The 115343-nt window shown below is 41.3% G+C and carries 113 protein-coding genes, 3 tRNA genes, 1 pseudogene and 1 CRISPR repeat array (1 of these 118 cut by a window edge); of the genes and pseudogenes, 42 read left to right on the top strand and 75 right to left on the bottom strand.

Features of this window, described 5'->3' with window-relative positions:
* Nucleotides 1–391 precede the first annotated feature (391 nt).
* Nucleotides 392–2014: a methylamine methyltransferase corrinoid protein reductive activase gene (locus MSTHT_RS10215; protein WP_048167691.1), complete on the top strand. Its 1623-nt coding sequence runs from the start codon at nucleotides 392–394 to the stop codon at nucleotides 2012–2014.
* Nucleotides 2015–2119: 105 nt separating this feature from the next.
* Here the strand turns inward: MSTHT_RS10215 and pylD are convergent, their stop codons facing one another.
* The 6 genes from pylD to MSTHT_RS14565 form a co-directional block, all read right to left on the bottom strand.
* Nucleotides 2120–2899, bottom strand: coding sequence for a 3-methylornithyl-N6-L-lysine dehydrogenase PylD (gene pylD / locus MSTHT_RS10220; RefSeq protein WP_048167692.1), 780 nt, complete (start codon nucleotides 2897–2899; stop codon nucleotides 2120–2122).
* Between the two features lie 103 nt (nucleotides 2900–3002).
* Nucleotides 3003–4094: a 3-methylornithine--L-lysine ligase PylC gene (pylC, locus tag MSTHT_RS10225; protein WP_181952222.1), complete on the bottom strand. Its 1092-nt coding sequence runs from the start codon at nucleotides 4092–4094 to the stop codon at nucleotides 3003–3005.
* Between the two features lies 1 nt (nucleotide 4095).
* Nucleotides 4096–5148 (bottom strand): methylornithine synthase PylB, encoded by a 1053-nt coding sequence (gene pylB / locus MSTHT_RS10230; RefSeq protein WP_048167694.1) that lies wholly within the window; start codon nucleotides 5146–5148, stop codon nucleotides 4096–4098.
* A 74-nt stretch (nucleotides 5149–5222) separates the two neighbouring features.
* Nucleotides 5223–5384 carry a hypothetical protein gene (locus MSTHT_RS14560; RefSeq protein WP_156149746.1) on the bottom strand — a complete coding sequence of 54 codons (162 nt, stop codon included), beginning with the start codon at nucleotides 5382–5384 and terminating at the stop codon, nucleotides 5223–5225.
* An 83-nt stretch (nucleotides 5385–5467) separates the two neighbouring features.
* The gene (gene pylS / locus MSTHT_RS10235) at nucleotides 5468–6727 is read right to left on the bottom strand and encodes a pyrrolysine--tRNA(Pyl) ligase (RefSeq protein WP_048167695.1); all 1260 of its coding nucleotides are present in this window, start codon (nucleotides 6725–6727) and stop codon (nucleotides 5468–5470) included.
* Between the two features lie 431 nt (nucleotides 6728–7158).
* A complete protein-coding gene (locus MSTHT_RS14565; RefSeq protein ID WP_156149747.1) occupies nucleotides 7159–7299 on the bottom strand; it encodes a hypothetical protein in 141 nt (46 codons plus the stop codon).
* 237 nt (nucleotides 7300–7536) lie between these two features.
* Between MSTHT_RS14565 and MSTHT_RS10240 the strand changes: the two genes are divergently transcribed.
* On the top strand, nucleotides 7537–8349 hold the full coding sequence (locus MSTHT_RS10240) for a DUF1638 domain-containing protein (protein WP_048167696.1): 813 nt from the start codon (nucleotides 7537–7539) through the stop codon (nucleotides 8347–8349).
* 147 nt (nucleotides 8350–8496) lie between these two features.
* Here the strand turns inward: MSTHT_RS10240 and MSTHT_RS10245 are convergent, their stop codons facing one another.
* From MSTHT_RS10245 to MSTHT_RS10270, 8 genes are all read right to left on the bottom strand, one after another.
* A complete protein-coding gene (locus MSTHT_RS10245) occupies nucleotides 8497–8979 on the bottom strand; it encodes a prenyltransferase/squalene oxidase repeat-containing protein (RefSeq protein WP_231588069.1) in 483 nt (160 codons plus the stop codon).
* 193 nt (nucleotides 8980–9172) lie between these two features.
* Nucleotides 9173–9328, bottom strand: coding sequence for a hypothetical protein (locus MSTHT_RS14825; RefSeq protein WP_181952228.1), 156 nt, complete (start codon nucleotides 9326–9328; stop codon nucleotides 9173–9175).
* Nucleotides 9329–9343: 15 nt separating this feature from the next.
* Nucleotides 9344–9841, bottom strand: a complete 498-nt coding sequence (locus tag MSTHT_RS10250; RefSeq protein ID WP_048167697.1) for a ferritin — start codon at nucleotides 9839–9841, stop codon at nucleotides 9344–9346.
* Nucleotides 9842–10063: 222 nt separating this feature from the next.
* Complete coding sequence (locus MSTHT_RS10255; RefSeq protein ID WP_310572485.1) at nucleotides 10064–10621, bottom strand: universal stress protein; 558 nt, start codon at nucleotides 10619–10621, stop codon at nucleotides 10064–10066.
* Between the two features lie 205 nt (nucleotides 10622–10826).
* Nucleotides 10827–10928 (bottom strand): hypothetical protein, encoded by a 102-nt coding sequence (locus MSTHT_RS15210; protein WP_231588070.1) that lies wholly within the window; start codon nucleotides 10926–10928, stop codon nucleotides 10827–10829.
* Nucleotides 10929–11135: 207 nt separating this feature from the next.
* Nucleotides 11136–11630: a universal stress protein gene (locus MSTHT_RS10260; RefSeq protein ID WP_048167699.1), complete on the bottom strand. Its 495-nt coding sequence runs from the start codon at nucleotides 11628–11630 to the stop codon at nucleotides 11136–11138.
* 366 nt (nucleotides 11631–11996) lie between these two features.
* Nucleotides 11997–12656, bottom strand: a complete 660-nt coding sequence (locus MSTHT_RS10265; protein WP_231588071.1) for a TfuA-related McrA-glycine thioamidation protein — start codon at nucleotides 12654–12656, stop codon at nucleotides 11997–11999.
* Nucleotides 12653–13927 carry a YcaO-related McrA-glycine thioamidation protein gene (locus MSTHT_RS10270; RefSeq protein WP_048167701.1) on the bottom strand — a complete coding sequence of 425 codons (1275 nt, stop codon included), beginning with the start codon at nucleotides 13925–13927 and terminating at the stop codon, nucleotides 12653–12655. The genes MSTHT_RS10265 and MSTHT_RS10270 overlap by 4 nt, the downstream gene beginning before the upstream one ends.
* A 283-nt stretch (nucleotides 13928–14210) precedes the next feature.
* Here MSTHT_RS10270 and MSTHT_RS10275 point away from each other — a divergent pair, with 283 nt between their 5' ends.
* The 4 genes from MSTHT_RS10275 (at nucleotide 14211) to MSTHT_RS10285 (ending at nucleotide 21189) form a co-directional block, all read left to right on the top strand.
* On the top strand, nucleotides 14211–14468 hold the full coding sequence (locus tag MSTHT_RS10275; RefSeq protein WP_259274564.1) for a YgaP family membrane protein: 258 nt from the start codon (nucleotides 14211–14213) through the stop codon (nucleotides 14466–14468).
* 478 nt (nucleotides 14469–14946) lie between these two features.
* The gene (locus MSTHT_RS10280; protein WP_231588072.1) at nucleotides 14947–17811 is read left to right on the top strand and encodes a cation-translocating P-type ATPase; all 2865 of its coding nucleotides are present in this window, start codon (nucleotides 14947–14949) and stop codon (nucleotides 17809–17811) included.
* Between the two features lie 549 nt (nucleotides 17812–18360).
* Complete coding sequence (locus MSTHT_RS14575) at nucleotides 18361–18516, top strand: hypothetical protein (RefSeq protein WP_156149748.1); 156 nt, start codon at nucleotides 18361–18363, stop codon at nucleotides 18514–18516.
* Between the two features lie 336 nt (nucleotides 18517–18852).
* Nucleotides 18853–21189, top strand: coding sequence for a heavy metal translocating P-type ATPase (locus tag MSTHT_RS10285; RefSeq protein ID WP_231588073.1), 2337 nt, complete (start codon nucleotides 18853–18855; stop codon nucleotides 21187–21189).
* A 315-nt stretch (nucleotides 21190–21504) separates the two neighbouring features.
* On the opposite strand, the gene MSTHT_RS10290 is transcribed toward MSTHT_RS10285, so the two are convergent.
* From MSTHT_RS10290 to MSTHT_RS10340, 10 genes are all read right to left on the bottom strand, one after another.
* On the bottom strand, nucleotides 21505–21954 hold the full coding sequence (locus tag MSTHT_RS10290) for a hypothetical protein (RefSeq protein WP_148704429.1): 450 nt from the start codon (nucleotides 21952–21954) through the stop codon (nucleotides 21505–21507).
* 177 nt (nucleotides 21955–22131) lie between these two features.
* Nucleotides 22132–22329 carry a hypothetical protein gene (locus tag MSTHT_RS14830; protein WP_181952223.1) on the bottom strand — a complete coding sequence of 66 codons (198 nt, stop codon included), beginning with the start codon at nucleotides 22327–22329 and terminating at the stop codon, nucleotides 22132–22134.
* A 273-nt stretch (nucleotides 22330–22602) separates the two neighbouring features.
* Nucleotides 22603–22896 (bottom strand): CSL-type zinc finger protein, encoded by a 294-nt coding sequence (locus tag MSTHT_RS10305; protein WP_231588074.1) that lies wholly within the window; start codon nucleotides 22894–22896, stop codon nucleotides 22603–22605.
* A 265-nt stretch (nucleotides 22897–23161) separates the two neighbouring features.
* The gene (locus MSTHT_RS10310) at nucleotides 23162–23479 is read right to left on the bottom strand and encodes a hypothetical protein (protein ID WP_048167707.1); all 318 of its coding nucleotides are present in this window, start codon (nucleotides 23477–23479) and stop codon (nucleotides 23162–23164) included.
* 240 nt (nucleotides 23480–23719) lie between these two features.
* Complete coding sequence (gene pheS, locus MSTHT_RS10315) at nucleotides 23720–25198, bottom strand: phenylalanine--tRNA ligase subunit alpha (RefSeq protein ID WP_048167708.1); 1479 nt, start codon at nucleotides 25196–25198, stop codon at nucleotides 23720–23722.
* 64 nt (nucleotides 25199–25262) lie between these two features.
* Nucleotides 25263–26738 carry a tryptophan--tRNA ligase gene (locus MSTHT_RS10320; RefSeq protein ID WP_048167709.1) on the bottom strand — a complete coding sequence of 492 codons (1476 nt, stop codon included), beginning with the start codon at nucleotides 26736–26738 and terminating at the stop codon, nucleotides 25263–25265.
* A 286-nt stretch (nucleotides 26739–27024) separates the two neighbouring features.
* Nucleotides 27025–28251 carry a radical SAM protein gene (locus tag MSTHT_RS10325; RefSeq protein ID WP_048167710.1) on the bottom strand — a complete coding sequence of 409 codons (1227 nt, stop codon included), beginning with the start codon at nucleotides 28249–28251 and terminating at the stop codon, nucleotides 27025–27027.
* A 239-nt stretch (nucleotides 28252–28490) separates the two neighbouring features.
* Nucleotides 28491–29099 carry a translation initiation factor IF-2 subunit beta gene (locus MSTHT_RS10330; RefSeq protein WP_048167711.1) on the bottom strand — a complete coding sequence of 203 codons (609 nt, stop codon included), beginning with the start codon at nucleotides 29097–29099 and terminating at the stop codon, nucleotides 28491–28493.
* Nucleotides 29100–29131: 32 nt separating this feature from the next.
* Nucleotides 29132–29656 (bottom strand): 50S ribosomal protein L16, encoded by a 525-nt coding sequence (locus MSTHT_RS10335; protein WP_048167712.1) that lies wholly within the window; start codon nucleotides 29654–29656, stop codon nucleotides 29132–29134.
* A 363-nt stretch (nucleotides 29657–30019) separates the two neighbouring features.
* Nucleotides 30020–31153, bottom strand: a complete 1134-nt coding sequence (locus MSTHT_RS10340) for a DUF1786 domain-containing protein (protein ID WP_048167713.1) — start codon at nucleotides 31151–31153, stop codon at nucleotides 30020–30022.
* 158 nt (nucleotides 31154–31311) lie between these two features.
* Between MSTHT_RS10340 and MSTHT_RS10345 the strand changes: the two genes are divergently transcribed.
* A complete protein-coding gene (locus MSTHT_RS10345; RefSeq protein ID WP_048167714.1) occupies nucleotides 31312–31851 on the top strand; it encodes a MogA/MoaB family molybdenum cofactor biosynthesis protein in 540 nt (179 codons plus the stop codon).
* Nucleotides 31852–31938: 87 nt separating this feature from the next.
* Here the strand turns inward: MSTHT_RS10345 and MSTHT_RS10350 are convergent, their stop codons facing one another.
* The 4 genes from MSTHT_RS10350 to MSTHT_RS10360 all read right to left on the bottom strand — a co-directional run bounded on the left by MSTHT_RS10350 (nucleotide 31939) and on the right by MSTHT_RS10360 (nucleotide 35507).
* Nucleotides 31939–32190, bottom strand: a complete 252-nt coding sequence (locus tag MSTHT_RS10350) for a FeoA family protein (protein ID WP_048167715.1) — start codon at nucleotides 32188–32190, stop codon at nucleotides 31939–31941.
* Nucleotides 32184–32351, bottom strand: coding sequence for a toprim domain-containing protein (locus tag MSTHT_RS14835; RefSeq protein ID WP_181952224.1), 168 nt, complete (start codon nucleotides 32349–32351; stop codon nucleotides 32184–32186). The genes MSTHT_RS10350 and MSTHT_RS14835 overlap by 7 nt, the downstream gene beginning before the upstream one ends.
* On the bottom strand, nucleotides 32348–34510 hold the full coding sequence (feoB, locus tag MSTHT_RS10355) for a ferrous iron transport protein B (RefSeq protein ID WP_048167716.1): 2163 nt from the start codon (nucleotides 34508–34510) through the stop codon (nucleotides 32348–32350). Before feoB ends, MSTHT_RS14835 begins: the two co-directional genes overlap by 4 nt.
* Nucleotides 34511–34715: 205 nt before the next feature.
* On the bottom strand, nucleotides 34716–35507 hold the full coding sequence (locus MSTHT_RS10360) for a helix-turn-helix transcriptional regulator (RefSeq protein ID WP_048167717.1): 792 nt from the start codon (nucleotides 35505–35507) through the stop codon (nucleotides 34716–34718).
* A 477-nt stretch (nucleotides 35508–35984) separates the two neighbouring features.
* Here MSTHT_RS10360 and MSTHT_RS10365 point away from each other — a divergent pair, with 477 nt between their 5' ends.
* Together MSTHT_RS10365 and alaS are read left to right on the top strand one after the other, a co-directional pair.
* Nucleotides 35985–36245, top strand: a complete 261-nt coding sequence (locus MSTHT_RS10365; protein WP_048167718.1) for a YhbY family RNA-binding protein — start codon at nucleotides 35985–35987, stop codon at nucleotides 36243–36245.
* Nucleotides 36246–36725: 480 nt separating this feature from the next.
* The gene (gene alaS / locus MSTHT_RS10370; RefSeq protein WP_048167719.1) at nucleotides 36726–39512 is read left to right on the top strand and encodes an alanine--tRNA ligase; all 2787 of its coding nucleotides are present in this window, start codon (nucleotides 36726–36728) and stop codon (nucleotides 39510–39512) included.
* A gap of 55 nt (nucleotides 39513–39567) precedes the next feature.
* On the opposite strand, the gene MSTHT_RS14585 is transcribed toward alaS, so the two are convergent.
* Genes MSTHT_RS14585 through MSTHT_RS10385 form a run of 3 tightly spaced genes read right to left on the bottom strand, consistent with a single transcriptional unit; the run spans nucleotide 39568 to nucleotide 41393 of the window.
* Complete coding sequence (locus tag MSTHT_RS14585) at nucleotides 39568–39756, bottom strand: hypothetical protein (protein ID WP_048167720.1); 189 nt, start codon at nucleotides 39754–39756, stop codon at nucleotides 39568–39570.
* Nucleotides 39757–39804: 48 nt separating this feature from the next.
* Nucleotides 39805–40887, bottom strand: a complete 1083-nt coding sequence (locus MSTHT_RS10380) for a class I SAM-dependent methyltransferase (RefSeq protein WP_181952225.1) — start codon at nucleotides 40885–40887, stop codon at nucleotides 39805–39807.
* Nucleotides 40888–40910: 23 nt separating this feature from the next.
* Nucleotides 40911–41393: a hydrolase gene (locus MSTHT_RS10385; RefSeq protein ID WP_048167721.1), complete on the bottom strand. Its 483-nt coding sequence runs from the start codon at nucleotides 41391–41393 to the stop codon at nucleotides 40911–40913.
* A gap of 380 nt (nucleotides 41394–41773) precedes the next feature.
* Here MSTHT_RS10385 and MSTHT_RS10390 point away from each other — a divergent pair, with 380 nt between their 5' ends.
* A complete protein-coding gene (locus MSTHT_RS10390; protein ID WP_048167722.1) occupies nucleotides 41774–43150 on the top strand; it encodes a TIGR02710 family CRISPR-associated CARF protein in 1377 nt (458 codons plus the stop codon).
* A 78-nt stretch (nucleotides 43151–43228) separates the two neighbouring features.
* Here MSTHT_RS10390 and cmr6 read toward each other — a convergent pair whose 3' ends face one another.
* The 8 genes from cmr6 to MSTHT_RS10430 form a co-directional block, all read right to left on the bottom strand.
* Nucleotides 43229–44176: a type III-B CRISPR module RAMP protein Cmr6 gene (gene cmr6 / locus MSTHT_RS10395; RefSeq protein ID WP_052721876.1), complete on the bottom strand. Its 948-nt coding sequence runs from the start codon at nucleotides 44174–44176 to the stop codon at nucleotides 43229–43231.
* On the bottom strand, nucleotides 44160–44588 hold the full coding sequence (cmr5, locus tag MSTHT_RS10400; RefSeq protein WP_048167723.1) for a type III-B CRISPR module-associated protein Cmr5: 429 nt from the start codon (nucleotides 44586–44588) through the stop codon (nucleotides 44160–44162). Before cmr5 ends, cmr6 begins: the two co-directional genes overlap by 17 nt.
* 15 nt (nucleotides 44589–44603) lie before the next feature.
* Complete coding sequence (gene cmr4, locus MSTHT_RS10405) at nucleotides 44604–45548, bottom strand: type III-B CRISPR module RAMP protein Cmr4 (RefSeq protein WP_048167724.1); 945 nt, start codon at nucleotides 45546–45548, stop codon at nucleotides 44604–44606.
* A 28-nt stretch (nucleotides 45549–45576) separates the two neighbouring features.
* Complete coding sequence (gene cmr3 / locus MSTHT_RS10410) at nucleotides 45577–46656, bottom strand: type III-B CRISPR module-associated protein Cmr3 (protein ID WP_048167725.1); 1080 nt, start codon at nucleotides 46654–46656, stop codon at nucleotides 45577–45579.
* The gene (cas10, locus tag MSTHT_RS10415; protein ID WP_048167726.1) at nucleotides 46656–48428 is read right to left on the bottom strand and encodes a type III-B CRISPR-associated protein Cas10/Cmr2; all 1773 of its coding nucleotides are present in this window, start codon (nucleotides 48426–48428) and stop codon (nucleotides 46656–46658) included. The genes cmr3 and cas10 overlap by 1 nt, the downstream gene beginning before the upstream one ends.
* Nucleotides 48425–49270 (bottom strand): type III-B CRISPR module RAMP protein Cmr1, encoded by an 846-nt coding sequence (gene cmr1 / locus MSTHT_RS10420; RefSeq protein ID WP_048167727.1) that lies wholly within the window; start codon nucleotides 49268–49270, stop codon nucleotides 48425–48427. Before cmr1 ends, cas10 begins: the two co-directional genes overlap by 4 nt.
* A gap of 47 nt (nucleotides 49271–49317) precedes the next feature.
* Nucleotides 49318–49992 carry a CRISPR-associated endonuclease Cas6 gene (locus tag MSTHT_RS10425; protein WP_048167728.1) on the bottom strand — a complete coding sequence of 225 codons (675 nt, stop codon included), beginning with the start codon at nucleotides 49990–49992 and terminating at the stop codon, nucleotides 49318–49320.
* A 119-nt stretch (nucleotides 49993–50111) separates the two neighbouring features.
* Nucleotides 50112–50378 carry a hypothetical protein gene (locus tag MSTHT_RS10430; protein WP_052721877.1) on the bottom strand — a complete coding sequence of 89 codons (267 nt, stop codon included), beginning with the start codon at nucleotides 50376–50378 and terminating at the stop codon, nucleotides 50112–50114.
* Between the two features lie 175 nt (nucleotides 50379–50553).
* Between MSTHT_RS10430 and MSTHT_RS10435 the strand changes: the two genes are divergently transcribed.
* A complete protein-coding gene (locus MSTHT_RS10435; protein WP_231588075.1) occupies nucleotides 50554–51045 on the top strand; it encodes a stage III sporulation protein AH in 492 nt (163 codons plus the stop codon).
* A gap of 314 nt (nucleotides 51046–51359) precedes the next feature.
* Here MSTHT_RS10435 and MSTHT_RS15215 read toward each other — a convergent pair whose 3' ends face one another.
* The 6 genes and pseudogenes from MSTHT_RS15215 to MSTHT_RS14590 all read right to left on the bottom strand — a co-directional run bounded on the left by MSTHT_RS15215 (nucleotide 51360) and on the right by MSTHT_RS14590 (nucleotide 56954).
* Nucleotides 51360–51509 carry a hypothetical protein gene (locus MSTHT_RS15215; RefSeq protein ID WP_231588076.1) on the bottom strand — a complete coding sequence of 50 codons (150 nt, stop codon included), beginning with the start codon at nucleotides 51507–51509 and terminating at the stop codon, nucleotides 51360–51362.
* Nucleotides 51510–51543: 34 nt separating this feature from the next.
* Nucleotides 51544–51630 (bottom strand): annotated as a pseudogene (locus MSTHT_RS15530) (SPASM domain-containing protein); the annotation flags it as partial.
* A 13-nt stretch (nucleotides 51631–51643) separates the two neighbouring features.
* Nucleotides 51644–52798, bottom strand: a complete 1155-nt coding sequence (locus tag MSTHT_RS10445) for a radical SAM protein (RefSeq protein WP_048167731.1) — start codon at nucleotides 52796–52798, stop codon at nucleotides 51644–51646.
* A gap of 121 nt (nucleotides 52799–52919) precedes the next feature.
* The gene (locus MSTHT_RS10450; protein ID WP_048167732.1) at nucleotides 52920–53177 is read right to left on the bottom strand and encodes a hypothetical protein; all 258 of its coding nucleotides are present in this window, start codon (nucleotides 53175–53177) and stop codon (nucleotides 52920–52922) included.
* A 421-nt stretch (nucleotides 53178–53598) separates the two neighbouring features.
* Nucleotides 53599–55849: a CRISPR direct-repeat array (repeat unit 37 nt; unit sequence GTTTCAATCCTTGTTTTAATGGATCTTGCATTCGAAT).
* A gap of 451 nt (nucleotides 55850–56300) precedes the next feature.
* On the bottom strand, nucleotides 56301–56687 hold the full coding sequence (locus tag MSTHT_RS13810; RefSeq protein WP_231588257.1) for a GNAT family N-acetyltransferase: 387 nt from the start codon (nucleotides 56685–56687) through the stop codon (nucleotides 56301–56303).
* Nucleotides 56688–56804: 117 nt separating this feature from the next.
* Nucleotides 56805–56954 (bottom strand): hypothetical protein, encoded by a 150-nt coding sequence (locus tag MSTHT_RS14590; RefSeq protein WP_156149751.1) that lies wholly within the window; start codon nucleotides 56952–56954, stop codon nucleotides 56805–56807.
* Nucleotides 56955–57727: 773 nt separating this feature from the next.
* On the opposite strand from MSTHT_RS14590, the gene MSTHT_RS10460 reads away from it, so the two are divergent.
* From MSTHT_RS10460 to MSTHT_RS14595, 7 genes are all read left to right on the top strand, one after another.
* On the top strand, nucleotides 57728–59326 hold the full coding sequence (locus MSTHT_RS10460) for an ABC transporter substrate-binding protein (protein ID WP_048167733.1): 1599 nt from the start codon (nucleotides 57728–57730) through the stop codon (nucleotides 59324–59326).
* Nucleotides 59327–59751: 425 nt separating this feature from the next.
* A complete protein-coding gene (locus MSTHT_RS10465; protein ID WP_231588077.1) occupies nucleotides 59752–61470 on the top strand; it encodes an ABC transporter substrate-binding protein in 1719 nt (572 codons plus the stop codon).
* A gap of 241 nt (nucleotides 61471–61711) precedes the next feature.
* Nucleotides 61712–62704: an ABC transporter permease gene (locus tag MSTHT_RS10470; protein WP_048167734.1), complete on the top strand. Its 993-nt coding sequence runs from the start codon at nucleotides 61712–61714 to the stop codon at nucleotides 62702–62704.
* Complete coding sequence (locus tag MSTHT_RS10475) at nucleotides 62701–63558, top strand: ABC transporter permease (protein ID WP_048167735.1); 858 nt, start codon at nucleotides 62701–62703, stop codon at nucleotides 63556–63558. Before MSTHT_RS10470 ends, MSTHT_RS10475 begins: the two co-directional genes overlap by 4 nt.
* Nucleotides 63559–63592: 34 nt before the next feature.
* Complete coding sequence (locus MSTHT_RS10480) at nucleotides 63593–64606, top strand: oligopeptide/dipeptide ABC transporter ATP-binding protein (RefSeq protein WP_048167736.1); 1014 nt, start codon at nucleotides 63593–63595, stop codon at nucleotides 64604–64606.
* Complete coding sequence (locus MSTHT_RS10485) at nucleotides 64596–65207, top strand: ABC transporter ATP-binding protein (RefSeq protein WP_048167737.1); 612 nt, start codon at nucleotides 64596–64598, stop codon at nucleotides 65205–65207. Before MSTHT_RS10480 ends, MSTHT_RS10485 begins: the two co-directional genes overlap by 11 nt.
* 51 nt (nucleotides 65208–65258) lie before the next feature.
* Entirely contained in the window at nucleotides 65259–65441 is a 183-nt protein-coding gene (locus MSTHT_RS14595; RefSeq protein ID WP_156149752.1) for a hypothetical protein, read from the top strand.
* Nucleotides 65442–65523: 82 nt separating this feature from the next.
* Here the strand turns inward: MSTHT_RS14595 and MSTHT_RS10490 are convergent, their stop codons facing one another.
* The 4 genes from MSTHT_RS10490 to MSTHT_RS10505 form a co-directional block, all read right to left on the bottom strand.
* Nucleotides 65524–66651 (bottom strand): isocitrate/isopropylmalate dehydrogenase family protein, encoded by a 1128-nt coding sequence (locus MSTHT_RS10490; RefSeq protein ID WP_048167738.1) that lies wholly within the window; start codon nucleotides 66649–66651, stop codon nucleotides 65524–65526.
* A gap of 79 nt (nucleotides 66652–66730) precedes the next feature.
* Nucleotides 66731–67234, bottom strand: coding sequence for a 3-isopropylmalate dehydratase small subunit (locus MSTHT_RS10495; RefSeq protein WP_048167739.1), 504 nt, complete (start codon nucleotides 67232–67234; stop codon nucleotides 66731–66733).
* 193 nt (nucleotides 67235–67427) lie between these two features.
* A complete protein-coding gene (locus tag MSTHT_RS10500; protein WP_048167740.1) occupies nucleotides 67428–68759 on the bottom strand; it encodes an ATP-binding protein in 1332 nt (443 codons plus the stop codon).
* Nucleotides 68760–68995: 236 nt separating this feature from the next.
* Nucleotides 68996–70066: a formate--phosphoribosylaminoimidazolecarboxamide ligase gene (locus MSTHT_RS10505; RefSeq protein ID WP_048167741.1), complete on the bottom strand. Its 1071-nt coding sequence runs from the start codon at nucleotides 70064–70066 to the stop codon at nucleotides 68996–68998.
* A 202-nt stretch (nucleotides 70067–70268) separates the two neighbouring features.
* Here MSTHT_RS10505 and MSTHT_RS10510 point away from each other — a divergent pair, with 202 nt between their 5' ends.
* Entirely contained in the window at nucleotides 70269–71186 is a 918-nt protein-coding gene (locus MSTHT_RS10510; protein WP_048168537.1) for an ArsR/SmtB family transcription factor, read from the top strand.
* An 8-nt stretch (nucleotides 71187–71194) separates the two neighbouring features.
* Nucleotides 71195–72004, top strand: a complete 810-nt coding sequence (gene truA / locus MSTHT_RS10515; RefSeq protein ID WP_048167742.1) for a tRNA pseudouridine(38-40) synthase TruA — start codon at nucleotides 71195–71197, stop codon at nucleotides 72002–72004.
* Nucleotides 72005–72243: 239 nt separating this feature from the next.
* Here truA and MSTHT_RS10520 read toward each other — a convergent pair whose 3' ends face one another.
* From MSTHT_RS10520 to MSTHT_RS10565, 10 genes are all read right to left on the bottom strand, one after another.
* The gene (locus tag MSTHT_RS10520; protein ID WP_048167743.1) at nucleotides 72244–73326 is read right to left on the bottom strand and encodes a TRM11 family SAM-dependent methyltransferase; all 1083 of its coding nucleotides are present in this window, start codon (nucleotides 73324–73326) and stop codon (nucleotides 72244–72246) included.
* A 319-nt stretch (nucleotides 73327–73645) separates the two neighbouring features.
* Nucleotides 73646–73933 carry a YunC family protein gene (locus MSTHT_RS10525; RefSeq protein WP_048167744.1) on the bottom strand — a complete coding sequence of 96 codons (288 nt, stop codon included), beginning with the start codon at nucleotides 73931–73933 and terminating at the stop codon, nucleotides 73646–73648.
* 27 nt (nucleotides 73934–73960) lie between these two features.
* Nucleotides 73961–74761: a hypothetical protein gene (locus MSTHT_RS10530; protein WP_148704422.1), complete on the bottom strand. Its 801-nt coding sequence runs from the start codon at nucleotides 74759–74761 to the stop codon at nucleotides 73961–73963.
* Between the two features lie 168 nt (nucleotides 74762–74929).
* Nucleotides 74930–75820, bottom strand: coding sequence for a type II methionyl aminopeptidase (gene map, locus MSTHT_RS10535; protein WP_048167745.1), 891 nt, complete (start codon nucleotides 75818–75820; stop codon nucleotides 74930–74932).
* Between the two features lie 261 nt (nucleotides 75821–76081).
* Nucleotides 76082–77251 (bottom strand): M24 family metallopeptidase, encoded by a 1170-nt coding sequence (locus MSTHT_RS10540; protein ID WP_048167746.1) that lies wholly within the window; start codon nucleotides 77249–77251, stop codon nucleotides 76082–76084.
* 11 nt (nucleotides 77252–77262) lie between these two features.
* Nucleotides 77263–77922 carry a hypothetical protein gene (locus MSTHT_RS10545; RefSeq protein ID WP_048168539.1) on the bottom strand — a complete coding sequence of 220 codons (660 nt, stop codon included), beginning with the start codon at nucleotides 77920–77922 and terminating at the stop codon, nucleotides 77263–77265.
* A gap of 151 nt (nucleotides 77923–78073) precedes the next feature.
* The gene (locus MSTHT_RS10550) at nucleotides 78074–78991 is read right to left on the bottom strand and encodes an IS5 family transposase (protein ID WP_048167747.1); all 918 of its coding nucleotides are present in this window, start codon (nucleotides 78989–78991) and stop codon (nucleotides 78074–78076) included.
* Between the two features lie 207 nt (nucleotides 78992–79198).
* Nucleotides 79199–79271: transfer RNA gene (locus tag MSTHT_RS10555), tRNA-Asp, on the bottom strand.
* 113 nt (nucleotides 79272–79384) lie between these two features.
* Nucleotides 79385–79500: transfer RNA gene (locus MSTHT_RS10560), tRNA-Tyr, on the bottom strand.
* Between the two features lie 250 nt (nucleotides 79501–79750).
* Nucleotides 79751–80947, bottom strand: a complete 1197-nt coding sequence (locus MSTHT_RS10565) for a methionine adenosyltransferase (RefSeq protein WP_048167748.1) — start codon at nucleotides 80945–80947, stop codon at nucleotides 79751–79753.
* 504 nt (nucleotides 80948–81451) lie between these two features.
* Between MSTHT_RS10565 and hisG the strand changes: the two genes are divergently transcribed.
* From hisG to MSTHT_RS10585, 4 genes are all read left to right on the top strand, one after another.
* Entirely contained in the window at nucleotides 81452–82321 is an 870-nt protein-coding gene (gene hisG / locus MSTHT_RS10570) for an ATP phosphoribosyltransferase (protein WP_048167749.1), read from the top strand.
* Between the two features lie 78 nt (nucleotides 82322–82399).
* Nucleotides 82400–83137: a 1-(5-phosphoribosyl)-5-[(5-phosphoribosylamino)methylideneamino]imidazole-4-carboxamide isomerase gene (gene hisA, locus MSTHT_RS10575; RefSeq protein WP_048168540.1), complete on the top strand. Its 738-nt coding sequence runs from the start codon at nucleotides 82400–82402 to the stop codon at nucleotides 83135–83137.
* Between the two features lie 46 nt (nucleotides 83138–83183).
* A complete protein-coding gene (gene hisB / locus MSTHT_RS10580; RefSeq protein WP_048167750.1) occupies nucleotides 83184–83759 on the top strand; it encodes an imidazoleglycerol-phosphate dehydratase HisB in 576 nt (191 codons plus the stop codon).
* A 391-nt stretch (nucleotides 83760–84150) separates the two neighbouring features.
* On the top strand, nucleotides 84151–84792 hold the full coding sequence (locus MSTHT_RS10585) for an NAD(P)H-dependent oxidoreductase (protein ID WP_048168541.1): 642 nt from the start codon (nucleotides 84151–84153) through the stop codon (nucleotides 84790–84792).
* 155 nt (nucleotides 84793–84947) lie between these two features.
* Here MSTHT_RS10585 and MSTHT_RS10590 read toward each other — a convergent pair whose 3' ends face one another.
* The 3 genes from MSTHT_RS10590 to MSTHT_RS10600 all read right to left on the bottom strand — a co-directional run bounded on the left by MSTHT_RS10590 (nucleotide 84948) and on the right by MSTHT_RS10600 (nucleotide 87056).
* Nucleotides 84948–85631, bottom strand: a complete 684-nt coding sequence (locus MSTHT_RS10590) for a type IV pilin (RefSeq protein WP_048167751.1) — start codon at nucleotides 85629–85631, stop codon at nucleotides 84948–84950.
* Between the two features lie 94 nt (nucleotides 85632–85725).
* Nucleotides 85726–86580, bottom strand: coding sequence for a DUF5803 family protein (locus tag MSTHT_RS10595; protein WP_231588078.1), 855 nt, complete (start codon nucleotides 86578–86580; stop codon nucleotides 85726–85728).
* Between the two features lie 218 nt (nucleotides 86581–86798).
* On the bottom strand, nucleotides 86799–87056 hold the full coding sequence (locus tag MSTHT_RS10600) for a hypothetical protein (RefSeq protein ID WP_048167753.1): 258 nt from the start codon (nucleotides 87054–87056) through the stop codon (nucleotides 86799–86801).
* A 182-nt stretch (nucleotides 87057–87238) separates the two neighbouring features.
* Between MSTHT_RS10600 and MSTHT_RS10605 the strand changes: the two genes are divergently transcribed.
* Nucleotides 87239–87544, top strand: coding sequence for a signal recognition particle protein Srp19 (locus MSTHT_RS10605; RefSeq protein ID WP_048168542.1), 306 nt, complete (start codon nucleotides 87239–87241; stop codon nucleotides 87542–87544).
* Between the two features lie 150 nt (nucleotides 87545–87694).
* Here MSTHT_RS10605 and MSTHT_RS10610 read toward each other — a convergent pair whose 3' ends face one another.
* The 3 genes from MSTHT_RS10610 to MSTHT_RS10620 all read right to left on the bottom strand — a co-directional run bounded on the left by MSTHT_RS10610 (nucleotide 87695) and on the right by MSTHT_RS10620 (nucleotide 89724).
* A complete protein-coding gene (locus tag MSTHT_RS10610; RefSeq protein WP_048167754.1) occupies nucleotides 87695–88027 on the bottom strand; it encodes a ribonuclease P protein component 4 in 333 nt (110 codons plus the stop codon).
* Between the two features lie 65 nt (nucleotides 88028–88092).
* A complete protein-coding gene (locus MSTHT_RS10615; RefSeq protein WP_048167755.1) occupies nucleotides 88093–88755 on the bottom strand; it encodes an MBL fold metallo-hydrolase in 663 nt (220 codons plus the stop codon).
* A 357-nt stretch (nucleotides 88756–89112) separates the two neighbouring features.
* A complete protein-coding gene (locus MSTHT_RS10620) occupies nucleotides 89113–89724 on the bottom strand; it encodes a TrmB family transcriptional regulator (protein ID WP_231588079.1) in 612 nt (203 codons plus the stop codon).
* Between the two features lie 234 nt (nucleotides 89725–89958).
* Here MSTHT_RS10620 and MSTHT_RS10625 point away from each other — a divergent pair, with 234 nt between their 5' ends.
* From MSTHT_RS10625 to MSTHT_RS10640, 4 genes are all read left to right on the top strand, one after another.
* Nucleotides 89959–92319 (top strand): efflux RND transporter permease subunit, encoded by a 2361-nt coding sequence (locus tag MSTHT_RS10625; RefSeq protein WP_052721880.1) that lies wholly within the window; start codon nucleotides 89959–89961, stop codon nucleotides 92317–92319.
* A 29-nt stretch (nucleotides 92320–92348) separates the two neighbouring features.
* Nucleotides 92349–93458: a COG1361 S-layer family protein gene (locus MSTHT_RS10630; RefSeq protein WP_231588080.1), complete on the top strand. Its 1110-nt coding sequence runs from the start codon at nucleotides 92349–92351 to the stop codon at nucleotides 93456–93458.
* Nucleotides 93451–94509, top strand: coding sequence for a COG1361 S-layer family protein (locus tag MSTHT_RS10635; RefSeq protein WP_048167758.1), 1059 nt, complete (start codon nucleotides 93451–93453; stop codon nucleotides 94507–94509). Before MSTHT_RS10630 ends, MSTHT_RS10635 begins: the two co-directional genes overlap by 8 nt.
* Before the next feature lie 255 nt (nucleotides 94510–94764).
* Complete coding sequence (locus MSTHT_RS10640; protein ID WP_048167759.1) at nucleotides 94765–95229, top strand: universal stress protein; 465 nt, start codon at nucleotides 94765–94767, stop codon at nucleotides 95227–95229.
* A 15-nt stretch (nucleotides 95230–95244) separates the two neighbouring features.
* Here the strand turns inward: MSTHT_RS10640 and MSTHT_RS10645 are convergent, their stop codons facing one another.
* From MSTHT_RS10645 to MSTHT_RS10655, 3 genes are all read right to left on the bottom strand, one after another.
* Nucleotides 95245–95832, bottom strand: a complete 588-nt coding sequence (locus MSTHT_RS10645) for a molybdenum-dependent transcriptional regulator (protein WP_048167760.1) — start codon at nucleotides 95830–95832, stop codon at nucleotides 95245–95247.
* Between the two features lie 341 nt (nucleotides 95833–96173).
* Nucleotides 96174–96356, bottom strand: coding sequence for a hypothetical protein (locus MSTHT_RS10650; protein ID WP_048167761.1), 183 nt, complete (start codon nucleotides 96354–96356; stop codon nucleotides 96174–96176).
* Nucleotides 96334–96489 (bottom strand): hypothetical protein, encoded by a 156-nt coding sequence (locus MSTHT_RS10655; RefSeq protein WP_197071748.1) that lies wholly within the window; start codon nucleotides 96487–96489, stop codon nucleotides 96334–96336. The genes MSTHT_RS10650 and MSTHT_RS10655 overlap by 23 nt, the downstream gene beginning before the upstream one ends.
* A gap of 478 nt (nucleotides 96490–96967) precedes the next feature.
* Between MSTHT_RS10655 and MSTHT_RS10660 the strand changes: the two genes are divergently transcribed.
* Nucleotides 96968–98887, top strand: a complete 1920-nt coding sequence (locus MSTHT_RS10660; protein WP_048167763.1) for a sodium:solute symporter family protein — start codon at nucleotides 96968–96970, stop codon at nucleotides 98885–98887.
* Between the two features lie 46 nt (nucleotides 98888–98933).
* Here MSTHT_RS10660 and MSTHT_RS10665 read toward each other — a convergent pair whose 3' ends face one another.
* The gene (locus MSTHT_RS10665; RefSeq protein ID WP_048167764.1) at nucleotides 98934–99743 is read right to left on the bottom strand and encodes a sugar phosphate isomerase/epimerase family protein; all 810 of its coding nucleotides are present in this window, start codon (nucleotides 99741–99743) and stop codon (nucleotides 98934–98936) included.
* Between the two features lie 776 nt (nucleotides 99744–100519).
* Here MSTHT_RS10665 and mtrE point away from each other — a divergent pair.
* From mtrE to MSTHT_RS10710, 9 genes are all read left to right on the top strand, one after another.
* Nucleotides 100520–101434, top strand: a complete 915-nt coding sequence (gene mtrE, locus MSTHT_RS10670; RefSeq protein WP_048167765.1) for a tetrahydromethanopterin S-methyltransferase subunit E — start codon at nucleotides 100520–100522, stop codon at nucleotides 101432–101434.
* Nucleotides 101431–102183, top strand: coding sequence for a tetrahydromethanopterin S-methyltransferase subunit D (gene mtrD / locus MSTHT_RS10675; protein ID WP_048167766.1), 753 nt, complete (start codon nucleotides 101431–101433; stop codon nucleotides 102181–102183). Before mtrE ends, mtrD begins: the two co-directional genes overlap by 4 nt.
* A gap of 1 nt (nucleotide 102184) precedes the next feature.
* Nucleotides 102185–102988: a tetrahydromethanopterin S-methyltransferase subunit MtrC gene (gene mtrC, locus MSTHT_RS10680; protein ID WP_048167767.1), complete on the top strand. Its 804-nt coding sequence runs from the start codon at nucleotides 102185–102187 to the stop codon at nucleotides 102986–102988.
* Entirely contained in the window at nucleotides 102985–103311 is a 327-nt protein-coding gene (locus tag MSTHT_RS10685) for a tetrahydromethanopterin S-methyltransferase subunit B (protein ID WP_048167768.1), read from the top strand. The genes mtrC and MSTHT_RS10685 overlap by 4 nt, the downstream gene beginning before the upstream one ends.
* A 1-nt stretch (nucleotide 103312) precedes the next feature.
* The gene (gene mtrA, locus MSTHT_RS10690) at nucleotides 103313–104038 is read left to right on the top strand and encodes a tetrahydromethanopterin S-methyltransferase subunit A (protein ID WP_048167769.1); all 726 of its coding nucleotides are present in this window, start codon (nucleotides 103313–103315) and stop codon (nucleotides 104036–104038) included.
* A 5-nt stretch (nucleotides 104039–104043) separates the two neighbouring features.
* Complete coding sequence (locus MSTHT_RS10695; RefSeq protein WP_048167770.1) at nucleotides 104044–104259, top strand: tetrahydromethanopterin S-methyltransferase subunit F; 216 nt, start codon at nucleotides 104044–104046, stop codon at nucleotides 104257–104259.
* Nucleotides 104260–104272: 13 nt separating this feature from the next.
* Complete coding sequence (gene mtrG, locus MSTHT_RS10700; protein ID WP_048167771.1) at nucleotides 104273–104491, top strand: tetrahydromethanopterin S-methyltransferase subunit MtrG; 219 nt, start codon at nucleotides 104273–104275, stop codon at nucleotides 104489–104491.
* A gap of 13 nt (nucleotides 104492–104504) precedes the next feature.
* Nucleotides 104505–105455 (top strand): tetrahydromethanopterin S-methyltransferase subunit H, encoded by a 951-nt coding sequence (gene mtrH, locus MSTHT_RS10705; protein ID WP_048167772.1) that lies wholly within the window; start codon nucleotides 104505–104507, stop codon nucleotides 105453–105455.
* Nucleotides 105456–106561: 1106 nt separating this feature from the next.
* Nucleotides 106562–107659 carry a hypothetical protein gene (locus MSTHT_RS10710; protein WP_048167773.1) on the top strand — a complete coding sequence of 366 codons (1098 nt, stop codon included), beginning with the start codon at nucleotides 106562–106564 and terminating at the stop codon, nucleotides 107657–107659.
* A 294-nt stretch (nucleotides 107660–107953) separates the two neighbouring features.
* Here the strand turns inward: MSTHT_RS10710 and MSTHT_RS10715 are convergent, their stop codons facing one another.
* The 4 genes from MSTHT_RS10715 to MSTHT_RS10730 form a co-directional block, all read right to left on the bottom strand.
* Nucleotides 107954–109456 (bottom strand): RtcB family protein, encoded by a 1503-nt coding sequence (locus MSTHT_RS10715; RefSeq protein WP_048167774.1) that lies wholly within the window; start codon nucleotides 109454–109456, stop codon nucleotides 107954–107956.
* A 343-nt stretch (nucleotides 109457–109799) separates the two neighbouring features.
* The gene (locus MSTHT_RS10720) at nucleotides 109800–110240 is read right to left on the bottom strand and encodes an archease (RefSeq protein WP_048167775.1); all 441 of its coding nucleotides are present in this window, start codon (nucleotides 110238–110240) and stop codon (nucleotides 109800–109802) included.
* Nucleotides 110241–110358: 118 nt separating this feature from the next.
* A complete protein-coding gene (locus tag MSTHT_RS10725; RefSeq protein ID WP_048167776.1) occupies nucleotides 110359–110970 on the bottom strand; it encodes a CDP-alcohol phosphatidyltransferase family protein in 612 nt (203 codons plus the stop codon).
* Nucleotides 110971–111195: 225 nt separating this feature from the next.
* On the bottom strand, nucleotides 111196–111783 hold the full coding sequence (locus MSTHT_RS10730; protein ID WP_181952268.1) for an aldolase: 588 nt from the start codon (nucleotides 111781–111783) through the stop codon (nucleotides 111196–111198).
* A gap of 177 nt (nucleotides 111784–111960) precedes the next feature.
* On the opposite strand from MSTHT_RS10730, the gene MSTHT_RS10735 reads away from it, so the two are divergent.
* Nucleotides 111961–112034, top strand: a tRNA-Thr gene (locus MSTHT_RS10735).
* 290 nt (nucleotides 112035–112324) lie between these two features.
* A complete protein-coding gene (locus tag MSTHT_RS10740) occupies nucleotides 112325–112783 on the top strand; it encodes a peroxiredoxin (protein WP_048167777.1) in 459 nt (152 codons plus the stop codon).
* A gap of 104 nt (nucleotides 112784–112887) precedes the next feature.
* On the opposite strand, the gene MSTHT_RS10745 is transcribed toward MSTHT_RS10740, so the two are convergent.
* Both MSTHT_RS10745 and MSTHT_RS10750 read right to left on the bottom strand, forming a co-directional pair.
* A complete protein-coding gene (locus MSTHT_RS10745; RefSeq protein ID WP_048167778.1) occupies nucleotides 112888–113832 on the bottom strand; it encodes a hypothetical protein in 945 nt (314 codons plus the stop codon).
* A 118-nt stretch (nucleotides 113833–113950) separates the two neighbouring features.
* Nucleotides 113951–114694 (bottom strand): HesA/MoeB/ThiF family protein, encoded by a 744-nt coding sequence (locus tag MSTHT_RS10750; RefSeq protein ID WP_048167779.1) that lies wholly within the window; start codon nucleotides 114692–114694, stop codon nucleotides 113951–113953.
* A 646-nt stretch (nucleotides 114695–115340) separates the two neighbouring features.
* On the opposite strand from MSTHT_RS10750, the gene MSTHT_RS10755 reads away from it, so the two are divergent.
* Nucleotides 115341–115343, top strand: partial view of an AAA family ATPase gene (locus MSTHT_RS10755; protein ID WP_048167780.1) — the start only. 1512 nt of this gene lie beyond the right edge of the window; 3 of the gene's 1515 nt are visible here — the first part of the coding sequence; the start codon lies at nucleotides 115341–115343; its stop codon lies off the right edge, out of view.

The following is a 115343-nucleotide window of genomic DNA, read 5'->3' on the forward strand; positions in this document are numbered from 1 at the left end:
AACCCCCAATTTATCGGTACTCGCTTTCACCGCTGCAAATTTTATCGAACTTCTCTACAAAACCCTATACTTAGGTTCAGAGCAAAGTCTGATTGACCTTTGCAGTATTTTCCAACTTTTAAAACAGGGAACTGACAATAAAGTACAGGTTTACAAGCTCAAAAAACGTCATCAGTGGATGCATCCTAAAAGGGTTGACGAATTCGCCCTACCACTTCGTTGGTGAGAATTCTCCTTCACTCTTCTAAAAATAACGAAACTAAATTATTAAACTAAAATTACAAGATTACACCAAATCAAAATTAAGAAATTGAAACCATATTCCATTCTTTATGGGGCTGTTATATGTTGCCTGATGCCCCACAATTTTGTATCCCGGAGGATCTGAAAAATGTATGGAATAGCCCTTGATCTGGGTACCAGCGGCTTTAGAGCCCAGCTTATCGACCTTGAAACGAAAGAAACACTAAAAACGGTAATAACCATGGGACACCCCCTTCCAGGGGGAAATGTTATGGACCACCTGGACTTTGCAATTACAACAGGCGAAGACGTGGCTCATGCGGTAATTCTTGAAACTATCAGAAGGATGTTTCGGAAATTCGATGTTGACCTTTCTAAGGTAGAACGGCTGGCAGTATGTGGAAATCCTATTCAGTTATCCCTTTTCCAGAATATGGAAATAAGGGATCTGGCTTATGCAGGTGAAAATAAGCAAAAAAAGCTTGGAGTACAAAATGTAAAAAGAGACGCCCGTATTTTTCCTGCTTCTGAGATTTTTGTAGAAAAAGACCTGCCCAATTGTGAGATTATTGTGCCTCCTGCAATTAAACATGAGATTGGAGCTGACGCCCTGGCAATGATGCTTGAGACCGACTTCCTTATTCAGCCCGAAATCTCACTTGTTACGGATTACGGGACGAATGCTGAAATGGCTCTTAAAATCGGGGACAGAATTATCACAGCAAGTGCGGCAGCCGGGCCTGCAATTGAAGGACAGGGAATAAGCTCAGGCATGCTCGCAAGCCCTGGCGCGATATGTGACGTAAAACCCGAAGGTGAGTACTGGAGAATTATGGTTCTTGACAGGGGAATGGAAAAGAAGAATGCTTACATTATCCACCCGGTTACAGGGGAAATAAAAGAATCTTTCGGCTACGAGGCTGCAGGGATTACGGGTACAGGCGTTATATCGGCATTTGCGCTTGCGCTGAAAAGCGGGCTTATGGAAAAACCTCCTAAACTCCCGAATGGAAAACTGATTCTTGGCCCAGGAATTGAGATCACTGAAAAAGATGTGGAGGAAGCCGGAAAAGCTATAGGGGCGATCCGTGCTGCTCATCTGACCATGATCGTTGAGTCCGGGATTAAGTACGAAGATCTTGAGTATGCGTATATGTCAGGAGCTTCGGGAACCTATGTGGATGCTGAGGATGCCCGCAGACTTGGAGCTGCCCCAGGTTATGCAAAGAGAATTGTCCAGTTCGGAAATACCTCGCTTGCACTTGCACGGGAACTTGTGCTGGATAAGTCCAGACTGGATGATATAATCAGCATTGCAAGAAAAATTACTGCCAATCATCTCATGATGGCAACTAGCGAGACCTTCAACAACTTCTATCTCTGCGAACTTTCCTACTGGACCATGGGAATGCCCCTTGAGATGTACAATGAGATGCTTGAACTCTACGGTCTGCCTCCTCTTCCAAAAATTCTCGAACACGTAAGCATCGAAAAGCGGGTTAGCAAAGACATCGAACAGGTAGGATCAGGAGGGCTTACCATTCTCAAAGAAATAGGCATAATCCTTGAAGTCCCTGTGGAAAAATGCATCCATTGTAAAAAATGCGTACAAGAATGCCCTGAAGCCGCTCTTGAAATCCTCGAAATCGACAATAAAAGGGTCGCAAAATATGACAGCCAGAAATGCCTGGGTACAAGCTGCCGCCGCTGTGTCGCTGTCTGCCCCGAGAGTGCCATCGACTTAACAAAACTCAAAATCACAGCAAAATAAACACGGTAGGTATTAAATTCCCACCAATTTTCTTTTATTCTTGCCTTTCCTTCACTCGGCTCTGCCTGAATACAATTTCTGTCCTCCTGGGACGGGATTCAGTTGTCACAGCACAGAATACAACATCGATGCAGTTCCTATTCCCAGGGGCTCCATTACAAGTTGTACATTGTATTTCAGTCGAAGCTCTTCTGAGATTGCACAGGGAATTCCAGGGGTGGAAAGCACACAATTTTCTGAGAGTAAAGTTTCAGGGATCGTGTTTGCACATGGGGTCGCCTCAAAAATAGTGGAAAACCTTTTTGGGCTTTCAATGTCGAAAGGAATAATTCCAAGGCTTGAAACCGCTCGCTTCAGGAGGGTTTTATCAGTATCATACCCATATACCCTGAAACCTTTGTGCACAAGGTGTACTGCTCCGGGGAAACCTACCTTCCCGAGCCCCACAACCAGTACATCCTTTGAATCGGTTTTCTGATTCCTGGAAGCGATTTCAGCATAGATTATGCCTGTAGAGGGCTGGTTGTTGGCTATTTTTCCGTTTTTCAGGTTATGCGCAAGAAAGGTGTGATCATCTGCCATCAGGATAATATCGGCTCCGCTTCGAACGGCTTCATAATAGCCGCTAACATCTGACATGTCCGTAACAAAACTGTCAAATCCGAAGTACTGCGTAATTGCATGCAGGGAAGCCGAAAAATTTTTTATTATGCCGTTTCCTGCGGTTACAGGCACGATACCGATTTTTTCAGAATTCGGAGAGGTGCCGTAGAGGGTTTTGCAGATGCCTTTTATGTCAAGTCCGGTTACTCTCCGTACAATAGAATCAGCTTCCTGAAGTTGTTTGTTAATATCTCTCAGATCGTCTGGGGTTAAGAGTGCCATTTTATCTCCATTTCCTGTTTTTAGAAAAACATAATTTCCTTTCTCTTTTCAGTTTTTTAACTTCCTTTCGAATTTTTCCTTTCCGGCATCCTTCTTTATTCCATTATGCAGCCGCTCCAAAGCGTTCCTTGATAATGGAAAGTCCTCTGCATTTTAGTGTCTCGGCTTCTTCCTTATCCTTGCCCCAGAAAACCAGAGTGAATACCGGGTTCTTCCCTTTGCACAGGAAAATCTCGATGCCGGGTTCCTCATAGAAATTCCCGTAATCGCTGCCCATGGAAAGTACCTGTTCCCCCACAGGAACAAGAACTCTGTTCTCATCGAGCATAAGGTGCTCGTAAATGCAGTAATTATCTTTTGGGAGAACCCTAATCTCCTCTATACCATCAGTAAAGGCTCGGAAAAGAAGCTCTATCAGGTTAATCCCTGAAGAGTGGTAAACGGCTGTCGGGGTCTGGCTTGGGAAGCGGGCATCGATCTCAATTACCCTGAGCCCTTTAGGGCTGGAGATTGCTTCCACATCCATAATCCCTTTGAGGGAAAGATTTGCTGCAAGAACATGGGAAATCTGCCTGAAGGAAGGGTCAGAAGGAAGAGAAGTTACCATATGACAATCGTAAGTTTCGTCGATATGGACCTGAGTCTCTTTTACTACGGCAAAATTATTTCCATCCCCTACAACTTCAAGGGAGACAACCTCACCTTCAACGTATTCCTCAACCAGCATGCCGGGTTCAAGGGCTGCAAGTTCTTTTTTATCATAAATTATCCTTGCTCCGACACTGCTGCTTTCGCAGGGTGGTTTTACAAAAAAAGGTGGTTCTGAGGGGTTGTCCTGTGGCGTCGGGATTCCTATGGATTTAAAGTAATCTTTTGATCTTTTCTTGTCTCTGCTGATCCGGTAAGCTTCAAAATCAAAAAGAACCGGGCAAGAGAATTTTTCTTTTATATGACTTAGAAATTCAATGCAGGCGAAATTTTCGTTGACAGGAAGCAAAGCGTCAACTCTTTTTAAGAGGGTTAAAAGTTTTTCGTGCTCCTTTACTACATCAAAGCAATAAAATTCATCCACATAATTTCGAATCAAAGCCTGTGGATTTTTATCTACTAGAACAACTTTCATTCCAGCTTTCTTAGACAGATATGCAGCTTCGAAGCCCTGGAGTTTCCCTCCTATAAGGCAGATCGTTTTCAAGCTAGCACCCCAGGATTGCCTCAAAGTCCGCCTGCCTGGCAGGTTCCATACCAATGGATTCAAGTTTCTGGATAACGCTTTTTATGTCCCGGTCCCGCTCTTTAAGGTTGCGGTCATAGTTTGCAACGCCTTCCAGTCTGGAATCCGGCGGAAGAATGGAAGTAACGATATTTGCCCCTGCGTTTAAGCGTTGAACCATGCCTTCAATACCTTCTATGTCAAGGGAGGCAGGGATGAGGCGTTTTGGGAACAATAATCTAAGTACTGATATAATTTTCAGTTCCGAGAGGTTCGATTTATCCTTGAAACCCTCAAGTGGAGTTCCTTTCTGGGGCAAGAAGGTCATAACCCGTACCATATCTGGATTGTTGGCACCCATCCCTCTTAAGGACAGGATGGTAGACTCGATATCATTTCCAACGCCTGTGAGAATTCCATCTTCAATACAGTATCCCTGTTCTTTAGCAAAAAGGCGTGCATGGATACGTCCATCGAATGACTGTCCTACCCTGAGTTTTCTATAGAGTTCGATATCATATGTTTCCTGGTAAAGTGCCAGGAAGTTTGCTCCTTTTTCCCTGGCTTTGAGAAGAGTGTTATTATCCATCAGGCCCGGAGAAATCATTATGGGAAGCCCTAGTTCCTCTTTTACTATCTGGATAAGCTCAATGAACCTATCAGGATCCTCATAATAATAGGGATCTTCCCCCATGGTTAGGTCAACCATATGAAAGCCTGCTCCTTTCAGGGCTTTGCAGGTTTCTTTTATCTCTTCTTTGGTTAACCGATAACGATTGATCTCGTTTTTACAGTTATAGTAGCAAAAAGAGCATTGATTCTTACAATAAGTGGAAAAATAGATGAAACAATTAAGAAATACTCTGTTGCCGAAATAAAAATCTCTGACTACCCGTGCTGCGGAATAAATTTTTTCCAGTTCTTCTTCGGATTCAATGGAAAGCAGAGTCCTCAGGTCATCGTCAGATAATTGGTAACCTTCAATGATTTTTTCTCCTAGCCTGTCAAATAAATTAGTTGCCATTTTCTGGATCAAAATTTCACCCTCTCATAAATATCCAATATTCATTTCGACAAACTCGGTGTCGAGCTGCCATTCAGTATTGTTCCTTAACCCGTTTTTCTATTCATGTTGCCATTTTTGTTTTTGTTGTCCGATATGCCATTTTGTTTTTTTGATCGGTGTTGCCATTTTGTTTTGTGATCCTGATAATCATCCCATTTTCTGCCGTTCGATGCTGCAATTCTATTTTTGCCATTTAGTATTGCCATTTGTTCCTTTCTTAAGGAACAGCGCTCTAATATCTCTGATCTGCCTTTAATTGTTCCAGGCTGGTTTCAACTGGAGTTCAAGCTTAGAGGCTGGTCGAAATTCCGTTATAGTAAGATTCGGATCTTGCAGCTCTCTTAATGTTTTTAAAGCCGTGCATAACCTTGAGCAAGCGTTCAAGCCCAAAACCTGCACCTATCCAGGGTTTGTCAATGCCCCATTCCCTATCGAGAGGAACTGGACCGACGACTGCCGACGAAAGTTCCAGATCCCCGTACATTACATCAAGGGTGTCCCCATAGACCATACAGGAATCCCCTACGATCTCGAAATCGATTCCCAGGTAATCCAGAAATTCCCTTATCAAAGCCTCAAGATTTTCCCGGGTACTACCTGAGCCCATCTGACAGAAATTCAGCATTGTGAATTCTTCGAGATGCTCTTTGCCGTCAGATTCCTTCCGGTAACAGGGACCAATTTCAAAAATCTTTATCGGATCAGGCAGAACCCTATCAAGTTTCCGAAGATAATTATAGAGATTCGGGGCAAGCATTGGTCTCAAGCAGAGATTTTTATCTACCCTGAAAACCTGCTTTGAAAGTTCACTGTCGCTATCAATGCCCATTCTCTCGACATACTCTGCTGGAATAAGGATAGGAGACTTGATCTCTAGAAAACCCCTGTCCACGAAAAATTTCGTAATATCGCGTTCGAGTTTTCCAAGATAATTTTCCCGTTCATAGGCATAGATTCGCTGCAAATCTCCCTTTCTTCTTTCCAGCAGTTCGGACTCAAGTTCCCTGAAAGGCTTTGCCGCATCCAGAGAAATTTTGTCTTCAGGACTCAGGAGGGCTTCAATCCTGTCAAGCTGGCTCCGCGTAAGTGCAGGAGCAGGTGTTGATGTAGAAGAAGATGAATTTGGAGCTGATTTTGCATGTACCGATACAGATCCAGATTTATTCGCCGAGGTCTGTGCAGATACAGAAGTTTCCAGAGGTTTTGGAGCCCTTGAGACCGATTTTGGCATGGCTTTTTTTACCTTCGGAGTAGAAATCACCTTAACTTTCACACTTGTACTGTTTTCGGCTGGTTTTGTGAGGAAATTGCTGATATCTTCATCCGAAACCTTACAGTGCTTGCAGGTTTTCCTGTACTTGTGATGCCTGAATGCTCGGGCTGTTCGGCTGTTCCTTGAATTATTTACAACAAGTCGGTCTCCGCACGCCATTTCAATATAGATTTTCCTTTTTGAGACTTCGTGATGCTTGATCTTGTGGAGTGTGCCAGTTCTGGACATCCAGAGCCCGGTCGCAGATATTAGAACATCTAATGGTTTTTTATCCATAGTGTCACCCCTGGTGAATTAAAAGCCCGGATGATCTCCAAGAAATAGTATTTCAGAATCCCGGCTTACTGAATAAGCACGGAGCAGTAATTTGCTAACAGCTACCCGGAAATAAAAGCGGTTCCGTGAAGAAGAAACAATTTATAGGCTCTGGGGAAAAAATCTCCAGATTCATAAAATATTTCAGTGGAATGTCACATTACCATTCCGGGATTCAGAAATATGGCGGAAACCCCGGGAATCTAACCCGGCTGAACGGATTTAGAGTCCATTCGATCTACATGATCAGGTTTCCTCCTAGATAAAATAAGTTTAACAAAGCGTTTTGCTTCCTGTTATAGTTATCTTATTATCTTAATCAGTATTATAAAATAATATTGTCTAATATATATGTTTATTGGTGAAATCCCAGAGGAATTCACAATTCTTATTTATAGTTGTCGCACTCCCGTATCCTGTTTCGCCTGAGTCTCGTCTCGCCCGAATTGCGCTTCGGGATCACAGAAAATCTTCGATTTTCTGGGAGTTGCACTGCAAGTGCAACAGCACGCTGCCCTTTTCGCTTCGCTCAAGAGGGCTTAATTTACGGGATAGATTTTTACTTATTTTTAAGTCCCCGTAAGCCTTTTCACTAGCTCTTCAAAAAAAGCTTGAGCGCAAACTTTTTAGAAAAAAAGTTTGATCAAAAACCATACTTTAACTAAAACGACGTGGTCAGGCGGCGCAGCGGTTTTGATTTTATAATATCATAGCCTTGATCAATTCATTGCTCAAAAAACAGGTAACATAATTTCTGAGGAGATATTCCAATGTCTACTATGAGTATTATTTCATGCAAGATACTGCAGGACGAAATTGTCTGGATTCTTGAAAATGATTCTTCTATTGATGAAATTATTATAGTTGATAATAAAAATATTCAGGAGTTTATTGAAAAACTGGATAAAGCGGGTCTTCAGTATAAAGTACTCTCTCTGGAAGATATCTCCTCTTTTCCTGAAATCAAGAATGAATGTAAGAAATATAGAATTTTGATACATCTCATGGAGTTGGGTCTTCATAGAAGCCCTAAAGAGTTAAAAATTAAGGTATATGAAACTATAGAGATCCTTGCTCCTTTTTCGTCGGGGATATTGCTTTTTTACGGTCTATGTGGGAATGTACTTGGGAACGTTGAAAAAGACTTTGAACATAGTTCAATCTCATGTCCGGTCCGTATTCTTAAAGACAAAGATCACAGGATTGTGGATGACTGCATAGGGGCTACTGTGGGAGGAGTCAAGAATTATCTAAGGATACTCAAAAGTGTCAGTGATGCTGGAACATACCTCTTTACTCCCATGTACAGCAAGGGATGGAGGGAACTGCTTGACCTGAATAAGCTAAATAAAGATCCTGCTAAAGCATTGGAATTAATGAAAAAGACCCATGAAATGCTTGGTTACAAAAGAGTTGCTAAGATTAATACTGGGCTCAAATACACTGAAAATTTCGACGCTTCTATTCGGGAATTTGCAGAATTGTTTGATTTCGAGATTCTGGAATTCGATGAGGGGGATCAAGAAATTTTTAAAGATTGTTATAAAGAACTTAAAATGGAGATTGAGAATAAAAAATGTTGAGACTTTTGTATTTTAAATACACGGTGAATGGATGGATAACGATACTTCTGATCTCAATGAAGATCTCTTGAAAAACATAACAGCTGGTGGGTGCGCTGAAAATAAATGAAAGGAAATAACAAAATAAGGAAGACAAATTTTTCCTTTTCAAGTCTTATTATAAAGCCCCAGGGTGCTTAGAGTCAGTGCAGTAGCGTTTACATCGTCGGTCTGATTTCCCCAAGAACCATTTTCGTGGACATTTTTAAGGAGCCAGCGGATCGAGGGTTCAAGTTCATCTTTAAAGCCTGTGAGGAGCAGAGCCTGAATTGCCAGATTGCTTGTGGAGATGTATTGCCAGCCGCCATCGTTTGCTCTTTTTGAAAGGATCCATTCTGCTCTTTCCCGGATAAAAGTCTCAAAGTCTTTGCTTTTTGCCAGATTATCCTGTTTTTTAAGAGCAGTAATGAGGAGAGATGTTGTGCCTACCTGTTCCCAGGAAGGGCAATAGTGCTCATATAGCCAGTTGCACCCGTCTCTGTCCTGAGTTCCAGTATCTGCAAGAGCTGCAAGGGCATAGGATGTATCATAAACATCCTTGTTCCAGGAATTTTTTCTTTTTCTGGCAAGCAGCCATTTTACTGAGGACATAAACACAATTCCTTCCATTGAAAGGGCTGAGCACGCTCTTGCAGTATCTCTTATTGAAAAGCTCCAGGAACCATCGTTTTCCTATTCAATAATCAGACGGATTATGTAAGGATTGGGAAGCCCCCAGAGAGCGTGTGCGGATAAAGTACTTGAAAGTTCTTTAACTGAATCAATTTTTTGGGCAGAAAGCCATTCAAAGCTTTTTTTCACGATATTGAGTTCCAGGTTGCTTAACATTTATCTGTGCTTTTCGGGCTCCATCTATTAAAACTTGACCGAACACCTTGATGAAAGATTTATTCTCTTCTGCAATTGCTTTTCTGGAAATCGGGGATTCTTTTCCCCTCACTTTTTCTCTTACAGGTTATCTCAGAGCAGGTCTTTTTGCCAGTTCCTGATCAACTGAGGAAATTACATATTCATTTTTATCAATGCCCCTCAGTTTGGCAATAATTTCTTTAACGTTTTCTTCCTCTTCTTCCTGCTCTTTAACGTACCACTGCAGAAATGAAGCCGTAGTCCCATCCTGTTCAGCATTAGCAAGCTCTACCAGTTCATTGATTGAGCGAGTGATAAACTGTTCATGCTCCAGCACCTGATGGAACATTTCCACAGCTGTTCCGAATCCCGCTGGTGGCTCTTTGATCTCCTTCAGCTTAATTTTCCCATCCTGATTGTTTATATAATCAAAAAGCCTCATTGCGTGCATATATTCCTCTTCTGCCTGGACTCTGAACCAGTGAGCGAAACCCGGAAGCCCTACCGATGAACTATATGCTGACATAGCAAGGTAGAGATAAGACGAATACATTTCTTTATTGATCTGCTCATTCAGGGCTTCCTGTATCTTCTCCTTCAACATTGATTTTCCCCCATTCTTAAATTCGCCCACTGGCAGATATATTCTACTATTCCTTTTCCAGAGTCTGTTATTCCCTTTCCAGAGGCTGTTTGATGCACAACCACTATTTTTTGGTTAAGCTTTTTTCCAAAAAGATTATTTCGAAGCTCAAATCTTCCCTATAAAGTTTCTTTTTATAAGTTCCCTTCTTGATCCAGCTTTCTTATCTTGAACTTGATTTTTTCACGGCGTCTCCTCACGAGCGGCACTGGTCGGGATTTTTTCACTCTCCTTGCTATAACTGAAGAAACTCTCAGGTTTAATCCTCTCACGTGCGACAAGTACCGGGATTTTTGAGTGCCTCACAACCTTTTCGGATACGCTTCCAAGCATGAAACGTTTAATCCCGCTTTTCCCAGTAGAACCCATAACAATCATGTCAACTTTCTGGTTCTCTGCAAAATCCAGAATTTTTTCAGCAGGATTTCCTTTAAGGATTATGGGAGCAGCTTCTACTCCTGCAGCTTTTGCATTCCTTTCTATACAACATATTGCTTCACGGCCAACTCTCTCAAGCTCTGCACAGGCATTTTTTACCCACGAGTCATCCATCAAAATTGAACCAAAAGGAGTTAAATCGATAACGTATAAGGCATAAATTTTCGCCCCACTCAACTTTGCAATCTCTACCCCGAGATCCGCTACGTTTTCACAGGCTTTTGAGCCGTCAGTAGCGATGAGGATTCTCTTTTGAGGCTCAGATTCAAGTTCACTGCTCTCCTCTATACCTAACCCCCCAATATTCTAAGTTTATTATTGAGCTGATACCAGAATCTATTTATTGTATTCAGATTCCGTATTTTCGTGCTTCATACGTGGTTTCCCATGCACGGCAAGAACCGGAATTTTTGCATTTCTCACTGCTTCTTCGAATACACCTCTAGGCAGGAAACATTCAAAAATCGTTTTTCCCGAGTTAGCCCACAACAATCATATTCACAGCCTGTTATTCTGCAAAATCAAGAATCTCCCTTACTGAAGGATAACTACTGGTATCAATAATATGCAAAGCATAGATCTTTTCCTGATTTAGCCTTGCAATTTCCATCCCTGCGCTTATTGCCTGTATGCCATTCTCTGAGCCGTCAGTAGCAATAAGATCTTTCTGTACAGCCTCTCTCTATACCCTCTCTTCTCCCCACTTACTCTTTTAAAGCTGATTAATTTTAACGAGCTGATTCTGTAGGCAAGAGCTCTACTCAGAATCAGCTGTTTTATTTATCCTCTCACAGGGCTTATTATGCCCATAATGGGATTATGCCTGTATCAACTTCTTCTCACTTTTGTGCCTTTCCCGGACAACCAGCACAGGAACTTTCGCGTGCCTTACGACTTTTTCGGACACACTTCCAAGTACGATTCTTTCATATCCTCCTTTCCCAAGTGACCCCACTACAATCATATCGATATTATTGTCTTCTGCAAAAGACATAATCTTTTCTGCCGGGTTCCCCCTTAGTACCCTGGTTTCAACCTCCACTCCCGCAGCTTTTCCAATTTTCTCTACATAAGAGGTTGCTTCTTGCCCGGCTTTCTCGAATTCGTCAAGTGTTTCTTTTGACCATATCTTATCCAGCGAAATTGACCGATAGGGTGTCGTGTCGATGACATACACGGCGTACACTTTTGCCCCACTGCACCCAAACATTTCCATTGCAAAATCAGCGGCTTCATTTGCGGTCTCTGAGCCATCTGTAGCGATCAATATCTTTCTTGGAGTACTAGATACGACATTAATGTTTCCTTCCATAACTACCCCTCATTTTCTATTTCATTATCTCTTGATTGTGCTCCCGTATTCTGGATTTCCATCCTTTCTACAGGTCTGTGTTCTTCCAGTAAATTTAGAGCTACAAATCGCAATTAGAACCTTTCAAGCTTGTGCTTTATGCTCTAATCACAATATTTTACTCTTTATCTGAATATTGATGTGTTCATATTAATAATTTTCATCCATTTGTTTCCCAAGGAAAGGAAGAAGTCCACATGAAGGCAAAAAGCATATACATTAGTATATAATTATTCAGTAGCACACAGAAGGAGATAGAACTCAGAATGCTAAAAAAATTGATACGAAATCAGTGAGGAAACGAGATTAAGATTCCTGAAATGGACTTCAGGCTTCTTCAATGAGCTTTTTTACGGTTTCAAGCACAAGAATTGCATCTTCCCTTTTTACGTCAACCTCGTTATTTGTACAGAAATCCAGAATAATTTTTTTCTTTTCTTCCGGGATCAATCCTCTTTTTGCTCCTTCTTTTACAAGCCCCAGATAGCTCCTATCAGGGTAGTAAGTGTCAATCGCAAGTTGCAGGAGACCGTTATGTTCTTCTTTGCTCAAAAGACCTGAGGCAAGTGCAGCTTTCAGGGTTTCCCTTATATTAACAAGGGGCACAGAAATGGGCTCGAAAGTATCAGGGTTTGTGCTCACTGCGACCTCGTCATCGGATTCGATAACACCGTCTCTGTACCATTCATATATTTTTCCTACACCTATCATCCCATGGGTATCAAGCTCAGAAGCTCGGAGAGCTCCCATGCTGGCGCCTCCTACTACCTTTATTCCTGCATTAAGTGCTGACAGAATCTCCCTGTGCCCAACAGCAGCCCTATCAAAAAATATCCCGTCTATTATTCCTATGACCTTATACCCTTTTTGAACGAATTTCTCAAGTTGGAACCTGCGTACAGGAGGCTGGTAATTTGCCCTCAGGATTTTTCTTGCGTCCTCATGGCTTATGCTATTGCCTGTAAAGATTACTGCTCTTGCTTTCATCGTCTCTTCCACGGCTTTTCAGTTCTATCTCTGGAAAATTCTTTTTTTCTCTGGGAGCCGATCCTTTTTCCTTTCCTGTCCCGATCAATGGTGAAAAGTTCAAAGCCAGGAATTATCACACGGACGACTGGCACATTAACCTCTTCTCTTGAGAGGTCTACTACCAGCGCTCTCTCGGCAATGCCCTTAAGTTTTTCGAGTACAACATCAATGTTCTCTGCAGGGCTTTTCTTGGACAGATCCTGGACTTCTGAAAGTGAAATTTTTTCTCCTTCTTCGAACCAGAACTTGTTCAAACGTTTCATACGGTCATACCCAATACTTCGGATGAAACTTTCCCTATCCGTATCTTCCCTTGCACCCTGAATCTGGACTACCCGCGACTGGGCAGCTTCAGTTATTGCTCGTGCAACCGCAATTTCGGGTTTCAGATGGGAGCCTGCCCCCATGACAAGAAGAGCCGGGTCTTTGAGTTTTACATCATCAGTTACCGCAATTACTGTGGGAATGCCGGTATCGGTCGGAACCAGCCAGACCTTGAGTTCTATTCCTGCGTTTTTGAATTTGCTGGAAAGTTCATACAGGTACCCATCCTCTTCAGTCAGCACGATTTCCTTTCCCAGGTTGCGGGAAAACTGCGCTATGCTGATTGCATCCCTTTCTATAACCTCTAGCAGCCCATGGAGAATAGCTTCCTCAATCACATTTCCGGAAGCCAGCCCATTTGTGTTGCTCAGGAAAAGTTTCTGGCACTGTCCAGGTGCGTCATATGGATGGTAAACTGCATTTGCGCTTACAAACACCTCTTCGCCGTTGATCAAATCGTATGCTCCAACCCACTCACATAGGGACTGGGGAAGATAGGGCTGGGGCAGAAGCAGTGTTGCTGGATCTATCACTGTATAGCTTTCTTTGGCGACATTATAGGATTCCACAAGTGAAGGGGCTGAAATCCCGTCTTCAATGTCTGCGTTCAAGCCAGGCCTTTCTGCCAAGCAGCGTTCAAAGCTCTCCATTATTGCTGAGATTCGAGCTCTCTGCTCGGTCGAACCCTTGCCTGAGTAAATACTGATCGCTCCTTTTGCGGCACTGGGACGGATTGCCGAGAAAATCGGAATTCCAAGCCTGTCCAGGTTCGTAATATCAGCAATTCGGGTGACGCCTGTCTTTTTTATCTCATCTTTGGTGTTTTCTAGGGTTGTGGCTTCGTCATATACTCGCTGTGTGCCTTCGAGATATGAGATCGATCTGTCAATTTTTATTTCAGGCATAATAGAAACCTTCCATCTCTTGTTATATATTTTGTGATTTTTGGGCATCGAGTTTTATCAGGGGATCCTACGTAATTCTCTCTGCAGATTCTTCAGTGATTACATAATACAAACACAACGCAAAAATGTACAAATATATCACAAATATGATTGCAGACTTATTACTCTTATAATACAAACATAACACAAACTGAAACAGAATAATACTATATACTGAAGATTCTATTAGTATGTAATAGGGTTTATAAGGGGGTTTTGTCCAACGAATCTCAAGAAATTATTTCTGGAAGAAAATGTAGGAGGCTTTGATCTCCTGTTCCGGACTGTATTTGGAATACTTGCAACTCTCGCACTGTCAACAGGAGTTGTGAGAAAATCTCCCTGGAAGTGGATTGTTGCGGGTATAGCTTTTACAGGGCTTTATAGCTCAATCCTCAGACATTGTACTCCCTATGCAATTCTCGGGATAAGTACTGCAGAAAAGAAGAAAGCTTCTGTACAGGAAACCTGTATTAGTGAACAGTATATCAAGAAATGTTAATTCTCAATCAAAAATGATAATTCTCAATCAAGAAATGTCAATTCTCAAATTTCTTTCTCAACGCATGCTTTAAGGCAAAACAGACATCAAAGTTACTACATTAAAGTTATTAGTTTTTCTAGCCTCTTTTTTTGATTGAAACTTATCCTTATTCCTGCAGGATACATGAAAATTAGATCTATAGGAGGCTTACTAATTTTCATACACTATTAGTACAACTAAATTTTTATAAAAATCATTAATTTATGTGAAGACCAGGTATAAGGATTATAGAAAAAAGGATTATAGAGATAAAAAAGGGAATTTTAGATACTGTCTTATCTTAAAATCATGCTGGAATGAGACATCCCTCAGGCTAACCTGCTGGAAAAAGTATTTTCATCACTCGGGAACCCCGAGTGGGAACGGTAACCGCACCTATGGCGGCTACAGATTACTTCAGGGTCCAGCGTAAATAGTATATATAAATACTGCATAATTGCTGACGAATGCACTTGTGAAGCCTCCGGGACGGCTAAATGAATCAAAGATGAATTCCATGACCATTGAACATGATAAGATTGTTCCTTATCGGCTGTCGGTTAACGAAGTATTAACTGCGCTAGGTACGGATGCACGAAACGGCTTGAGTAAAGAGGAAGCACAGGCGCGGCTCGAAAGATACGGCAAGAATGAATTGACAGCAGAAAAGCCCGTGCCTGCGTGGAGAAAATTCCTGGCGCAGTTCCAGGACATGCTTGTTATCCTGTTGCTCATCGCAACATTGATTTCGGCAGGATTATGGCTGTATGAGCGCGATTCTGCACTGCCTTATGAAGCCATTGCCATTTTTGCTGTTGTACTGCTAAATGCGATCATGGGCTACGTTCAGCAGTCACGGGCTGAGGAAGCGATGGCTGCACTGCGCCAGATGACGGCAGCACAAGCAAACGTTTTTCGGGACGGGATACGGCAGAGCATTCCGGCAACTGATATCGTACCCGGTGACATTATAATCATCGAAGAAGGCAATACTATCCCGGCAGACGCTAGAGTGATTCAATCAACTGCACTGCAAACAGCCGAGGCAGCACTGACAGGTGAGAGCCTTCCTGTTTTAAAAGACAATCTTACGATTACGGAAGAAGTAGGGCTCGGCGACCGGGACAATATGATCTTTAGCGGCACTGTGGCTGTCTACGGACACGGGCGTGCAGTGGTCACAGCAACTGGAATGCAAACCGAAATGGGACGCATTGCCGGTATGCTTAAAGAAACGCCAGTAGAAACCACTCCTTTACAGGAGGAGCTTCACCGCGTTGGCAAACTGCTCGGAATTGTTGTTATTGCTATCGCTGTCGTGATAATCTCAACAATCATCTTGATTGAAGATGTAAGAGGCTTCTCAGCCCTTTTTGACGTGCTCATTTTAGGTGTGGCACTTGCTGTAGCGGCGGTACCGGAAAGCCTGCCCGCGGTAGTGACAGTTGTCCTCTCACTCGGTGTGCAGCGTATGGCACGGAAAAATGCCATAGTGCGCCACCTTGCAGCTGTCGAGACTCTCGGCTCGGCTAATGTCATTGCCTCCGACAAAACAGGAACCCTCACAAAGAACGAAATGACAGTACTTGCAGTAGTTACAGCAAGCGGTCGAGTTAATTTTGAAGGTACGGGTTATGCTCCTGAAGGTGAGGTGCGCAGGGAAGGTGGAGGGAAAATTGATGGTGCACTTGAGTTCGAGTTTGTGCGTACACTTGCAGCTGCCGACAGGGCTAGCAATGCTGTGCTACATGAGCGTAATGGTCGGTGGGTGGTGTATGGCGACCCAACAGAAGGGGCATTGATAGTAGCTGCACGTAAAGCCGGGCTGGAAGCTGAGGTGCTCAATGCGCGGCTGGAACGCATTGGAGAAGTGCCTTTCTCCTCCGAACGTAAACTGATGAGTACGGTCCATACTGATACAGAGCAAAAGGAACGCTTCCTTGCATTTACCAAAGGTGCACCGGATGTATTGCTTGCCCGCTGTACCCAGGAACTTGTAGGAGAAGAGATCAAACCTCTTACTGCGGAACGCCGTGCAGAGATCTTGAAGAAGAACGAGGAACTGGCAGGTGAAGCTCTGCGGACAATTGCTGTTGCTTTTCGCACGATGTCAAAAGCTACGTTTGAGCAAGAGGGACTTGATGAGGATGTCGAGAAAGAGCTCGTCTTCCTGGGATTGATCGGCATGATCGATCCGCCGCGCAGTGAGGCAAAAGATGCAGTTGCACGCGCAATGTCTGCAGGAGTTCGCCCGATTATGATTACAGGCGACCATCCTAAAACTGCTACGGTCATTGCTGAGAGTCTCGGCATTCCAGCTCACGGGAAGGCTGTCACAGGCACTGAGCTTGAGAAGATGTCGGAGGAGGAACTTGACCAGACAGTTCAAACGGTATCGGTCTATGCCCGCGTTAATCCGGAACATAAACTTCGAATCGTGGAAGCATTAAAACGTACAGGAGCTATCGTGGCGATGACGGGTGATGGTGTCAACGATGCACCAGCTTTGAAAACCGCCGATATAGGGATAGCAATGGGTATTACCGGAACAGATGTCTCCAAAGAGGCATCTGATGTTGTGCTTGCTGATGATAATTTCGCAACTATTGTGGGGGCTGTCGAAGAGGGAAGAGCGATTTTTTCCAATATCCGCAAATTCTTACGTTACCTGCTCTCATCAAACCTCGGGGAAGTAATGATAATGTTCTTCGGCTTGCTGCTGGCAGACGTAATCGGATTAACTGCCAACGGCGGAACCGGGATAGTGTTACCATTACTTGCTACTCAGATTCTGTGGATCAATCTTATTTCAGACGGCCCACCCGCGCTCGCTCTCGGGGTTGACCCTGCGGACCCGGGATTAATGAGAGAGCCTCCACGCCCGCGGGAAGAAGGAGTGATAACTCACAGCATGTGGACAGGCATCATCTTTACTGGCGTAATCATGGCAGCTGGGACTCTGCTAGTACTGGATGCCAGCTTACCTGAGGGTTTGATCGAGGGTTCGGGCAGCCTGCAATACGCGCAAACAATGGCCTTTAACACAGTGGTCTTCTTTTCGTTATTCGTCGTTTTCAATTCACGTTCGGATAAACAGAGCGCATTCGTCGGTTTGTTCTCAAACAAATGGCTGTGGGGAGCAGTCCTGTTGTCCGTCTTACTGCAGGTAGCAGTAATTTACATCCCGTTTCTGCAGCAGGCATTTTCGACCGTTAGCCTTAGCCTTGGGGACTGGCTGCTCTGTGCGGCAGTAGCAAGCTCGGCACTGTGGCTGCGCGAATTAAGCAAAATTATTGTACGCGCAATGGAGAATCGAAAATAAGGAAGTCTTGCTTGCCGATTTATGCTGCACTTCTCAAGACATTTAAGGCAGGCAGCCCACATAACCGGAATCTTCCTCTCCAGACAAACGAATAAAGAGTTTCTAACTTCTTCTATTTTTCAACCACGCCTTTAAGCTAATGAAGCTTCATGACAATGTAAAATAAACACTCAAAAGTTTTTTAATTAATAGGAAAGTTTAATGTTTTGATAAGAAAAGAGAAAGTTATCCCCTCCATGTTCTCTTTTCTTTTCCTTTTTTCAACTTCACTTTTGGAGCGAGGGGTTAGAGCCTGTATAACCTGTTCTCAGTGGAGATAAGTATGACTCAGAAAATCGGTTATTCTTAGCTTAACTACAGTTCACATACCGTTGTTATAAAAACGGAACCAAATGACTTAGAATCCTAAAATGTACGAAAGTTTCACCCGTAAATTTAGATTTATGCATGGCGCATGGCGCATTTTTGAATTTTGAAACTTTAAAGCATTTATTTTCCTGTATAAGACAATTAGATAAGTTTATCATGTCCGAGCACTTAGATTAAAATATGTCCGTATTGCTTGAGGATTACGGGTCTATCAGTCACATTCCTCTGGATGTAGCCTTTAGGGATGCCATTTTCATCGGGATCTTTAGCATCATTATTTTCTTTATTCTGGTCCTTGCTGTGCGTAGTGGTATCCGGAAAGCGCAGAGCAGTTAAATCCTATCATATGCATGCTTTTCTTTTATTTTCCCTTTCAGGATGGCTTAAAGTAGCTTTGCTCTGGTTCTTTTTTCCTTTGTTTGTTTAGAGTATTTTGAGTGTTCTTCTCGTGTTTTTCCTGCTTTTTATCCTTTAGATATTAATCTTCTGGACTGGCTGGTCGTAAAGGGTTTATCCTTCCTGACTCAGGATATTTGGTTCTTTTATTTTCAAATATATTAGAAATTATAATACTTAATAATATCAAAATCAGGGGAATTGGGTAGATATGCAGGCTGAAAAGAGGGGAGTAGATACTGATAGTTCTAGAACTGAGGTAATGATCCTCCTCTCATGAATAAAAGTCATATCTCGGGAAGAGATGCGCCAGGGAATTCCTATGAATCTCATGGAGAAAGTGAGAATAAACCTTCTTGGAATAAACCTGCGGGAAATACGATACATCAGGGACATTCTGAGGATCAAACAATGCGTACCGAAGAGAAATCGTTGGATCACGGACAACATGAAAAAATGGGACATGGAAGCCCTGAGCAGCACGAAGAGATGAAGCAGGCAGAGATGAAACACGGACAACATGGTGAGATGGAACACAAAGGTCACGAGCCACATGTGGAAATGGAGCACGAAGGTCACGAACCATATGCAGAAATGAAACATGAAGGTACGGACCATGAGGGTCACGGAGCTGCCGGCGGGAAAGGACACGGAAACCATCATGCCCATATGCTTGAAGATTTCAGAAAGAGATTTATTGTTTCCTTAGTGTTGACTTTCCCGGTTTTGCTGCTTTCACCTACGATCCAGGATTTTTTCAACTTTGAGCTTCGCGTGCCGGGTTCGGATTATCTCTCCTTCTTATTTTCCTCAGTCGTTTATTTTTATGGCGGGTACCCATTTCTCAGGGGGATAAAAGAGGAGCTTTCCGAAAAGTCGCCCGGAATGATGACCCTAATAGCCATTGCAATCAGTGTGGCTTATTTTTACAGCTCTGCCGTAGTTTTTGGACTGCATGGCGAGGTCTTTTTCTGGGAGCTTGTGACCCTTATCGATGTAATGCTGCTCGGGCACTGGCTTGAGATGCGTTCTGTAATGGGAGCCTCAAGAGCCCTTGAAGAGCTTGTAAGGATCATGCCTTCAGTCGCCCACCTGAAAAAAAATGGAGACTTTGTCGATGTGGAGGTTGACAAGCTAAAAATCGGAGATGAAGTTCTGATCAAGCCCGGAGAAAAGGTGCCTGTGGATGGGATAGTTGTTGAGGGGACAAGCAGCGTTAACGAGTCCATGCTTACCGGGGAGTCGAAACCTGTCACAAAAAGCCCTGGAGGCGAAGTTATTGGCGGCTCGATTAATGGGGAGGCAGCTTTTGTTGTCAGAGTAGAAAAGACCGGCAAGGATACTTATCTCAGCCAGGTTATTGAGCTTGTCAGGACTGCCCAGGAAAGCAAGTCAAAAACTCAGGATCTGGCAAACCGAGCTGCCCTTTATCTCACAATAATAGCCCTGACTGTAGGAACTCTCACCTTTATTCTCTGGATTCTTTTCGGTCAACAGCTTGTCTTTGCGCTTGAAAGGTCAGTGACTGTAATGGTTATTACCTGCCCGCACGCCCTGGGGCTTGCAATCCCTCTCGTAGTTGCAGTTTCAACATCCCTTGCCGCAAAATCCGGTCTTCTTATTCGGGACAGGCAGGCATTTGAAAAAGCACGCAATCTTCAAGCTATCATTTTTGACAAAACCGGTACACTAACCGAAGGACGGTTTGGGGTTACAGACGTAGTTTCTCTTTCAGGCGAAGAGAACAGAACTGGAGAGGATAATGACAGAATTTTAAGCCTCGCTGCTTCTCTGGAAGCCAGTTCGGAACATCCTATTGCAACAGGCATTCTGGAAAGTGCACGGGAAAAAGGGCTGAAAATCCAGCCTGTTGAAGAATTCAGTGCGATTCCAGGAAAAGGGATACAGGGTATGGTTGAAGGAAAAAAGTTCTTTGTTGTGAGTCCTGGCTATCTTGAGGAAAAAGGGATTACCCTCAAGAACGAGAAGATTGAGGAAATCAAAGCGCAGGGAAAGACTGTCGTGTTCTTGCTTGAGGGAGATAAGGTACTTGGAGCTGTTGCACTTGCCGATATTATCAGGAAAGAATCGAGGGAGGCTATCTCGAGGCTTAAAGGTATGGGAATCAGATGCATCATGCTTACAGGGGACAACCGTTATGTGGCAGCCTGGGTAGCCCGGGAGCTTGAGCTTGATGATTATTTTGCAGAAGTCCTTCCTCATGAGAAAGCCGAAAAGGTTAAAGAAGTCCAGGCTCAGTACATCACAGGCATGGTCGGAGACGGGGTTAACGATGCGCCTGCTTTGGCTCAGGCGGATGTCGGAATAGCCATTGGAGCCGGTACGGACGTTGCAATCGAAACTGCTGATATAGTTCTGGTAAAAAATGACCCAAGAGATGTAGTTTATATTATCGGGCTTTCAAGGAAAACTTACTCCAAGATGTATCAAAACCTCCTCTGGGCAACAGGATATAACGTTTTTGCAATTCCTCTTGCAGCAGGGATACTCTATGGATATGGAATCTTACTGAGCCCTGCCGTGGGTGCAGTTCTAATGAGCCTGAGTACTATAATAGTAGCAATAAACGCGAGAACTTTAAGGATGGGGTGATTTGATGTTTGGAATATTCCGCAGTATAAAGAAGTTAATCGCTTTAGCTGCACTGGCTTCCGCAGTAGTCGGATTCATTTCAAGATTTACTGGGAAGAAAAGGAAAAGATAAATTTAAAGTTTTAGACCAGAGGTTATATCGGAAAAATCAAAAAGGCTGCTGGGAAAGGATTCATTCCAGAAATAGCTGCTAGAAGCAGGTAGATTTTATTTTTCAACTTATACATAACCTTCTGGTAACTACGGATTCAAACATTTTTTATCAAACTCTTATCTTTTTTATTTAATTTCAGTTTCATTTCGAGTTCATCTTTTTTATTTAATCTCAGTTTCATTCTCTATAGTCGACGGGGAAATTTTGATCTCGCTTTTATACAGGTTGATTCCGCTTTTATCCTCAATTAGAGTTTTCAGTTCATAGGTAGAATTTTCCTTTCTTGGAAATTCGAGCACAATCGGATTTTCAACCGAGACATTTTCGTAAAACTTTTCACTAACGTTTTCGAGGGCATTTCCGTTTTCCCTGAACTCATAACTCATGTAGCAGTTAAATCTGGAATCTGGATTTTTTGGGGTATAGGTAAACAAAAACCTGTCTTCGTAGTTGTGGGATTCACTTACGAATGCATCCAGAGAACCCTTCCCCATAATTATTTCTTGCTGTACTGCTCCCTTTTCTCCCATAGGCTGATTAATCAGTTGTACAACTACTACTGCAGTCACAACCATGAGAATAATCATCAATAACTTGGTTGTATTACTCATACTAAACCTCGGTCTAAGATTTCATTTTATTCGCCGGAAATATAAGGTTAGATTTTTTAGTTACAGTCGCTTCTCAAGATGTAGCTTATCTAGTTTAAAGCATGCGATTTAGATATGTGACTCAAACTTTCTCTGGAATTCAGACTCAGGCAATGAAAATATCGAATCTGTTTCTGATCAATGTTTCAACTTTTTTTTCAAAATTTGAGTCCGAATATTTTCTTGAAGCCCTGTGAAGCACATTACCCTGCATTCCGGCTTCTTTTCCCTTCTGTGGTAATCAGCCAGATAGGAGTTGATCACTGAAATGTTTCCCCCAGTAAACCCGTCAAGAACTCTGGCGAAAAAGAGCACTGCAAGGGGCAGCGTAACCATAAAAACTCCGAAGATTTTGGAATCTGCCTTAAAGAGGTTTATAACCGGAAGAAAAAGCATCCCAAGAAAGATTACTGAACCCGGGAGCACCTATAAAATTGAAAAAAGGATTGGAAGGAGGGAAACGTTTTCTCTGGTACGGGGCGCTGGATTGTTTTTCTGTCTTCTTTTTTCTTTTTCCACGTTTCTTCTGGGTTTGTTTTTGGAAATCTTTTCTCCAGATCTTCAAGTTACTTCTTTCCACGAACGGTGTACCCAGCTTTCTGATAACGGTTACTTCTTGTGGATAGGTTGCTCTTTAATTCTCAGAATATCAGCCCAGGCTCGTTTCCTACACTGCGGGCATTTCACATATTTTTTACTCCCACCATTGGGGCTGAGCAAATCTTCAAGCATTGAGACCTCAAAGACATCGCCGCATCTGGGACAGAGGTAGGCGAAATTTTTTGTATGCCATGTTACAAGCAGGGCAGCGCCCCCGACTAATACAGTAAGCCAGAGATACCAGCGGTGAGGAAGAAGGAAAACCGATGTTATCCCAATCAATGCTATGAATGCAAAAAGCATTGGAGCTTTTCCATACCAGTCGCTTTTCGAAATCTCAATATACTTGTCTCTCGAAATCTCACTATACCTGTTTCTATCCGTAGCTTACCCCCCGACTGTGCACTTTCCCGGATATTTTATGCTAGAAAATTGGGTTTGAGTTTATTTAATGGTATTTTTTCCTCTCTTCGAGTTAAGATGCGGAAAAACTTTGTAAATCGTAAAGTATTTTAAAAACTTGTGCTGACATAAAGAAATTCTGAATGGAGCAATCATTTAAGTTTATTTATTTTGTTCTTACTAGCAGTCCCCGAATCACGTCTTCAGAGTACCATACCTGAACTTCCAGACGTCCTTGACATTTGCAGAAGGCATCCTGCACTGTGATCTGAGTACTGGGATCTGGGTTATCCAGATGCCTCCAATCATTATTAACAAAAAGCCATAAACTTCTGGTACTGCCTTCAGGATAGGGCAGCAACTCAAGCCAGTATCGAGTTGCTATGCCAGTTTCCACAGTCTCTGACTCGTTTTTCTTCTGGCTTTCCGGATTATTCGGCAAGCCTTTAGGTAAATCCTCAGGCTCTGATGAGTTATCTGTCATTTATTCACCCCCCTTTTAGTCAACTGCAGATATCATCTAATCACACCTAATTTACCAACTAATACTCATATATAATTTATATTTACTAAAGGAAATATGTTTAGAAACTAAAATCTCGCAAGGTATATACCCCCTAAATTTTTACCTCACCGATTTTCGTGACCTTACTCGTCTTAGATTTTTATCGAGGTTAAAAAATTTTAACCTGAGATTTTCAGGTTACAAGCCTGGATTTAGATCTCAGGTTCTGCAAACTTCACTCTTCCTGAGCCAGTCAATATCAGACTGGTAAAGGAGCCTGAGATCCTTGAGTCCCAGCTTCAGCATGGCAAGCCGGCTGACCCCCAGCCCCCATGCAAGGACAGGTTCTTTAATTCCTAAAGGCTCAGTAACTTCTTTTCTGAAAACGCCTGCACCTCCAAGTTCAATCCAACCCAGACCATCCACGTAAACCTCGGGTTCTACGCTCGGCTCGGTATATGGGAAGTATCCCGGGCGGAAACGAACTTCTTCGAATCCCATCCTGTGGTAGAATTCTGCAAGCAAACCCAGCAGGTCTGCAAAGGACATATCCTTGTCCATTACAACCCCTTCAAGCTGTTCGAACTCCGGGGTATGGGTAGGATCGATAGTTTCCCTGCGGTAAGCCCTGTCAATGCAGAAAGCTTTTACAGGCGGTTTGGGATTGTCAGCCAGATATTTGATAGTGACGGCTGTTGTGTGTGTTCTCAGAACATTGCGTTCTGCAAGTTCCCTGTCCCAGACCCCACCCCAACCGCAGGAGTCAATATCTCCTCCGTATTCGTGCATTGCAGCTACCTTTTCGGTAAAGTCAGCTGGAAGCAGGCAGGTTGTATCAAGGTGGAATGTGTCCTGCATATCTCTTGCAGGGTGATCCTGCGGCTGGAAAAGGGCGTCGAAGTTCCAGAAAGAACTCTGGATTATTCCGCCTTTAATCTCAGTAAAGCCCATTTCCAGGAAGATCTGGCGCATCTGCTCAATAAGGCGCCTGTAAGGATGAATTTTGGCACCGTAAAGAGGTTTTGGGATAATATCAAGACGGTAAGGCCTGAATTTTTTTCCCTTCCAGGCACCACTTTTCAATAAGTCAGGTGTAAGCTGGGCAATTTCCTCTTCAAGCACAAGCCCCTGAGCTGCAAGTGCGCTCCCGGCATCAGTTATGGAAACAGTCCTTAACTTTTCTTCGTGTTTTACGATAAGTTTGCGTTTGAGCAGGTCTTTTATTGTCCCTTCATCGGATGCAAGTTCTTCGAGCGTCTTTGCTTTGCCTGTGAAAGCTGCAAGAGTTTCCTCATCTTTTCCTGTATACACATTTCCCGATGGTACCATTATCCCGTTTTCAACCTTTGCCCATCCTTTTTTTACGAGCCAGCCTGTTGCAATTCCAACTATCTTCGGAGAGAAATGGCTTCTAAGTTCTTCAAGTGAGGTCGGAGCTTTGAGGGAGTCGATAATCTGGCGTTCGGGGAGCCCGTTTTTTGCGTATTCTTCCCCTTCCTTTGTAAGGGAATAACGTTCTACGACATTTTCGGAGATTGAAACCAGCCCTTTTTCTTCAAGCATGAAAGCTGCCTGCATTGCTGCATCTACCTGCAACCCCGATTTCTCCTCCAGTTTTTCGGGAGATGCGGACCCCAGGGCTTCAAGGGCAAGCAGGACTTTTTTCTCGTTGATTGTGAGGTTTTCCTGAACACTCATCTTATGATCACATCCTGAAATTCTGAAATCTTAAATCCAGTATTATAATTGAATCCTCTAAATTTTACTTTTTGTAAATTATTCTGTATTCGTCAAGGTGCTCTCTTGCAAGCTCTCTCTTCTCCTGATGGTCTTTAAGGAACTCGGACATTTTTTCGGCTGCTAACTGCTTGCATGACCCGCACATCCTGGTACCGGAGACACATTCCTGCCTGATTTCCAGCAACTCCTCATCGTCTCCAATCAGGTGGAAGAGCATTAATTCAAAGACCGAACATTCTTCTGGTATTCCACCCAGCTTTTTCTGCTCTTCAAGAGTAACACGGCCTCCTGTTTTTGCCCTTTTTACCTTTTTTGCACCTTCCTTCGGGTCGTCAGTAAGAGCTATGTAACTGTCAGGAACACTGCTTGACATCTTTCCTCCCTGCAGTCCGCTCATAAAACGATGATAGGTAGATGCAGGAGGAATGAAGGCATATCCTCCGAATTCAGCGGCTATTTCGGCAACGATCTGCTCCAGTATTTTTCTGGTGAGTTTCCAGATTTTTCTGAAAACGAAGTACTTTTCGTACTCAGCGAATTCAGGTGGCTTTGTGTTTTCCATAAACCTGGAGACACTTTCGATTTCAGCCAGATACTGGCTTTTTCTATCAGCTTTTCTGACCTCTGAGACCAGCCTCATAAGGAATGGGTAGTCAGGAGTCTGGAGTACATCAATATGTTCTTCATAGAGTTTAACTTTTCCAGGAATGCGTTTTTTGAGTTCCTGTAAGGCTTCCTTAGGAGCTCCTTTTCCCCTGACACTGAAATATTTCCATCCGTTTGTGTTTTCTCTTTCTTCAATCCTGAACATATTCATTTTGCCTGCAAGTCCCCTTGTAAGGCGAAGGTGAGGATCCTGGTCTGGACCAACAGGAACTACAACCGGTTTTGGACCTCCGAATTCTTCAAGCTGGGGCTGGAGGATATCAGCAGCCTGGGTTGCCACACTGATCATATGAGAGAGGTTAGTTTCTCCTGAAAATCCATAAATTGCGCTGAGTTCTGAGAAATTTACCTTGACCCCGAGTTCAAATGCCAGGTCTTTAACGCTTTCACAGCCTGACTGGAAATAAATAAGGCCATCTGGCTTGAAACCGAGAGCGATCAGGCTTAATATGTATTCATCTATCCCGATTTCCCTGCATTTCTGCCAGGAAAATCCGCGTACTGAGAAAGCCTCTCTATCCGCAATCCCCACAAAAGCAGATGCTCCCATTTGCTGGTGCCAGATTATCTGATCCATAACCATCTTGTGTCCGAGATGAACTTTTCCGGAGGGCATAAACCCATCCATTACGGAAAATGGGGCACCTGTTCTCATGGCCTCTACAATCTGCTCGTAATCCCGGTGCCCGAAGATGACCCTTCTCCGCATATACGTGCTGGGGGAAGGAACTTCCGGAAGAATCTCATCAAAAGGAGAAATCCCGAATTCTTCGAATAACTTGGAATAGTCAGTAATGTCGCTTGAGCTCCAGGGGTCAAGTGTATTAGTCATGAAAATCCCTCATTACTGCCGTCTTATGAAGAATAAGCTTCAGAAGACAGCCTTTTTTTGTTGAAAACAATTAAAGGTATGACACAGTTACAACTAATCTGTTCTTTAAAAATACCTGCTTATATGTAAATGTTTATCTCCAGGCAGGTAATTTCAGGCTGATACCGACGCTCCAGTGGCAATCTGCTTTCAATTTTCCTGGCTTATAGCCCAGCTGAAAAAAACTAAAAGGAAACTAAATGTTCCAGAGAGAAAGCGGTAAAGAGATAACGACAGATTATCAATTTCATCTTATATAGACTTTCTCAAAAGGATACGGCAGTTTTGCTCCTTCAGGAATTCTGTCAACAAACTCCAGAAATTCCGGGTCATGCATAGGACTCAGGATTTTCTGTTTCTGGAAGTAAGGGTAACTCCGAATTTTCTGCCAGGCATCTTTTAAGGATTCTTCTTTTATATTCCCGAAACTGAAAGGCGGATAAGGACCAGGTTTTACGTCTCCATCTGCTGTTATATGCATCCAGCGCCTGCCTTCCATTGCGCCCAGCATCTGTCCTTCAAAGTAAGTATTCGCAAACATACGTGGACCGTTTGAACTGGCGTTTATTCTTTGATACATATCAAGAATGGTTTTTCTGTCTTTATCTGTAATTACAGGCTCCTTACCACTTTTTGGCATTGCTTCCCATACAGAAAATTCATGTACTCCAAGTTGCGATGCAAGGGAGTAAAGAGCAGACAGCTCCTCAAGGTTTGAGGGAGAAACATGTGTTGTCATCACAACCATAATCCCGGCTTCAAGTGCAAGTTTTATTGCAGAGACTGCTCTATAATATGCTCCTTTGGATTTTCGGACAGCATCATGTTTCTCAGGGTCAGTGGAATAAATTCCCACCATAAGGGAATGGAGCCCTGCTTCTTTCAGGCGGAAAGCAGTTTCTTTTGTAAAATCCGTGCCCCAGGTTGAACAGTTTACTATAGCCCGCTTCTTATCCACATACCTGATTAGCTCAAATATTTCTCCGCGCAGCAGGGGGTCATTCTCGGTAAATGTGATAATGAAAGTACCGTAGTCAAGGGCTTCATCTATTATTCTCTTTACAGTGTTTGCATCCAGTTCGTCTGTAACCGTCCCTGGCGGATATCTCGAACTATTCTGGCGGGTAAGTTCGATGGACACAGTTTCAGGAATGTATCTCCCAAGAGCAATCTGTATCTCCGCAAAAATAAGACGTGTGAAGACCGGACCTGGTATAGGTGGGAGCCAGGCTGAGGGAATGACTTTGTCCTCCTCTATAAGGGCTAGCTTTTCCTCTTTCAGGCGGGAATTGATTTTTTTCAGAATGGGGCTACAGGCTGCTTTCAGAGTCCCGCTTGCTGACAACTCTAAGCTTTCTCCTGCTTGCCGAAGTTTCACTGACAGCCCGGGCATTGAAAGAATTTCTATATTTCTTTCCTTTGCTGAAATATCTTTCAATGAGACCTCCGATGCATTCTTTTCTTCAGAAGTCATTTATCCTCACCGCAAACCTTCTCAAAAAGCTGCTTGACCACAAGCCTTTTCAAAAAACTGCTTGAGCGCAAACTATTTGGAAAAAAGTTTGATCAAAAATCAGCGTGACGATATGATCGACCGGTGCAACGGTCGCGGTTCAATGGTTGAATTTAAGCTGCCCGGGCATGAAAACGAATGTAATCGGCCTGAGCTGCTTAAGTATTTAAAGTGCTTACTTAAAAAATAAGCTTTAAACCTCAGACCCTTTCCGAGAAGGCGAGGTTTCCGCTGATTTTCTTGATTTTTATTTTGACCACGTCGCCTTTTGCGGCTCCGGGCACGAAAACCGTATACTTATCGATCTTTGCTATACCGTCACCTTTGGACCCGACAGCATCGACCCGGAGTTCATAGGTTCCGCCTTCTTCGATGGCATCCCTGACAACCACATTACTTACCTTTCTCTTCTTGACAGGTCTGTGAGCCCCGCAAGCAGAACATCTCAGGACAAGTACTCTTTCCACCTTGACAAGCTGGGTGTCCGGACGTCCGCATTCCGAACACGTAACATATTCGTCCACATAAGCCTGAATGTTATCTGCAATCTGGGCTCTCGTAAACCTTCCCTGGAAGACTGCGCGTGTGCCTTCTATTTTCCCTGCAGTCCCCAGTTCCCTTGTGAGATATTTCATCAGGTGATCAGGGTCCCGGTTAAGGATATCTGCAATATTTCCGAAGTTTTCCAGAATTGTGGTCTTGCCTTCAGAGAAGAGTCTGGGTTCAGGGATTACGAATCGAGCATCCGTAGTCTCGGTTTCAGGCATTTTTGCCATTGCACGATTTAAAAGCTCTTCGTAATCGTACATATTATACTCCTTTTATGTTAACAATTAACTGATTACTGTATCAGCTCTGCTCCCTGGTCTACAACGATTCTAAAGGGAGTTGGTAATTTCTGTCCTGCATGCCAGAGAGCTTTCTTTGCGGCTTCAAAGTTGTGCTTCTCAACAGCCACTGTAAAGATCCTCTGCATTGGTTTTACCCTGGCTGCAGTACCTACGTTCTTTCCAAAAGCCCTGCGCATCCCACTGGATACACGGTCAGCACCAGCACCGGTTGCCTGCTTGTTTTCCCTGAGTACTTCGTGGGGATAGACACGGAGCTTCATGTAAAAGCCCATCTTTCCTGTATCTGAAGTAAGGTGCCTGTTTGCTGTAATACGGGCTGCTTCAAGAGCAGTATGCCTTATCTGGCACTTTTCTTCTGCAACCAGGGAGATTCTTATAGGGAAGGCATCGCTGTTTGCCTTGTCACCCATGTCGTAGTGAATAACCTGACTGCCTGGAACACCGCCCATGTATTTTCTTCTGGTAAATGAGCGCTGCCTCACGTTCCTGTACATACTTCCTGGCTTTCGTACCATAAGCTTGATTCTCCTGAAATATAATGAGTTTAATTTAGCTTAATTTATTCAGTCAAATAGTTTAATAGCCTAATTGAGTTTAACAAAAATTTATTATAACGGATTTCTTTCCGCATATAAACGTTTGCATCAAGTTCTCAAAAAACCGTTTAGCAAACCACTCAGTATGAGATATGTGCATATAGAGATAGCTACCTGTATTTACATTTATCTGTAAACCGGTCTTTACGGATTTTAGCAGACAATCTCTATGTTCCCATGCCCTTTTGCTCTTTAAAAGTGTCAGGCTCTGGGATTTTGTTTGAAATTCGTAATCCCTGAGAATTTACATATTCCGGGCGTATGTGACTTACTTCCTACTACCTAGTGGTTTATAAATTTAATTGATGATCCCGGATATTTTTCAAAAAATCCTGCAAGCAGCCCAAAACAACCTGATAGCATCATGCTTCCAAAAGGCGCGGCAAAGTGCAGCTTATTTGAGATCTCCTTCCTGAGTTCCGATTCTGAGAGCTTTTCAAGCATTTGCCTTTTTGGACCGGTAACCATTATAGATCTAACCTGCTCAAAGCCTACCGCTTCTTTTATATATGCACCATGTCCTCCATCCTCAAATACTTCATCAAAATCAAGGCTTCCGTCGGCAAGCTTTATTATATAATCCTGAAGTTTTTCCGGGTTCATACTGGAACTGTGGTGCTCAAAAAGTGCAGTTATCCTGTTTTCAAGCACAAGGGCTCCCAAAGTATGCCCATTTCCTATATTGACCACGATTGAAGGCTGGAGTGCGGCGGGGTCGGTAAGAGCTCCGAAAATAGCTGCAGGACCGGTGTCCATGAAGACAGAGCGGATTTCAGGGTTTCCTACGGATTTTAGAAGAGAATCTGCTTGAGCCTTCATTCGCGTAAAAGCCTCGGGAATCTCTTCGGGCGTAAATACAAAATTCTTTAGCTTGCCTCCCCTGTCAATAAATTCCCTGAAAAGTTCAAAACGGTAAACCCTGTTACTTTTCTCAGGGGCATTTCCGTGATCCTGCACTGCTACAGCATAGTTTTCAGGCATGGAAACGTCAAAAGCTGAAAGTGCAGATGAAACGGATTTCGGATTGAAGTCCTGCATAACAATATTTACTTTATCTTTCTTTGCTTTTCCTTCGCAAGTAAGCTGCTTTGCCTCCTCTTCCGAGACAATCTGGATTCCAAAAGCCTTTATCTTCTCAATACTATCGTGGATAGTTAAAGCAGCCTTTTCAGTAGCATATACCGGAAAGCCTGCCTTCAGATGGGTTCTGACAGCAAACGCAGAAGGTCCCCCACCCATTATGTTTCCGGTAAGCACTATTGCTTTTCTTTCTCTGGTAGCTTTCTTAATTCTCTCTGCAATAATCCTGGTCGGAGCAGGCATGACCATAAGCAGGCTGTTTTCCGGCTCTTTTTCCGAATCAAAAAGCAGGATATCCTGTGTCCCTGTTCCTATATCTGCTGCAAGTATGCGCATACCTGTGCATTGGCTGATAAGATATTAAAATATAGGCAGGTTAGTAGAAGTAAACATGAGACTGGATAACAGGAACATATAAACAGAAATCCGGATAAAATAGAATTCAGATAATAAAAAGCCGGATAAAAGGAACAAAAATTGAGAGTGTTATTTTCATGAAAGAATCCATCCCGGAAATCCACAAGAAAGAAGCAAAAAGATCCTTTTCTTTTGCCCTGATTACAATTTCTACCTCCAGGTATGAAAAGTACGGAGACTCTACTTCGCCTGAGGAAGCCGAAGATCTTTCAGGAAAGGCTATGAAAGAGCTTCTTGAAGCGGCTAACCATGAAGTTATATTCTACAGGCTCATTCCCGATGGAAAAATCCCGATTATAGAAGCTGTGCTTTTCGCTCTTGAAAGTCCCGCAGATATCGTAATTACAAGCGGAGGCACTGGGCTTGCACCAAAAGACCTTACAATCGAGTCGATAACTCCTTTTTTTGAGAAGGAACTCCCAGGCTTTGGAGAATTGTTCAGGTACAAAAGCCTTGAAGACATAGGGACATCCGTAATCCTTACAAGAGCCTCAGCAGGTGTAATTAAAGGAAAAGCAGTATTCTGCCTGCCGGGTTCGCCAAATGCTGTAAGACTGGCTCTCTCCGAGATCATAATTCCCGAAGCAGGTCATATTGTCAGGCATGTAAGGGAATAAGCTTCCCTTTTTGTCATGCTCTTTCTAATGCGTTTTTGCATTTTTTTCTTTTTATTACTTTTCCTTATATTTTCATAAACTGGCGGATCAATACCTAACATAAATATGGTTAGCGATTTCCCTGTCAACGGCATACCTTGTCTGGTCAACCTCAAATAGGTATGACGGAGACCGCCGGAGCAAAGTAACGGGCATGCCTGGCAGAATGCCCATTGATACGAGTTTCTGCAGGATGCCGGGGTTTTTAGTCTCAAGATGTGAGATTTTACCGGTTTTTCTGGGTTCCATTGTGCAGAGTGTTGTAGTTTTCAGGGTAGGATGTGCATTTTTTGTTACCATTTGAATAGCTTCCTTATGGATTGTATTATCTTTGCTTCTTTTACAAGTTCGTATCCGCAGTTAGGACAGCACTGCTTGTTGCAGTTGTGAAGCTTTCCGCAGCCGGTACATTTTGCTTCATCAGCTTTTTCAAATTCATTTCCGCAAAGGGGACATTTCACAGGTTCACTCCCAGCGCGGTCAGTAAAGTATTTACAATAAAGCCTGTGAGAAACGCAAACGGGAAAATGAATCCTGAGATTACAAGGGCTGTTTTCAATCCTCTCTCTTTTATTGTCATCATGAACTGAGCTATGCAGGGCATAAAGAGGGTCAAAGTAACGGCTGCAACTAAAAGCTGCAAACCTGTCAGCAGTCCTGAATCATGCATTCCGTAAAGTCCGGCTGCTCCGAAATCTCTCCTGAAGAAGCCGAAGAGAAAAACATCAGCCGCATTGGGGGGCAAGCCAATCCAGACTGTCGGGTATTCCATTACTTTTAAGGCAAGGTCAAAAATGCCTGTCAATCTTCCTATCCAGATCAGAATACTTGCCACAACAAAAAGGGGCAGGACTTCAAGGAAGTACCAGTGCATCCTTGAGTAAGTTTTTACCAGTATATTCGAGAGTTTTGGACGCCTTAGAGGAGGCATTTCAAGTATGAATGTAGGAGCATCTCCTGGAAGGATTCTTGAAGCCAGGTAGCCTATCAGTATAAATTCAAGCACAATAACACCTGCCCATACAGACAATCCTCTGGGGTTTCCTGAGAGGATTGAAAGGATTATGCCCAGCTGTGCTGAGCAAGGAATTGCAAGTGCCAGCAAGATATTTGCAATAAGCCTTTCCCTTTTAGTTTCAAGGGTTCTGGTGACCATAGTAGCCATTGTGGAGCAGCCAAATCCAAGCACCATAGGAATTACTGCCCTTCCGCTGAGTCCTATTTTTTTGAACATGCCGTCCAGAAGCAGGCTAAGCCTGGGCAGATATCCGGTGTCCTCAATAATGGAGAATACCAGGAAAAAGGCTCCAACTATGGGAAGTATGAGAGCTATTGCGTATGTTACTGCCTGGGTGAAAATACCATATTCTCCCACAAAGAGATCCTGCAAAGCAGGATAGGGTACAAGCGACACAAACCTGGCAGTCACCAGCGGATTTATATATTGCCCAAATAACGTGTTTTCCAGGAAATCAACAACAGTTCCAGCTGCAAAGACACCTACAAACTGGTAGAACCCGAGGTACAGAATTAAAAATAAAACGGGTATCCCGAATACAGGATGGATAAGAATGCTATCTATTTTCTCGGAGAAACCAGGGTTTTTCTTCGTAGTTTCTGTCTTTTTACCCGTTCTTATTCCTGCTTTCTCGCTGCTTCTCTCTGTCCCCGCTATTCCGGTTTTTCCGAGAGTTTTTCTCTTCGTCCTGTCAGGCATTTCCATTACCTGTTCCACGATTTCGTTCACACGTTCCTGGCGTTTCAGAGTGAACAGGTAGGAAAGAGGGACTGCCGCTGCCTTTGAAGCTGCTTCTACAAGTTTACGGATTTTTTCATTATTTTTTACACTGCCTGCTTTCCCATATTCAGGCGATTTTTCAGCCCTGAGGAGGTATTCAAGAGCTGTTCTGTCTTTCTGGAGCAACAGAAGTGAGAAAGCTCTCTTTGAGATTCTGAATTCTTTTGCAGGACCAAGTAAATTTTCGACACTCTCAATGTATGGCTCAATTTCTGTTCCATAATCAAGTTTCTGGAATTTTTGGATACCCGGGGTATTGTTCCCGGGGACAAATTCTGATATTGCGGTCTTAAGTTCATCTATCCCTTTCCCCTCGCTTGAAACTGTTCCGATAACTGGAATTCCCAGAAGTCGGCTGAGTTCAGGTATATCGATTTCAATTCCCCTTTCTTCAGCCTCGTCCATCATGTTTAGAACAAGGATGAGAGGAAGCCCGGCTTCAAGAAGCTGCAAGGTGAAGGAGAGCATGCGCCTGAGATTCCTGGCATCTACCACATGGAGGTAAACCAGAGGGGTTTCCTCAAAAATTAAAAGCTGGGAAACCCTTTCTTCCTCACTTACGGGAAGTAAAGAATACATTCCTGGCGTGTCAATGATTTCATACTCCCTTTCTCCTATCTTTGACTTCCCACGGCTGATTTCGACTGAAGTTCCTGGATAATTGGAAACCAGTGTATAGCTTCCGGAAAGAGCATTAAAAAGGCTGCTTTTCCCAACGTTAGGACTGCCAACAAGCACAATTTTCGGAAGCCCTTTTCCTGGAACGCATCCCCTGCTTCCATGGCAACACTCTCCATCAGGGCAGATGACTGGGAGTTTCATATTTTCACGCTCATTTTTAGGTGAACCTAATTTCAGATTTATTCATATTTAGGCATACCTAATATTTAAGGCTAATGCAATTGCATCATTCTCTTAAACAGCGTCTCAAAAACAAGATTATTTAAACAGTTCTTAAGCTAAAAAGTCTTTAAATTAAATTAACTTATATTATGAGCCGGCTACCTGCGGGTTGATACGTTGCCATTTATTCGATTTTAATTTCCCTGCTCATAGCTCTGTAGTATTCGAACAGCTCTTCTCCCCATTTTATTGCTCGAGGTTCGAAACTTCTTATGTACTGGCGGTCAAACCTCCCGTTTTCGTTAAACAAACCAAGAACCATTATCCTGTCAGTCACAGCAATAAGCGCTGGAATATCCACTCCTTTTTTTTCAAAGAGATAAAGGTTTGTGTTTCCCATCTTAAGGAATTCTTTCCCTTCTTCTTTGAAATCTTCTATAAGCCGTGAGTATACAGCCTCACTCAGGACAAGGGAAACCTCAATGCCTTTTTTTGCAAGGTTGAGAAAAAGCGCTGGAAACTGAGGGTGGAAATAAGAGAAAAAGACGCGAGTACAGCTTGAATTTGAAAGATGCTCTACAAATTTCGGGTTCAAGTCAAATGTATGGCTGAGGTCTGGCTCTATAATGCGATAGTCTCCAAGCTCATTGATTCTTTTTACAAGGTTGGGTGGAATAGAGGCAAGCTTTCGGTTAGCCCAAAATTCTTCATTTTTCTCGAACACTGCTAGAGTATCAAGTAGAGGCTGCATTCTTTCTACAATAATTTCCCCTATTGCGCTGAGCCGGTACATTCCATCTTCATATATTACCAGTTCTTCTTCTTTCAATTTTTTTATCTGGGGGAGAAGAGCTGTCCTGGGAACCTGAAGTCTCTCAAGTACCTCTTCAATATCCTTTGGACCTTCTTTCAGGAGCAGGAGAAAATTTTTTCTTTTCTCTGAAAACAGGATAAGATCAAGCAAGCCGGGGTTCATTTTACATTCGCCGTCCTGAACTCAGAAAAAGAGCTTTGTTCACGGGCTCCGTTTTTATGGTTCAATTTTTTATAATCCTTAATGAATGACGAATTACTAATAAATGTGTCGAAATTATTTGAGAACTCTAGGCTGCCTTATTTGAGAACTCTGGGTTGTCTCTTCTCAACTCGAGGGAGCAGTCATATCTATAAAGTTAACTGGCTTCTTTCCAGTTTGCTAGGAAATGTTGATATAGGTGCTGATTAGAAAAGGGAGAGAACTGGATAAATGGTAAACTGTTCAGGATATATGACAGGATACATGATAGATATCTTTCTATGACAGGATACATGATAGATAACTTTCAAAATCAAGTACTCTTTTTATTATAAATTATGTAATTTTTCATAATAGAATTATAATAATATGAGTACCAATATAGGTGTTTCATAATTGACAGAATGAGTTTTATGCCTGTAAATGTGAGGAAAGATAATGGAAAAAGAAAAGTTATACAGGTTGAAAGCCGAAGCAAACCAGCTTTCTCCAATTCTTAATATAGGGAAGAACGGGGTAACGGACGCTCTGATCGAAGAACTGAACAAGCAGATAAAGGCTAACAGGCTTGTGAAGGTAAGGGTGCTGAAAAGCGCTGAGGATGGGAAAGACTTAAAAGACATCGCGGAAGAAATCGCAGCCGCTACAAAATCCAATCTGATAGAAGTACGTGGAAGGACAGTGGTTCTTTACAAATGAGAAATAAGGCGCAGAAACACCTTTTTCCCGACTCTGATTTTTAACAGACCTAGTATACTGCCTATCTATGTTCTAATAAAAATAGCTCCCGGCTTTTTAAAATGAAGAATAAGGTTTTTGTATAGAATATCGTATAGGTTAAGATCTATCTGTATAGGTTAAGATCTGTATGTATGAAACTACTTAATATAAAATTATTATTTTGTTATCTTGGTAAGTTATTTATGTTGCAAAGGTGACATCAAGTTGCTAACTTGGTAGTACATCATTTACGGACATTTCATTATTTCCGGTTAATCCCCTATGTCTTGTACAAAAGTTAATGGATGAATCAAAAATTACCGAAATAAACTTAAATTTCCACCGTATGTGCACTTAAAGTGCCTGGAAGTTTCTTGAAACGGTTGAGTTGGGGTATTTCTCCTTTTGTTATCAGACACACCAGGGCAGAGCAAACCCCCACCCTCCGGAGAGATTGTTATGCTTGAAGATGAATATCAACTTGAATTTTTCAAAAACAACGGGTTCGTTCGGAAGCAGTGCCCGTCATGTGGCAAGTTCTTCTGGACACGCGATCTTGATAGAGAGACATGCGGAGATGCGCCCTGTGATCCTTATTCCTTTATAGGGAACCCGGTATTTTCCAGGGAATTTGATATCTCCCAGATGCGTGAGTATTATCTTTCCTTTTTTGAGGAGAGAGGGCATACAAGGATTGATCGTTACCCTGTAGTTGCCCGCTGGAGGGACGACATTTATCTTACCATTGCATCTATTGCAGACTTCCAGCCTTTTGTAACCTCAGGGCAGGTTCCCCCACCTGCAAATCCTCTCACGATCTCCCAGCCCTGCATTCGCTTAAACGACCTGGACTCAGTGGGCAGAAGTGGACGCCATCTTACAAATTTTGAGATGATGGCACATCACGCCTTCAATAAAAGGGATCACGAGATTTACTGGAAAGAACATACCCTGGAACTTTGCGACGAGCTCTTGAACTCACTTAAAGTAGACCCCTTTGCCGTAAGTTACAAGGAAGAACCCTGGGCAGGCGGAGGAAATGCGGGACCCTGTGTCGAGGTAATTGTTCACGGGCTTGAGCTTGCTACCCTTGTTTTCATGGATCTGAAAGCCGATAAAAAAGGCGATATCCTGATCAAGGGCGAGACATATTCGAAGATGGACAATTACATCGTGGATACGGGATACGGGCTTGAGCGTTTCGTCTGGGCTTCAAAGGGTTCCCCTACAATTTATGATGCACTTTTCCCTGGCATAGTGAACGAACTTATGGGACTTGCAGGGCTCGAGCATGAACTGGATAATTCCGAGTATGCAAACATCCTGGCTCAGAATGCAAGGCTTGCAGGGCTTATGGATGTCAGTGAGAAGGCAAACCTTATGGAATTAAGGAAACAGGTTGCCTCTAGCATTGGAATGACCGTGGATAAACTCTCGGCTATAATGGAACCTGTAGAAAAGGTCTATGCGATTACTGACCATACACGCTGTCTGACTTTCATGCTTGGGGATGGAGTTATTCCCTCGAATGTAAAAGCAGGATACCTTGCAAGGCTTGTCCTCAGGCGGACTTTGCGCATGATGGACGATCTTGATATCCGTATCCCGCTTTCTGAAATTGTGGATATGCATATAAGAAACATGCCTGAGTACCCCGAATTCAGGGATAATTTCCCGATCATACAGGATATCCTGGAATTGGAAGAAGAGAAATTTAACAATACAATGGAGAGAGGACGCAGGATCATTCAGAAATCAGCATCCCACTTCAAGAAAACCGGAGGAAAAATTCCTCTCTCCCAGTTAACCGAACTTTACGATTCTCACGGAATCCCGCCCGAGATGGCGAAAGAAGTTGCAGCCGAAATCGGGGTAGATGTGGAATTCCCTGACAATTTCTATTCCCTGATCGGTGAGCTGCATAACAAGGCAGAAGAAAAGGAAGAGGACATTGTTCCATTTGCAGACCGCATTAAACACCTCCCGAAGACGAAGCGGAGTTTCTATGACGAGCCAACACGCATGGAATTTGAAGCTGTTGTGCTGGACGTTTTTGATAACAATATAGTGCTGGATAACACATTCTTCTATGCTGAAGGCGGAGGTCAACCTTCAGATCTCGGGACAATTACTGCCGGGTATGTAGTATACAAGGTAGTGGATGTCCAGGTATACGATGGCGTAATTGTACATACTGTAGAAAGTCCTGATGGTGAGCTTGAGATTTCCAAAGGTGATATTGTCACCGGAAAGGTGGATGAAAGGCGCAGGATGACCCTTGCCAGGCACCACACGGCAACTCATATAGTAAACGATGCAGCCAGGAAGGTTCTTGGAAAACACATCTGGCAGGCAGGTGCCCAGAAGTTTGAGGATCATTCGAGGCTTGACCTCTCGCATTATAAGCATATTTCCCCTGAAGAAATCCGTCAAATCGAACTTCTGGCAAACCTCACGGTTATGGAAAACAAAAGGGTTGTTACGGAATGGATGCCAAGAACAGAAGCCGAGCAGCAGTACGGTTTTGGGCTCTATCAGGGCGGAGTGCCTCCAGGAGATAAGATCAGGATAGTAAAAGTCGGAGACGATGTTGAAGCCTGTGGAGGTACGCACTGTGTCAGCACAGGTGTTGTTGGCCCGATCAAAATCCTGAAAACCGAGAGAATTCAGGATGGCGTGGAAAGGATCGAGTTTGCGGCTGGAACTGCAGCCGTACGCGCCATGCAGAAGATAGATTCTCTGCTTACCGATTCGGCAAAAATTCTGAGTGTGCCTCCTGAGCAGCTTCCTGCAAGCGTTGAGCGGTTCTTTGGGGAATGGAAAGACCTCAAGAAGGAAAATGAGAGACTCAAGGAAGAACTTGCCCGTGCAAGGGTTTACAAGCTGCTGGGAGAAGCTTATGAGACCGCAGGCCTTAAGGTCATTGCCGAATTCATTCCAGGGTCCGATTCCCTCGAACTCCAGAAAATCGCCACTGAATTCCTGAAACACGAAGATGTGGTAACTCTGCTTGCAAGCGATGTAGGAGGAGCCAAACTCGTAGCATCTGCCGGGCAAAAAGCCCTTAACTGCGGAATCAATGCTGGCACCCTTGTCCGCGAAATGTCAAAGCTTGTCAGCGGAGGCGGAGGCGGAAAGCCTGCCCTTGCTATGGGCGGTGGAACTGACCCTTCAAGAATTCAGGATGCACTTGCCCGTGGGCTAGAACTTGTAAAAGAAACCGTCTACAAGGAAGCTTGCAGGTAAATTGAAAGGAAGTCAACGGGTAAATCTGAGAGTAAAATCTGAGAGTACCGGGCTTCTAAATCCCGGCATTTTCTTCTTCTCTTTTTTCAATTTTCTTTTTCTGTTCTTTCTTTCCTTTTTTCGATTCTTTTTTCCTGTTTTCTTCTTCCCTTTTTAAATTCTCTTTTCCTATTTTTTCTTTTCTTTTTTCCAATTTTCTTTTTCTGTTTTCTTCTTTTCTTTTTTCTAATTTTTGTTTTTCCAATTCTTTGACAGATTTTCTATTTCTCTCAAATCCCCGGCCAACACTTTTTCATTCGTTAAAAATAACTTCACAAAGGATTGCAGTTCTATCTTTTACAAAGAGATGTACGGTTTTATTTCCTTCGAGACCCTTCTCAACTTCGTTCCGGACTTTCCAGTAATCTTCGGGTTTTACGCCTGCCCTGAGCACAACATTTCCTATATTCCGGTCTTTAAGGAATTTGTTAATTTTTTTTGGTTCAAAGGGGCAGACTTTAAGCACAAGATAGTGATTTTTGATCATAGCCTGCTTTATCAGGGCATCCGAGGTTAATAGAAGCCTCTTCTTGTCAACCCTGAAGAGTTCGAAAACCCCCATAAACGGCCCTGCCACCTGCATCATGGATTCCACAAGTTCAGGCAGCAATTTGGCTGCAACCACCGACGGCTCTGGTTCATAGGCATAGAGTTTCATTTTATCGGTTTCTTTTATCTGCGGAAGCATCCCGTATTTTGAAACCAGCCCTTCCCCTGCAGGCAGAGCCACAGCCATGCGGTCATGCTGTTTCAGCCCGCCGAAGTAAAGGGTAAGCCGGTTGAGTTGCCCATCCAGTGAGATGTATTCTTTTTCGCAGTCGAAAGGAATCCTTTCAGGCGGCATCTGGGGAGGAGCTTCAAAAGCGAAATTCCTGGTCTTTTCTCCATACGCAGCCAGCACATTCGGAATTCCCGGCTCAAGGCTTGAGACCTGCCTTTTGCTTTCTTCAGCCGGACGGAAAGGATCCGAAAATATCACATCAACAGCCGGAATCTGCTCTATTACTTTCGGGTCAAGGGCGTCCCCGCAAATGAATTTAACGTTGTTGAGCCCGTACATCGCGCAGTTCTGTTTTGCATACTCGATTTTTTTGGGGTCGATTTCCACTGCATACACGAACTCGCACTGCTGTGCAAAAAAAACAGTCTGCCCTCCTATCCCGCAACTGATATCGGCAAGAGTTCTTGCTCTCAGGCGCTGCGCCCTGTAGCGGGCAATGGGCTCAGGGGTCGCAAAGCGAAGGCTTTCCTTATCCCCATGCAGGGGCTTCTCAAATTGCTTTTTCCTTGCCACGTCGATCAGGAATAGTAGATAGGTTATGGGATTTAAAGGCAACTGAAAAAAGTATAGTTGAATTTTTATTCCACTTCAGAAATAATTACAACATAATTCTTCCCATATTTTTCAGCACAGGCGGGACAGGTGGTGTACCACATATACCATTTTTTGACTGCAAGCCCTTTACTTTTTGCATAATTTTCAAAGTCGCTGCACCATTCTGCAGTCTTCTCGAAATCTCCCTCATACACTTTGCTCAGAAATTTCCCGCTGAGTGTTACGTTTTCGGCGCCGTCAACTTCTTTATCGACAGCCAAGTAAAGGTCCATATTGCTTTCCGAGGTATGGTCTGACAGGCAGAGCCAATCCGGCATTTCTGCACCAGCCCTGGTGACTTTCTCGCTCATCCTTGTTATTACCTCTCCAAAATTTAGAGGCATATAAAACTGTGTGGTAACCGAATCTTTGATGAATCTTTTATTGTTCCATTCAAAGAGTTTTCCGTCCCAGGGGACGGGGTCGAATCGAGGACAACATTCCTGAGTCTGAATTTGGCTGCTCATAATTTTTCACCCTGTTAATAATGACTTTTAAGGTTATTTTAGGTTTTGGTTTTTAGATTTTGGTTGGTGAGACCTAATTTGAATTATTTCTGTAAACAACTGTTTGAAACAAAAACTTGTTATGAAAGATATCAAAAAGCTTAAATAATTAAAAAAGTATTCTTCTGTATTTATGAATAATTTGAAAATTTTTGTCAAAAAGTTAGCTGTTAAGATGCATTGTTGTAGCTTTCTTGTTAAAAGCTTGAATAATAGGCTCATTTGCGAGCAAGCTCAACTGAGACAAAGATTAAGGCTTGGGTTATACACAAACTATTTTGAACAGATTAAATCTGAAAATTTTCATTACTGGGTTAAGGTAAACTTGTGGAGGTAAAAATATGAAAGTACTCGTTATGACAGTAGGAGGCTCTTGTGCCCCTCTAGTTACGTCAATCCGACAAAATAGGCCTGATATAATACATTTTCTCTGTTCAGAAAATAGTAAGAAAAGTATTGATGGAGAGGGAAAAGTTTGCGGAAAGGATCCGGAGAATCCAGATCAGCCGAATGTATTAACACAATGTGGGATAGCTGAAAATGAGAAAAACAAACGGTTTTTCATTCATCTTATTAGAAACGAAGACAGTTTAAATGACTGCTATGTAGATAGCCTTAAAATTCTAAACGAGATCTTGCGGGATAATATAAACACTGAAATAATTGTGGATTATACAGGCGGAACGAAATCAATGTCTGGAGGACTTGCTGTAGCATCTCATGATTTTTGTGGTATTAAGCTTTGTGTAGTATCAGGTAAGAGAAATGATCTTATAAAAGTTCAGGATGGAACTCAGCGAATAAAATTAACTCAGGCAAATTTTGCTTTTCTCAATAGGCAATTTGAACAGGTTAAAAAATTAATAGACAGATACGACTATGTGGGAGCTTTAACTATTTTTGACGAGATCATTATGGTTCCTGACATTCCAGAAGATTTCGATAAAAAAATCCAAAGGCTTTTTTTGTTTTCAAGAGCTTATTTAGCTTGGGATCATTTTGATCACGTTAAAGCATGGGAACTATTGTACCAAAACCGTGGAGTTGCTCCTGAAAATATTATGTTTTTAGAGGCTGTGGTGAATAGTAGAATCAGATTTGATGAAGGGTTGAATAATTGTAAAGTTGAGGGAATTAGCTTATCCCCAAAGGGTTGTGGGTATGAACTCGTTGAGGATCTTGTATTGAATGCAGAGCGACGGGCAAGTCAAGGCAGATACGATGATGCTGTCGGAAGGCTGTACCGAGCAATGGAAATGCTTGTGCAGATTCATTTATTTAAGAACTATTCGATCGATACTGGGAATGTAGATCTTGAGAGGCTTCCTGATGCATTAAAAGCAGAATACGAAGCCAGAAAAGGAGCAAATGGGAAGGTAGAAATAGGACTTCGAAATAGTTATGAACTTTTGAATAAGCTAAACTCAGAAGATGAACTGGGGAAGCTTTATATCAGAAACCAGAAGAAGCTAATTAATTCTCTTTCCATCCGCAATAAATCGCTATTCGCACATGGAATGACCCCGATTTCCAATGAACAATATGAAATATTCTATGAAGCTTTTGTAAAAGAAGTTCTTGATCCTTTTCTCAATACTTTAGGGAAAAGGTACGCTAAAAGAAACCAATTTGCGACCGCAGAAAAATTGTTGGAAAATTTAAGAGAGGAAAATCGGGATTGTTTCTCAACAAAAGCTTATTCTATGTTAACACCTTAACTGCATCTTTGTATTCAGGCATGAGTTAATTTCTTTTTTTGAAGTGTATTTTATATTTCCAATTTTTCTATTTAATTTTTAAACATTTTTTATAGTAGATTCTAAATCAATATTTTCCTCGAAGTACCCGTATCCAACAGAAGTTTTAGCCCCAATACCATGTTCTTTGAGAGTTTTATTCATCCAATCGTAGGCAACTGATAACAAATTTGTGTTTTTTGATCCAACTGTAAATTCAAATTTCGTATCTTTCACAACTAAAAAGAATATGGGCTTTGGATCGTGATAATCAGCAGGAGGTACCGTGTTTGAACTATCAGAATAGTATTCAGAAAAATGAGGGTTCATTATTTCAGGTTCAATTTTAGGTTTGGATAAGGGTAAAGCATCAAAAAATATCACTTTTCCCTGCCTGCTTTCTTCATATAAACTCTCTTTTGGACACCCGAATATATCACAGAATTCTTGATCTTCTAATGCACGAGCTTCAGCCTTTTTTAAATCAAGGTTTCCATTTTTATCTTTACCGAATTTCTCTAAAATTATATGACTTCGAATAGCGCCCTTAATTGAACTTCCAGGAATGTATGGGATGCCATATATGTGATGAAGCTTTATCGATGTTTCATAAACGGATTCATTCCCAAGACCAATTGCAAGTTTCCAATCAATTTTATAGATGCCTGATTTAACTTCTAAACCTAATTTTTTGAGGCTGTCTCTATATCTATCTGAAAGAGCCGAAAAGTTTATGCCAGAAAAATTGGGTTCGATGTTTATCAAGACATCTTTCTTATCCTTTTCAAAAAGCTTAAATTTCTCCTCTTTATAGTCAAAAGGAGAGGCTTTGTTTAATTTTAAAGCATAATTGTCAATTGAGCCAATATTTCCCTCAATTAACTTTCTAGTATCCGAGGGCATGATATATTCAAAATACTCATTGTTGCGCCTGTTTTTCCTAGAATTATTTTCAGTACGTTTTTTTCCATTGGAATTAGGATGAGTGGACTTAGACTTGCTTTTCATCTTCGGGTTCTCCTTCAATTAGTCCTTCTGAAAAACGAGAAAGCCATTTAAAGAGGGATAAAACCTCGTTTGTGACAGCGCGATAAGTTGGAGAATCAAGTGAAATTATCCATTCTACCAGATCTTTTTCTTGTTTTAAAAACCCACTTTCTTTTAACCACTGAGAAGTCTGGTCATATATTAAATAATAGGCATAGCCCGGCTTATCAGTTTCTTCAGCCCTTTTGACTTTCTTTGCTTTTACAAAAGCAAAAGTTTCACCCAGTCCATTAGTCTTAATCAATGTTGGTATCTTTCTTACGTAGGCTTTATACTCTTTTTTTCTTTCTTCTTTGCTCCCTTCCAAAGCTTTCTCATATGCAAATTTCGCTCTTCCCTGCTCAAGCCCTTTTCTTGTACTTATTTCACTCATCCAATGCTACCCCCATTAGAGATCCATTATTCTGGTTCTGACAATTCCTTTGCCAATAGTAGAGTTTCCTCCCAGCTGGATTACAGGAGGTAGTCCTTTGATAAAGTACTCCATCACCAAATCTTCTTCATTTTTCCCGTTATTTTTTGCAAAAACTTTTTTGTTTTTGTCTTTACCTACAAAAATGGGACTTGTTAAAATCAGAGAGTAAAGAATAGTTTCACTTGGAAGGTATTCTTCAGTGAACAAAGCGCCTGTTTGGACAGTTCCAGTTTCGTTATTGATCTTGACTCTTGTAATCACTTCAGTTGAAAGATTTACAAAATCTTTAAAATCATCGTCACTCAAAATAACAAGATCTTTTTGCAGTTTTTGTGTCCAGTAATTGAAAATCTGACCCTTTGGAATCACATTCTTTGAAAGCCAGTGAGCAAACTTTGAGCATTTCTCATCCATTTTCACTTCAAAAGTGTATTCTTCTAAGATGACCTTATTCCCCTCAAATAATAATTTACAGTCATCTGGAACTGTATTCTCTTCTGGCAATTTTGGAATTCCTTGGACATTAGCTAGACTGAGATCAGTAATAAAACGCCCTAATACCTTTGGACATGTAATCCATGCAAAAACTCCTTTCATTGATTTCACTGGGAAGAGTAAAAGCCTAGCGTCTGTAAAACCAATTGCAGATCCATGATCATCTCCATTTTCCGGCCCAAAAACCAGTGAAATAACATCTTTATCTGATATTTTGACCTCCTGAGAATTTACTTTTATTTCAGCATGATTAGTTTCAAATGCTTCTCTTATCCCTCCTTTTAAACCGGAGCCCTCAAATTTAGGAAACCCGGTATGTCTTTCTCTTTGAATGGGTAAGTCTACAACACCAAGGTCAGTACCACTTCCAGCATGGAGAGGGGTTTCTACAGTCAAGAAAAAAGGCCTTACTCTTTTGAACATTTTCCCACCAGTAATCCGAATTTATTTTTTATTCATTTACTTTTCCAACAAATGTTATACCAAATCCCTGTTTAGCATACTCGTCTGAAATTGATTGTTTATTGAACAAAGAATAAATTTCCTTGATATCTCCTTCGATAATTTTAAAGTAATAAACACTCCCAGCAGGAGTAGCCCTCCACATAGGTTTGGGTTTCTTCTGTTTAAGGTCAAAGCCTCCAATGTTCTGATATTTTCCGATTGAAGCCGTCAACAACTTAAATTTCAAATTTTTGTACTTACCTTCTAAACTATTCATATCTATCCAAGAGGGGAGCCATCCTTGGTGGAAGATTGCAGGAGTTGACAAATATAATTTGAATTTTTCAATATCTTTATTGAGATTCTTTTCAGAATAATTACAATTTATTAATTGCTCCGAAATTTTTTCGTAAGAAGCAGCTTTACCTTCTCCCCCTAATTTTAGCAAGCCCTTCTCAGGAATCTCCAGACCCTCAAATTCAACCAAAAAGCTGAGATTTTTTAGTCTTTTCATACCCACCCTGTATATTTTAGATTCATCGGCTGTGTGGGTCTCTCCGCTCAAGCCTATACCTATCTTCGGCTCAGTAATAACTCTCGAATTCAATCGTAGAATGGAAAAATTTTTGCTATTACAAGATAGATACCCTTTCAATAATTCCCCACTTATCAGACCATTATCAATAGCTTGTACTCCTTGATCTCCTTTCAAAACATGAGAAGTAGGACAGGAACTTTTCAGTTTTAGCTCAACAAGAGAAAGAAGGTTTACTTCATTTTCCATCTCAGCTTCTACATCCTTTTTTTGGACCAAATCAAGAGGCAATGGTAAATACAAAGTATTCTTATTTTCTAAATTATCTAAGAAGTAAATCCCTCTTATTACCAGATTGTTAGTAGGGTCTTCTTCAGTGTTTGCTTTTTCAAGCAGATCAATGTGATTTGAAAAATAAACAGTCCTTATAGCACCGTATATTACTGAGGGAGAAGGCGGGAATATGCAATTTCCCCAACTGTCTTCTCCCATAGAGAAGGGTTTTCCATCTCTAAAGAAAATTGTATCCAAAGGATCAATTTTTATCAGCATTAATTAGACCCCCGTTCAATAAAAACCGCAGTATTTAAAAGAGACAGGAAGTTCTCCAAAGATTTGCTTTCTCTAGCTAATGCATATAACTTCTCTGTTATATCTTCAATTGTTTGCTCTTTTCTGGTGTAAAAATCTGTTTCTGTTTCTCCTGTTTTCTTAACCATCATACAGGACCTACTTATTAATCTTTTAATCTCAGTCTTGAGCAGTTTAAACTCGGAATAGTTGCCATTTTCATCCATTAATAAATTAAATTCTTCATTTAGTTTTTTTACAAAACTATCTGAAAAGGATGGATTTCCTGAAGAATTTGGGGATCTTAAAAGGTTAATTAATTCTTCTAAAACTTCGATAGTATCGAAAGTTCCATACTTCCATTTGAATACAGTTTTGTGTATTTCTCCAGATCTTTTGAGCACAGCAATTGCAAACGCGTCTTTCTCATTATTGCCATCAATCGACTTCGCCTCATGTTCCATTTTTCTTGCCCATGAAAGGACTTCCTGAAGGGGCGTTTTGTAATGAGCAATGCAAACACCACATGAAGCCGATGATTTTTTTCCTTGTTTTATGTAAGAAAATTCTTCAAATGCTGGGAAGTTCTTCCTTAATTCTTTCATTACAGGTAACAAATAATTAAGGTTGATAAAAGCAAGAACATCATCCCCACCTGAATAAACCAGTTTACCTTTTGGATTAACTTCTGAATCAACAATGTTTTTTACTTCATTTGCATATCTACCAAGTTTTTCCGTCAGATAACTATGAAATCTCTCAAGTTCTGATTTCCCCTTGTCTTCCAAAAATTCTCCAGAGAGCCACTTCCCCATGTTATCTCCATCAAGACAAAGCAAAGCATAATAGTTTGAAAATTTTAATCCCATTTGTTCTGCAGTGTTTGTGATTTTAGCTAATTTTTCCAAGCTAACTTCTGGATCGGCTTTAATTCCATTTTTTTCAAAGTATTTTTTAGTCAAATTATCTTTAAAGTACAGCTGTTCATCAAAGTCTTTACCAAAAAAACTCTTATACTCTTTTAATAGCGAGGAATCAAGTTTTGAGAGTGTATCCATTAATGCAATTTCAGCCGTTGATGGATAATTTCTCTGATATTTTTTCTTAAAATGTTCGCCAGCAAAGCGTTTGGAAAGGCACACTGCACATAGACCCTCTCCATCACTAATAAATTTGTTAGAAACGTGGGTTACTTTTTTCGCATCTTGAACATATGCTCTCTTCTCGTCACCACCATAAAAGAGTACGTTTCTTTCACCACATAGTGAGCATTTTCTGCCAGATTCTTGAAATTGTTGAAAACGGCGTATATTTTTTACTGCTCCTAAATAACTTTCAAGCTCACTAAATTTTGAAGCATAATCTCCTTCTTTAAAGTCCAATGCAATCCAGTGTAAGTCCAATAAATTGTCTATTTGCTGGCCAAAACCATCTGGAATATTTAAATTTAATTTTACAACTATATCTCCGCATATTTTCCTGTATTCATTTTGGACAAAGTTGCACAATTCAGAGCCAATTTTTTCAGGATCTTCACATTCAATTTTGGCAATAAAACGACTTGGTTTAGAATCTATCTCTTTATCTGGGAATATTATATCGCATGAGTCGACTAATCTACTCAATTCATCTATCGCTGCATCTGATAGATGTGATAATAGGAAGCTTCCTGCGTAAAGATCCTGTGTTTTTCTGGCTTGGGAAATATAAGATTGAACCGGTCCTATTGTAAAAAGAAAAAGAAATTGACTCATAATATCATCGCCTTGAACTTATCCTGAACCAGCTTATCCTGAACCGAGAAGTTCGCTTTTTTAGTAGAATCTTTATTAAAGACTGTGTTCAAAGTTGAGATAATTGGGAAATACCTTCCATTTGAGTTTTTCAATACTGATACATATATTGGTGAAGCAAGCCTGCCTTTAGATGAAGTAAATCCTAAAGAGCGATTACAACATTTGCTTGAAGCTGTTCCTATACTCTCAAGTACTTCCTCCCACTTCTCATATTCTCCTCCAAAAATTACTTCTTTTAAATAGGGGTATTGAGACTCTTGGAGGAAGCTTTCCTTTAAAACTATCTTCTCACCCTTCATGTCATAATTGCTCGAGCCTACACGATTGATTAATTCTAAGATATCTTCAATTTCAAGATTGATATCCTCGGGCTCTAAACTCCCAAAACCTCGCCGAGACCTTTTACCAAATCCGCCCAAAATAAGACATAGGTTTAAAATATCGCTATAATCTTGAATATTAGAATAGCTCGATAAAATTATTGAAAGATCTTGATTAGGAGATATAACCTTAACACGTCCCATATTCTTATGAGGTAGCAAGAAGTAATTGCCTTGGTCTAATTCCCCACTTTGGATCCGAATCCTGATCTTGGATTTTCCTACTTTTTCATTGCTCGCACCAAAAAGATCAGATTCCCTCTTTTTTAATTCTTCAAGGGACAAATGTCCGTTTACAGCTCTCCACCAGAATCTCATCATACCTTTAATTGAAGGAGGTCTTAACTCTGGAGTACGACCATCTGCCCCAGTCATGAGAAGAGGAGTAATAATTTTACATTTTATTTTTTCTATTTCCAACTCGTGCCCTCCAAAATAAAATTATTAAACTTATATCGATTGAGTTTTCACATCCTTATTTTCCTCACAGTCCCAAACCCTTTTGCAACTCCCTTTCCTATCCCAATAAAATCCGGAATCAGAAAATTGGTCATAAAACCGCCTGTAAAAGAAGTAAAATCCAGATTTTTGTACTTTGAACGGTTGATCTCCACATTGACATCACATTTTATGGTATCAGGAACTGTATATCCAAAAGCCTTTGACATAGAGAGCAGGTTTCCCACAAGCGTCTTCCTGAGGATTTCCTTTTGTTCTTCAGGGTTTCTAGTCTCAAAGAACCTCTCTTTGTTTTCTTTGTTGAGAGCAAGCCAGGGAGTGAGAAATTCGTAAAAGTAAAGGCTTTTTGTCAGGCCGAAATCCTGTTTTTTAAGCCTCAGAGACCGCTCTGTGATTTCAAAATTTTGATGAGGAAGGGTGACGGTATCAAATTTGTCAAATAAACCTTTCAAAATTTCTGCTCCTTCATTTATGCCAACTACAAGTGGTATCCTATCAAGAACTTTATATTGTACCAGAGGGTAGCGGTAATAAAATCTGTCAGTATTATGGTTATGGAGCTGGTCGTATTCATTGAATTTTGACGCAAAGAAACCGCGGATCTGATTTGCATCACCCCTGAATTCCTCTGGTCCTTCAAAAGTCATCTCAAGAGTCTTGAGTTTAATATTTTCCTGAGTCATGAAATATGGATAATTTTTTAATAATATCTTTTCTAATTTTGATATTATTACTCTTATCATATATACATTTTGATATTTATAGAAGAGAATCTGTAACAAAATAAAATCTTCGTATATATTTAAATAACGTTTTGTATTTTCTCGCCAAGACTCCGCTCAATATTTTCAATTCCAGCCGCACAATCCGTATGCTTGTAACAGTTTATCCAGAGAACAATAACTTTGTATATATTTTTGATCTTATTATTGAGCGACTTATCTTCTTCTTTATAGACAAAGTCTTCTTTTTCTGTGCGTTCAATCTCTTCTATGCTTTCACTTATCTTTTCAATCGACTCTTCAGTGGGTATAACTCTTATACTACTTCCTGTCCCATTTTCCTCCAAACTTATTAATAAAACAGAGAAAGAACTATATACTTAATAACTAAATAATTTTAAACAGAATGTTGTCTTTTGCCAGAATATGTCTGCATAATTCAAAGACTCCTTTGAATAATTAATGATTTAATCGTATTTGCATGGTATAGTCTTACAAATAAACTTTTACGGAGAGAACTTGATGTACAGGAGATATGTGATAGATATTACTTCTGAACCTAAAAACGATGTTTATAGGCACCTGATTGATCTGGCTTTTGATTTATGTGATAGGTTTACTCTCGTTGTACATGAAGAAACTAAATTAGACGATAAGGGTAAATCCATATTGGAAAAGCTAAATGATCATTTAATAGAAATGAAAAAGCAATCAGAATGGCCAGGTACAATACTATGTGACCAGTTTGCATATGTTTATTATTACCGTGCCAGTCCGGAAGCCAGAGAGATAATAAAAGAGGTTTCAAGTTCACTTTACAGTAGTTGGATATGGCCTCTCGAAGACTTGAGTTTTTATAAGAATGGTAAACCATGGCTAGTAAACACAGCTCATGAAAATATTAGCTATATTCTTAGCGACGACGAGTCTGAGATCGACAGAATCATGAACATAGAAGGCCTTAAGGCAAGAAAAGCAAGCGGGGCGTTTAAAACCCTGTCTAATTGGTATTGATGAAGATCGAGGTTTCAATTCTTGTTTTTACAGCAGCTTATATCTTCTATATTTCTTATGTGCCTGTTCAGCGGCCAAAATATCGAAGATATGTACTTTCTTTTCTTCTTCATCAATTTTATAGAAAACCCGGTAGTTACAAACCCACAGTGGCAAGTAACTATTCGAGTTCTTTTGAATTCTTTTTTATCTCCATAACTATCCAGAAATTTTGCTGATTATAAAATCCCGGAGTTGGATTGAGATCCCTGCAGTCCTTCGGCCATGTTTTTATTTACTCCAAATTATTAACTTCTATCAACAGCCATCTCAGGTTAATCTGTAAGCTCCCACCGGCGTCTGGGGACAGTCTGGCGGTGGGTGGTGTATTCTTCCGTAGGCGAATAATGCATCTCTGAAGCAGTAGCCTTTATCATGGATACAATTATTGAAATCCGTACAGAGTTGACACGGGGTGCCGACAAAATTCTCCCTCGGCGGGCAGATGAATCTGAGAAGCTCTGGGGAGTTCCAGACTTCCATTATCGACTGTCTTTTAAGGTCTCCAAAGAAGTACTTTGCATCAAGGGGCATCTGTTCGCACAATACAGCGCTTCCATCAGGTGCGATCCCAAGCGTAGTTCTGCCTGCAGAACAACCTGCTCTGGACTCCCATTTTTTTTCTCCTCTCTTTTTGGCTCTCAGGACTAGGGAGAGTATACTTTACTGCATCTCCTTCTATTATCAGGTCAGGCCAGCTCTCCTTTGCAGCTTTCAAGAGATCTGAAGCCTTCAATTTCATTTCATCAGTGAGGAACAGATGATCATCATGACGGTAGTGACTTCTTGCATAGCTGGTGAACTGGAAGTTTCTAATACCAAGCTCAGAAAAGGTTTCGACATGATCATAGGCCTGATGGTAATTGATTGGGGTTAAAACGGCCTTGACTTTTGGCTCTATGCCTGCATCCATGAGATTCTGCAGCGTCTCTGTCGCTCTGCTGAGGTAGCCTTTACACCTCATTAAACGATCAGCTGTTTCCGGGTCCGGGCTATCAATGCTGACCTGAAATTCTCTGTTGACGCCATTTACGGGGTTATTCCATCCAGCTTCAGCCAGTCGATTAGCATCATCCAGACTGACATAGCACTTTGTAGATGCCAGGAATATGAATCCCATCTCTGTAAGCTTTGCCAGAAACTCCGCTGAGTCCGGTCTACTCATCGGGTCTCCCCCTGTAAGCTGGAGCATACGTATGCCGAGATCCCTGGCCTGCTCCATTATCTCCATCCATTGTCCCAGGGACATGTGATTAAGCTTACGCATGTTAGTAAGATCTGCATAGCAGTAGATACAGTTTGTCTGGCACCAGCCGCTGAAGTACAGCATCAAAGTCAAGGGCCTGGCTAGCCTGTGCTGGCATACGAACTCTTCCGGGGATACGAGGAAATCCAGAGGATTATATTCTACAGCCGTGGTGTCTGGAACGTCAAGTACATCGATTTTCTCTAGCTTATCGTTGAGCACGTTAACTATGTTTTCTAATAGTGATCTGGATGAGTCTGTGGATATATCGAACAGGAAGCCTATTGTCTTTGTCAGATCCCCTACACAGCGCCTGCCGTTTATCAGGCTTATAACCGTGGCTGTTACTGGATCTAATATCTGGTATTCTATGTTCTTGGTGGAGGTTAGGTAAAGTATGACCTTGTTACCGTCGTTTCTTAAAACCCATTCAGGTTTCAGCTTGAGGTAATTATCATCTTTCAGCATGTCAGGTCTCCAATCATTCCGTCAAATCATTCCGTCAAATGTGAGCCCTTGGTTAAGCTTTGGGTAAAAATAGTTGGATAAGGGGTTTTGTACCCATCTATCCCTAATTGATCGCTTCCTTTTAAGAATAGGCTACGCAGTCAGTGCAGGCAGTTATGCATACTTCACAGAAGCCGCAGCCCACAGCAAGAGATGGCTGACTGCCAGGGGTTCGTCCGCTTTCTAATCTGATGCCTTTGCTACGAATCGCCTCTTTTATCAAGCCCATGGCACTCCTGTCAAACTCAGCTTTCAACTCTTGGTACTCTTTTATGCCTGACAGCTTGCTTTCAAATTCCATCTTCAGCTCTATAAGCCCTGGTATTTCACGTTCCTTCACTCTAATACCCCTCCAATTATTTGTATAGTCTGTCCTTTTTATAAACAGAGTTTATGCAATTGAAGCTCAAAAACAAGCACATAGACATTAAGGTTTTAATGTAAATTTAATAATTTAAAGGTCTAAAACCATTATTTTAAATCCAATCGCATAAGCTCTGCTAAACCCCTATACGTGTAATTATATAAGAAAAGTAAAGAATAAATCTTCAGGATTATAAGTATCTTATATTAGCCTACATGCTTGTGTATATTATATCTGACAATATACTTAGACTATATCAGGTACATTACAGGATCTTATTTTCAGAAGGTTATCCTGAATTCTATTTCATTCGACAATTAATATATAGTATCTGACAGATCTGATAGGTTTGTTCACGAATATGATATCTCCATGCAAAAACATTACGAAGTAAAATGCTTCAATCCTTGTTTTAATGGATCTTGCATTCGAATATCAAACTGCCAGCACTCGTCTATTTATTTTTCATGCGGTTTCAATCCTTGTTTTAATGGATCTTGCATTCGAATATATTCCCAGGCGAGACCACCAAAGACGATTACAAGAAGTTTCAATCCTTGTTTTAATGGATCTTGCATTCGAATCAGAAGGTGCTCTCGTTACAGCAATGACGTTTATTTCGTTTCAATCCTTGTTTTAATGGATCTTGCATTCGAATAAACTGGCCTTCTTACGGAGATTGGCGGCGGACATGGTTTCAATCCTTGTTTTAATGGATCTTGCATTCGAATAGAAATGTAAACCTGTACAACTCAATGTTTGACTATGGTTTCAATCCTTGTTTTAATGGATCTTGCATTCGAATAGCCAAAAAAGATGAGTTTTAAAATCGGTCAAACAGGTTTCAATCCTTGTTTTAATGGATCTTGCATTCGAATCGTATAATGATGCTACTGTTCTCGCTTCACAAATGAGTTTCAATCCTTGTTTTAATGGATCTTGCATTCGAATACAGACTTCCACACCGAGATGGTTATTTATTCGGTGTTTCAATCCTTGTTTTAATGGATCTTGCATTCGAATCCCTTGAGATCGTTATCAGTCTAATTTCTTAATATGTTTCAATCCTTGTTTTAATGGATCTTGCATTCGAATCTGAATGGGCGTGTGTACTCGGCTGGGGTCCTGAGGATGTTTCAATCCTTGTTTTAATGGATCTTGCATTCGAATGTATCGGTAGAATTCAGGAACGGACACTTTCACACAGGTTTCAATCCTTGTTTTAATGGATCTTGCATTCGAATCCTTAAACGGGTCTATATCTGCAACGACAACGAAGCAAAGTTTCAATCCTTGTTTTAATGGATCTTGCATTCGAATAAATCCTTTTCGCTATCGGTAGAAGTGTAACCATGTGGTTTCAATCCTTGTTTTAATGGATCTTGCATTCGAATCAGAAGATTTTAAGACACTTACCGCAGCCGATCTTAACGTTTCAATCCTTGTTTTAATGGATCTTGCATTCGAATTCAGAGAACCTAACCGTTAATTAGGCATCCCTAATATTGTTTCAATCCTTGTTTTAATGGATCTTGCATTCGAATACCATAATATAACATCTCTCAATTTACTTGCTGAATAGTTTCAATCCTTGTTTTAATGGATCTTGCATTCGAATTTATTCTTCTTTGTAGTATCATCTAGAAGCCGTTTAGTTTCAATCCTTGTTTTAATGGATCTTGCATTCGAATTTCTCAAACTTTTGTGCGACTTCTTCAGGGAGCTCGTTTCAATCCTTGTTTTAATGGATCTTGCATTCGAATTGATATGAAGAATTCGGCGGATGAGACTTACCAGGCAGGTTTCAATCCTTGTTTTAATGGATCTTGCATTCGAATCACCAGACAGCTTGGACGGATTAATCTTAAAATTAGGAGTTTCAATCCTTGTTTTAATGGATCTTGCATTCGAATGGCAGGATAACGGTATCATTTTCGGCGACTTGAGTAGTTTCAATCCTTGTTTTAATGGATCTTGCATTCGAATCCTGCCCCGCTTCGCAGCTTCTTCCAGGCAGAGATGATAGTTTCAATCCTTGTTTTAATGGATCTTGCATTCGAATAAAACTGATAATTGTAGATACATTAAGTTGAAAGGTAGTTTCAATCCTTGTTTTAATGGATCTTGCATTCGAATCAGTGAGAGGCATTTATTCAGCCTCCATAACAGCCTGTTTCAATCCTTGTTTTAATGGATCTTGCATTCGAATCCTGTACTGCTGCCTGATGTGCATCATGGATGATCTGGTTTCAATCCTTGTTTTAATGGATCTTGCATTCGAATATCAACGAAAGAGTACGAATATTCAGGAACTTTCAGTTTCAATCCTTGTTTTAATGGATCTTGCATTCGAATCTTGCAAAACAAACGTGATGCTCTGGAATTAATGACGTTTCAATCCTTGTTTTAATGGATCTTGCATTCGAATGTCAATCCAAACCGTGAAAAAAGAGCTTCGAGAACTGTTTCAATCCTTGTTTTAATGGATCTTGCATTCGAATCTTTTTTTCACGGTTCACCTCCTGTGTAAAGTGTTAGTTTCAATCCTTGTTTTAATGGATCTTGCATTCGAATACTAAAACTGATTATATCACGGTAGCTGCAAAATCGGGTTTCAATCCTTGTTTTAATGGATCTTGCATTCGAATAGGGGAAATTTTTCCTCTATTTGGCTAGAAAAAGCCTGAGATTACTACTATATTAAAACTAAATTTCTTGTTGGGATATTATCAAACCCTTTATAAATACAAGAAAAACAGCGTTTTTTAGAGGTTTGGAAATATCTCAGTATACGCCTTTCTTTTTATTAAACTTTTGTATCTAAAGTCATCTTAGATAAATTCAAAGAACAGTTTATATAGTAATTTTTAACATTTCAAAGACGATGATATTTAAACAACTCCGTTACTAAACTTTCTTGCTCTTAGGCTTTCTCCAAATTTCATTGAGCCTTAAAAAGAGTTTTTGAATAAAACAGATCTAAATCTCGATTTTTTGTGCATCTTTTGATTCGCAGCCTTGCTCGTAGGTTAAAAATGGGATAAGAAGGCTGATAATAGCAGAAGATTAAAAAATGGGGAAAGGGGTGTTCAACTACACCTAAAACAATAACAATTTACTGAACAATGCCTTTTTACTGCTTGATTTTCCAGTCGGATTAATTAGATTAACCATGCTCAAAAAGTTCGTACCAGCCTGTTTCAGTTTCCCTCTTACAGAATATCCATGCTTTTTATATAATTTTAGAGCCCCTTTGTTTTCGGGTTTAACAATCAATGAGATTTTAGAAATGCCAAGTTTATGAGATTTGAGAGCAGCTGCTTTTAGCAATTTACTTCCAATCCCACATGCTCGGTACTGTGGATAAACGGCAAGTGAATCTATATAATATTCGCCAGGTTCCGCCTCTTTTGTTTTTAACATGGGGACTACTTTTCTTTGATAATCCTTAGCATCGGATTTATATAGCTTAGGAAGTTTTTCCACCAAAAGCTTACTCAAACGTGGAAAATTGTCTGAAGGAAATGATAAAATCAAGCCTGCTGTGCGGTTACGTACCTCAGCGACATAGATATTTTGATAACTTAAAATATTATCTGGCTGCTAATAGAATTTCTTTATAACCTCTTGTGCATCCTTCTGATTATTAGAACCTGCGAGCACATAAGCACATTCTCCCCAGGCCATGCAAATTAATTCTGCCGCTTCTTCTGCATCTTCAATTTTTGCCTGTCGAATATTCAAACATATCATGCCTCATAAATAAAAACACTATAGTTTTTATTTTATTTTCATTATCTTTTTCCGATATTTTATTTTTTACATTTCTCAAATTATTTATATTTCTCAAACTATTTATATTTCTCAAACTATTTATATTTCTCAAACTATTTATATTTCTCAAATTGTCTGCATTTATTAATCTGTTTTTATAACTCAACCTTAAATAAAAATTTCAGAATTACTTTTTCATGGTCAGAAAATGATAATTTTCAAATTCAAAATTACAGAAATAACTTTGAGTCAAGGATCAATTAATTGTTTTCACCTGCTCTTTTTAAACTTTGAAGAGTAATCCAGACCTTTTTGAGCTGTATTCAATACCGAACTCCTGAAAAATCAGATCCTGTACTTCTCGAGTTAGCCAATTATCCCGTTCATTAAGCATTTCCTTCAAAATCATGATCACGAATAAAGGAATACTGTATCTATCATGGGTCAGATTTTGTAACACAATTTTCTCTAAAACTACTAATTAGTATTATCTATATTTAGGAAAGTATTTATAACAAAGGGTTTTAGTCTATGTAATCTTAATTTTAGCTTAAAAAGTATTGCTATAGTATTAATTTTTATTTTATACGTGTTATTTTATAGGTTATAAATTATTTAAAACGCCCCCAGTAACGTAATACTATTGCAATAACTCAAATAACTGAGAGAAAGGAGGAGTTTAAATTAAGAAAAACCAGCAATATCTCTTAATAGGGGTAATAGCTCTAATTGTCGCAGCTGCTTTTGCTTTCATGCCGGCTGGCGAGTCAGTAAGCCCCATCTCCCAGGTTTCTGATGAATCTGTATCCGAAGGTTCGGATAAATTGGTTTCTGAGGGTTCGGAGGAACTTGTGGTAGCAGTAGGTACACACGGAGGAGAACCAGAAGCAGGTTTTGACCCGATTGCCGGTTGGGGAAACAGCAGAGAACCTCTGGTTCAGAGCACTCTTTTCAAAAGGGATAGCGAGGCAAACCTGATCAATGATCTGGCTACAAATTATACGATCAGCAGCGATGGACTGAAGTGGACCGTTACAATACGGGACGATGTTAAGTTCCATGATGGAGTGCCTTTAACAGCCAGAGACGTGGCATTCACATTTAATACAGCAGCAAATGCAGGTGGAAATATAGATTTGTCCATGCTGAAAAAGGCAACAGCAATCGATAATTATACCATTGAATTTGAGTTGAACGATCCTCAATCTACCTTCATCAATAAACTGGTAGCTCTTGGCATTGTCCCTGAGCATGCTTACAACGCTGAAACTTACGGATCCAATCCAATAGGTTCGGGTCCATATAAGTTTGTGCAGTGGGATAAAGGGCAGCAGGTAATCTTTGAAGCAAATCCGGATTACTACGGACAGAAGCCGTACTTCAAAAAGTTGACTATGCTCTTTATGGGATCAGACTCTGCTTTTGCAGCAGCAAAGGCAGGACAGGTCGATCTAGCTGAAATTCCTGCTTCTTACGCCAATCAGGAAGTACCTGGGATGAAAATAGTGTCCCTTGATTCCATAGATGCCCGTGGGATAAGTTTCCCCATGAATCCGAATACTGGAGAAAAAACCGAAAACAGCTATGCAATCGGAAATAATGTGACTTCTGACCCTGCAATAAGAAAAGCTCTGAACATCGGGATAGACAGGCAGGCACTGATTGAAGGGGCTTTAAACGGGCAGGGAAAAGAAGAATTCACTGGCGTAGATAAGCTGCCATGGGGTAATAAGGAAGCTATTTTCGAAGACGGAGATATAGAGGAAGCAAAGAAAATTTTAACCGAAGGCGGCTGGATTGATACTGATGGAGACGGCATTGTTGAGAAAAATGGCTTGGAAGCCGAATTTACCCTTCTGTATCCTGCAAATGCTCAGGATAGGCAGGCATTAGCAATTGCATTGAGTGAGGAAGCCAGAAAATTGGGTATAAATATTAAAATCGTAGGTAAAAGCTGGAACGAGATAGATACCCTGGCGCACTCAACTCCAGTACTTTTCGGTTTTGGTTCGCTGGATCCGGCTGACCTGTATCTGAAATATTACAGTAAAAGTTACGATCCTTCAAGCTACAACAATATAATAATGTACAGCAATCCAGTCGTTGATAATTATCTGAGGAAAGCCATAACCAGTGTTGATCTGGAAACAGCTAATAAAAACTGGCAACTGGCTGCCTGGGATGGAACGACGGGTTTCTCTGCAAAGGGAGATGCCACATGGCTCTGGATTGCAACTATTAACTATGTGTATATTATGGATGAGAATTTAGATATCGGGACTCCCAGAATACAGCCGCATGGCGCAGATATTTTCGGCAACATTCTGGAATGGAAGCGTACAGCAAATTAAACCGAAAAGTGAGTCTCAGCGCACAAACTGTTTCTGTGCTCTTTTTATTAAAGCTGAGGATGCAAAACTCCTCAGTATGACTCTTTTTGATGATTCATTTTGATGATTCATTACATTTTACATTTTTCGCTCCTTAATCCTTAATATTTCAACCAATTAAATATACAGAATAAAAAGATATTTTCTATTTAGTAATACTAGCTTACTTAAAAACAAGGATTTAGTAACACATACATTTCGGAATTTATTTATAGTAAGATTGGTTTAATTTAGTTGTCTTAACTTCCTAGTAATAAGTAACATTCGTTACCACTTTTAGTCAGAAAAATAATATTCAATAAATTATTTTCATGTTTACTTATGACAGTTAAAAATCTTTCCAAATAGTTCATTCTTATTTAACAGCTCAATCTTGCTCAGATGTTTTGAATTTTGGTAAAGAAGGAGGAATTCAAATTAAGAAAGACCAGCAGTATTTGTTCATAGGGGCAGTAGCCTTAATTATTGCGCTTGCTCTTATTTTCGTACAAGGGGATGTGCCAGCAAGCTCAACTTCTCAGGTTTCTGATGAATCAATATTCAGAAGTTCTGAAGAATTAGTTTCTCAGGGTTCGGATGAACTGGTTGTGAATGTATATGGGCACACAGGCGAGCCGGAAACTGGATTTGACCCGCTTCTTGGATGGGGTTGCGGTCATGTGAACTTCGAGCCGCTGATACAGAGTACTCTTTTTAAATCAGCTGACGATGGAAGCATGATAAACGATCTTGCTACGAATTATTCAATTAGCTCGGATGGAAAAATCTGGACTGTAAATATAAGAGATGACGTCAGGTTCACGGACGGTGAAAAGCTAACCGCAGAAGATGTGGCATTTACATTTAATACAGCAATCGGAAGTAACTCCGAGCTGGATATGAGTAATCTCAAGAAAGCTACTGCGATAAATGATACTGCTGTTGAATTTGAATTAAAAGAACCTCAATCCAGTTTCATATGGAAACTCAGGTATGTTGGGATTGTGCCGGAACATGCATACGAAAAAGAAACCTATGGCTCCAATCCAATAGGGTCAGGACCATATAAACTGGTGCAATGGGACAAAGGTCAACAGGCAATCTTCGAACTAAACGAAGATTACTACAGAGAAAAACCGTATTTCAAAAAAATAACCATGCTGTTTCTGGATAAAGATACTGCATTTGCAGCCGCAAAGTCTGGTGAAGTGGATATAGCCGAGATCGAAATTAGCCATGCAAATCAGACTATAGACGGATATAGATTAGTAGCTCTCCCGGCATCAAGAGCACTGGGAGTTTCGTTCCCAATGCAGAATGACACCGGTGAAAAGAGCCTCAAGGGAGATCCCATAGGCAATAATGTAACAGCCGATATAGCAATTCGAAAAGCTTTGAACATAGGTATAGATAGAAAAGCCCTGCTTGAAGGAGTACTCTCTGGAAAAGGAGACGTAGAATATACTGGAGTAGATCAACGGGAATATGGAAACCCCGAAGCCAGAATTAATGACTCAAATCCCGAAGAAGCCAAAAAAATATTGGAGAATGCGGGATGGAAAGACACTGACGGCGATGGAATTCGAGAAAAGAACGGAACTAAAGCACAGTTTAAACTGTACTATTCTTCCGATGACCCGATAAGGCAGGCTCTGTCTGTAGCTGTAAGCGAACAAGCCAGAAAATTAGGTATAAAAATAGACCTTGTAGGCGCAAGCTGGGATGAAATATATGCCAATCAATACAATTCAGCTGTCTTATACGCTTTCAGCAATATCGATACCCATACCTTATACCTGCAATACCACAGCAAAGAGCCAGATGATACATACAGAAATCCGGGACTTTACAGTAATCCTGTTGTAGATGGATATCTGGAGGCAGCTTTAAAATCGGAAGATCAAGATGAGGCTATAAAATACTGGCAGTTAGCTGCATACGATGGAAATACGGGTTTTGGGCCTGCGGGAGATGCACCCTGGCTCTGGCTGGTGACAACTGACTATCTCTATATGATAGATGAGACTCTGGATATAGGAACTCCTCAAAAAAACGCAGGATCTGATATTCTAGGAAATATCTATGAGTGGAAAAGGGTAGACCCAGCCAACCCGACCTTGGAATGAGTGGTTGAGCCTGTATCTATAATGTACAGATATCACTCATTTCTACCATTTTTCTTATTTCAAGGTGGAAATCTGGGGAAAAATAATCCAGTGGGATGGTAAAACATCGTCTTTGTCAGATTTAATCCAATGATGGTTTGAAATGATACGGGAGCTTCTGAAAGTCTCTGAAAACCATTCATAGTTCTGTAGTCATGATAAAAGAGCCTTCATTGTAACAGTTAATGTACGAGGGAATAACGTGTCAAATAATGAGAAAATAGTGGGTTTTATAGGGAAAAAAACCTTCAGGTTGATAAGCCTCTTGGTTTTTGTCTGTTTTGCAAGTTTCATGCTTATTCAATATTCACCTATAGATCCTGTTAGAGCTTATATTGGCGAAATGCCTGTAACTCCAGAGCACAAAGCCAAACTTGAAGAGTACTGGGGGGTTAACACGCCTCCACAGGAAAAATTTCTGAACTGGGCTGGAGATATTATCAAAGGTGATTTCGGAACTTCATTGATTTATAGAGTGCCTGTAATTGATGTCATTAAAGAAAGATTTACAGCTTCCCTTGTTTTAATGGGAGTCTCATGGCTTTTTGCAGGAATCCTGGGTTTTATTTTAGGAATAGTAGCGGGTGCGAAACAGGGAACCTGGGTAGATAAGGCGATAAAAACTTATTGTTACACTCTGGCTGCTGCACCGACTTTCTGGCTGGCACTGGTGTTTCTGATGATCTTTTCAGTATATCTTGGCTGGTTCCCAATAGGGTTAAGTGTGCCTATAGGTGTTAGAGCTGAAGATGTGACCTTTTTTGACTGGCTTGAGCGTTTAATTCTCCCTGCACTGACTTTGAGTTTACTGGACATTGCCAAAATTACAATGTTCACTCGAGAAAAATTAATAGAAGTCCTGTCCAGCGACTACGTATTATTTGCAAAAGCAAGAGGCGAAAAAGGACTGGATCTGGTATTAAGGCATGGGGTCCGGAATGTCGCATTTCCAGCAATTACCCTGCAGTTTTTAAGTTTCAGTGAATTATTCGGAGGGACAGTCCTTGTTGAACAGGTTTTCTCATATCCCGGAATCGGGCAGGCTGCAGTAGCTGCAGGATTACGGTCTGATGTGCCTCTGCTCCTGGGAATAGTAATTTTCAGTGCTATATTTGTTTTCTTTGGGAATCTGATTGCTGATATTATCTATGAATTCATTGATCCAAGGATAAAGCAGCAGGAGGCATCGATATGAGTACTGCTGTTGTAACAGTTAACAGCGGATTATTCCGAGGATTAAACCTGAGACAGAAAACCCTCTTAATTATAGGTTCAACTTCACTTTTATTACTTGCAATTGTAATTTCCAGCATATATCTGGATGGGGAAGCATTACAGACTAATTTTGGTGCAAAAAATCTTGCCCCCTCTCTGGAGCATCCATTCGGAACGGACTGGATGGGAAGAGATATGTTCGTAAGAACCCTTGAGGGGCTGGGTCTAAGTATACTGGTTGGAGGCTTTGCTTCCGCTATTAGTACAGTGCTTACTTTAATTTTAGGCTTACTTTCAAGTGCAGGAAAGACAGCAGACGCTTTTGTATCCTGGCTGGTAGACCTGTTTCTTTCAATTCCTCATCTTCTTTTGATAATTCTCATTTCCATTGGGATTGGTGGAGGAGCAACAGGAGTTATCATCGGAGTTGCATTAACCCACTGGCCGAGCTTAACAAGGGTCGTAAGAGCAGAAATCAAGCAACTGAAAACCCAGGAGTACATTCATATCTCCAGGAATCTTGGCAGGTCAAAGTGGTGGATAGCTAGAAAACACATCCTGCCACATCTGATTCCACAGATACTTCTAGGCACGATTTTAATGTTCCCACATGCGATTTTACACGAAGCCTCGGTAACATTTCTGGGTTTCGGACTTTCACCGCACGAGCCTGCAATCGGTATAATCCTATCAGAATCTATGCGATACCTCTCAGCAGGATACTGGTGGCTCGCATTTTTCCCAGGATTATCCCTGCTAATTGTAGTCCTGGCATTTGATTTGATTGGAGAAAATTTGGGTAAGTTAATGAATCCGAAAAAAGCTCACGAATAAAAAATATTTTAGTTATGTTTAGAGGGTGTGAAATATGGGAAATAAAGTTGAACTAAGGACTAAAGCAGAGCCAGTTACTGCATTTAAGACAGTTGATGGGAAAAAGAGAAAAGCTGAGGTTTTATTAAATGTAGAGGATCTTTCACTTTCATTCACTCAATATACTTCGGGACTTAGACAAACAGAGTTGAAAGTGATCTCTAATTTAAGTATACAGGCTTATAGAGGCGAGATCCTGGCTGTTGTTGGATCAAGCGGGTCCGGTAAAAGTCTTCTGGCTCACTCGATTTTAGGAATTTTGCCTTCAAATGCAAAACTCAGTGGTAAAATAGAATACGATGGCGAAGAGCTTACCCAGGAAAGAAAGGAAGCATTAAGAGGTAAAGAAATAGCCCTGATTCCGCAGGCTACAACCTATCTTGATCCTTTAATGAAAATTTCCGATCAGGTGATAGGGTGCGTTGAGAAGAAAGATAAGGGCTTAATGAGGAAACTCCTGAGAGAGATCTTTCAAAGGTATAATTTAAAATCGGAAGTTGAAGGAATGCTCCCTCACGAGCTCTCAGGAGGGATGATTCGAAGAGTTCTTGTCTCCACTGCCGTAATACGCTCCTCAAAACTTATAATTGCAGATGAGCCGACACCGGGGTTAGATGAGAAAACCCTGAATGAGACCCTGAGTTACCTAAAAGACATGGCAGATAGAGGCTGTGCAGTGATACTCATAACTCATGATATAGAGGCTGCATTAAAAGTCTCTCATAAGATTGCAGTATTCTACGCTGGCACTGTTTTGGAGGTAGCTAATGTTGAGGATTTTAAGAATAATGGTGAAAACCTGAGGCATCCATACACCCGTGCACTCTGGAACGCACTTCCCCAGAATAACTTCCAGGTAATTAAAGGTCATCAACCAATGCAAGATGAAGTCTTTGATGGATGCATCTTTTATGAAAGATGTTCCAAAAAGAAAGCTCTATGCTCTCAGGGTATCCCTGAGCTTAGGCAGGTCAATGGAGGAGTGGTGAGGTGCAACAATGTATCTTAAAGGCGAAAATATCACTTTCGGATACAAAAAAGATAATTTAATTTTAAAAGATGTTAATATTTCTTTAGGCAGTGGAGAAATAATGGGACTGGTTGGAGATAGCGGAAGCGGAAAATCAACCTTATGTAAGATATTAGCTGGCTATGAAACCAGGTATAAGGGAAAAGTGAGTCTAGATGGAAAACCTCTCCCGGCAAAAGGCTATAACCCGGTTCAACTTATCTTCCAGCATCCGGAAAAGGCTGTAAATCCCAAATGGAAAATGAAAGATATCTTAAATGAAGGGCATACCGTTTCACAGGATATTTTAGACTCATTCGGGATAAAAAAGAGCTGGCTTAATCGATGGCCAAATGAGCTTTCCGGAGGCGAACTCCAGAGATTCGCTCTTGCCCGGGCTTTAAGCCCTAAAACCAGGTTTTTAATTGCCGATGAAATAACTACAATGGTAGACGCTATTACTCAGGCTCAGATCTGGAATGTACTTTTGGGTATAGTTGAGGAGCTTAATATTGGAGTACTGGTCGTAAGCCATGACAGGAATTTAATTAATAGAGTATGCCATGATATAATTTATTTAAAAGATATATCCAGTGCTTGAGTAAAAATAGAACTTTTAGAGCGGAATATTGTTAATAGTTAAATAAATTACATGAGAATCCCAATAATGAGTCCTGGGATTGACGATATCGATGTAAAAGGAATCGGAATTTTCAGCAAAATGAAGAAACCAGAAAATAACGGAGGACGACCCTGCTGTAGAAACGGGATCTTTAAATATGAAATTCTTCCATGCAGGAGTTTTCCTGAAAATAAGCTACGAGAAACAAAATGAACTCTTGGGCGAGTTTTTATTCTGGAAGTTCTCTTTAATCAGAAATTAGTTAAAAAAAGATACAGAATAGGAAGATTTTGAATTATTCTTCCTTTATTCTCCTTGCAATATCATCCCCGACATCCGAGGTGCTACTCCTGCCGCCCATGTCGTAGGTTCTAACTTTGCCGTCCAGGATATTTTTCTGGATTGCGCTTACTATCATATCTGAGGCTTCTTTCTCTCCAAGCTGTTCTATTAGCATGGCACCTGCCCAGATTGTGGCAATCGGGTTGACTTTATTCTGGCCCTTATATTTCGGAGCTGAACCGTGAATAGGCTCAAACATGCTTGTGCCTGTTGGGTTGATATTTCCGCCGGGAGCAAGCCCAAGGCCGCCCTGGATCATGGCTCCAAGGTCTGTAATTATATCTCCGAACATATTAGGAGTTACGACCACATCAAACCATTCCGGGTTTTTCACAAACCACATGGTTATGGCGTCAACAAAGTTGAAATCTGTGGTAATATCGGGATATTTTGCGGAAACCTCATTGAATTCCTCTCTCCAGAAGCCGTAAATGTCGGAAAGTACGTTTGCCTTGTCAACGGACGAAACGTGTTTTTTACGTTTTCCAGCAAGGTCAAAGGCATACTCGATAACTCTTCTCGTGCCTTCTTTGGAGATCAAACCTATCTGGTATCCTATTTCTTCGCTGTCTGTCTCGATATCAAGCCCGAATTTTGCGGAATAGAGTGTTCGCCTGACTTCAAGGAGATCTTTGCTCTCTCCTTTTTTTGCCCTGCCGCCAATTCCTATGTAGAAGTCTTCGGTGTTTTCTCTGACAACCACGAAGTCGATGTCTTTTGAGGTTTTATCCTTGATAGGGGTCCAGACTCCATCAAGGAGTTTTATGGGGCGGAGGTTAATGTACTGGTCAAAGTAGAAGCGTGCAGTTAATAAGATTCCTTTCTCAAGAATTCCGGGGGCAACTCTGGGGTCTCCAATGGAACCAAGGTAAATGGCAGGATATCTGGATAATTCCTTTAAGGTTTCTTCTGAAATCAGTTCACCTGTTTCAAGGTAGTGATCTGCCCCATGCGGGTATTCAATCCATTCTACATCAAAACCGAATCTTTCACCAGCGGCGTCTATAACTTTTCTGCCTTCGGCGATAATTTCTGGGCCTATCCCGTCTCCTGGGAGAACCGGAATCTTATACTGCGTCATACTTTCACTCCTTTAAAATTTTCGGGTAAAACTGCCATTTTACCGCGAGCTGTCAAATACGGACAGGTGTGTCTCAGGACTAATTTTCTGTTTTTGAGCGCTCGGTGACCAGTTTCCTGGCATATTCTATAAGCCCTCCTTCATCTACGATTTCGCGTACGAAATCAGGGAGAGGGGTCGCCTGGTAAGTCTCACCTTTTGTTTTGTTTATAATAACTCCTGTCGCAAGGTCTACTTCAAGTTCATCTCCGTCATCGATTTTGTCAGTGTCAGGGCATTCCAGGACAGGGAGTCCGATATTTATTGCATTCCTGAAAAATATCCTTGCAAAAGACTTTGCAATTACACAGGCTACCTTTGCTCCTTTCAGGGCAAGGGGTGCGTGTTCGCGTGATGAACCGCAACCAAAATTGCTTCCTGCGACCACGATGTCATTTTCGTGCACGTTTTTTGCAAATTCGGGGCGCACGCCTTCAAACGTGTACTTTGCAAGCTCTTCAGGGGTATTGTAAATCAGGTACCTTCCAGGAATTATTGCATCGGTATCCACGTCATCTCCGAACTTCCAGGCTCTTCCTTTCATATCATCACCGATCGTTTGCTGCAATTAAATGCTGCTATATTAGAATTCTTACAGCTTGCACTTAGCTGTATTCACAGGGTTGAAGTATCACAGGTAATATTTAAATTATTTTCTGACATTATATAAAAGCTGGTTAACAATTTTCATCTTTTCATTCCTGAGTTTCCTGAAAAACCTTCAGGAACCAGTATCTTTATTGCTGGTTTGAATTTTCACTGCTTTCTTCCTCGTAATAAGGCTCAAGAGCATTCGGTTCTCCTCCTCCGTGCCAGCTTAACCTCGGACGGATGCGTACAAGATGAACTGACTCGGAATGGTCATCCACAATCAGAGCAGCCCCTCTTTCGCTCCCCATCTTCTTAAGGTAAGCCTGAATGCTTTCCTGCATATAAAGAGGACGCGACGCCTCAAGAGCCAGAATATCATCACTTGCCGTGAGTCTGTGGCAGATAAGAAGATCACTCTGGGAAACGACATCAGGATGCAGGCTTGCAGGTCTCTGCGTTGCCAGAACCAGGGAGAGTCCAGGCTGTCTGCCCTGCCTGAGACAGCGGTTAATAAGTACTTTCGAGGCAAGCCCCTCAGTCTTTGCAGGTACGAAAATATGAGCCTCATCTATAAAGAGCCAGACCATGGGAAACTCTTCCTCAAAGGATTTTTCTCCCATGAGCTTCTTTTCGTAGGCTCTTCTTGCCTCAAGTCTTGCCTCATACAGCTTACCCGCAAGAATTGACACTGTTGCTGCACAGACGTTTTCATTTTCAAGTGTACTCACATCAAGAATAGTTGTCTTCCCGCCTGATACAAGTGCTGATAGTGATGTCCCCTCTTTTGAGAAAAGCCCCCAGGAATTTACTGCCCTGAAGTAATTCTCTACAGCCCCTTTCGAAGCCTCATCCGAGCGTGTGTCCCTGGCTATCTCGCTGAGGATTTCCTCAAAAGAGTATGTATCTCCTCTTTCTCTGAGAGATTCGACTGCCCTTAACAGAAGAATTCCAGGGGGAGAAACCTCCTCTATATTAAAAATCCTGCACCACTGGTTTCCTGAAAGTTCTCTCACCGGAATGGAAAAGGGCTTTACATTAATATTCCGTTTCCTGTAAGCCTCAACCTTCCCTTCAGGCACAAAAATCTCAGCCTCAAGCCCAACAGGAGCACAATTCCAGTTTTTCAGCGTTGGGGCTTCAAACGTATTTGGGTAGTTCATTGTCCAGAAAATTCCCATGGTATCAATAACAAAGGATGCAAGCCTTCTCTTAATATCCGGCTCAAGAAGAGAAAGTTCTTCAAGTAAGCAGCCCATAGTGTAGGATTTCCCATACCCTCTTTTACCGCAGATCAAAACAACATGAGGTTTCAAGGCATCGAGATAAACGGCAGCCCCTCTGGAATGATCCAGTGCCATGTAATTTCCAATGGAGAGCAAACCTTTTCCGGGATTCTCTTCATTTCCGAGCACATGCAAAGTCCCGGCAACCTTCCCCCCAAAAGTAGGTCTGAGCTGTTTGTTTTCGACTTTCTGCATCAGACAGTATCGGACTGAAAACTATTTAAAATAATTTGTTTTGAAGTAATAAAATAAAACTAAACTTTTAAACCCTTACGATCTGATTAAAAACTATTGAATTGAAACCGTTGTGCTACAACCCTTTTACGAAAAAAGCTTGATCGCAAGCTTTTTAGAAAAAAGTTTGATCAAAAACCTTTTCTCAAAAGGCTTTGAGAAGGTTTGTGAAAAACTCTTGTGTTCAGGGTATTTGTTCAGGATATTATCTGATCCAGCTGGTTGGTCTCGATAGCTATTTTGATTTCCCGAGCGATTCTCCTTCCAGTTGAGAGGTTTTCTTCCATCAGATCCGAATAAGGTGAGCCTGAAATGTAAAGGTTTGTTCCTGCAACAATTCTAGCCGAGATCTCAAAGACCTTAATCTCAAGTTCATCTGTAAAGACCGTCTCAAGGCAGAAAGCTCCTATCATCCCTCCAAAAAGATCCAGGGATTCTTCAACTACCCGTTCTCCGAGAGAGAAGATGAGGGGTAGTAGGGATTCTCTTGCTACAAGGGGTGCGTTCCCTGTGACCACGTATGTCGGGCGAATGCCTGCTTCTATGAGCTCTTTGGGTGAGCCCAGCCTGAAGATCTCATCGGCATTGGATTCTACCCTGCGGTCCATGCTAAGTAGTTCAAGGCTGCCCTTGCTTAAAGTGTATCCTTCGTTTCTGATAGGTGAGTAGAAATAATGCAGGTAATAGCGGGTTCCAGTAATGAATTCCTGAATTGTATATTTCTGGGAGCGGTCTATGAGTTCATTGAATTCCTCATAAGTTTTTGCGACGAAGAAACCTTTTCCGCCCTTTGCTCCGTCATACTTAACCATTACAGGTCCATTGATATCGCGAGGGTCGTCAATTTTCTTGGGCATGTGGATACCTGCTCCAAGTAGCCACTCCCGCTCTTTGTTCCTGTCCGACTCCCATTCGAGCACAGCCCGGTTTCCGAAAGTAGGCACAGTCAGCTCTGCAAAATTTTCCGTGCCGAGATAAGCAACGAATGAGCCATGTGGAATAATAATAGTGTTTTTCTTTCTGAGTTCCTCAGCCTTATTCATTATATCGGCATAGTTATCGACAATAAGGTACTCATCAGGTTTTGCTTTGGGAAAAGCTTCATAAAACTTGGGAGGTTTGCCAACGCAGATTCCCAGAGTTCTGAAGCCTTCTTTTCGAGCTCCATCAAAGATTTGAAGGCTTGAGTGAGAACAGACTGTCGCAATTGTGATGTTTTCTAAATCGTAATCTTTCAGAAATTCCAGAATCTGCTGTTTTGTTATCATGATTGGTACCAGCGAAAATTTAGATTAGAATACACAATCTTATATTTAAGTTTAAGGTCCAGATTCTATATATAAACATAGTGGCGCATGTATAATTATATACAAAATAAAAGTTTATATTAAGATTCACATAAACTAGAGTATGTACTGATTAAAAAAATAGGTAAATTTTTAATCAAGGAAGTAATTATGGATGGGCTTTATGGATGGGCTTGAAAATCAAAACGATTTGACGGATGCGAGGGAACCCCCACAGGGGTTAGATACGGTTGAGCAGGGAGGCAGGATACTTGTTCTCCCGGTAAATGGGGAATCTAGAAAAATAACTCAAGTTCTTTCCAATGAAACATCATTAAAAATCCTGGAGTTACTCGGGAAAGAAAGCATGTCTGCAACCAAAATTGCAGAGGAATTGAAGCTTCCCCTTACTACTGTCAAGTATAATCTTGACTCTCTTGTTGAATCCGGTCTTATAAAAGTAAAACAAATAAAATGGAGTCAGAAAGGACGACAAATAAAGATATATGAATCAGTGGAAAAACTGATTGTGCTCGTCCCTTCGAAAAGCCCTATTGACAGGCTCTCTATAATAAGCCTGCTTCAAAAATACATCGGGGTAGTAGGAGCTGCCTTCTTTGCAGCTGCAGGGATAGAGTATTTTTCAGCGTATATGCAGGCAAAGAGGGTCATTGATGCGACTGCACCTCTAATAATGGGGACAATGGAGGTACCCAGTGAACCTTCTCTGGATCATACAGCTATGGAAGTAAATGAAAGTAGCAATATAAGCCCTAAAATAGCTATCGACCGGCAAATACCCGAAAATGGAGCCTTAAATGCAAGTTCAAGGGCTCTGGAATCTGGGACAGGAAATATCTCTTCCGGACTGGAAACCCGCCCAATTGAGGAAGTTGCTGAAGTTCCCGTATCCATGTCAGATGGTTTGGATTCTGTCCAGGGAATTCCCTCTATCCCGCCTGAAGGGTTACCTAACGCAGGCGTTTACGGGCTTTATGATACGCTTTCTCTTCACCCCGGAGTCTGGTTCTTTTTTGGATGTCTTTTTATAGTAGTCGTGCTGATTGTAAAAGAAGTCTATTATAAGAAGAAAGTCAGGTAGAGATTCTTATGAGAGTCGCTTTAAAACTTGCATACATAGGCACCGGGTTTCACGGCTCCCAGCTCCAGCCCAACGTCGAGACCGTAGAGGGAGCACTCTTCAAGGCTCTCCGGAATCTCGGGATTATAGAAAGCCCTAAATCTGCGAATTACACCTGCGCAGGCAGGACTGATGCCGGGGTTCATGCCCTTGAACAGGTTGTTGCTTTTGATACGGACAAGCCGGAACTGGCAATCCCAAGGATCATAAATTCCGAGCTCCCTCCGACAATCTGGGCATGGGCTCACGCGGAAGTGCCCCGGAGCTTTGATGCCAGGAGAGATGCAGTTTCCAGACATTACCGATACGTGATGGTTGGGAAAGAGTACGATATTTCCAGAATTCGGGAAGCTTCGAAATTGCTGCTGGGCACCCATGATTTTGAAAATTTTTCTCGAACCAACGGAGAAAAAAGTACAATTCGAACCATAGAAAGGATCAATGTCCGCGTAGATGGAGATCTTATAAAGATCGATGTTGTTGGAAATAGTTTTCTCTGGAATATGGTCCGGAAAATCGTAACCGCCCTTTCCATGATAGGAAAAGGGGTACGTGACAACGACTGGCTGCTCCAGATGCTTAATCCGGATATTTATGAAGAAGGGATTGAACCGGCTCCTGCCTATGGATTGACTCTTCTGAAAGTGAACTATAATGAGGAAATGGGATGGATTGAAGACAATTATTCTATCAGGAGAGCAAGCGAGCTGAACCAGAAGCATATCCTCAGGCACAGGGTTATGGCAGAAGTACTGGAAGAACTGATCTCTCACGAGTAAATTTCTACTTTAATTTTTTTAGGAATTACTCAATTGGATCAATAAATCAATATGCTTTTAACCTTCAGCATTTTTAAAAACACATTAGACTGCAATGTCTAATGTGTTTGATTTTGTACTTCAAGTGCGCAAGTCCTATTTTTTAAAGTCCTATTTTTTAATTTCATCCTTTATTCTCACTTCTCATTTACTCTCGTTTTTCTCACTTCTCATTTACTCTCGGTCTTCTCACTTCTCGTTTACTCTCGGCTTTTATTTTCATTCTTCAATTCTTCTGAAAAATTGTCTTTCTGAAAGATGGTTATAATCCGGGTAAGGCTTCTATGAACTCTCTGAGCATAGATATTAAGAACCTTAAGCCCTACTTTTTCCCCATATTCCGATGCAGGTTTATCCGAGACTACAACTGCAATACCTCCAGGCTTAAGTACACGCTCGATTTCTTCAAGGGCGCAGGAATAAAGTCCTTCCAGAGATTCGGCAAGGATTGCTGCCGATCTGCCGTATGGAGGGTCTGTAACAACTGCATCTATTGTGGCTTCTTTAAGCGGCATCCTGCAGGCATCTCCTTCCATCAGGGCGTAATCCAGTTTGAAGGCTTCAAGGTTCATGCGGGCACCCATAACCAGCTTTTCCTGGGCATCGATTCCTATAACCCTTGCTCCCACAAGCCCTGCTTCAATAAGAATCCCTGCAGTGCCGCAAAAGGGATCCAGAATAAGTCCACCGGACTTTATTCCTGACAGGTTTATGAGGGCACGTGCAACTCTCGGCATAAGCACACCAGGATGGAAAAAAGGTTTATTCTGGGGAGTTCTGGCTTCATAGGCACTTCTATCGATAGAGGAGAGAAGGGTTCCGAGCACAGCCTTTTCACTCAGAATTACCCTGAATTCCACGTCAGGGTTTTTCAGGTTTGCCCTGAAGCCTTTCCTGTAAATGCATCCTCCGATCTTCCGTTCCAGAAATTCCCCCGGAAAATCCACATGATGTTTGATTCGCTTCGCTCTGACCACAAAGCTCTGTCCTTCTTTTATATAGCCTGACGAATCAAAGGCTTCTGCAAGTTTCAGGATTGCGTCCGGAGTATTTTCAGTAATTCCTACAACTTTCAGGATATGGTGGGTCATTGCTAGCCTGTCGGTTATCGTACCAGTGAGGATTTTTTCCACATTTTCTGCATTGCCGGCTATCTCCACTACAAGGCACTGGTCAATTGATGTGTGAGGCCGGAAATCAAGCCCCTCGATTTTGAGACAGGCAAAGACTTCGGCAGCAGGCAGTTCTTCATGTTCTCCAGAGAGCTCAAAAGCGTATAACATTAGTGATCCAGAATATGTTGATGGTTATAATTCGACTAGCATTAGTAACATGCAGTGATGATATAAATGTAAAATGCCCTGAGTGAAATGTGAGAGTAGTTATTAAAAGTAACTACAATAAAGTAAATTATTATAAAGTAAATTATAAATAAGTTTCAGGATTTTTGAAGTGCCAAAAGAGTGTAAACATTCACGTTAAAATATATTCTGCGAAATAAAGTGGTAGCTCTTGAAGCTCTACCTGAATGGGTTGAGTCAAAAGTAATCTTTCTTAAAACACTATTTTTTAAAATCTTATTTCCTTAGAATATTATTTTCCTTAAAACATTTTTTCTAGAGCTTCTTTGCCAGTCATTCCGGGTTCTATTCCAAGTTCTCTGGCAAACCGGGTTACTTCAACGACCTGGGCTTTAAGCATATCTTCAAAACTCTGTACGCCTTTTACTTTCGCTGCTGTGTCCCCAAGTGTCTCTGCAGCATTTATATTCAGGTATCCGCACATCAGGAAGCCTTTTTCTGCTCTTATAACCAGAAGAGGGTATTTTTGCATCTCAAAGCTGAGACCAAGAGCACACCCATTATCAAGCCGAATCTGTTCGATAAGCATATTTTTCAGAATAAATTTCAAGCCAGATTAACTTTTTGGACTTGAACAAAACCACGCAAAGTTGTCTTTGGAAGATCCAAAGAGTTTCCAGGATTTTACGGTTTCTCCAGCAGTTCCGGTTTTATTTTTATTGTCTTGGTCTTCTTTTCCTGTACTCTGCTCTGCGCTTCCTTTTCTGTCCTCTAATATGGCTTTAGAGCTTTCATCCAAAATCCAGAGGGTTATATTCTTTTGTGAGCTGAAGTTGCCTCTAAGCACTGTAAGGTTATTTTCAAAATTCTGACTTTTGTTATCCAGCCCCTCGATCCTTTCTACTTTGAGACCCGCAGGCAAAGTTATTGTAACACTGGAGTTTGGAGCGCCCATAAACCAGACACGTGTGCCCTCCCCTACCTCTTTCTCGAAAGTATAACTTACAAGGGCAGAATTAGTAATTGACGAGTTTTTTTCAACTTTGCCCAGAGCTTCTTCTGAGAGCCAGAAATCAACATCTGTAACTTTAACCAGTTCTGAACTATCATTAAGTTTCACATCAGGTTTGGTTTTTAATACCTCTCTTGCCCGATTTCTGAGAATATTTTCTGCTTTCTGGATCTCCCATGCATTGACAAAGTTATCATTATTTCCAGCTTGCATGTCTATGAAATTTCTGAAAAGGATGGCTTTATTGCCTGCAATTTGTTCATGGTACTCCCAGGTCATTCCATTCCTTTCCAGTGTGATGTTATTGCTGGATGCAAGAGCAGCAGCACAGGGTTCTGCCAGAAAAGCTGATATTAAGGAAGATATTAACAAAAAAGCGGTTAGAGAAAAAATATATGCTCTCAAGGCTTTCAACTCATATCTTCTTTAGTTTTTTTACTTTTTAACCTTTATATTACCTTTATATTCTTTCTCTTATTTCTCATTTTTATTAAGTTTTCTCTTTATCCCATTTTTCCTTTACTTTCAGATTCTATGTGACTTCATCTTCATTTTTACTTTATCTTCCAAGATTTACTTTGTTATGACTTCGCAGCCGTCCTGGGTTATTATTATAGTATGTTCAGCCTGGGCTACAAGCCCACCTGCGCTCTCAAGAAGCACGGGATAGGAGTGAAGAATTCCAGCCTTTTCAAGCTGGATCAGGGCGAATTCCAGTCTATCAGACTCAAGCCAGCGCTTTGCAAAAGGTAATTCCCTGTATTCTTCAATCTGTTTCAGGACATTTCTGACTGCGGGCATACGGACCGGCTTTTTTCTTATCAGGCTGTATATCTCTGCCCAGTTTCCGTCATGGACAGAGCCTGCTCCATTCGTTGCAAAGGGCTCAATCGCAAGCACGTCTCCTTCTCTTAGAACTGCTCCTCCTTCCACACGCCGGTTAGGTACGACAGGTCCGTCGTGAGCCTCATACTGGGAAAGCCCATGACCTGTCAGGTTCGTTATCGGGTTCAGGTTATAGCTGCGAATACTTTCCTCTATTGCAGCTCCGAGTTCTCCTGTTGTAACCCCTGGTTTTGCAAGGTCAATAGCTGCAGCAAGAGCATCCTCTGCAGCTTTTAAGATATCGGGATTTCCTGATAGGTCGACAGTTACAGCCGAATCTGCAATATACCCATCAACATGGACTCCTAGGTCCAGTTTGACCATATCTTTTCCAAAAATATCGGTATCTCCTGCCTTGGGGGTTGCATGTGCAGCCTCCTGATTTCTTGAGATATTACAAGGAAAAGCAGGCTTGCCCCCAAGCTCTATAGTCCGATTTTCAACAAATTCTGCAACTTGCAGCAGAGTGTTTCCTACCCTGATCATCTCTACGGCTTCATCCCTGACAATTTTCAGGATCCTGCCTGCTTCCCTGTATTTCTCAAGAATCTCTTGCTTATTGTGCACATTATCGGTCATATTAACCCCTTATAGGATAATTTATTGGGATTTTACTGGATTTACTGAATTTTACTGATTTTACTGAAATTACTGGAATTATTAAGTGATCTTATTACAACCTTATTAGAACGTACAAGAAGTACCTGGATCACTGAAATTACTGCAACCTTACTGAACCTTACTGAGACCTTATAAATGATCCCGTTTGAGCTGGTTCATATTCTCAAACGGATATAAATGGAATAATAAGCAAAATAATATCTTTAAATTGTAAATTTGTTATAATACAAATCTCTTTTCTAGCCCTGTAAGGTTCTGACATCCATTTTCAGTAACCAGAACCATATCTTCGAGTCGTATTCCTCCGATTTCAGGATAGTACAGCCCAGGTTCGATAGTAATTACATTGCCTGCCTCAAGTAGAGCCTCGTTTTCTCCTACCGATGGAAGCTCATGTATATCGAGCCCAACCCCATGTCCTGTCGAATGGATAAACCCGACCTTTGATCCGCTTTTGTATGTATCGTAACCATGCTCTTCAAAGAGGTCGCAGACGGCATTATGCACATCGGCTACCTTCACTCCCGGTTTGACCATCTCAAACGCTTTTTTCTGTGCTGCAAGCACGGTTTCGTACATTTTTTTGAGTTCTTCTGAAGCTTCTCCATACAAAACTGTACGGGTCATATCTGCAAAATAGCGTTTTTTCTTGCTTCGAGGGAAAATATCAAGGATAATCGGGGCATTTGCCTTCAACGGACCGTCTGTAGTACCGTGCGGGTTTGCCGTATCCTTGCCACACGAGACAATGGTCTCTTCGGCTTCACACCTGTAATCAAGCAGGGTATGATCTATGACTGAGAGCACTTTAGCCCCTGTCAGCACCTCACCATTGTGATAGAGTAAACCTTCTCTCTCTTCTGCTCCTGCTATCAGGGCTATTGCAGCTTCCATAGCCTTTTCTCCAGCCATCTGGGCATACTTTATGGCTTCAACTTCTTCCGGTTTTTTCAAGCTTCTCATTTTTCTGAACGGGCTTTTTATAGGCACTATGGTAAAACCTGCTTCAGTCAGGAAATTTGTGTAGAATGTTGGAAAATCGTAAGGTACTGCAGCTTTCTTAATCCTTTCTCCTGCAAGCAGTTCGGATATACAGGCTGCATAAGCGATAGAGGAATCTTTTTTTTCCTTCATCTTCTCCCGATAGCCCAGATCCTGCAAAGTTTTTATTACTGAAACTCTCGATTCGATTTCTGCTCTTCCTTTTTCCATGTCCGAGATCAAAAGTATCTCTTCGCCTGATTCTGTTTGCAGGTACGCGAAATCGTCGGAAGCCAGGAAATGGGTCACGTAGTAAATATCGGAATTATGTAAGTTCCCTGTCATAAGATACGCATCAGTTCTTGCTTCTTCAAGGGCATTTTTTATGCTGAATTCTGGTTCTGTCATGCAAGGTATTTTTAGCTTCTGTGCATAAAGGTCTTGTCGTCAGGGTTTTTTCCTTCTACTTTTAACATTTCCTGCTTCATTTCATGATTCAGAATAAAAAACTCCTCACACAACTCAAAATAGCGATCAAGGGAAGCTGTCATCTCATCCGATAATCTGAGAAAACATACATACTTTCTTTTTCCTCTCTCTTTTACCCATCCTTCTTGTTCAGGCTCCTCTTCTCTCAGTTTCCAGAAAACTTCTGTGGCGCAACCAAGTATTAATCGAATGCTTGAGATCAGCTGCTTTCGAATTTTCTCTTTTTTAAATTCCATGTAATCCCTGGAAATGTCCGGCTGAATCAGGGCATTTCTATGAATCCAGTAATCGTCGCGGTTGAGATGAATTTTCACAATATCTGAAACTTTGAGGGACAGCTCGTTCGGATCTAATTTTGATTTATCGGGTTTCACATTATCGAATCTTAGATTCTCAGGAAAAGCTGAGCTCTCAGGAGAGCACACAGCCATTTCAATTTCTCTTTGAATCCACTCAGAGACAAACTGTTTGGTAGCTTCAATAAAAGCGAGAGCTTCTACCTCCATTCTTTCTCGGGTGGCTTCTAATCTCTCACGTATATGGTTTAATTTTTCCTCGGAATCGTCAGGAGTAACAACTTCAATTCTCATCCTGCATTCTCTCACTTTTACTTTCTTTGCTTGCAAAATACAGTTAATCTTTGCCGCTGCAGAATTATGAATTTATGGATCTCAACGAAAAAACAATAAGTCTAGAAGCATAACTTTGAACTGAATTCTACTGGATAAATTGAAAGGATGATTATATCAGGGATATTTTAATGGGCTCTGTAGAAATCCTTAATTTAATCCATAATAATTGTATTACTTTTTTGTTTATATTATAGACTATTAGTTTAACTTTTACTTCTTTTACTTGATTTCTAACCTTTCTTGCTCTTAATGTTTCTCCAAATTTTCTTTTTACAACAGATATTATTGTCTCTACTATATTCCTTCTATTGTATTTGATCTTATCAAAGTCTTTGTTTAATTGTTTTCTATATTTTCCGTTTATTCTCTTTCTTTTTCTTTCTCTCAAAGGTACTATTGAATCTGCTTTTATCTCTTCTCTTATTAGAGTATGAATTTCTTCGGAATCATATCCTTTATCCATCACATAACATTGAGACTTTCTTGACTTGTTTGATTGTCTTATCAGAGTCTTTGCATGCTTGACATCATGATCTGTTTTTTGGCTAATTTTCCATCCTAATATTACTTTTTTAATAGTGTCTACTGATATTGAAGTTTTAAGGAAGCTCCTTCGGAGCTTCCCTGTTCTCTTAGAATAATAATGACTTGCATAAGAACTCGTAAATCCTGTTGCATCAATTGCCGTAATGAGAACTTTTTCTCCATGTGAGTAAAATAGTTTTAGAGTTTTTGACAAAATTAGGTTAAACAATGAAGAGGGAATTCTGGACACAAACTTTTGAAGAGTAGTGTAATGAGGAACCTTATCAAGGTCAAGTTTTTCCTTTATACTGTTCATGAGGTCAACAAGTTCTACAAAGTCACGGTAGTCTGTACTTATATACTCCTTCAATAAAACAAGAACAAGAAGCTGATGTTGAGTATAAACACGTTTGGAATATTTGCAGGAGTAAAGGTTCAGTCTGGAAGACTGAACCGTTTTAAGACTGAGATCAATAAATTTAATATACTTATTTGATGACAATAGCAATTGCTCCTTTGTTTTTTGTGTGGACAAAAAAATTAAGGAGCATTTTTACAATTTTATTTTTATAATTTTTGGGTAAAAACAGAATTTAGAGGATTTCTACAGAGCCTTTTAATGTTGAATTTTAAAATTAGGAATATTAAACAGATTTATTAAACAAATTTCTAAAAATATATAAAGAGTTAACAAAACAAAAAAAAGAAACGTCCGGACCGGGATTCGAACCCGAGTCGGAGCCTCGACAGGGCTCCATGATAGGCCCCTACACTATCCGGACACTTCGGTCTCTTTTGTTGTCGTTTTTTACTCGCGTTGCGAGCAAATCTTAAATGCCTTTTTAATATATAAATGTTCCCGTCGAAATCTTTCGATTCTGGTAAATGTTTCAGGTCCCGCCTCCCAGACTCGAACCGGGGACATCGCGGTGCCTGCGCGGAAATGTACGGGTAAATTTACCCGCACGAGCCGAACTACAGCCGCGCACTCTACCACTGAGTTAAGGCGGGACGATGTATATTGATCCAGTGCTGCACTGCTAGAGTGCACCAAATCATATATGATGATGGTATATATGTTTTTCGCTAGGTGCGGGCTATATCCTCAATTTTGTGCAATTTCTATAAGTGAGCTAATGCCATAACCCTCAACTCTAAAAAATGGATCCCCCTCAGAATAAGTATTTTTATTGAGTACAACAGTTATAACGAGGATTTATGAAAAGAACCTGAAGGTTCTTCTCAGTAGCATATGCTTTACTTAGAAAGTGCTCAGTTCTCCTTTAATTACCATTTCGGTAATCTTCGTCACATTGGAAAGCCAGTCATCCATAACAGCTTCGGCTTCGGCTTTGATCTTATCAAAAGAAGTGCCTTCCTTCGGGATGATCTGTGCACTTGCAACAAGCGGCTGGTCAATTGGTTTTCCTATCTGGGAAAGCAGCCTGATATAAACATCCTGGATATCCGGAACCTGCTTTACAATATCTTGAGCCATCTGGTTCGAGAGGAGGTTGTAGATTTTACCTATATGGTTAATAGGGTTCTTCCCGCTTGTTGCTTCCATGCTCATAGGCCTGTTTGGCGTGATCAGCCCGTTACAGCGGTTTCCGCGCCCAACAGAACCGTCATCTCCCATTTCAGCTGAGGTACCTGTAACTGTGAGGAAGATACATTTCGTTTTCAGATTATCTCCGGTATTAATGAAAACCTTTACATTACGTTCAGTATACCGAGTCGCGAGTTCCTCGACATATGTTTTCATTTCCTGGGTCATGTTTATATAGCTATCCAGGTCGTCAATGTATCTCCCGATCATGCCGCTGCAAATTGTAAGGGTTATATCATCTCCATCCCTGAGCCCCATAACCTTTGTATCTTCTCCGATTGCAGGCATGCGTGATTTAAGGTCTGTGAGCAGTTGTCTTTCGGTGTTGTATACAATATTTTCAAGCTCAGAAAAAGGAGCATGTCCGACCCCGAACGAGGTGTCATTTGCAACTGGAACCCTGTCCCTTTGGAAGACGTCCCTGAGGTCTGATGACCCTGTCCCGAGTTTGCAGTCCATGATAACATCTCTTTCGAGATCCATGTTTACAATGGTATTCTTAAGATATTTTCTGGCAGCTTGAAGGGCGACAGACTCGGTAGCAAGCTCAACCCCTTCGAATTCCTTTGTTGCCCTGCCCACAAGCAGTATGTATATGGGCTGCAGGACCTCTCCACCCCCGAACCTTGGGCTAGACCTCCCGGCTACAATTTGGGTTTCGTCAGTGTTATGGTGAAGTACAGTTCCACATTTATTTATATATTCCCTGCATAGTGCGCGACTCACGGCTTCAGCCAGTCCGTCCGATATGCTGTCAGGATGCCCTATCCCTTTGCGTTCTACAAGCTCTATCCGCTGCTTCTCAATAGGGGTCTGGAAGAGCTCTTCCACTTTAATATTTCGGGCCATTTGAATCCTCTTTTTTCAAAATCGGTAATAGTTTTATTAGATAAAAGTTGATGTCATTGGTTTATTATTTTTCGGTTAGTTATGTCATCAGTATGCTGCTGTCAGCACTCTGTTTAAATTGATTCCTGCTCTGTTATGAAACTAATAATTTTATACATGAATATTATATATGACTCGAAAGTTAGCTTCTATTAAATTGCTAGGACTATATAATTTTTCCCAAATTCTAATTACTGAAAGTAATATATCCCCTCCTAAAACTACTTTTTTATTTTTCAAGTTAAAAATTACCAGGTTTGTTTAAAAGTTACCAGCTTTGCTCTTTGAATTAATTAATAATGAACAGGCTTTTTATCTATGAATCTGCCTTTCTCAATGGAAAACTTCTATCTGATCTTACCGTGAAGTCTATATTATACTGAAGTATTCTGGATAAACGCTTTTATTTGGAAAAGTTCACCCGGGAAAAGTTTTCATACTGATTACTTATAGAGGACATAATAGATGATTCGCATTGCAATACCCAATAAAGGACGCCTTTACGAACCCACAATCTCCATTTTCAAGGATGCAGGGCTCCCAATCAGTGGAGGAGCCGAAAGTCGAAGACTCTTTGCAAAAACTCCAGACCCAGATATCCATATCCTCTTTGCCAGGGCGGCTGACATACCTGAATACGTACAGGACGGAGCTGCAGATGTCGGTATTACAGGATTGGATCTTATTATGGAAAGGGGTGCAAAGGTTGAAACCCTTCTGGATCTGAAATTTGGAAAGGCGAGCCTTGTTCTGGCTGTCCCTGAAGATTCGGATCTCCAGAAAGCTCAGGACCTTGAAGGCAAAAAGATTGCAACCGAGTTTCCGGGAATCACAAGCCAGTATTTTGAAAGGCTTGGAGTTAACGTTGAAATCATAAAGGTCAGCGGAGCCTGTGAGATGACCCCTCATGTCGGAATTGCCGATGCTATTGTGGACATCTCAAGTTCAGGAACAACTCTGTTGATAAACCACTTAAAGGCTATTGATACAGTCTTTTCTTCCACAGTCTACATGATTGCAAATAAGGAAAGCCTCAAAGCAAAAGACAAAATCCTGGATATAAAAACTGCACTGGAAAGTGTGCTCAATGCGAAACAGCGGCGTTATCTTATGATGAATGTTCCTGAGGCTTCCCTTGAAGCAGTAAAAGAGGTCCTGCCAGGGATGTCAGGCCCAACAGTTATGAAGGTTGAGCCCGGCAAATTGTCCGAAGAATCCATTCTTGCAGTTCATGCTGTTGTGGACGCAGACCTTATTTTTACTATTGTAAATAAGTTAAAGAAAATTGGTGCACGGGACATCCTTGTCGTACCTATCGAGAGGATAATGCCCTGAAAGGGAAATAGGCGTGGAAAAATAAGAAAAGATAAGCAAAGGAGATTTCCTCAAAACTTGCCGGAGATGCTGGTTTATATGGTTTTTGAAGTGATTCCTGCCGTAGATATGCGGGGTGGAAAGTGCGTTCAGCTTGTTCAGGGAGTTCCGGGCAGTGAGATTGTATCTCTCGATGATCCTCTTGAAGTTGCCCTTGACTGGGTCCGAAAAGGAGCAAAGACCTTGCACCTTGTAGATCTGGATGGAGCAATTGAAGGGAAACGCAAAAACGCTCCTATAATTGAGAAAATAGTCCACACATGCCGGGAGAAAGGGGTGCGGATTCAGGTTGGAGGAGGTATTAGAAGCTTTGAGGATGCATCTGCTCTTCTTCAACTGGGGGTCTCAAGGGTTATTCTCGGAACTGCTGCACTTCAGAACCCGGAACTTGTAAAAAGGCTTTCCAGTGCCTTTGGAAATGAATGCATAACTGTTGCCTTGGATGCAAAAAATGGGAAAATCTCGATCAAAGGCTGGACTGAAGAATGTGCATATACTCCCATGGAAATGGGCAGAAAGTTTGAAGAACTGGGCGCAGGCAGCTTGCTTTTTACAAATATAGATACTGAAGGCCTTATGCAGGGAATAAATCCTGCCCCTACAAAAGAGCTTGTCGAATCTGTCAGTATTCCCGTAATCGCATCTGGAGGGGTAAGTTCTTTGCAAGATCTGAAGATTCTAAAGAAGATCGGGGCGGCAGGAGTCGTCATAGGCAGTGCTCTCTATACAGGCAGGTTCACGCTTGAGGCTGCAATTGAAGCAGTTCTGCATGAGTGAGACAAGGTACAAAGCTTTTATAAATTTAAAGAGAATGTGATGCTGTATGAGAACAGGCAGAATGTCCCGCAAGACAAAAGAAACCGACATCCAGCTTGAACTGAACCTTGATGGCACAGGAATTGCCGATGTCAACACAGGAATCGGGTTTTTTGACCATATGCTTATCTCTTTTGCTAAGCATGCGGAATTTGACCTTAAGGTGCATGCGGATGGCGACCTGTATGTGGATGAGCATCACCTGATAGAAGACACAGCGATAGTCCTCGGAAAAGTGCTTGCAGATGCGCTTGGAGATATGACAGGAATTGCCCGTTTTGGGGAAGCCAGAATCCCAATGGACGAAGCCCTTGCCGAGGTTGCCCTGGATATAGGCGGGCGCAGCTATCTCGTCCTGAACGCCGAGTTTTCAGCGCCTCAGGTTGGACAATTCAGTACCCAGCTAGTAAAACACTTCTTTGAAGCACTTGCCTCAAATGCGAAAATTACCATCCATGCAAGTGTCTATGGCGATAATGACCATCACAAGATCGAGGCACTCTTCAAAGCTTTTGCCTATGCCATGAAACGGGCTGTAAAGGTCGAGGGTAAAGAGGTAAAGAGCACCAAAGGACTTCTGTAACGCAAGCCTTTTGAAAAAAGGCTTGAGCGAAAACCCCGAGCAACGGCGTGGTCAAGCGGCGCAACAGTTGGTAATAAACCGGAGCAACAATTTTGGTCAAGTGGCAAAAAACCTGCGCTCAGGCTGACTGATTAATAATAAAGATGCTATGCTAAGTTTAAAAGAACCAATTTACAAATGCAAGGGCAACTCTTTCCTCCTTTTCTCATTTATATCGCTTAGTTGAGTTAGGCAAAAGGCATACTTTTGGAATTTAACTCAATATATGTTTTGGTTGATTCCACTTGTTCAGACGCATATTTTTTTCGTTGTTGCTGGCTCAAAGGAGAGGGCAAACGTACATTTTTATTCCGGGAAATTAATTTTATGGATAGAATTTGGGGGGAATGAAATGAAAGTTCTTTATGTTTATGCACACCCGGAACCGAAATCTTTTAACGGCGCTTTAAAGGATACAGCCCTTGCTGCCCTGCAGGAGAAGGGGCACGAAGTAAAGCTCTCTGACCTGTACGCAATGAAATTTCATCCTGTCCTGAAACCTTCAGACTTTCCAGAAAGGAAAAATCTTGAGGTCTTCAACCCTTTTCTGGAGGCTATAAAAGCAGTAAAGACAGGAGCCTTTTCACCCGATATTAAGGAGGAGATGGAAAAAGTAAAATGGGCTGACCTTCTGATTTTTCAGTTTCCTATTTATTTTACGGCTATGCCTGCCATTATGAAAGGCTGGATTGACCGTGTTCTGGCACCTGGGTTCGGGTTTGACCCGGTTACCAATAGTGCATACGATACCGGTCTCTTCAAGGGGAAGTCTGCAATGCTTGTTGCAACAACAGGGGCTCCGAAGGAACTGTATTCCGAAGGAGGCGCGCATGGCGACCTTAACAGACATCTCGAATCAATAACACACTGTGTTTTTGAATTTATGGGAATGAAGGTGCTCCCATCATACATAATTTATGAAGTGAGCAGCATGTCCAGAGAAAGAGGGGCTGAAGAGCTGGAAAAGTATAAACAGAGACTGCTTGAACTTTGATTCAGGTAAAGAGTCTTCAAGTTTTAATATTCAATTTTGATTAATTTTAAATGAAAAAAATTAATATTTCTTGTTTTTTCCCTGTTTGCTTTCTTCTGTTTACTCTTTAATTTTTAATTTTATTCTTTATTTCCTGCTGGCGGTTCTATATTATTTTATTTGCCTGCATGCTGTACAATAATTCTTTTTTCAACAAGAATATTCCTGCTTTTGCTGTCAATAATTCTAAGAAGAATTTCAGAATCCGCTTTGAAGCCATAATTATCGGAAGTGTTACTATCTCCATCCACACTTACTTTCACACTGGAATTAACATATTTTGAGCTATCTTGCCCACACAGGATCAATTTCTCTCCAATAGTCCAGAAGCCGTCTTCAAGAGTTGCACTGTTTCGGCTAACGTATGTATTGTTTTTCTTTTCGGGACTCAAATTCTCGTAAAAAACCTCTGTATCTCCTTCAACACGAGTTCCTCCGTTTCCAACATCCCCCTGGTAAGAGTTTCCGTATCCTGAAATCTTTATGGAAGTGGTACTGAGAGGAAGAGCATCGCCTCCTTCGTGCATAAGCACAATCTTATTTTCTTCAAGTGTGACTCTCTTTGTAGTCGGACCGACTCCATATAGTCCCCCTTTGCAGGATTCAACAGTAATTCTTGCCATGGGAGTTTGAGAATTTGCGTCTTCTCCAACACTGTTAAAGATAATGCCAGAAATTGCACCTGCAAGTACAATCAGAATAAGCAGCATAAGGAGGGAACCAACAACAGGGGTTATAGCCTCTGATGCTGATCCAGATGAATAGAATTGCTTACAAGAAATTTTTCCCCACGCTTTCATTAGTAATAGATGGGATAAACTGTAATAAATACTTTATTAAGTTTACTGGAAAAAGGAATTTACTAAGAAAAGTTTGGAGGGAATTTCTCCTGAATTATTTTCTTCTCCGCTGTCTCTGGTAATACTCCTTTTCGAGCTCGAAAATCCCTCGAACCGATTCAAGTTCTTTTTTGCTTTTAGCATAATTCAAAAGCACAAGAGCAACTCCGCAGAGCAGAGCTATAATTGCAATAGAGAAATATAGGGGTGCCGATTTGGTATAGTACTTAACCTGAATAGCTTCCTCCCGCTCTCCCATCTTCGAGGAAATCCACAGGAGGGTTTGCCTTCCTTTTTCATCAAAGGTTACATTCGCAGGCTCGGGCCTGGCTATCCCGAATACCCTGTTGCCAGTGACATATCCCTCTGGAAGTACCACACGGATGAATTCGGAATCGGGTTTCAGGACCGCAAAGCCCCGGGTTCCCGGAGTTTTGAGCGTATATGCAATAAAACCTGTTACAGGCTCTTCGAACTCCAGGTTTACAACTTTCATATTCCGGCTAATTTCCTGAGTCATGTTATAATTCAGATCTGAAGTTTCATTTCTGCGTGATAGTTCTTCAAAAGTTTGCGGGGTTGCTGTGGTCTCATTAGCAGGCTCTGCAAGCAATACAAAATCCTGAATCGGATCCTCTTCGCGACCACCGCCCAGGGTTTCAGGGGGATAAATCTCAAGCTTGCTGGTATTTACTGCGATATGTACAACCTGCACCTTCGTATTATTTTCCAGCAGATAGTACGTGGTTGTGTTTGCAAGCGTTTGATTGCCCGATTCGTTCAGGAAAACCTCAAATTCGTAATTAGAAATATTGCCATCATTCGGGACAATATCCTTTTTTTGGTCTATACAACCCAATACTAAGACCACCAGCAGGGCAAGGAACATAAACACAATTTTCGTTTTCATTCTCACAGACAAGTTCTCCCTTGAGCTTGAAGCAATCTCTTTTCAGCCTGCAGCAAATTACTTTTCTTCCAGATAAATCCTGTGCAGGGTCAGGGACAGGTTAATATTTATCCTATGCTTCCTCTTCTTAATAAACAGCACGGATAGACATCTCTAATAAATATGACAGAAAGCTCACTTTCCTGAATAAAAAGACAAGCCTGGAAGGCAGCAAAAATTCAAATATTAGATTTTCCGGAAGAGTTAAGGAATCTTTCCACCATAGCCCAGTCAATTTTCTTTATATACTTTGCCTGTAGCTTGGAAACATAAAGAATATTACTACCAATCAGGATTTTAAGGTCTGAAGGCTTGGGATCGGCTGTACCCAGTGGAAGAAGTACAGGTCCCTCAGGGGATGTAGATAATCTGAAATCCTGCCCGCTCTTTCTTATATAGGCTCTCACCTTTTCATCAATTGCAAACGATGGAATCATATTAACACCATTCAAAACTTGTCCGGGGAAGATAAATAATTACAGGTTACGATATAATAAAACTAAAGATCTGGTAAGCAGGAAAACTATCCTGTCAGACAGGAAAAACTGTCCTGATCATAGGAAGTTCCGGGGCAATTTTAAATCGCATGAAAGCAATTTAGGACGAAGATAATATGATGATGAGAGATAAGGGAAAACTTGTAATCTGGCCAGTATATCTTGACCAGACAAAGTCAAGGAGCAGCGGCAGAATTATCTCCCGGAAAAATGCAATAAAGGAACCGCAACTTAATGAGATAAAAGAAGCAGCCCAGCAGCTTGGTTTGCATCCTGAAGTAGAGCCTCAAAAAGCCTATCCCAAATCCTGGTGGGAAGTAAGTGGGAGAGTGCTTGTAGACGATAAAGGTCCGAAATCCGTTATTGCAAAACAGATTGCCTTAACTATAAAAAAGATGAGAAGCCAGCAGAGTCCTGCCAAAACCTGATATTAATATTATCTTAATACAAGAAAAAGAGGGCTTTGAAAGTCCAGAGATAAATAGTCCTGGTGTTTTGGAAATTTCCTATCTGTACTTCAGGCAGCCTTTATAAGTCCAGTTAGCCTTTATAAATCCAGTTAGCCTTTATAAATCCAGTTAGCCTTTATTTTTTAGTCTTTTATAGGGATATCTCATTTCTTTTCTGCAGCGCTGGCAGGAAACAACAATATATCCTTCTTTCAACCTGTAGCGAACATTCTTTCCGGGTACGAGAAAAGTGTAGCAGTGTTTGCAGATTCTGCTTTTGATCTCCCTTGGAATACTTGTCCGGGTTCTCATAGAGATATTTCTGATAAGCTGAACATAACGCTCACTGCGTTCAGGGTGTTCTGCATGCTCCCTTTTTGCAAGCTCAAAAAGCCGCCACATGCGCTGGGTTGCGATAACCTGAATCAGGTTTTTCTGCTGTTTTCTTGCTATTCTGGACATTGGTAAACCAATCCTGTATCTTCGAGTAGGATCTCGATCTTTGAAGCGTTTTTAAAAAACCGAAATCAGGATTCAAGAATAATCACATTGATATCAGGATTCTTGCCGCGTACAAGGGTTTTAAACTTTTCGGGATCTCCGTCCGTAATTCCAGGTTTCCCATAGTGCATCGGAATTACATCTTTTGGGGAAATGGCTGCAGCCACATTTGCTGCCTCTTCCTCATCCATTGTATATGTCCCTCCTATGGGCAAAAGGGCGACATCTGCCTTGATATCTTTCATCTCAGGGAAAAAATCACAGTCTCCTGCATGATAAATCCGGATTCCTCCAAGCTCCACTATATACCCTACTCCGAATCCACGTGGATGATAGGGTTTATCGACATTATAAGCCGGAACCACCTCAATCCTGATTCCTTTTATCTCAAGTCCGTCAGCCAGCACATCTCCCTCCTCAATCCTTCTTGCATCCCCTTTGAATTGCAGGGATAGATTTTCAGGGATCAGAGTAGTTGAATCCGACCTGCGGACTTTTCGGATATCATCAGGACTGCAATGATCCGAGTGCTCATGAGTGATCAACAGGATGTCGGCTTTATCTTCAAAAGCAGGTTCTTCACCGAGATCATAAGGATCGATATAAATCTTTTTTCCATCCCCATCAAGCAGAAAACCGGCGTGACCCAGCCATCGAATATTTACTCTTCCTATCTTTACACTGTTCATCTCATACCCCTACGAACTCCCTAATTGAGCTTGTGAGAATATTCTAACGAAAGATTATATCAGGACTATTTATAGAAGAATCGTTTTGCGGTTATATTAATAGTATCCGACAATATAGACTCTATCTTTTAAGAGGAAAATGTTCATAGAAGCATCACAGGGCTTAAAAAGGTTAGAACACTTGAAAAGCAGCTGATTACCTATCCTTATTAACATAACCTGGATCAATTACCCTGTCATAGATCATCTTCTGCATATAACACACAATCGGGAGTTTGATTACCACTGCTTCTCTCTTGTCCTCCTGCACGCTGAACTCCGATTAACTCTTTCCCATCGGCAATCAGAAAAAATTCTTCATTTATACCTGACACCATCAATTATAATATTATCCAGAAAATCCATGAATTCCTCTGTGGTTTTTTTGAATTCAAAAGGCAGCAAACTGAACCTTTCCGGTTTATCAACAATAACAGTCAGTTTGCAAGTTTTCTCCAGTCTTTTTAGTTCCGGTTCAAACTCCTTTAGAAACTCAGGGCTGGACGAGAAAATAATAAGTTCTTCTTTTACTCTGTCCAGGATTTCACGTATTCTGTTCTTTATCCCCCAATCACTCTGGATGCACCATACAGGAGAAGTTTTTGGGAGTTCATAGCTCAGTTCATTGAGCTGGTCAAGCGTCTCGATTGCACAATTAATAAATTCGTCTTTTATCTTTCCGATCACCTCTCTTGGATCGACTGCCCGGAAATAGGTAGGAGATCCCTGCCTTACTTCAAGAAAGCCTTTTTTAGCAAGTACTTTGAGAATTTCATATATTTTGGCTCTTGGCACATTTGTAAGCTCATGGATCTCACGGGCTGTAGCTTCCCTCAAACTTACAAGCCCAACATAGGCTTTTGCCTCATTTTCGGTTAGCCCAAGCTTCTCAAGGTTGTGAATTAACTGAGGATTAATTTGTGGAAACATTTGTTACCCCTAATGTAACAATAAACTTAAATCTTTTCTGTCTATATACGTCATAGACCTGAGCTACTTAAAAAATTTGCCTCACATTAAAATAATTATAAGAATGTCTATTTGAATACAGGTTAATAGACCGAATGGGTAAGTAAGCATCCAACTTAAAGAGAAAAAATATATTGAAGACGTAGCTCAAAGTCCTTAAATCGACTTCATATAAAATTATGAGGGGAATCTACTATTAAAGATACTTTTGAAAAACTGGGATTTTTCATCCAGAACAATCGTTTTTCTGTACTCCTGATAGCTTTCCTGTTCGTAATAATCTCAACGCAGGGAGCACAGCTAATTGAGATGAAATCAGGAACAGATACCTTTGTCGGGAAAGACTCTCCTCTCTACCAGGATTATGATCACCTTTATCAGAGTATTTTTCAGACGCGATCTATTGTTATAATGGTAGAGGGTAATGAGGTAAAAAGTGCTGATCTGATGAAAGCCGTAGACAGGTTAGAGCATCAGTTACAGGCAACGGACGGGGTGATCGAAACTATAAGCCCTGCCTCCCTTATCAAACAGGTTAATTATCAGATGACAGGAAGGTATACGCTTCCCGAAACCGATGAAGAAATAAAAGCCATTATAGATGGAAACCCTGATATTTTCGGTCAGATCATCCCTGACAACACTCATATGCTGATTTCTGTAAATATGGCTGGTTCAGCCAGTGACAAGGCACAGGAAGATATCCTTGTTGCAACTGAAGATGCTGTATCTTTTGCGGATTTCCCGCCCTCTTACAATATTATTATCACTGGCGATCCAGCATTCAGCATTTCCATGAACTACGAGATGAATACCAGTATGGGTTTACTTTTAGGACTTTCAGCTATTTTCATGGTTACAGTATTGCTCCTTGTATTCAGGCATGTCCGCTGGTCTCTTCTCCCTCTGCCTGTAGTCCTTCTGGGCGTTGTCTATACCTTCGGAGCTATGGGCTATATAGGAATTCCAATGTCCATGGTTTCTATGTCAGCATTCCCTATCCTCATAGGCGTGGGAATTGACTATGCTATCCAGTTCCATAACAGGCTTGAAGAAGAACTTCAAGAAAAAGGAAATAAAACTGGAGCAGTTATAGAAACCGTAAAACATACCGGTCCTGCGGTCCTTATAGCTCTGGCAATGACAGCCCTTGGATTTTTCTCCCTCTTTACATCTACTGTGCCAATGATCCAGGACTTTGGAAAACTGCTAATGATAGGCATTTTAATGTGTTATTTCTCTTCCATCTTCGTAGGTGTTGTAACGATTTCCTTATTTGATAAATATTCGGAGAAAAATCCCCTGAGGAAGATAGCAAATAAGATAAAACCAGCAAACTCGGGGAAGAAGAAAAAATCTGAAGAAGAAAGCGCGAGCAGCCGTCTTATTGGAAGAACTCTTCAGAAGATTACGAATGTGACTATCAAATATAATATTTTAGTACTGGGAATTGCATGCTTGCTCTGTTTTGGTGGTCTCTATCTTGATCAATCCGTACCTATTGAGACTGACGTTCAAACCTTCGTACCCCAGGATATGCCTGCCCTTGTGAATCTCAGACATATGGGAGATATCATGGGCGGAGATGATCAATTAAATCTCATCATCAAGGTGAAGGACACGGCAAACCCGGATGTTCTGAAGTGGATAGACCGTTTTTCCGAACATGAAGTAGCATCCAATGCGCACATTTACAGCGCTACTAGCATAGTGCCGCTCGTAAAGGAAAGGAATGGAGGTGTAATTCCCGATACCAGCCAGGAAATAAAGAACATCTACTCCCAGATCCCAGAAGCGCAGAAGAATCGCTACATGTACGGAAATAACATGCTTCTCCTTAACTTCAATATAGGGAATGCGGTTGCAGACATCAAGATGACAGGGATTGAAGAGCTTACAAACATTGTAAAGCAGGACATGCAGTGGATGCCAGCTCCACCAGGAACCACAGTTACAATTACTGGAAACTCGGTCGTGTTTATGGAGGTTCTTACTGCTCTTACCAGCGGAAGAGTTGCAATGACTTTCTTTGGTCTTCTTCTCGTGTTTGCAGGGCTTCTTGTGGTTTATCGGGATTGGGTGAAAGCACTGGTTCCTGTAATCCCTATGGTAATAGTAATAGGCTGGTCAGGCGGAGTCATGAGCTATCTTAATATCGACTATACTCCCATGACAGCAACCCTGGGAGCACTGATTTTAGGGGTCGGGTCCGAGTATGCTATCCTCATGATGGAACGTTACTTTGAAGAGAAGGATAAAGGAGTTAGTCATATCGAAGCAATCCAGATGGCAAGTTCTAAAATAGGAAGTGCAATCGTTGCTTCAGGGGCTACGACAGTATTCGGGTTCATGGCCCTGATAGCTTCTCCTTTTCCAATGATTACGGACTTCGGTATGGTTACGGTTATCGATATTGTTCTGGCTCTCCTGGCAACCTTTGTAGTCTTCCCGCCGCTTATGATTACCCTTGATACCTGGCGGGATAGAAGAAAAGGTCTCAGGACGGCAGAAAAAAGGACTGAAATACAGAAACAAACTCAGGGAGCCGAAATATGAGGCTAGTGACCATAAAATTAAGGCAAAAAATGATTAAAAAATTCACTATAGTTACGTTAATACTATCAATATTATCTATTACTGCATCTCCAGCCCTCGGAAATAACAACGATGAGACTAATTTCCTTATCCCGGAGCATGGCTACACTGTAGACTACTACAGAAGTTACGGGGAGCCGGTCATTCGTGCATCAATTATAGGAAATCCCGAACTCAGTAGGGGAGAAACAGCAGACCTGCAGATAACAATAGCTAACAGTGGAGTGGTAGAAGGTTTCAAGAGGCTTAACGCAAACCAGAATAGAATTCCAGATTCAACAGAGGAAAAGCTTGCAGAGGCTGAAATGGAAGAAGAAAAAGGGTGCACGACAGCAAAAAATATTAAAGCTGTCCTTGTGTCAGAAACTGAGTATATTGAAGTCGAACCTGCAACCTGTGTGCAGCACGTGGAAGAACTTGAAACAGGTTATACGGCAACCCTCCGCTATACAATAAAAATAGATAGTGATGCACCTGCCGGAAGTTACGAGCTCCTCCTTCCTTTAAATTATCAATATCAGGCAAACGTCCGGACTACAACTGCGGATGTAATAAATCTGGGTCTGACGGATACGCAGTATGCAAGAGAGTACAAAACTAAAACCGAAACTCTCAGAATACCTATCTCTATAGAAAATAAACCCAGATTAGAAGTAACCAACGTCTCCGGAAATTTAGCTCAGGGGGAGAGTAAAGCCATTGAAATCACCTATAAGAACACCGGGGAGAGCGTAGCAAAAGACGCTTTAGCTCGAATTATCGTTATGAGCCCACTGAGTACTGAGAAATCCATAGTGAGGCTTGGAGACATAGAACCAGGGGAGGAAAAGATCGCCAGGTTCGTGATTTCGGCAGATCAGGACGCCCTTGTGAAGAATTACGGCATAAATAGTGAAATAAAATATATTGATGAAGATGGGGAAACCTCCTTTTCAGAAAACATGAAAGTCAATATACACCTTGAAGCTACAGAAAAAAAATTTAGCATAACGGGTGTAGCAGTCATACTGATTGTCCTTATCGCTCTTTATCAGATCATAAATGTATACCGGAAAAGAAACAAGAATAATGAGAATGCATCAGGTGATTTAAATGAATAAAAATGGATTTTTTACTGCTGTCACAACTCTTCTTGTCCTCTGCTGGGCGATCCTTCCAGCACAAGCAGCTCTACCTAAAAATTTTGATATCAGTGATAATTATTACAACGTATATGGAGGGCCTGACCTTAGCGCAACACTTATCGGAGATAATGAATTTTCGAGAGGAGATACTGTAACCCTTAATATAGAGCTGATGAATAAAGGCAAAATTGCCGGCTTTAAAGTTGAAAACGAAGTAGATCTCGGAGATTATGTAGGTGAAATGCTTCAGCAAGCAGAAATGCAGTATGAAGCTCAGGCTACGACAGCAGTAGGCATCCTTGCAACCCTCAAATCCGAAGACCCTAATATTAAGGTTAAATCAGGGCCACAGCAAGCAGGCACTCTCAGACAGGGTAAACAGAGTGCAAGCCCAACAAAATTTACGATTGAGATTAACAAAAATGCCTCTGCAGGCACCTATCCGTTAACCCTTGAACTTTCATACCAGTACCAGCACAATGTCCAGGTGGGGGGAGACGAATTTGACGCCACAACAGGTGTTGTAACTAACAAGGAAGTAGGCATCTGGTATGAAAACAAAACTCAGACACAGACTCTCAATATAAAGGTCAAAAAAGAGCCTTACTTTGAGGTCACAAACGTGACAGGTGACCTTTACCCTGATGAAGGCGGAATGCTCCGTGTTACTTATAAAAACATTGGCGAAGAGCCTGCAAAAGATGCTACAGTCAGGATCAGTGCAGCTGATCCCATCAGCACAACTGACGACCAGGCTTATCTTGGAACACTAAACCCTGGAGAAAGTGCTGTTGCCATTTTCGATATGGATGTAGACGAAACTGCAACCCCGAAGCCTTATTCTCTTAACAGTGAAATTCTCTATGAAGATGCTGACGGACACGATCAGGTCTCAGATAGTATCAAGATTAATACTGAAGTTCTGCCTGCCAAGGAGAGCCTCCCTGGATATCAGACGGTAACAGGCGTGGCATTTATGGCTCTTGCAGCATTTTTCGTCATGTTAAGGAAGAAGAGACAGGACTGAGATTAGTCACCAAAATATTAAAAAGGTTTGAGCTAACAACGTATTCAAAGGTGTATCTAGATAGTCTTTTTAAAAGACTATAACCCCTTAATTTTTAGAAATACGCATATTCGGCTTTATAAGTTTGAATTTTTTACTCAAACTGCAAAGCAATCACCTGAATAATTCTGAAAATCAAACCTTTTTGAGTATAACCTAATTAATTTTTTTCTGTTACGCCTGTACATTGCGCTTGAAGAGAATGGAGAATAAGATATGAATGGAAATCTGTATAAAAATATAGTAATTGCAACCGATGGGTCAATAAACACCCGTAGAGCTATTTCTTATGGTATTGAGCTTGCGAAACTTAGCGGGGCTACTGTTTACGCCCTTTATGTAATTGATACCAGATCCACGATTTCCGAGACCTGGACTATTGGCAGGGACATGATATATAACATCATGAAAAGTGATGGAGAGAAGGCGGTATCTGAAGTTAAGGCGATTGGAGAAGCTTCAGTGGTAGAAGTAAAAGAGGTTGTTTTAGACGGTTGCCCGAGTAGTGAGATTATAAAATTTGCAGAAAGTATTAATGCTGACCTGATAGTAATGGGTACGCTTGGAGCATCCGGGCTCGAAAGATTTCTGATTGGAAGCGTTGCAGAAAAAGTAGTAAGAGGCTCAAAAATTCCGGTTCTGGTCGTTCGGGGGAGGAGTAGATCTGAAACCTCCTCTTAAATTATGGTTATAAATTCAGTCGGAACGATCTGGCTCTTTGGAACTGGCTTTGATTTGCTTTTTTTCACTGACATGTTTTGCAATCATTACCTCGGTGGATTTAATAACTGCATAAACTCTGTCTCCAGGGTTTATATCCAGTTCTTTTACAGCTTCTTCGGTAACTACTGAGGTTATAATTGAAGGTTCTACTTCAATTGTAATTTTGCTAACAAGCCCGTTTTTTTCCACTTCAAGAACTTTACCTGCCAACCGATTTCTGGCTGATAACTTAAAACTAATGTTTTCCCAGGATGTTTCATCCTCTAGTGTTTCATTAATAAGCTGTTTACCTGCCTCATACTCTGCCAGCAACTTTCTACCAAGGTCGGTCAGAAAGGTACCCTGTTCTTTTCCCCCACGCACTGTGATGACAGCGGGTTCGCCAAGAGCCTCATTCATTTTTTTAAGCATGGTCCAGGCATGTTTATACGAAATTCCGAGTTTCTTGCAGGCTTTACGAAGTGAATGTTCTTCTTCTATTGTCCTCAATAACTCAGCTCTTCCAGCACCCATAACCGTTTTTCCGCCTTCCGTAAACCAGAGCTTTGTTCTTGCTTTCATAGATTTTCACCTTTTACCTGAGCACGTGGACAGAACTTGCCTTGAACTGGGCATGAGCCTGAATCCCGAGAAAAATATTCATTTCTTCCGCCGATTGCCGGATTATAGGGCGTTAAAGGGAGCGCCTTAGTCAAGTTTCACCCTGACAAGAGCTCCCAGCATCCAGACTTAAGTAACCCTGCCCTGTAGGGAGTTTCTGATGCTGGATTGTGCAGAAGTTTTACTTAATACTATGTTTTCAGGTCTCCGGGAGGGGCGTACCTGGTTCTTAACCTCAATATTCCCTGAAGCGTTAATAAATATCTTCCCGGATTTAATTCTCAGAAATCTGCGGTCCGAATTTATTCTACAAGCGGCTGTAGCTCTTCAGGTATTTTATCTCTTCCTTCAGTAATCACAGGGGCGATAGGCGGCTGATCGTTTTCTATGAATATTTGCTGACCTGGCTCTTCGAGGAGTAATTTTATAAACTCAGCAGCAAGCTCTGGTTTCCCAGTATTTTTAGGAATGGTTACGCCATACACGATTATGGAAAATCGTCAGAGTCTCTCCTCCCCCTGCAGCAGCATTTCCAGATGTGTTTTCCATAGAGCTCACACTCTCGTTCTTTCCCCTATCTCCAACATAACCTATGCCGGCAAATACAACCAGAATCAAGAGGGTTGATATAAATCTGAAAATTCTGGTTTTAATCTTCATGGTTATATCGTTTTGAACGTGACAGATATAAGCTTTTTGAGGAAGAATAACTGCTTTTTCACAATAAAAAAGTAATATTTAGGAAGAAAGGGTAATAAATACCATAAAAATTACTTTAAAACTGCAAAAGGTCTTCAGACATTCTTATTTTCGATAATTATGGAGTTTAGAGCGGCTAAATGAAAATATTTTTCTATCCGACTGATAGGAGTTAAGGGCAGTTGAATCCAATTAACTTGCTTAATGTGAGGGAAATAAGTACATCTTCAAGCAAAGATATTAATAATAATTTGACCAAAGTAAATAATTCATTTATTCATATATTAATAAAGAATATATAAAAGATAAAATTTAAGAAAATGAATTAATATCTCAGATATTTCGATAAAAAAAGCTATGCTTGCTTACAATACTAAAGCATTTTGAAGGTTTCTTTATGGACGGTTATAATATTTTCCTTATAATGCTTGCGGTCTACATAGCCGGGCTTGTATCGGTCGGCTGGTATTTTAATAAAAAACAGAAATCTATTACTGACTTCTGGCTTGCAGGAAGGGGAATAGGACCCTTTCCCCTTGGTTTCTCAGCTGCAGCTTCCTGGCTAACAGCAGGCGGGGTTCTTGCAGTCATCGGGTATTTCATGCTTCAGGGAATGGGATCTATATGGGCTTTTGTAGCTCCGAATATCATTGCCCTGCTCGTAATCGCAGTGCTTGTGAAAAAGATTAAGAACCTGCCAGCAATTACACAACCCGAACTTTTAGAACAGCGCTATGGCAGTATAGTCAGATGGCCTATTGCCCTGATTATCACGGTTGTAATGATTCTCTTTGCAGTTGCCGATGTTACAGGGCTTTCCCTGGTATTGCAAACATTTTACGGTCTTGATCCCTTTTATGCCGCAGCCATTGTTGCAATTGCAGTTTCGATTTACGTGACGCTTGGAGGACTATCTGCAGTTGTCTGGACGGATGTTATCCAGTTTGGCTTTCTCTCCCTTTTCGTAATAGCAATGGCTTTTGTTGCAGTAGGGACTGTGGCAGATGGAGGGCTTCAGGTGCCTGCAATAAGCAGTTCCGAACTTTTCGGAAGCTTGCCAGGAGACTGGTGGAATCCTCTTTCAATTGGCCTTCCCATGGTACTAATTTTCTGCTTTGCTATCATTCCTGGCTGGATTATTGAGCAGGATCCCTGGCAGAAAGTCTGGGCAGCAAGGGATGCAAAATCTGCCAGTCTTGGAATGATTATAGGGTCACTTATGATCACTGTAGTTTTCACGGCATGTGCCGTAATTGCAATAGCCCTCAGTTACATTTTTCCTGATATAGCCGGAATGGGTTTCCCTGCAGGTATGTCCCTTGCAGAACCCGCACTTTTAGCTTTTGTAAATGAACGTTTTGCCTCTGCACCAGCAGTGATAGCCCTCAGTGCAATAGGACTTGCAGCTGCTTCCATGTCCTGTGCGGATACATTTTCAACCTCAGGAGCCTCCTGTATCTCTAGGGACATCTACCAAAGGTATATAAAACCAGATGCTACAATGAAAGAAATGATGCTGGTAAACAGAGCCAGTGTACTGTTTATTATACTCGCTGCAACAGCAGGCTCATTCGTAATCCCCAATATTATTGATGCTATTCACATTGCAACTTTCATTGCAAGCTCTTCTTACTTCTTCCCGCTTATGGGAGGCCTGTACTGGAAGCGGGCTACCAAGGAAGGAGCCTTTGCAGGCATGGTAGTTGGGTTCACTGTTCAGGTAGCCCTTGTAGCTCTGGATCTTATAAAGACTCCACCTCTTGCTCCCAGTTATTTGGAAAGCATTCATCCCGTTCTGATGAGCCACGGAGTTATCGTGGGAATGTCTCTCAGTGCAATCGCTTTCTTCTTAGTTTCCTTCATGACAAAACCTTCAAGCAGGGTAAATCTCGCACCCTTTTTTGAAGAAGAAGCAGAAGAACTTGCCCGCTATGAAGCAAAAGGTATCAATGAAAATGATCCTGAGTACAGAGCTTTCCTCAAAAATCTGAATGAAAAAGTTACAGGAGAACGTGCTCACCTTCAGCTCAATCTCCGGGCTTCAGGAAGCCTTAGCTGGCACGAACTGGTAGATAAACTTAAAGCGAGTTCTCCAGCCTGGGTTACGCCTACAGGACTTGACTCCATATACAGGCTAACTCATGGGGATATGCTTGCCTGTGTAGCAGTTTCCAGGGGAAGCGGAGAGCAAGATATCTGGCTCAAAGCCGAGCCAAGGCTTGAAACCGTGGGAAGGCAGAAAAGAGAGCTTTTCACCGCCTATGAAGAGCTAAAAAAAGTACTTGGTCAGAAGAATATAAGTCTGGACTTTTATTAAAACAGGGTTCTAATTGAACCTTGTTTATTTTTTGTAATTTTAGCTTTTAAAGTTTAAGTGCGTTTTTAAGAGTTTCTTTCCCGAAATAGAGATCTTCTAGTGAGAATACCTCAAAATTATAGACTCCTTTGTATCCTGAAAGCAGTTTCAGGACTGTAAAGTCTGCACAGCCCTTTCCTGGAGCCATGTGTTCATCTCCATCGTATCTTTGCGTCCACTCCCCGCTGTTATCGTGCAGGTGAAGATGAATTATGTGTTTCTGCAGGATCCTGACAAATTCCCTGAGTTTTTCAGAATTACCTCCGCAGGTAAGGTTTGCATGCCCTATGTCAAAGGTAGCCTTCAAGTATCCGGAATTCACAGTTTCTATTGTCCGAGAAAGCTCCTCTGCCGTACAGCAAAAATTCGAAGGATCTGTACCTTCTTTGTTCTCAAGACCCAGGATAACTCCGTAATCTTCAGCTACTGAGGCAAGCCTGCTCAGGTTTTCTATCATAGATGAGAACGATTTTTCCCTATCAGTCCCAATTCTGCCCGGATGCAGTACCACAACTGAGGCTCCAGTCCGGTTTGCAAGTTCAATTGATTCTTCCATAAGGGCAAATTCTCTCTTGCCCATCTGTGCAGTATCTATCTGGAGAGCAGATGGATATTTTGGATCTGCAGCCCAGTAAGGAGCATGAACTGTAACTGCAAAATTATAGATTGAAATTTCATCCAGTACCCTGTCAAGCTTTTCTTTTTCAAGTGTCAAACCGTGATAGATCCCAAGTTTGGGAATATACAGCTCTATAGAATCAACATGTTCTTTTAAATCCCCAGGGGCGCCGGCAAAAGATGAAGCTCCTAAAATCACGCACTAAGCAAGGAAACTAAATATAAATATCCTTTTCTGATCCTGCGGTATTCAAACCGCGAGAAATAACTAAGAATAATAGTTTTGATTGAAGCCAGAATTAAAAGCCTGTGAAAATTCCCTCTTTAAGCTTATTCAGATAATTCCATGCTCATAATGTGAGAAAATTAGTCAACATATTTATATATAATAAGATGTTATACGCACAACAATTTGAAATATTTTATAAAAATTCATTTAAAAAGTATATATCCCTTTAATAAATATACTGTCCTCCAGCAAACAAACAGTATTAAATATTTTTTTGCTTATGATACTGGCAACATATAATTTTTGTACAGCAAATAAATGAAGAAGTTTATACAACTTACTATTTATGAAAACTAATAATATAAAAACAATGTCAGATGAATTTATTAATATAAAAATAGCAAATATTTTTTAATTAATTGATAAAAAAATCTACTAATTACAATCGGAATCTTTATATTATATTGAATGAAGTAAAATTCTTTTATTTATATAAATATATGAATTTGTTTGTTTTACAGCACTCAACATGTCTTATAAAATTGATTGTATATTATATAGTCTTATAATAATATTTTAAAAGCCTACATATTTCGAAAGGTTTATGAATGATCCTCCCTAATCAAAAAATTAACGCGCGTCATAATCATATTTCTTCGTGATGATATGGCAAACGATTTGAAAAAAATGTACAGCGTTTTTTGAATCCATTTATTACATATAATAATATTAAAGGAGGAAAATGAATGGAACCACTCGTAAGCATGGGAGTGCTTGCATTAATTGGAGTGGCTGCGACCATTGCAGGTGCATCCGAAGACCTGGAATCGGATATAGGATCGCAGAGTAACCCCAACTCTCAGGTGCAGCTAGCTCCCCAGATGGGATATCCACACAGAATTTTTAATAAAGCCATTTCAGGTGAACCACCATCCAATGCTTTAATGTGTTCGATTGGTGGAGCCGTTGCAACAGTATTAATAGCTGAATTTACGCTATCTCCACTCTTTGCACTGGTATTAGGTTCTTTAGTTGCAGCATGCATACATGGTACCTTTGCGGTAACTGCTACAATGGGCAGAGCTGCCAGTCAGAGTAGGTTCAAGCAGCCGATTTATCTGGATTTAATAAGAAGCCATACCCCGGCGATTATGGGATTTGCATTTATAACGACCTTCTGTGTTCTAGTAGTATCGTATCTGATGACCGTTGTACTCGGACACCCCTTCCCGCTAACTATGCTGGCTTTTATCTGGGGTATCACAGTAGGTGCAATCGGATCTTCAACAGGTGACATCCACTACGGTGCAGAGCGTGAATTCCAGCAGTTTGAATTCGGTTCAGGATTAAACGCTTCAAACTCAGGAAATATTGTAAGATATGCCGAATCAGGGCTCAGGAACGGGTATGATAATTCTTGGTTCTGTTCTAAGTTTGGAGGTCCTGTTACCGGAATTGCTTTTGGTATGACCGTATTCCTGGGAAGCTGGATAACCACTATTTTTGATCCTTCACAGGGGCTTACTGAAGGTTGGCTCTCTGTTGTTGCAGGTGTCATTATTGTCCTTATATTAATTATCTGGAACTGGAAGATTGAAACAAAAGCCCGCAACGATTTCGGACCTTATAAACAGGAAAACTCCGAGGAGGCTTCAGCATGATTGACGCTATCTTAGGAAATATCCTCTGGATGGTTCTCATTGTTATTGGTGGCGTTTTGGTCTCCTGGGGTGTCCACTTCGTGCCTGTAGGTGGTGCACCTGCAGCTATGGCTCAGGCGACTGGAGTCGGTACCGGTACAGTGCAGCTGGCAGCAGGTGCAGGTCTTACAGGGCTTGTCAGTGCCGGGTTTATGATGAACGTAACCGACAACCTTGCCCTGATTGCTGCCTCAGGTGCAGTAGGAGCAATGATCATGATCGCTGTGACCATGATTGTAGGCACCTGGGTCTATGTTTATGGTGTAGGGGTTGTGCCTTCTTCTGCAAAAGTAAAGTATGACCCTATAACAAGATATAGACAGGACCTTTATGTGTCTCAGGGTACTGAGGGTCACGGGATTCCTACTGTCAGTTTTGTGAGTGGAGTCATCGGTGCTGCTCTTGGTGGGCTCGGAGGGTCCCTGGTTTATTATTCACTCATTGAAGTAGGTGTGAATGCTGGGCTGGAACGTGTCGGAGTCACCACTGCAGTCACAGGGAACTCACTTGTTGCACTTGCAGCAATATTTGCAATAGGCATTTTCTTAGTGAACGCTGTAATTCCTTCCTATAACATAGGAGGTACAATTGAAGGGTTCCATGATCCGAAATTCAAAAAATGGCCAAAAGCGGTTATTTCTTCCCTCGTAGCTTCAATACTGTGTGCTATTGTGGCTGTAATTGCAATCTCACAGCTTGGAGGTATTTAAAATGTCTGTAGGCGGAGCAGGAGGAGAAGCTAAAGGCGGATATCCTCCACAAACAATAATGGCTCTGGGTATAGTTGGCGGGCTTGTCGGAATTTACCTGGGTAACTTTGCACCTCCGGCGTATTCCTTCTTTGGAGGAATTGGAGCAATCTGTGCAACGGTCTGGGGTGCTGATGCAGTTCGGCGTGTTGCAAGCTATGGGCTTGGTACAGGTGTTCCATCAATCGGTATGTTAGCCCTTGGTATGGGTGTTGTAGCAGCTCTATTCGGACTTTCCATAGGAGGCATTGCAGGACCCATAGTTGCTTTCATTGTGGCAGCAATTATAGGTGCCGTTATTGGTGCCCTTGCAAACAAAGTAATCGGCATGGGTATCCCTATTATGGAACAGGCAATGGTAGAAATTGCAGGTGCTGGTACTCTTGTAATTCTCGGTCTGAGTGTAGTTATTGCCGGGTCGTTCGAGTATGCTGCAGTTATTGAAAGTGTTATTGCAAACGGATACATTGCACTGATCTTTATAATAGGTGGTATGGGAATACTTCATCCTTTCAATGCCAGCCTGGGTCCTGATGAGAAACAGGACAGAACACTCATGCTTGCTGTTGAAAAAGGGGCAATCGCATTAGTAATTACAGGTCTTGCGTCTTCTCTGCATGAAGGATTGATGTCAGCTGGCGTAAACATACTTATAGGAATTATAATCTGGTATGTTGCCTTCAGCAAACACTACGCGCTTATTAAGAGAGATGCACATGCAGTGGTTGGAACCGGTATGCTTCCAAGTGCGGAGGAATTGCAATGAGCATTGTTCGTATAGCTCCCGAGATAAATCTGGTCATGGATACGGATTCTGGAGCCGTCACACAAGAACGGAAAGACTCTATTCAGTATTCCATGGAGCCCGTCTTTGAGAGAGTGGACAAACTGGATGCAATTGCAGACGATCTGTTAAATTCACTCTCACCCAGCGCACCACTCCTTAATTCCTGGCCAGGCCGTGAGCATACCTCCTACATGGCAGGAATTTACGCAAACTCCTTCTATGGAGTTGTTATAGGTCTTGCCTTTGGCGGACTGCTGGCACTAATAATATACATTACAAGACTGATGGAAGGGGTGGTGTAAAATGGTAGAGAAGAGAGAACCAGCCCCAGGATGGCCTATCCTGAAAGGTGAATATGAAGTAGGCGATCCCAAGAACTGTGTACTGGTAATTACCTGCGGGTCACACCTTCCCGGAAAGCCAATCCTTGACGCAGGGGCAGCCATAACCGGATCGTGTAAGACCGAAAACCTCGGTATTGAAAAAGTCGTTGCTCATATTATCTCAAACCCTAACATCAGATATCTGCTTGTGACTGGCTCTGAAGTTAAAGGGCACGTTACCGGACAGTCGATGTTAGCCCTCCATGCAAACGGTGTAAAAGAAAACAGGATTGATGGAGCACTAGGGGCAATTCCATATGTGGAAAATCTGAATGCAGCCGCAATTGCTCGCTTCCAGGAACAGGTTGAAGCTGTCAATCTGATCGATACCGAAGATATGGGTGTTATCACCGCCAAGGTGAGAGAACTCGCCTCAAAAGATCCCGGTGCCTTTGATGCAGAACCAATGATTGTGGAAATCAGTGAGGAGGGCGAAGGAGAAGAAGAAGAAGGCGGCGTTGTAAGACCAGTTTCCGGTGAAATTGCACTTCTTCGTAGCAGGATGAAGGCAATTGAAGAACGGATGATAAATATAGGGAACTTGAACAAGTTCCACGCAGGAGTTCACGCAGGAAAGATTGAAGGCGTTATGATAGGGTTGACAGTGACCATATCCCTGCTTGGATTATTACTGCTAGGGAGGTAACGTAAATGGCAGAAGAATATGAAAAAGGCGTACCAATGGTGCTTGCTCCTCAGATGGGCGCAATTGATGCTACTGTTGAGAGCATTCGATATAGAGCACAATTGATTGCGAGAAACCAGAAGCTGGATTCCGGGGTTATGTCTACCGGAGTAATCGGCTTTGCAGCAGGTTTCATCTTTTCACTGCTGATGGTCATTGTACTCCCACTACTGGTCTGGTGAGAGGTGAGAAAATATGGATGGAAAAGCACCAGCAGCGTTTGTAGAGCCAAGCGAGTTTAACGAAGTAATGAAAAGGCTCGATAAGATCGACGAAAAGATCGAGTTTGTCAACAGTGAAATTGCGCAGAGAATTGGAAAGAAAGTAGGAAGAGATATCGGAATTCTGTACGGCGGAGTTTTGGGCCTGCTGCTCTTCCTGATCTATGTCCAGGTATCATCAATGTTCTTATAAATGAGGGATCAAAATGTTCAAGTTTGACAAGAAACAGGAAGTTTTTGAAATCGGTGGAGTTAAGTTTGGCGGACAGCCTGGCGAATATCCAACCGTATTAGTCAGTACCATGTTCTATGCAAGACACAAGATTGTATCTGACGAGGACAAGGGTATTTTTGACAGAGAAGCCGCAGAAAATCTCTGGAACACTCAGGTCGCACTGAGCGATGAAACGGGGCTCCCCTATGTAAACCAGATTGTAGGAGAAACCCCTGAAGCAATTAAGCGTTATATCGACTGGTTCGTTGAGATCGATGACAGGACACCTTTCCTGATTGACTCCTCAGCCGGAAACGTGCGTGCAGCAGCAGCTCAGCACTGTACCGAAATTGGTGTTGCAGACAGGGCAATCCACAACTCGATTAACGCAAGTATCGAACAGGAAGAAATCGATGCTCTCACTGACAGCGATGTAACAGCTGCAATCGTTCTGGCTTTCAACGCAACTGACCCGACCGTAAAAGGAAAGATAGATATCCTTGAAGTCGGCGGTTCCGGACAAACCAAGGGTATGCTCCAGGTCGCAAAGGAATGTGGAATAAAGTACCCAATTATCGACGTCGCAGCCATGCCTCTTGGGGCAGGTTCCGGTGCTACTATCCGCTCGATACCCACACTGAAAGCAAGATTCGGGCTGCCAATCGGCGGTGGATACCACAACATGGCTTCGGCATGGGACTGGCTCCGCAAATTCAAGAAGACTCAGCCTGATCCAAAGGCAATCTACATGCCTTCAGACATTGGTACTAACCTTGTAGCCCAGATCGCAGGTTCGGACTATCTGCTCTATGGTCCTATCGAGAACGTCAACCAGATTTTCCCAGCTGTTGCAATGGTCGACATCATGCTCGGTGAAACTGCAAAGGAACTTGGCGTCGAGATTGCAGATCTGGCAAACCACCCGGTTACCAAACTGACATAATCTAATTGAAAAAAACTAAAAGAGTCTCAGGACTCAAAGCAGAGGAAATTTTCCTTTGCTTTTTTTATTTTCTAAACCATTGTGGCTTTTTATCAAACACTGGCATTTGTTTTCCTTCCCCATCTGGCTCTTAGTTTTCATGTATTTCTGCCGAATTTTTAGTTCTAATTAAATACTTTTAGATGTAGTTTCAGGCAAATCGGGAAATTCTGATTTATGCGAGCCAGAAACCATGCTATAAGTGAACATAAAGAAAAAGACTGAAAAGAAAACGAAAAGAAAATGGTATTAAAAGATCCAGGTTATTTTTTCAGGAGAAAGCACCTGGCTGGCTAATTACTCCATCTGAGCCTGCCAGGTACATATGAATCCACTCCCAAACTCGCTCTCTGGGACTGTTATCACCTTTGAAGATTGTGAGTTATCAGAGAAACCGTTATAACCTGTGAATTTTTACTCCTGCACTCAGGCAGGAACCGCATTATTTACTCCCTAATTTACAGTTTTTTGAATGTCAACCTATGTCTTTGAGATTAAATTAGAGTAGATAATTATAGTCTGGACAAACTGTAAGAAAAGGGCGAAATCAACAATACAATCTTCCAGGTTATAGCAGTCCGATTTATATACCAACCCTTTTAATGGACATGTTGTACAGTGTCTTAACATATATATATAAAGAATTGTGAACCAGTGCCATCTGTTTGCGGTTAGTTATCAAGTTTCTTACTCGATATTAAAAGAAATCTTAATCTAAATTTGAGATTAAGACCATATCTAAAAACTTGTATCGGATCAATTCTGCGGTTTTATAATCATATCAATATCATAGATACTTCGGGATTAATAGCTTCTCAGATGGAGTATTTTGGCACCTATGTTAACTCTAATTACTAAGAAATGATACTAAATAGAAAGGTTTAATATTTGGTAGCACTTACCTGTACTAAACAGGGTTCTAAGTAAAAACTTTTAGATTCACGGAGTCTCATTGTAAAAGCGTTTTTTCGAGCTTTTAAACCGGAAGCCGTAAAAAGTCCTGAGCTTACGGTCGCCAAAACGGATCATAGCATAAAGAACCAGGAAACCGGGTATCGGGTGGAAATATGCTGATCAGAAAAAATATATCCCTGGATGATAAGTATCTTAAAAAGTTACAGCCCCTTCTGGATGCCAATAATGGGAATTTGAGCGCTGCAGTCAGGGATACTATTGAGATTGCGGATACAGCTCTTACATATCATAAAAGTATTGATGAAGCAATCCGATTTTTAAAAGAAACTCCTTCAAAAGAGGAGTTAAACAATACAATTCAAAGCGGAGAAAATATCGTTATAAATAGAACAATGCTTGAATGGCTATTCAGGTGTACGAAAGGCAGGCTCACTGATGAAGAGCTTGTTAATGAGCTCATCAATCCGTTTGAGATTCACGATATGAAGCAGCTTGAAGATCACCTTAATAGGGTTTCAAAAAGCTATCACTGGGCAATTCGGACTTCAATAAAGTGTGAAGATATTAATAATCCTGAGTCTGCACTGGTAATTCTTTCCAATTCTACTGTACACAGCAGAGACTTTTTTGGTCAACTGGTGGCTCATTTCCTTTCCAAGTGGAAACAACTCGATGTTGAGCATGTTTTCAGAAGATCAAACTCCACCCAGATTTCTTTCAGAAAGAACCCCTCTACCTCCTCGAACGAGACTATGCCTGGAATCCTGAAGCACTTTGGGTACCTTGATGTTTTATGCAGAGAGCTGGATGAAAATACCGAGTTCTGGACTCAGCTCATGTATACTTATAATGTTGAAAGGTTTAATCTCGTGACTCTTCATAGGAACCAGTTTGAGGTTTTTGCAGCCGGGGAAGTTCCAAACCCGACAAAGATCCTTGAGCGCTTATGTAAGCAGTCTGTATGTGATATGTCCCTTCCGGATTTACTGGTTAATTTCAGGAAAATGTACCTGGCAACTCAACTTGCCAAGAATATAGAGATTTCCCTTGAGCCCGGAAATGAGTCAGTAACCATCTACCATGATTTCAAAGATGAAAGGGTTATCCGCAATCTTGTTGCATACTTCTCGAACATATTCAGGGAAAAGGGCACACCTTTTGAAACATCTTCCTATTCAAGCATGATCGAATTCCGATTCTTTCAGGAACGAAAACAGGATAGTCTGGACTCCCTACCTGATGGAAGATGACGGAAGACACTGAATAACCTTGAGAGAAAATATTAAGGAATATATACTGAAGAGATCTCTGAAAGAGGATTAATGGGAGGAATATCAGATAGAGAGGTATTAAATAGAGTATTAAAGAAATATTTAAAGAGATTAAGAAATATTTAAAGAGATAAAGAAATATTTAAAGAGATCAGGGATTAAAAACTTCAGCCTGAGCCAAAGTTTTCCCTAAATTTTCGATGTCTGATTCCTGTCATTATATAGCTTACTGCTTTTCGTTATCTAATTCAGCCTTTTGTAACCCCTAATAATTCAGCCTTTTGTAACCCCTAATGGAAGAACTCTTGCGACCTTACGGGCAATGCCAAGTTCATGTACGACATTTACCACCTCACTGCTGGATTTGTATACGCCTGGAGCTTCCTCTGCAAGCACTGATGGATGCGTGGCTCTTATCGTAATGCCCTGAGCCTCAAGGTTGTCTTTTATGTTTTGTCCGCGGAATTCTTTCTTTGCATGTGCTCTGCTCATTACCCTTCCTGCTCCGTGGCAGGCGCTGCCGAAAGAGATATCCATAGCTTCCTTCGAACCGCATAATATAAAGGATGGAGTTCCCATGCTTCCTGGAATCAAAACTGGTTGTCCTACATCCCTGTACACGGTAGGGACTTCAGGATGTCCTGGGGGAAACGCCCTTGTTGCCCCTTTTCTGTGTACATACACCTCTTTTTTCTTGCCGTCCACGGTATGTTCTTCAAGTTTTGCCACATTATGAGCAACGTCATAAAGCAGGCTCATGCCCAGGTCTTCAGCGTCTATCCCGAATACATTTTCAAATGATTCCCTTGTCCAGTGCGTGATCATTTGCCGGTTTGCCCACGCATAATTTGCAGCGCACATCATAGCTTTAAAGTAGTTCTGAGCTTCCTTTGACTGTGCAGGAGCACAGGCAAGCTGTTTATCAGGAATCTCAATCTTATAGTTCTTTACAGCCTGAGAGAGTTCCTTTAGATAATCAGTACATATCTGATGCCCTGCACCCCTTGACCCGCAGTGAATCATTACAGTGACCTGACCTTCTTCAAGCCCGAAGGTTGAAGCCATTTCCTGATCATAGATTTTATCGACATACTGAACCTCAAGGAAATGGTTGCCGCTTCCTAGCGTTCCTAGCTGAGGTCTACCCCGGTTTCTGGCTTTCGTACTTACATAGGAAGGGTCAGCACCTTCCATATATCCGTTTGCTTCACAATGTTCAGTATCGGCTTCCACACCATATCCGGCTTCCACAGCCCACTTTGCACCTTCAAGAAAAGCACAGTCAAGCTCCTTATCTGAAGCCCTGAACCGACTTTTGGAACCAACACCTGCGGGAATATTTTTAAAAAGCTCATCGGTTAATGTCTTTATGTAAGGAATTACCTCCTCCTTCTGAAGTTTAGTACGAATTAGCCTTACTCCGCAGTTGATATCAAAACCAACTCCTCCAGGGCTGATGATTCCCTCTTCCGTGTCAAAAGCCGCTACTCCCCCAATGGCAAAACCATATCCAAGATGGGCATCAGGCATTGCCATGGAATACTTCTGGATGCCAGGGAGAGTTGCCACATTTGCAATCTGGTCAATAGTCCCGTGTTCAATCCCAAGGAGTAAGTTTTCAGATACAAACAGGCGCCCTGGAACCCGCATATTAGGGATATGTCCAATAGGGATTTCCCAGCTATTTTCTGAAAGCTTCCTGACCATATTTCTTATATCCCCCGTCACATGTCCTGTGCTTAATTCTTCAATAGCTATATCTTCGCCTTCTGCCATGATTTATACTCCCTGCTCCTCTATGCTTTATGAATATAATTCTGGGATTATTAATTTACCTTCTGTTTCTCAAATTTCTACAAGTTACTTCTGAAACGTAATCAGGATACGCTGTGCAAGGCTGGATTAAGGTCATACTGATTTCTGGAAACACATGAGATATTATTATTCAATATAACAAAATCGGTCTAAACACGAATGAATGAGTTCAGGACTAGATAACTAAACTTGAGACCCTGTAATGCAGAATAGGATAGTAATTCACATACATGAAGCTATGCATAAGGAGAGCTGGAAGAAAAATAGCCAGTTATCGGCAGATAAGGGAGAAGTTTCTGCTTGCTTAAATATCCACAACGACCTGAGCCTTCCAGCCATCGTCGGTTTTTGTTATTTCCAGCTGGTTATAAGTAACAGCTTTGATTTCGGTCTTAAAGGGATGGCTTTCGGGATAGTATTCTTCACCCACTGCTTGAGCAATTATCGAATATTCACCAGCTTCTTCCTTAATTTTCTCAACTTTAAATTCCCTGAAAACAATTTCATCAACTTCAAATATATATAAAAGTTCGGAAAGCCAGTCCACAAGCAGGGATTCAAGGTCAGGTGCTTTGAGAAAAATTTCTTTTCTGGTTTCTCCAGAGACCTGCTCTGTATCAATCATAACATTGAACATAGCGAGAGCCGAATTCTCAAACACTTCTTCCAGGGACTTCCCATAAGCCATGAACTTGATATCTGCAGTATGTTCCAGATATTCATACTGTTTTCCTTGGGACGACATAGTCAAGTATTGTGCTCTTGTGTACCTTAAACTATTCGCTGCAAAAATCTGCGTTCAGATCAGAAGAAATTTCTAAATCAGGAAAAGCTGGGTTTACGAAATTCTTTAAAAAGTACTTTCAGTCTAATTTCTTCCAGATATAAAGAATTCTCTGAATAGCTGTTATGTGGCTGGTTACAGCAATCAGGATGACAGCCCAGCCAAGGATCGGAAAACCTGCAATAGGGGATGAAAAGGCAAAGTTTCCGAAAGCTGCAAGAATGACAACTACAAGCCGATCTGCCCTGCCCATTATCCCTCCATAATATCTCCCCAGGTTGAGCGCCTGAGCCTGGGTTCCTAGATAACTGGTAAGCTGTACTCCCACAATTGCCGCAACTCCAACCTGCCAGGGGACATAATCTGCAAAAAAAATGCTGCAGATTATAAAGACATCCGAGTAGCGGTCAATAACGTGATCCAGAAAATCACCTCTGGGAGTAGCCCTATTTGCCTTTCGTGCAATTACCCCGTCAAGAGCGTCAAAAATCGAGTTAAAGATTACCAGAAAGCCTGCCAGCAGGACGAATTCTCTGGACCCAGGTGAGTAGTAAAAACTGAGACCTGCAAAAAATGCACAGATTAGGGAAGCTATGGACACTGTATTGGGTGAGACCTCATATCTAACGAAAAATTCTGCCAGTGGTTCGATTACTTTTGAGACAAAAGGTCTCAGGGTATTAAACGTCATGGTACTCGAGATTCTTCCTTTAGATGATATCGTAATAGAAAGCCGCCTGAGAAACAAGCATCTTATTTTGTTAAGTATCCCGGTTGGATCTGCTTATTTATATTGTTTCTGGGTTTACCTATTTTTTATATTTATACTTAAGGCTGTGTGGTTACCCGCTCATTCACTAGATAAGTATACTTATTTTTTTCTTTTTCTCTTATGCAATCATAAAAGAAACGCGGATCAAACGAGCGTTCGTTTGGTATGCTTATTTTTCTCTGCTGCCGCACGATCGTACAGGTACTTAACTTTACAGGAGTGTTCAAGCTGCGTGGTTATAACATATGCATCTCCGAGTGTTCTCCCGATTGCAAATGTACCGTGACTGTAAACTATAGCGCCTCTGTATCTTGAGAGTGCGTTTGCAAGATTCTCTGCAAGCTCGCGGCTGCCTATGCCTCCTCCTACAACCGGGATCTCCCCGAGGAAATACAGCCCTTCGCTGTCCACAGGCATAATTTTTCCCTCAGGGCCTGCGAGCAGGGATTCTACAACAGAATAAGCAGAATGGGCATGAATAATTGCAAGCGCTGAGGTCTGCCTGTAAATCTCCCTGTGTACGACAGCTTCGGAAGATGCAATTATATCAAGGGAGGAAGTGTCCTGAATATCAACCTCAACAACACCGTTTTCTGTAATTTCATCAAGTGCCGCCCCTGTCCGGGTAATAAGCATCCTGTTTCCAGCCCTGATACTTATATTTCCAAAATTTGACTCGACAAGCCCGTGCTCGACCAGCTTGCGCCCATATTTTGCGATTTCCTGCCACATTTTAAGCGGTATATAGACCAAGACCGCCATAAGGTTTATGTACTTATTCTTCTGAAGTCCAGCAAAAAGAAGAAAACAACTCAATTTAAACATGACGGAAGGCTTTCGGAAAGGGAAATCCGCCATAAAGTTTATCTGTGAGTATTGTATTTAGATAAAACGCAGTATTTACAGTTTGCCTCGTTGGCTCAGCCCGGTAGAGCGAGTGACTTGTAATCACTAGGTCGCGTGTTCGAATCACGCACGAGGCTTCTTATTAATTTTTTATAATTTTTCTTTTCCTTATCATGTCTCATCTTTTGACAAATTTCCTTTATCCTTAACGATTATGCCATTCCCCATCTGACTTCTATGCGATTTATTACATTTCCTACACGGCCTTTAAATCTGAATTATCTTTGAGGTTTTCTTGCAGTTTACATTTGTGTTCTTTCTTTGAAAATGTTCATATCTTGGCGGACAGACAATTTATTAAATATAGATGATTCTATTAAATCAGGGAAGTTTACTATGAACGAAATTAAAATTGGGGAAGTTTACTATGAACGAGATTAAAATCGTGGATAAAATTCAGGACTTCACATTAAAAGACCAGAACCAAAAAGAAGTTCACCTTTACGACTTCGCTGGTAAAAAAGTACTTCTGTCATTTCATCCGCTTGCCTGGACAAGTGTGTGTTCTGAACAGATGAAATTGCTTGAAAAAAACCACGAGATGTTCGACAGGTTGAACACAGTTGCCTTTGGCATAAGTGTCGATCCCGCGCCATCGAAAAAAGCCTGGGCACGGGAACTGGGAATTACGCACATCAGACTTCTTTCGGATTTCTGGCCTCATGGGGAAGTTGCCAGAAAATATGGGATCTTCAGGGAAAAGGAAGGGGTCTCTGAGAGAGCTAACATAGTTATCGATGAAGATCAGAAAATCATATTTTTCGAAGTATATCCTGTGCGTGAACTTCCTGACATGTCAAAGATCGCAAAAGTTCTGGAACAGTAAGAAACAGGGTCCACTCTGAAGAATAAAACAGTAACAGAAAAGTAAGTAATAAGTAACAGGATTATTTCCATCTTTTTATCAAATTTTATTCAATTTAATTTAAGTCAAGCATTCCTTAATTCTGCGTCGATTCCATCAAAGAGTTGTCTCAGTGCTATGCTGAGCCTGCGTGCCTCCATCTGCCAGATCCTTTTGCTAACCTGTATATTTCCTCCAGCTTTGACAGCTGCCACCCATGCGTATTTTCTGGCAATTCTCTTGTTATCGGAAGGAGAACGGAAAGCTTTTCCAGTCTTCTCGTTGCTGTACTTCTCGTTAATAAGGAACTCATATATCTCCTGAACCCTCTCAAGTAGTTCTTTTTCACTTTCAGTGCCCTTTGCTCCAAATAAAACAAGGTTCCAGAGGCGGAACTGTACCTCATGACGTTCAGTGGAAAGTTTTCTGGAGGCTGAGACTTCCAGCATCTTCCTGAATTCAAGATATATATCCGTATTTCCGAAACCTGAAGGCAGGATATTCCCAAGCGCGATCATAACATGAATGCACTCGTGAAAAAGAATTCTGGCTATCAGAAATTCAACCCTTTCCTGCAAGTTCCAGAATTTGCTTACGAGAACCTCATCCCAGAGCTGATAAGGGTTAACAATGATTATGGATCTGTAGGTAATCCTCTTTTCTTTCTGTGAGACCAGGCGTTTGGGATAAAGAGTCATTCCCAGCATTTTTCCGAAAAATTGAATCCTGACAGCCAGGTCCCAGCAGCATTCCCATCCTTCTGAGCTTGTACACTTTACCCTGTAGTAGTTTCCATCAAAATGAACTTTCTCAAGCAACCGGTACATATCTTTACTGTGTACCCTGATCAATGATTTTACCCTGGACTCACGATAGATCCTAAGGTCAAAATAAGGCGCATTCGGGGCAGAAGGAGAGGGTAAGTTACCGGTTAGTGTACTTAGATCCTGGAATCCATAAGCCCACAGCAAATTTGAGTTGCCGTCCCACACATTGACCTCATTCTCAACTGGCCTGGCTTTCTTTTTCATTGAATCCCCTCGCACAAAATGCCCAATAGGATATTATTACTAAAGATATATAAAAATTGATCAATATGCAGCAAGAGATTGAAATAAAGGTTTATTCTGGCTCAGAAAGGTAGAACTCTCATTTATTTTCGCCTTTGTTATTAAGATATCCACACACTGGACAATTATTTAGCTTTGAGAGTGAAATTTCAGTGAAATTCCCTGAAAGCCCATTCCAGAACAGAAGACGACCATTCAGAAGCTTCCCCTGACCTGTCAGAAATTTAATTGCCTCATTTGCCTGTATGGCACCGATGATGCCTGGAGTAGCTCCTAAAACCGGAAATACTTCCTTTTTGGAGATGCGTGGAAAAATACAGTAAAAGCAGGGGGTTTCCCCAGGTATTATCGTTGTTACCTGTCCGTCATACCCCGTAACTGCCCCATGAATTAAAGGGATCCTTCTTTTTATGGCAAGCCTGTTAAGCATATGTCTAGTTTCAAGGTTATCAAGTGCATCAACTATAACGTCACACTCAGGAACCAGGACTTCGAGATTTGATTCGGTAAGCAACTCTGCTATGGTTTCAACTTTAATATCCGGATTCATGGAAAGCAATTTTTCCTTTGCTGACTCTACCTTAAGCCTTCCAATGTCCTTCTCATGATGCAGGAACTGCCTGTTTAAATTGCTTGCTTCAACGGTATCAAAATCCGCAAGGATTATTTTTCCGACTCCAGCTATTGCGAGATAGGTGGAAACCGGACTTCCCAGCCCGCCTACCCCGGCAACAAGTACTCTTGCATTCTTCAATCTTTCCTGCCCTTCTTCTCCAAAAAGAAGGATTTGTCGGCTGTATTTTTCACGTTCAAAATCATTCATGCAAGGACTTCCGGAGTATTTATTAATCTAAGTACTGATTTTAGATCTTGATCAGTTTAAGTATTGATTTTAGATATTGATTATTTTAATTATTGATTTTAAATATTGATTAGTTTAGGTATTGTAGTTTAAGAATTGATTAGTTTAGTATTGATTAGTTTAAATATTGATTAGTTTAAGTATTGATAGTTTAAATATTGATTAATCTCTGAGTGCGGAGTGACTCAAGATTTTTCTGTTTTATATATGGTTTCCTGTTTTCCGTCAGCAGGAGTACTTTTGTTTCAGACGAATTTGAGTATTCTCATTGATGAACGACCTTCTAACGCATAACTTCTTTGGGTGGTAAGAGGAAGAACAGGGACTTTAATTTGTTGGATACCAGAATGGCGCACGGAATCCAATAAGATCTGGGTTTGAGGATTAAGGCAGAAAGATATATCACTGAGAAGAAACATAACCAGCAGGCATATTGATGGTAGGGGCAATAATTTTAGAAAAATTAATTAAGGCACGACCCATAAAAATAAAAAGTTCATTTTTAACATTATTTTGACCGACTATTTCAATTCACTGTTGTAGCAGCTTTCTTGCATACTATAGACAAGATGCTGAAAAAGAAAAATCTTCAAAGGTTCTGGAGTTTATG

This window comes from Methanosarcina thermophila TM-1 (genome assembly GCF_000969885.1).
In the GTDB taxonomy this organism is placed as follows: Archaea; Halobacteriota; Methanosarcinia; order Methanosarcinales; family Methanosarcinaceae; genus Methanosarcina; species Methanosarcina thermophila.

Coding starts and splice junctions, on each gene's coding strand:
- MSTHT_RS10215 (WP_048167691.1), top strand. CDS start 392: ATGTATGGAATAGCCCTTGATCTGGGTACCAGCGGCTTTAGAGCCCAG.
- pylD (WP_048167692.1), bottom strand. CDS start 2,899: ATGGCACTCTTAACCCCAGACGATCTGAGAGATATTAACAAACAACTT.
- MSTHT_RS14560 (WP_156149746.1), bottom strand. CDS start 5,384: ATGGCAATACTAAATGGCAAAAATAGAATTGCAGCATCGAACGGCAGA.
- pylS (WP_048167695.1), bottom strand. CDS start 6,727: ATGGATAAAAAACCATTAGATGTTCTAATATCTGCGACCGGGCTCTGG.
- MSTHT_RS10240 (WP_048167696.1), top strand. CDS start 7,537: ATGTCTACTATGAGTATTATTTCATGCAAGATACTGCAGGACGAAATT.
- MSTHT_RS10245 (WP_231588069.1), bottom strand. CDS start 8,979: ATGTCCTCAGTAAAATGGCTGCTTGCCAGAAAAAGAAAAAATTCCTGG.
- MSTHT_RS10250 (WP_048167697.1), bottom strand. CDS start 9,841: ATGTTGAAGGAGAAGATACAGGAAGCCCTGAATGAGCAGATCAATAAA.
- MSTHT_RS15210 (WP_231588070.1), bottom strand. CDS start 10,928: ATGGAAATTGCAAGGCTAAATCAGGAAAAGATCTATGCTTTGCATATT.
- MSTHT_RS10260 (WP_048167699.1), bottom strand. CDS start 11,630: ATGGAAGGAAACATTAATGTCGTATCTAGTACTCCAAGAAAGATATTG.
- MSTHT_RS10265 (WP_231588071.1), bottom strand. CDS start 12,656: ATGAAAGCAAGAGCAGTAATCTTTACAGGCAATAGCATAAGCCATGAG.
- MSTHT_RS10270 (WP_048167701.1), bottom strand. CDS start 13,927: ATGCCTGAAATAAAAATTGACAGATCGATCTCATATCTCGAAGGCACA.
- MSTHT_RS14575 (WP_156149748.1), top strand. CDS start 18,361: ATGTCCGTATTGCTTGAGGATTACGGGTCTATCAGTCACATTCCTCTG.
- MSTHT_RS10285 (WP_231588073.1), top strand. CDS start 18,853: ATGAATAAAAGTCATATCTCGGGAAGAGATGCGCCAGGGAATTCCTAT.
- MSTHT_RS10290 (WP_148704429.1), bottom strand. CDS start 21,954: ATGAGTAATACAACCAAGTTATTGATGATTATTCTCATGGTTGTGACT.
- MSTHT_RS14830 (WP_181952223.1), bottom strand. CDS start 22,329: ATGGTTACGCTGCCCCTTGCAGTGCTCTTTTTCGCCAGAGTTCTTGAC.
- MSTHT_RS10305 (WP_231588074.1), bottom strand. CDS start 22,896: ATGCTTTTTGCATTCATAGCATTGATTGGGATAACATCGGTTTTCCTT.
- MSTHT_RS10310 (WP_048167707.1), bottom strand. CDS start 23,479: ATGACAGATAACTCATCAGAGCCTGAGGATTTACCTAAAGGCTTGCCG.
- pheS (WP_048167708.1), bottom strand. CDS start 25,198: ATGAGTGTTCAGGAAAACCTCACAATCAACGAGAAAAAAGTCCTGCTT.
- MSTHT_RS10320 (WP_048167709.1), bottom strand. CDS start 26,738: ATGACTAATACACTTGACCCCTGGAGCTCAAGCGACATTACTGACTAT.
- MSTHT_RS10325 (WP_048167710.1), bottom strand. CDS start 28,251: ATGACTTCTGAAGAAAAGAATGCATCGGAGGTCTCATTGAAAGATATT.
- MSTHT_RS10330 (WP_048167711.1), bottom strand. CDS start 29,099: ATGTACGATTACGAAGAGCTTTTAAATCGTGCAATGGCAAAAATGCCT.
- MSTHT_RS10335 (WP_048167712.1), bottom strand. CDS start 29,656: ATGGTACGAAAGCCAGGAAGTATGTACAGGAACGTGAGGCAGCGCTCA.
- MSTHT_RS10340 (WP_048167713.1), bottom strand. CDS start 31,153: ATGCGCATACTTGCAGCAGATATAGGAACAGGGACACAGGATATCCTG.
- MSTHT_RS10345 (WP_048167714.1), top strand. CDS start 31,312: ATGAAAGAATCCATCCCGGAAATCCACAAGAAAGAAGCAAAAAGATCC.
- MSTHT_RS10350 (WP_048167715.1), bottom strand. CDS start 32,190: ATGGTAACAAAAAATGCACATCCTACCCTGAAAACTACAACACTCTGC.
- feoB (WP_048167716.1), bottom strand. CDS start 34,510: ATGAAACTCCCAGTCATCTGCCCTGATGGAGAGTGTTGCCATGGAAGC.
- MSTHT_RS10360 (WP_048167717.1), bottom strand. CDS start 35,507: ATGAACCCCGGCTTGCTTGATCTTATCCTGTTTTCAGAGAAAAGAAAA.
- MSTHT_RS10365 (WP_048167718.1), top strand. CDS start 35,985: ATGGAAAAAGAAAAGTTATACAGGTTGAAAGCCGAAGCAAACCAGCTT.
- alaS (WP_048167719.1), top strand. CDS start 36,726: ATGCTTGAAGATGAATATCAACTTGAATTTTTCAAAAACAACGGGTTC.
- MSTHT_RS10385 (WP_048167721.1), bottom strand. CDS start 41,393: ATGAGCAGCCAAATTCAGACTCAGGAATGTTGTCCTCGATTCGACCCC.
- MSTHT_RS10390 (WP_048167722.1), top strand. CDS start 41,774: ATGAAAGTACTCGTTATGACAGTAGGAGGCTCTTGTGCCCCTCTAGTT.
- cmr6 (WP_052721876.1), bottom strand. CDS start 44,176: ATGAAAAGCAAGTCTAAGTCCACTCATCCTAATTCCAATGGAAAAAAA.
- cmr5 (WP_048167723.1), bottom strand. CDS start 44,588: ATGAGTGAAATAAGTACAAGAAAAGGGCTTGAGCAGGGAAGAGCGAAA.
- cmr4 (WP_048167724.1), bottom strand. CDS start 45,548: ATGTTCAAAAGAGTAAGGCCTTTTTTCTTGACTGTAGAAACCCCTCTC.
- cmr3 (WP_048167725.1), bottom strand. CDS start 46,656: ATGCTGATAAAAATTGATCCTTTGGATACAATTTTCTTTAGAGATGGA.
- cas10 (WP_048167726.1), bottom strand. CDS start 48,428: ATGAGTCAATTTCTTTTTCTTTTTACAATAGGACCGGTTCAATCTTAT.
- MSTHT_RS10425 (WP_048167728.1), bottom strand. CDS start 49,992: ATGACTCAGGAAAATATTAAACTCAAGACTCTTGAGATGACTTTTGAA.
- MSTHT_RS10435 (WP_231588075.1), top strand. CDS start 50,554: ATGTACAGGAGATATGTGATAGATATTACTTCTGAACCTAAAAACGAT.
- MSTHT_RS10445 (WP_048167731.1), bottom strand. CDS start 52,798: ATGCTGAAAGATGATAATTACCTCAAGCTGAAACCTGAATGGGTTTTA.
- MSTHT_RS14590 (WP_156149751.1), bottom strand. CDS start 56,954: ATGATATGTTTGAATATTCGACAGGCAAAAATTGAAGATGCAGAAGAA.
- MSTHT_RS10460 (WP_048167733.1), top strand. CDS start 57,728: ATGCCGGCTGGCGAGTCAGTAAGCCCCATCTCCCAGGTTTCTGATGAA.
- MSTHT_RS10475 (WP_048167735.1), top strand. CDS start 62,701: ATGAGTACTGCTGTTGTAACAGTTAACAGCGGATTATTCCGAGGATTA.
- MSTHT_RS10480 (WP_048167736.1), top strand. CDS start 63,593: ATGGGAAATAAAGTTGAACTAAGGACTAAAGCAGAGCCAGTTACTGCA.
- MSTHT_RS10485 (WP_048167737.1), top strand. CDS start 64,596: ATGTATCTTAAAGGCGAAAATATCACTTTCGGATACAAAAAAGATAAT.
- MSTHT_RS14595 (WP_156149752.1), top strand. CDS start 65,259: ATGAGAATCCCAATAATGAGTCCTGGGATTGACGATATCGATGTAAAA.
- MSTHT_RS10490 (WP_048167738.1), bottom strand. CDS start 66,651: ATGACGCAGTATAAGATTCCGGTTCTCCCAGGAGACGGGATAGGCCCA.
- MSTHT_RS10495 (WP_048167739.1), bottom strand. CDS start 67,234: ATGAAAGGAAGAGCCTGGAAGTTCGGAGATGACGTGGATACCGATGCA.
- MSTHT_RS10500 (WP_048167740.1), bottom strand. CDS start 68,759: ATGCAGAAAGTCGAAAACAAACAGCTCAGACCTACTTTTGGGGGGAAG.
- MSTHT_RS10505 (WP_048167741.1), bottom strand. CDS start 70,066: ATGATAACAAAACAGCAGATTCTGGAATTTCTGAAAGATTACGATTTA.
- MSTHT_RS10510 (WP_048168537.1), top strand. CDS start 70,269: ATGGATGGGCTTGAAAATCAAAACGATTTGACGGATGCGAGGGAACCC.
- truA (WP_048167742.1), top strand. CDS start 71,195: ATGAGAGTCGCTTTAAAACTTGCATACATAGGCACCGGGTTTCACGGC.
- MSTHT_RS10520 (WP_048167743.1), bottom strand. CDS start 73,326: ATGTTATACGCTTTTGAGCTCTCTGGAGAACATGAAGAACTGCCTGCT.
- MSTHT_RS10525 (WP_048167744.1), bottom strand. CDS start 73,933: ATGCTTATCGAACAGATTCGGCTTGATAATGGGTGTGCTCTTGGTCTC.
- map (WP_048167745.1), bottom strand. CDS start 75,820: ATGACCGATAATGTGCACAATAAGCAAGAGATTCTTGAGAAATACAGG.
- MSTHT_RS10540 (WP_048167746.1), bottom strand. CDS start 77,251: ATGACAGAACCAGAATTCAGCATAAAAAATGCCCTTGAAGAAGCAAGA.
- MSTHT_RS10545 (WP_048168539.1), bottom strand. CDS start 77,922: ATGAGAATTGAAGTTGTTACTCCTGACGATTCCGAGGAAAAATTAAAC.
- MSTHT_RS10565 (WP_048167748.1), bottom strand. CDS start 80,947: ATGGCCCGAAATATTAAAGTGGAAGAGCTCTTCCAGACCCCTATTGAG.
- hisG (WP_048167749.1), top strand. CDS start 81,452: ATGATTCGCATTGCAATACCCAATAAAGGACGCCTTTACGAACCCACA.
- hisA (WP_048168540.1), top strand. CDS start 82,400: ATGGTTTTTGAAGTGATTCCTGCCGTAGATATGCGGGGTGGAAAGTGC.
- hisB (WP_048167750.1), top strand. CDS start 83,184: ATGAGAACAGGCAGAATGTCCCGCAAGACAAAAGAAACCGACATCCAG.
- MSTHT_RS10585 (WP_048168541.1), top strand. CDS start 84,151: ATGAAAGTTCTTTATGTTTATGCACACCCGGAACCGAAATCTTTTAAC.
- MSTHT_RS10590 (WP_048167751.1), bottom strand. CDS start 85,631: ATGAAAGCGTGGGGAAAAATTTCTTGTAAGCAATTCTATTCATCTGGA.
- MSTHT_RS10595 (WP_231588078.1), bottom strand. CDS start 86,580: ATGAAAACGAAAATTGTGTTTATGTTCCTTGCCCTGCTGGTGGTCTTA.
- MSTHT_RS10600 (WP_048167753.1), bottom strand. CDS start 87,056: ATGATTCCATCGTTTGCAATTGATGAAAAGGTGAGAGCCTATATAAGA.
- MSTHT_RS10605 (WP_048168542.1), top strand. CDS start 87,239: ATGAGAGATAAGGGAAAACTTGTAATCTGGCCAGTATATCTTGACCAG.
- MSTHT_RS10610 (WP_048167754.1), bottom strand. CDS start 88,027: ATGTCCAGAATAGCAAGAAAACAGCAGAAAAACCTGATTCAGGTTATC.
- MSTHT_RS10615 (WP_048167755.1), bottom strand. CDS start 88,755: ATGAACAGTGTAAAGATAGGAAGAGTAAATATTCGATGGCTGGGTCAC.
- MSTHT_RS10620 (WP_231588079.1), bottom strand. CDS start 89,724: ATGTTTCCACAAATTAATCCTCAGTTAATTCACAACCTTGAGAAGCTT.
- MSTHT_RS10630 (WP_231588080.1), top strand. CDS start 92,349: ATGATTAAAAAATTCACTATAGTTACGTTAATACTATCAATATTATCT.
- MSTHT_RS10635 (WP_048167758.1), top strand. CDS start 93,451: ATGAATAAAAATGGATTTTTTACTGCTGTCACAACTCTTCTTGTCCTC.
- MSTHT_RS10640 (WP_048167759.1), top strand. CDS start 94,765: ATGAATGGAAATCTGTATAAAAATATAGTAATTGCAACCGATGGGTCA.
- MSTHT_RS10645 (WP_048167760.1), bottom strand. CDS start 95,832: ATGAAAGCAAGAACAAAGCTCTGGTTTACGGAAGGCGGAAAAACGGTT.
- MSTHT_RS10660 (WP_048167763.1), top strand. CDS start 96,968: ATGGACGGTTATAATATTTTCCTTATAATGCTTGCGGTCTACATAGCC.
- mtrE (WP_048167765.1), top strand. CDS start 100,520: ATGGAACCACTCGTAAGCATGGGAGTGCTTGCATTAATTGGAGTGGCT.
- mtrD (WP_048167766.1), top strand. CDS start 101,431: ATGATTGACGCTATCTTAGGAAATATCCTCTGGATGGTTCTCATTGTT.
- mtrC (WP_048167767.1), top strand. CDS start 102,185: ATGTCTGTAGGCGGAGCAGGAGGAGAAGCTAAAGGCGGATATCCTCCA.
- MSTHT_RS10685 (WP_048167768.1), top strand. CDS start 102,985: ATGAGCATTGTTCGTATAGCTCCCGAGATAAATCTGGTCATGGATACG.
- mtrA (WP_048167769.1), top strand. CDS start 103,313: ATGGTAGAGAAGAGAGAACCAGCCCCAGGATGGCCTATCCTGAAAGGT.
- MSTHT_RS10695 (WP_048167770.1), top strand. CDS start 104,044: ATGGCAGAAGAATATGAAAAAGGCGTACCAATGGTGCTTGCTCCTCAG.
- mtrG (WP_048167771.1), top strand. CDS start 104,273: ATGGATGGAAAAGCACCAGCAGCGTTTGTAGAGCCAAGCGAGTTTAAC.
- mtrH (WP_048167772.1), top strand. CDS start 104,505: ATGTTCAAGTTTGACAAGAAACAGGAAGTTTTTGAAATCGGTGGAGTT.
- MSTHT_RS10710 (WP_048167773.1), top strand. CDS start 106,562: ATGCTGATCAGAAAAAATATATCCCTGGATGATAAGTATCTTAAAAAG.
- MSTHT_RS10715 (WP_048167774.1), bottom strand. CDS start 109,456: ATGGCAGAAGGCGAAGATATAGCTATTGAAGAATTAAGCACAGGACAT.
- MSTHT_RS10720 (WP_048167775.1), bottom strand. CDS start 110,240: ATGTCGTCCCAAGGAAAACAGTATGAATATCTGGAACATACTGCAGAT.
- MSTHT_RS10725 (WP_048167776.1), bottom strand. CDS start 110,970: ATGACGTTTAATACCCTGAGACCTTTTGTCTCAAAAGTAATCGAACCA.
- MSTHT_RS10730 (WP_181952268.1), bottom strand. CDS start 111,783: ATGTGGCAGGAAATCGCAAAATATGGGCGCAAGCTGGTCGAGCACGGG.
- MSTHT_RS10740 (WP_048167777.1), top strand. CDS start 112,325: ATGAACGAGATTAAAATCGTGGATAAAATTCAGGACTTCACATTAAAA.
- MSTHT_RS10745 (WP_048167778.1), bottom strand. CDS start 113,832: ATGAAAAAGAAAGCCAGGCCAGTTGAGAATGAGGTCAATGTGTGGGAC.
- MSTHT_RS10750 (WP_048167779.1), bottom strand. CDS start 114,694: ATGAATGATTTTGAACGTGAAAAATACAGCCGACAAATCCTTCTTTTT.